At 61.0% G+C, this 115343-nt stretch carries 92 protein-coding genes (1 of these 92 running past the window's edge); 51 read left to right on the forward strand and 41 right to left on the reverse strand.

From position 1 onward, the window contains the following. Positions 1 to 146: 146 nt before the first annotated feature. From ACMUVN_RS20940 to ACMUVN_RS20965, 6 genes are read right to left on the reverse strand one after another with little or no spacing between them, the layout of a single operon-like run. Complete coding sequence (locus tag ACMUVN_RS20940; protein ID WP_025554601.1) at positions 147 to 1421, reverse strand: ABC transporter substrate-binding protein; 1275 nt, start codon at positions 1419 to 1421, stop codon at positions 147 to 149. 39 nt (positions 1422 to 1460) lie between these two features. Beyond that, positions 1461 to 2174, reverse strand: coding sequence for a YesL family protein (locus ACMUVN_RS20945; protein WP_025554599.1), 714 nt, complete (start codon positions 2172 to 2174; stop codon positions 1461 to 1463). A 20-nt stretch (positions 2175 to 2194) separates the two neighbouring features. Beyond that, the gene (locus ACMUVN_RS20950) at positions 2195 to 3304 is read right to left on the reverse strand and encodes an ABC transporter ATP-binding protein (protein WP_025554597.1); all 1110 of its coding nucleotides are present in this window, start codon (positions 3302 to 3304) and stop codon (positions 2195 to 2197) included. A 15-nt stretch (positions 3305 to 3319) separates the two neighbouring features. Continuing rightward, on the reverse strand, positions 3320 to 4492 hold the full coding sequence (locus tag ACMUVN_RS20955; protein ID WP_025554595.1) for a glycoside hydrolase family 88 protein: 1173 nt from the start codon (positions 4490 to 4492) through the stop codon (positions 3320 to 3322). A 4-nt stretch (positions 4493 to 4496) separates the two neighbouring features. Further along, complete coding sequence (locus tag ACMUVN_RS20960; RefSeq protein WP_025554593.1) at positions 4497 to 5333, reverse strand: carbohydrate ABC transporter permease; 837 nt, start codon at positions 5331 to 5333, stop codon at positions 4497 to 4499. Continuing rightward, positions 5330 to 6316, reverse strand: a complete 987-nt coding sequence (locus tag ACMUVN_RS20965; RefSeq protein ID WP_025554591.1) for a carbohydrate ABC transporter permease — start codon at positions 6314 to 6316, stop codon at positions 5330 to 5332. The genes ACMUVN_RS20960 and ACMUVN_RS20965 overlap by 4 nt, the downstream gene beginning before the upstream one ends. 130 nt (positions 6317 to 6446) lie before the next feature. Between ACMUVN_RS20965 and ACMUVN_RS20970 the strand changes: the two genes are divergently transcribed. The 4 genes from ACMUVN_RS20970 to ACMUVN_RS20985 are packed head-to-tail and all read left to right on the forward strand — an operon-like array spanning position 6447 to position 11224. Further along, on the forward strand, positions 6447 to 8243 hold the full coding sequence (locus ACMUVN_RS20970; RefSeq protein ID WP_029733063.1) for a heparinase II/III domain-containing protein: 1797 nt from the start codon (positions 6447 to 6449) through the stop codon (positions 8241 to 8243). Positions 8244 to 8254: 11 nt separating this feature from the next. After that, positions 8255 to 9115 carry a hypothetical protein gene (locus tag ACMUVN_RS20975; protein ID WP_025554787.1) on the forward strand — a complete coding sequence of 287 codons (861 nt, stop codon included), beginning with the start codon at positions 8255 to 8257 and terminating at the stop codon, positions 9113 to 9115. Positions 9116 to 9165: 50 nt separating this feature from the next. Further along, on the forward strand, positions 9166 to 9834 hold the full coding sequence (locus ACMUVN_RS20980; protein WP_029733064.1) for a response regulator: 669 nt from the start codon (positions 9166 to 9168) through the stop codon (positions 9832 to 9834). Continuing rightward, positions 9824 to 11224, forward strand: a complete 1401-nt coding sequence (locus tag ACMUVN_RS20985) for a sensor histidine kinase (protein WP_029733065.1) — start codon at positions 9824 to 9826, stop codon at positions 11222 to 11224. The genes ACMUVN_RS20980 and ACMUVN_RS20985 overlap by 11 nt, the downstream gene beginning before the upstream one ends. Positions 11225 to 11306: 82 nt before the next feature. On the opposite strand, the gene ACMUVN_RS20990 is transcribed toward ACMUVN_RS20985, so the two are convergent. The 6 genes from ACMUVN_RS20990 to ACMUVN_RS21015 form a co-directional block, all read right to left on the reverse strand. Next, on the reverse strand, positions 11307 to 12188 hold the full coding sequence (locus ACMUVN_RS20990) for an ABC transporter permease (protein ID WP_029733066.1): 882 nt from the start codon (positions 12186 to 12188) through the stop codon (positions 11307 to 11309). Between the two features lie 11 nt (positions 12189 to 12199). Next, positions 12200 to 13018 (reverse strand): ABC transporter ATP-binding protein, encoded by an 819-nt coding sequence (locus ACMUVN_RS20995; protein ID WP_029733067.1) that lies wholly within the window; start codon positions 13016 to 13018, stop codon positions 12200 to 12202. Positions 13019 to 13114: 96 nt separating this feature from the next. Continuing rightward, positions 13115 to 14128, reverse strand: coding sequence for an ABC transporter substrate-binding protein (locus tag ACMUVN_RS21000; RefSeq protein ID WP_029733068.1), 1014 nt, complete (start codon positions 14126 to 14128; stop codon positions 13115 to 13117). A 96-nt stretch (positions 14129 to 14224) separates the two neighbouring features. After that, a complete protein-coding gene (locus ACMUVN_RS21005) occupies positions 14225 to 15238 on the reverse strand; it encodes a helix-turn-helix domain-containing protein (protein ID WP_132575026.1) in 1014 nt (337 codons plus the stop codon). Beyond that, complete coding sequence (locus tag ACMUVN_RS21010; RefSeq protein ID WP_179867830.1) at positions 15235 to 15813, reverse strand: isochorismatase family protein; 579 nt, start codon at positions 15811 to 15813, stop codon at positions 15235 to 15237. The genes ACMUVN_RS21005 and ACMUVN_RS21010 overlap by 4 nt, the downstream gene beginning before the upstream one ends. A 123-nt stretch (positions 15814 to 15936) precedes the next feature. Beyond that, a complete protein-coding gene (locus tag ACMUVN_RS21015) occupies positions 15937 to 16665 on the reverse strand; it encodes a FadR/GntR family transcriptional regulator (RefSeq protein WP_097543806.1) in 729 nt (242 codons plus the stop codon). A gap of 291 nt (positions 16666 to 16956) precedes the next feature. Here ACMUVN_RS21015 and ACMUVN_RS21020 point away from each other — a divergent pair, with 291 nt between their 5' ends. Together ACMUVN_RS21020 and ACMUVN_RS21025 are read left to right on the forward strand one after the other, a co-directional pair. After that, entirely contained in the window at positions 16957 to 17217 is a 261-nt protein-coding gene (locus ACMUVN_RS21020; protein WP_029733072.1) for a CopG family ribbon-helix-helix protein, read from the forward strand. Beyond that, positions 17217 to 17492: a type II toxin-antitoxin system RelE/ParE family toxin gene (locus tag ACMUVN_RS21025; protein WP_029733073.1), complete on the forward strand. Its 276-nt coding sequence runs from the start codon at positions 17217 to 17219 to the stop codon at positions 17490 to 17492. The genes ACMUVN_RS21020 and ACMUVN_RS21025 overlap by 1 nt, the downstream gene beginning before the upstream one ends. A 6-nt stretch (positions 17493 to 17498) precedes the next feature. Here ACMUVN_RS21025 and ACMUVN_RS21030 read toward each other — a convergent pair whose 3' ends face one another. After that, positions 17499 to 18506, reverse strand: a complete 1008-nt coding sequence (locus ACMUVN_RS21030) for a LacI family DNA-binding transcriptional regulator (RefSeq protein ID WP_029733074.1) — start codon at positions 18504 to 18506, stop codon at positions 17499 to 17501. A 206-nt stretch (positions 18507 to 18712) separates the two neighbouring features. On the opposite strand from ACMUVN_RS21030, the gene ACMUVN_RS21035 reads away from it, so the two are divergent. From ACMUVN_RS21035 to ACMUVN_RS21060, 6 genes are all read left to right on the forward strand, one after another. Next, positions 18713 to 20035, forward strand: coding sequence for an alpha-L-fucosidase (locus ACMUVN_RS21035; protein WP_029733075.1), 1323 nt, complete (start codon positions 18713 to 18715; stop codon positions 20033 to 20035). Positions 20036 to 20085: 50 nt separating this feature from the next. Then, positions 20086 to 21306, forward strand: a complete 1221-nt coding sequence (locus ACMUVN_RS21040; protein ID WP_029733076.1) for an ABC transporter substrate-binding protein — start codon at positions 20086 to 20088, stop codon at positions 21304 to 21306. A 36-nt stretch (positions 21307 to 21342) separates the two neighbouring features. Further along, complete coding sequence (locus tag ACMUVN_RS21045) at positions 21343 to 22269, forward strand: carbohydrate ABC transporter permease (protein ID WP_029867888.1); 927 nt, start codon at positions 21343 to 21345, stop codon at positions 22267 to 22269. Further along, positions 22259 to 23143 carry a carbohydrate ABC transporter permease gene (locus tag ACMUVN_RS21050; protein WP_029867887.1) on the forward strand — a complete coding sequence of 295 codons (885 nt, stop codon included), beginning with the start codon at positions 22259 to 22261 and terminating at the stop codon, positions 23141 to 23143. Before ACMUVN_RS21045 ends, ACMUVN_RS21050 begins: the two co-directional genes overlap by 11 nt. A gap of 199 nt (positions 23144 to 23342) precedes the next feature. Further along, positions 23343 to 24272 (forward strand): substrate-binding domain-containing protein, encoded by a 930-nt coding sequence (locus ACMUVN_RS21055; RefSeq protein ID WP_047618847.1) that lies wholly within the window; start codon positions 23343 to 23345, stop codon positions 24270 to 24272. Positions 24273 to 24288: 16 nt separating this feature from the next. Continuing rightward, complete coding sequence (locus tag ACMUVN_RS21060; RefSeq protein ID WP_132575024.1) at positions 24289 to 26433, forward strand: methyl-accepting chemotaxis protein; 2145 nt, start codon at positions 24289 to 24291, stop codon at positions 26431 to 26433. Positions 26434 to 26487: 54 nt separating this feature from the next. Here ACMUVN_RS21060 and ACMUVN_RS21065 read toward each other — a convergent pair whose 3' ends face one another. The 3 genes from ACMUVN_RS21065 to ACMUVN_RS21075 form a co-directional block, all read right to left on the reverse strand. Then, a complete protein-coding gene (locus tag ACMUVN_RS21065) occupies positions 26488 to 27750 on the reverse strand; it encodes a DUF3422 domain-containing protein (RefSeq protein WP_097543731.1) in 1263 nt (420 codons plus the stop codon). 193 nt (positions 27751 to 27943) lie between these two features. Further along, a complete protein-coding gene (locus ACMUVN_RS21070) occupies positions 27944 to 29305 on the reverse strand; it encodes an MFS transporter (protein WP_132575022.1) in 1362 nt (453 codons plus the stop codon). 205 nt (positions 29306 to 29510) lie between these two features. Next, positions 29511 to 30794 carry an ABC transporter substrate-binding protein gene (locus tag ACMUVN_RS21075; protein ID WP_029867882.1) on the reverse strand — a complete coding sequence of 428 codons (1284 nt, stop codon included), beginning with the start codon at positions 30792 to 30794 and terminating at the stop codon, positions 29511 to 29513. A 191-nt stretch (positions 30795 to 30985) separates the two neighbouring features. Between ACMUVN_RS21075 and ACMUVN_RS21080 the strand changes: the two genes are divergently transcribed. The 6 genes from ACMUVN_RS21080 to ACMUVN_RS21105 are packed head-to-tail and all read left to right on the forward strand — an operon-like array spanning position 30986 to position 39133. Then, the gene (locus tag ACMUVN_RS21080; RefSeq protein WP_132575020.1) at positions 30986 to 33508 is read left to right on the forward strand and encodes a hypothetical protein; all 2523 of its coding nucleotides are present in this window, start codon (positions 30986 to 30988) and stop codon (positions 33506 to 33508) included. Between the two features lie 17 nt (positions 33509 to 33525). Next, positions 33526 to 34620 (forward strand): glycoside hydrolase family 105 protein, encoded by a 1095-nt coding sequence (locus tag ACMUVN_RS21085; RefSeq protein WP_029867880.1) that lies wholly within the window; start codon positions 33526 to 33528, stop codon positions 34618 to 34620. Continuing rightward, positions 34617 to 35981: a glycoside hydrolase family 28 protein gene (locus ACMUVN_RS21090; protein ID WP_029867879.1), complete on the forward strand. Its 1365-nt coding sequence runs from the start codon at positions 34617 to 34619 to the stop codon at positions 35979 to 35981. Before ACMUVN_RS21085 ends, ACMUVN_RS21090 begins: the two co-directional genes overlap by 4 nt. After that, positions 35969 to 37075, forward strand: a complete 1107-nt coding sequence (locus ACMUVN_RS21095; RefSeq protein ID WP_132575018.1) for a sn-glycerol-3-phosphate ABC transporter ATP-binding protein UgpC — start codon at positions 35969 to 35971, stop codon at positions 37073 to 37075. Before ACMUVN_RS21090 ends, ACMUVN_RS21095 begins: the two co-directional genes overlap by 13 nt. Positions 37076 to 37077: 2 nt before the next feature. Next, complete coding sequence (locus tag ACMUVN_RS21100) at positions 37078 to 38073, forward strand: carbohydrate ABC transporter permease (protein WP_029867877.1); 996 nt, start codon at positions 37078 to 37080, stop codon at positions 38071 to 38073. Between the two features lie 13 nt (positions 38074 to 38086). Then, positions 38087 to 39133 carry a carbohydrate ABC transporter permease gene (locus ACMUVN_RS21105; RefSeq protein WP_176707322.1) on the forward strand — a complete coding sequence of 349 codons (1047 nt, stop codon included), beginning with the start codon at positions 38087 to 38089 and terminating at the stop codon, positions 39131 to 39133. A 262-nt stretch (positions 39134 to 39395) separates the two neighbouring features. Here ACMUVN_RS21105 and ACMUVN_RS21110 read toward each other — a convergent pair whose 3' ends face one another. Together ACMUVN_RS21110 and ACMUVN_RS21115 are read right to left on the reverse strand one after the other, a co-directional pair. Next, positions 39396 to 40445, reverse strand: coding sequence for a LacI family DNA-binding transcriptional regulator (locus tag ACMUVN_RS21110; protein ID WP_414815432.1), 1050 nt, complete (start codon positions 40443 to 40445; stop codon positions 39396 to 39398). A gap of 102 nt (positions 40446 to 40547) precedes the next feature. Next, positions 40548 to 41180, reverse strand: coding sequence for a TetR/AcrR family transcriptional regulator (locus ACMUVN_RS21115; RefSeq protein WP_029868247.1), 633 nt, complete (start codon positions 41178 to 41180; stop codon positions 40548 to 40550). 113 nt (positions 41181 to 41293) lie between these two features. Between ACMUVN_RS21115 and ACMUVN_RS21120 the strand changes: the two genes are divergently transcribed. The 5 genes from ACMUVN_RS21120 (at position 41294) to ACMUVN_RS21140 (ending at position 49365) form a co-directional block, all read left to right on the forward strand. Then, on the forward strand, positions 41294 to 42367 hold the full coding sequence (locus ACMUVN_RS21120; RefSeq protein WP_029868246.1) for an efflux RND transporter periplasmic adaptor subunit: 1074 nt from the start codon (positions 41294 to 41296) through the stop codon (positions 42365 to 42367). Continuing rightward, a complete protein-coding gene (locus tag ACMUVN_RS21125; RefSeq protein WP_029868245.1) occupies positions 42364 to 43449 on the forward strand; it encodes an efflux RND transporter periplasmic adaptor subunit in 1086 nt (361 codons plus the stop codon). Before ACMUVN_RS21120 ends, ACMUVN_RS21125 begins: the two co-directional genes overlap by 4 nt. Then, positions 43446 to 46517: an efflux RND transporter permease subunit gene (locus ACMUVN_RS21130; protein WP_063473554.1), complete on the forward strand. Its 3072-nt coding sequence runs from the start codon at positions 43446 to 43448 to the stop codon at positions 46515 to 46517. Before ACMUVN_RS21125 ends, ACMUVN_RS21130 begins: the two co-directional genes overlap by 4 nt. A gap of 76 nt (positions 46518 to 46593) precedes the next feature. Next, positions 46594 to 47763, forward strand: a complete 1170-nt coding sequence (locus tag ACMUVN_RS21135) for an alpha/beta hydrolase (RefSeq protein WP_063473555.1) — start codon at positions 46594 to 46596, stop codon at positions 47761 to 47763. A gap of 150 nt (positions 47764 to 47913) precedes the next feature. Beyond that, complete coding sequence (locus ACMUVN_RS21140; RefSeq protein ID WP_183845424.1) at positions 47914 to 49365, forward strand: NCS1 family nucleobase:cation symporter-1; 1452 nt, start codon at positions 47914 to 47916, stop codon at positions 49363 to 49365. A 66-nt stretch (positions 49366 to 49431) separates the two neighbouring features. On the opposite strand, the gene ACMUVN_RS21145 is transcribed toward ACMUVN_RS21140, so the two are convergent. Then, positions 49432 to 51315 (reverse strand): methyl-accepting chemotaxis protein, encoded by a 1884-nt coding sequence (locus ACMUVN_RS21145; protein ID WP_414815433.1) that lies wholly within the window; start codon positions 51313 to 51315, stop codon positions 49432 to 49434. Positions 51316 to 51516: 201 nt separating this feature from the next. Here ACMUVN_RS21145 and ACMUVN_RS21150 point away from each other — a divergent pair, with 201 nt between their 5' ends. Then, the gene (locus ACMUVN_RS21150; protein WP_047618871.1) at positions 51517 to 52227 is read left to right on the forward strand and encodes a DUF4272 domain-containing protein; all 711 of its coding nucleotides are present in this window, start codon (positions 51517 to 51519) and stop codon (positions 52225 to 52227) included. A 155-nt stretch (positions 52228 to 52382) separates the two neighbouring features. Continuing rightward, positions 52383 to 53426 (forward strand): magnesium and cobalt transport protein CorA, encoded by a 1044-nt coding sequence (locus ACMUVN_RS21155; protein ID WP_047618872.1) that lies wholly within the window; start codon positions 52383 to 52385, stop codon positions 53424 to 53426. A gap of 55 nt (positions 53427 to 53481) precedes the next feature. On the opposite strand, the gene ACMUVN_RS21160 is transcribed toward ACMUVN_RS21155, so the two are convergent. The 3 genes from ACMUVN_RS21160 to ACMUVN_RS21170 all read right to left on the reverse strand — a co-directional run bounded on the left by ACMUVN_RS21160 (position 53482) and on the right by ACMUVN_RS21170 (position 55620). Further along, complete coding sequence (locus ACMUVN_RS21160) at positions 53482 to 54255, reverse strand: phosphotransferase enzyme family protein (protein WP_414815434.1); 774 nt, start codon at positions 54253 to 54255, stop codon at positions 53482 to 53484. Between the two features lie 21 nt (positions 54256 to 54276). Continuing rightward, positions 54277 to 55158, reverse strand: a complete 882-nt coding sequence (locus ACMUVN_RS21165; RefSeq protein ID WP_132575008.1) for an MBL fold metallo-hydrolase — start codon at positions 55156 to 55158, stop codon at positions 54277 to 54279. A 72-nt stretch (positions 55159 to 55230) separates the two neighbouring features. After that, positions 55231 to 55620, reverse strand: coding sequence for a hypothetical protein (locus ACMUVN_RS21170; RefSeq protein ID WP_254962694.1), 390 nt, complete (start codon positions 55618 to 55620; stop codon positions 55231 to 55233). Positions 55621 to 55848: 228 nt separating this feature from the next. On the opposite strand from ACMUVN_RS21170, the gene ACMUVN_RS21175 reads away from it, so the two are divergent. The 3 genes from ACMUVN_RS21175 to glgB are packed head-to-tail and all read left to right on the forward strand — an operon-like array spanning position 55849 to position 64562. Then, positions 55849 to 59073 (forward strand): alpha-1,4-glucan--maltose-1-phosphate maltosyltransferase, encoded by a 3225-nt coding sequence (locus ACMUVN_RS21175; RefSeq protein WP_254962535.1) that lies wholly within the window; start codon positions 55849 to 55851, stop codon positions 59071 to 59073. Beyond that, positions 59074 to 62355: a maltose alpha-D-glucosyltransferase gene (gene treS / locus ACMUVN_RS21180; protein ID WP_183845430.1), complete on the forward strand. Its 3282-nt coding sequence runs from the start codon at positions 59074 to 59076 to the stop codon at positions 62353 to 62355. Then, on the forward strand, positions 62352 to 64562 hold the full coding sequence (gene glgB / locus ACMUVN_RS21185; RefSeq protein WP_414815435.1) for a 1,4-alpha-glucan branching protein GlgB: 2211 nt from the start codon (positions 62352 to 62354) through the stop codon (positions 64560 to 64562). The genes treS and glgB overlap by 4 nt, the downstream gene beginning before the upstream one ends. A 39-nt stretch (positions 64563 to 64601) precedes the next feature. Here glgB and ACMUVN_RS21190 read toward each other — a convergent pair whose 3' ends face one another. Both ACMUVN_RS21190 and ACMUVN_RS21195 read right to left on the reverse strand, forming a co-directional pair. Then, on the reverse strand, positions 64602 to 66230 hold the full coding sequence (locus ACMUVN_RS21190) for a thiamine pyrophosphate-dependent enzyme (protein WP_414815436.1): 1629 nt from the start codon (positions 66228 to 66230) through the stop codon (positions 64602 to 64604). A gap of 26 nt (positions 66231 to 66256) precedes the next feature. Then, a complete protein-coding gene (locus ACMUVN_RS21195; protein ID WP_097543745.1) occupies positions 66257 to 67447 on the reverse strand; it encodes an amino acid aminotransferase in 1191 nt (396 codons plus the stop codon). 153 nt (positions 67448 to 67600) lie between these two features. Here ACMUVN_RS21195 and ACMUVN_RS21200 point away from each other — a divergent pair, with 153 nt between their 5' ends. Beyond that, positions 67601 to 68068: an Lrp/AsnC family transcriptional regulator gene (locus tag ACMUVN_RS21200; protein WP_048338445.1), complete on the forward strand. Its 468-nt coding sequence runs from the start codon at positions 67601 to 67603 to the stop codon at positions 68066 to 68068. A gap of 7 nt (positions 68069 to 68075) precedes the next feature. Here the strand turns inward: ACMUVN_RS21200 and ACMUVN_RS21205 are convergent, their stop codons facing one another. The 9 genes from ACMUVN_RS21205 to ACMUVN_RS21245 form a co-directional block, all read right to left on the reverse strand. Next, positions 68076 to 68837, reverse strand: a complete 762-nt coding sequence (locus ACMUVN_RS21205; RefSeq protein WP_063473566.1) for an ABC transporter ATP-binding protein — start codon at positions 68835 to 68837, stop codon at positions 68076 to 68078. After that, complete coding sequence (locus tag ACMUVN_RS21210; RefSeq protein ID WP_048338447.1) at positions 68834 to 69874, reverse strand: FecCD family ABC transporter permease; 1041 nt, start codon at positions 69872 to 69874, stop codon at positions 68834 to 68836. Before ACMUVN_RS21210 ends, ACMUVN_RS21205 begins: the two co-directional genes overlap by 4 nt. Continuing rightward, on the reverse strand, positions 69871 to 70896 hold the full coding sequence (locus ACMUVN_RS21215; protein WP_132574997.1) for an ABC transporter substrate-binding protein: 1026 nt from the start codon (positions 70894 to 70896) through the stop codon (positions 69871 to 69873). Before ACMUVN_RS21215 ends, ACMUVN_RS21210 begins: the two co-directional genes overlap by 4 nt. 131 nt (positions 70897 to 71027) lie before the next feature. After that, positions 71028 to 71873, reverse strand: coding sequence for a metal ABC transporter permease (locus tag ACMUVN_RS21220; RefSeq protein WP_132574995.1), 846 nt, complete (start codon positions 71871 to 71873; stop codon positions 71028 to 71030). Beyond that, a complete protein-coding gene (sitC, locus tag ACMUVN_RS21225; RefSeq protein WP_132574993.1) occupies positions 71870 to 72727 on the reverse strand; it encodes an iron/manganese ABC transporter permease subunit SitC in 858 nt (285 codons plus the stop codon). Before sitC ends, ACMUVN_RS21220 begins: the two co-directional genes overlap by 4 nt. Further along, on the reverse strand, positions 72727 to 73626 hold the full coding sequence (locus tag ACMUVN_RS21230; RefSeq protein WP_048338450.1) for a manganese/iron ABC transporter ATP-binding protein: 900 nt from the start codon (positions 73624 to 73626) through the stop codon (positions 72727 to 72729). Before ACMUVN_RS21230 ends, sitC begins: the two co-directional genes overlap by 1 nt. Then, the gene (locus ACMUVN_RS21235; RefSeq protein ID WP_097543748.1) at positions 73623 to 74540 is read right to left on the reverse strand and encodes a metal ABC transporter substrate-binding protein; all 918 of its coding nucleotides are present in this window, start codon (positions 74538 to 74540) and stop codon (positions 73623 to 73625) included. The genes ACMUVN_RS21230 and ACMUVN_RS21235 overlap by 4 nt, the downstream gene beginning before the upstream one ends. 339 nt (positions 74541 to 74879) lie before the next feature. Next, complete coding sequence (locus ACMUVN_RS21240; protein ID WP_048338452.1) at positions 74880 to 75161, reverse strand: hypothetical protein; 282 nt, start codon at positions 75159 to 75161, stop codon at positions 74880 to 74882. A gap of 74 nt (positions 75162 to 75235) precedes the next feature. Next, positions 75236 to 75700: a hypothetical protein gene (locus ACMUVN_RS21245; RefSeq protein WP_080759940.1), complete on the reverse strand. Its 465-nt coding sequence runs from the start codon at positions 75698 to 75700 to the stop codon at positions 75236 to 75238. 156 nt (positions 75701 to 75856) lie between these two features. Between ACMUVN_RS21245 and ACMUVN_RS21250 the strand changes: the two genes are divergently transcribed. The 5 genes from ACMUVN_RS21250 to ACMUVN_RS21270 all read left to right on the forward strand — a co-directional run bounded on the left by ACMUVN_RS21250 (position 75857) and on the right by ACMUVN_RS21270 (position 87997). After that, on the forward strand, positions 75857 to 82156 hold the full coding sequence (locus ACMUVN_RS21250; RefSeq protein ID WP_132574991.1) for a HAMP domain-containing protein: 6300 nt from the start codon (positions 75857 to 75859) through the stop codon (positions 82154 to 82156). 10 nt (positions 82157 to 82166) lie between these two features. Continuing rightward, positions 82167 to 83840 (forward strand): response regulator, encoded by a 1674-nt coding sequence (locus ACMUVN_RS21255; protein ID WP_047618922.1) that lies wholly within the window; start codon positions 82167 to 82169, stop codon positions 83838 to 83840. A 134-nt stretch (positions 83841 to 83974) separates the two neighbouring features. Continuing rightward, entirely contained in the window at positions 83975 to 85744 is a 1770-nt protein-coding gene (gene treZ, locus ACMUVN_RS21260; RefSeq protein WP_132574989.1) for a malto-oligosyltrehalose trehalohydrolase, read from the forward strand. A 29-nt stretch (positions 85745 to 85773) separates the two neighbouring features. Beyond that, complete coding sequence (malQ, locus tag ACMUVN_RS21265; protein ID WP_414815437.1) at positions 85774 to 87639, forward strand: 4-alpha-glucanotransferase; 1866 nt, start codon at positions 85774 to 85776, stop codon at positions 87637 to 87639. A 196-nt stretch (positions 87640 to 87835) separates the two neighbouring features. Further along, the gene (locus tag ACMUVN_RS21270; protein ID WP_164735950.1) at positions 87836 to 87997 is read left to right on the forward strand and encodes a hypothetical protein; all 162 of its coding nucleotides are present in this window, start codon (positions 87836 to 87838) and stop codon (positions 87995 to 87997) included. A gap of 190 nt (positions 87998 to 88187) precedes the next feature. On the opposite strand, the gene ACMUVN_RS21275 is transcribed toward ACMUVN_RS21270, so the two are convergent. Together ACMUVN_RS21275 and ACMUVN_RS21280 are read right to left on the reverse strand one after the other, a co-directional pair. Beyond that, positions 88188 to 89375 (reverse strand): hypothetical protein, encoded by a 1188-nt coding sequence (locus ACMUVN_RS21275; protein ID WP_132574987.1) that lies wholly within the window; start codon positions 89373 to 89375, stop codon positions 88188 to 88190. A 338-nt stretch (positions 89376 to 89713) separates the two neighbouring features. Beyond that, positions 89714 to 90115: a hypothetical protein gene (locus tag ACMUVN_RS21280; RefSeq protein WP_246740094.1), complete on the reverse strand. Its 402-nt coding sequence runs from the start codon at positions 90113 to 90115 to the stop codon at positions 89714 to 89716. Between the two features lie 554 nt (positions 90116 to 90669). On the opposite strand from ACMUVN_RS21280, the gene ACMUVN_RS21285 reads away from it, so the two are divergent. Together ACMUVN_RS21285 and ACMUVN_RS21290 are read left to right on the forward strand one after the other, a co-directional pair. Next, a complete protein-coding gene (locus ACMUVN_RS21285; protein WP_132574985.1) occupies positions 90670 to 91443 on the forward strand; it encodes a fumarylacetoacetate hydrolase family protein in 774 nt (257 codons plus the stop codon). A gap of 118 nt (positions 91444 to 91561) precedes the next feature. Then, a complete protein-coding gene (locus ACMUVN_RS21290; RefSeq protein WP_245294525.1) occupies positions 91562 to 92152 on the forward strand; it encodes a carboxymuconolactone decarboxylase family protein in 591 nt (196 codons plus the stop codon). A 200-nt stretch (positions 92153 to 92352) separates the two neighbouring features. On the opposite strand, the gene ACMUVN_RS21295 is transcribed toward ACMUVN_RS21290, so the two are convergent. Continuing rightward, complete coding sequence (locus ACMUVN_RS21295) at positions 92353 to 93354, reverse strand: LacI family DNA-binding transcriptional regulator (RefSeq protein ID WP_047618932.1); 1002 nt, start codon at positions 93352 to 93354, stop codon at positions 92353 to 92355. 379 nt (positions 93355 to 93733) lie between these two features. On the opposite strand from ACMUVN_RS21295, the gene ACMUVN_RS21300 reads away from it, so the two are divergent. The 9 genes from ACMUVN_RS21300 to ACMUVN_RS21340 all read left to right on the forward strand — a co-directional run bounded on the left by ACMUVN_RS21300 (position 93734) and on the right by ACMUVN_RS21340 (position 103173). Next, positions 93734 to 94579 (forward strand): branched-chain amino acid ABC transporter permease, encoded by an 846-nt coding sequence (locus tag ACMUVN_RS21300; RefSeq protein WP_176707320.1) that lies wholly within the window; start codon positions 93734 to 93736, stop codon positions 94577 to 94579. A gap of 2 nt (positions 94580 to 94581) precedes the next feature. Then, the gene (locus ACMUVN_RS21305; RefSeq protein ID WP_132574983.1) at positions 94582 to 96324 is read left to right on the forward strand and encodes a branched-chain amino acid ABC transporter ATP-binding protein/permease; all 1743 of its coding nucleotides are present in this window, start codon (positions 94582 to 94584) and stop codon (positions 96322 to 96324) included. Then, positions 96314 to 97021, forward strand: a complete 708-nt coding sequence (locus ACMUVN_RS21310) for an ABC transporter ATP-binding protein (protein ID WP_047618937.1) — start codon at positions 96314 to 96316, stop codon at positions 97019 to 97021. Before ACMUVN_RS21305 ends, ACMUVN_RS21310 begins: the two co-directional genes overlap by 11 nt. Positions 97022 to 97160: 139 nt before the next feature. Continuing rightward, complete coding sequence (locus tag ACMUVN_RS21315) at positions 97161 to 97604, forward strand: cupin domain-containing protein (protein ID WP_245294526.1); 444 nt, start codon at positions 97161 to 97163, stop codon at positions 97602 to 97604. 45 nt (positions 97605 to 97649) lie between these two features. Then, positions 97650 to 98966: a phosphopyruvate hydratase gene (gene eno, locus ACMUVN_RS21320; RefSeq protein WP_047618945.1), complete on the forward strand. Its 1317-nt coding sequence runs from the start codon at positions 97650 to 97652 to the stop codon at positions 98964 to 98966. A gap of 99 nt (positions 98967 to 99065) precedes the next feature. Further along, on the forward strand, positions 99066 to 100067 hold the full coding sequence (locus tag ACMUVN_RS21325) for a VOC family protein (RefSeq protein ID WP_047618948.1): 1002 nt from the start codon (positions 99066 to 99068) through the stop codon (positions 100065 to 100067). Positions 100068 to 100126: 59 nt separating this feature from the next. Next, a complete protein-coding gene (locus tag ACMUVN_RS21330) occupies positions 100127 to 101341 on the forward strand; it encodes an amino acid ABC transporter substrate-binding protein (protein ID WP_029868081.1) in 1215 nt (404 codons plus the stop codon). A gap of 108 nt (positions 101342 to 101449) precedes the next feature. Further along, a complete protein-coding gene (locus tag ACMUVN_RS21335) occupies positions 101450 to 102568 on the forward strand; it encodes an alcohol dehydrogenase catalytic domain-containing protein (protein WP_176707323.1) in 1119 nt (372 codons plus the stop codon). 53 nt (positions 102569 to 102621) lie between these two features. Continuing rightward, the gene (locus tag ACMUVN_RS21340) at positions 102622 to 103173 is read left to right on the forward strand and encodes an NADPH-dependent FMN reductase (RefSeq protein WP_029868078.1); all 552 of its coding nucleotides are present in this window, start codon (positions 102622 to 102624) and stop codon (positions 103171 to 103173) included. Positions 103174 to 103506: 333 nt separating this feature from the next. On the opposite strand, the gene ACMUVN_RS21345 is transcribed toward ACMUVN_RS21340, so the two are convergent. The 4 genes from ACMUVN_RS21345 to ACMUVN_RS21360 form a co-directional block, all read right to left on the reverse strand. Beyond that, positions 103507 to 104487, reverse strand: coding sequence for a phosphotransferase family protein (locus ACMUVN_RS21345; RefSeq protein WP_176707321.1), 981 nt, complete (start codon positions 104485 to 104487; stop codon positions 103507 to 103509). A gap of 36 nt (positions 104488 to 104523) precedes the next feature. After that, positions 104524 to 105609, reverse strand: a complete 1086-nt coding sequence (locus ACMUVN_RS21350; protein ID WP_245294527.1) for a C-terminal binding protein — start codon at positions 105607 to 105609, stop codon at positions 104524 to 104526. Further along, the gene (gene ppc / locus ACMUVN_RS21355) at positions 105575 to 108331 is read right to left on the reverse strand and encodes a phosphoenolpyruvate carboxylase (protein ID WP_029868075.1); all 2757 of its coding nucleotides are present in this window, start codon (positions 108329 to 108331) and stop codon (positions 105575 to 105577) included. The genes ACMUVN_RS21350 and ppc overlap by 35 nt, the downstream gene beginning before the upstream one ends. A 181-nt stretch (positions 108332 to 108512) precedes the next feature. After that, positions 108513 to 109439, reverse strand: coding sequence for a LysR family transcriptional regulator (locus ACMUVN_RS21360; protein WP_029868074.1), 927 nt, complete (start codon positions 109437 to 109439; stop codon positions 108513 to 108515). Positions 109440 to 109555: 116 nt separating this feature from the next. Between ACMUVN_RS21360 and ACMUVN_RS21365 the strand changes: the two genes are divergently transcribed. Genes ACMUVN_RS21365 through ACMUVN_RS21380 form a run of 4 tightly spaced genes read left to right on the forward strand, consistent with a single transcriptional unit; the run spans position 109556 to position 114575 of the window. Next, on the forward strand, positions 109556 to 110731 hold the full coding sequence (locus ACMUVN_RS21365) for an acyl-CoA dehydrogenase (RefSeq protein ID WP_029868073.1): 1176 nt from the start codon (positions 109556 to 109558) through the stop codon (positions 110729 to 110731). 59 nt (positions 110732 to 110790) lie between these two features. Further along, the gene (locus tag ACMUVN_RS21370; RefSeq protein ID WP_029868072.1) at positions 110791 to 111678 is read left to right on the forward strand and encodes a 3-hydroxybutyryl-CoA dehydrogenase; all 888 of its coding nucleotides are present in this window, start codon (positions 110791 to 110793) and stop codon (positions 111676 to 111678) included. Positions 111679 to 111721: 43 nt separating this feature from the next. Beyond that, a complete protein-coding gene (locus tag ACMUVN_RS21375; RefSeq protein ID WP_414815438.1) occupies positions 111722 to 113386 on the forward strand; it encodes an electron transfer flavoprotein-ubiquinone oxidoreductase in 1665 nt (554 codons plus the stop codon). A gap of 43 nt (positions 113387 to 113429) precedes the next feature. Then, a complete protein-coding gene (locus ACMUVN_RS21380; RefSeq protein ID WP_029868070.1) occupies positions 113430 to 114575 on the forward strand; it encodes a CaiB/BaiF CoA transferase family protein in 1146 nt (381 codons plus the stop codon). Positions 114576 to 114655: 80 nt separating this feature from the next. On the opposite strand, the gene ACMUVN_RS21385 is transcribed toward ACMUVN_RS21380, so the two are convergent. Then, positions 114656 to 115099: a DUF5086 family protein gene (locus ACMUVN_RS21385; RefSeq protein WP_029868069.1), complete on the reverse strand. Its 444-nt coding sequence runs from the start codon at positions 115097 to 115099 to the stop codon at positions 114656 to 114658. Between ACMUVN_RS21385 and ACMUVN_RS21390 the strand changes: the two genes are divergently transcribed. Together ACMUVN_RS21390 and ACMUVN_RS21395 are read left to right on the forward strand one after the other, a co-directional pair. Next, positions 114993 to 115310: a hypothetical protein gene (locus ACMUVN_RS21390; protein ID WP_165932276.1), complete on the forward strand. Its 318-nt coding sequence runs from the start codon at positions 114993 to 114995 to the stop codon at positions 115308 to 115310. The two genes, ACMUVN_RS21385 and ACMUVN_RS21390, sit on opposite strands and share 107 nt — an antisense overlap. Next, a protein-coding gene (locus ACMUVN_RS21395; protein ID WP_029868068.1) for a hypothetical protein crosses the window boundary here: on the forward strand, positions 115307 to 115343 show its start. It continues 254 nt past the right edge of the window; only the first 37 of its 291 coding nucleotides appear in the window; it begins with the start codon at positions 115307 to 115309; the stop codon falls past the right edge of the window. The genes ACMUVN_RS21390 and ACMUVN_RS21395 overlap by 4 nt, the downstream gene beginning before the upstream one ends.

Below are 115343 nucleotides of genomic sequence, written 5' to 3' on the forward strand. Positions count from 1 at the left end.
GGCGTGGTCGTCGCGGGACTTCAGGGGATGGCCTAAGCGCGGTTGGCCGCGGGCGGCATAATATATCATTGGCCGGCACTATATTAATCAAAAACTGGATCGGCCGGGGGCATATTTGGCCCGCGCCCGTCGACATTTCTTGACGTCTACTTGATGGCCTTCACGCCGTCGGTCATTTCCTTCAACCCGTCGTCGACGGACGTGTTGTCGGTCATGATTGCGTCATGCGCACGGTTGAGCACGACCTCGATCTTGGCGGCGTTCGGGTTGACCGCCATCTCCAGGTAGGTTTTCGTCGGCTTCAGCGCCGCCTTGCTGGCCTCGTCCTGCGGGAAGCCGGGCGTTGCCGCGATCGTGGCGCTGACGTCATCCGTCTTGAGCGCGGGGAACGTGCCCGTCGACGCGATAACGGCCGCACCCTCGGGACCGGTGACGAACTTGATGAAATCGAGTGCGGCATCCTTGTGGTCGGAATTGGCGTTGACCGCCAGGCCGGAAATCTGGGCGGCCGTCGTGCCGGCCGCGACGCCGTCGGGATGCGGGAACTTCACGATGCCCCAGTTCTTGCTCTTCGATTCACCTGATTTCACCTTGGTGATCTGGGTGCCGACGAACCAGGTTCCCATCGGCAGCATGCCGATCGTACCGTTGAAGAAGAGCGCCGAATAATGCGTATTCGACGTCTTCAGGAAGGCGTAGGAGGGAATCGCGCCATCCTTCTGTAGGGTCAGCGCCCTCTCGTACCAGGGCTTCAGGAAGTCATACTCACCGTCGACCAATGTGTGTTTTCCGTCGAGGACGCCGGGCAGCTGGACGGTCGACCGCCAGGTATGCAGGAGCGCGCCGTAGGTCTTGTTGGTACCCATGCCACCCGTAAGCTTCTCGGCGGTCGCGTCGAATTGTGCCCAGGTCATGTCATTCGTGGGGTAGGGCACGCCGGCTTTGTCGAATATGTCCTTGTTGTAATAGACGATCCAGAAGTCGGAGCGGAACGGCAGCGAATAGATCTTGCCGTCTATGGTCAGTTCCTCGATCAGGCCGCCATAGGGAGCCGGGTCGATCTTCTGATCCTTCACGAAGCTGCTGAGATCGGCGATGTTGCCGGCGCGCACCAGATTGGTGTAGCCCGGCACGTCCTTGATGGTGACGATGTCGATGTCCTTGGAGCCGCCGGTCAGCTGCGTCGAGATCATCTGCTGATAGTCCTGCGAGCCGAGGTCCATCGGCTCGAATTTCACGTTGGGGTGTTTGGCCTGATAGGCCTCGATCAGCGGCTTGTAATAGGCAGTCTTGTCCCAGTCCCACAAAGCCCATTTGAGCGTCACGGCGTCCTGGGCAAATGCTGCCCCGGCCGTCGTTGCAGCCAAGCTGAAACCCGCCAAGGCGAGTTTCATCGTCCTCCCAAATTTATCCAAATACATTCCCGTTCTCCTTCCCTGGATCATCTCTGGATCAGTTATTTATGAAGCGTTTCGTGCATGCGGTTTGCGGTACGGCGGCAGCTCGAGAACCATCACCGCCGCCCGATGGGCGCCGAATACGACGGCGAACATTCCGAGTGAAAAATTGAAGGTTGCCGGCATGAACACGGAAACCGGATAGAAGAGGATATGCGCCAGCCAGAGGCTTGCAACGAAGGCGAGCGCTGCAAGCGCCGGGAGCGGACGGATGATGGAGGCGAGCGCGGCGAGGCGCAGCAGCCTGGAAGCCGGCAGATCGCGCATCACCATCAGAATGATGAGATGGCAGGCGAGAACGGTGACGAAGGCGGTGGCGACGAGGGCAATCGCCAGCGGCACGCTCAGCAGCAGGTTGTCGCGCGCGCCGGCGGTATAGGCAACGATCGCATGGATGCCGATTGCAAGCCCGCCCGCGAGCACCAGCCCCCAAGCGGTGGCGCGCCAGAAATAGCGCAGAAAAGCTTCGGTGAAGTCCCGCAGCAGGTAGGTGTTGCGATCTTCCACAAAGGTCACCGAGACCCGGGCCATGGCGACCAGGGCTGCCGGTAGCGTCACCACGAGGAGCGAGGCCAGGATGAACAGGATGTTGAGCTTGACCATCTCCCACCATTCGCGGACGAGGATCTCGGCGAACAGCGCAAGGCCGGTCTTCTTCGGAGCATCCTTCGGAATGCCCGGTCCCTCCCTCGTCCACATCTCCCGCAACCACTGCATAGCCGTCTCCCGCAGGCGCCTCAGTATAGAATCGAACGTTCCGTTTCCTTGTCGAACAGCTGCGCGTTGGTCATATCGGCGACCAGCGTCGCCTCCTCGCCGATATCAGGCCGGTAGCGCGGCGAGACGCGGGCGATGAGATTGCGTCCGCCCGCCACCATGTTCAGGTGCACTTCAGAGCCCATGGGTTCGGCAAGCTCGACGACCGCCTTGAGGGGCGCCAGGTTCTCCGGTGCGATGTCGGCCGGCGGCAGTTCGTGGAAATTCTCGGGGCGGATGCCGAGCACCAGTTCGCGGCCTTCGTAAGGAGCGATCCTGTTCTGGTCGAAATGGGCAGGCAGCGGCAGTTCCCGGCCGTCGAAGACGGCGACGTAGCCTTCGCCACGGCGCAGGATGGTCGAGGGCAGCATGTTCATCTGCGGCGCGCCGATGAAGCCGGCGACGAACATGTTGACGGGGCGGTCATAGAGGTTCTGCGGTGTGTCGACCTGCTGGATATGCCCGTCCTTCATGACGACGATCCGGTCCGCCATGGTCATGGCCTCCACCTGATCGTGGGTGACATAGATGAAGGTGGCATTGAGGCGCTTGTGCAGCTTGGTGATTTCGGAGCGCATCGTGCCGCGCAGCTTGGCATCGAGATTGGAAAGCGGCTCGTCAAGAAGGAAGACGGCGGGATTGCGCACCATGGCGCGGCCGAGGGCGACGCGCTGGCGCTGGCCGCCCGAAAGCGCCTTCGGCTTGCGGTTCAGGAGATGACTGATGTCGAGGATCCTGGCGGCATCCTGCACCTGGGCATCGATGTAATCGCGCGACACCTTCCTGAGCTGGAGGCCGAATGCCATGTTCTTGTAGACGGTCATATGCGGGTAGAGCGCATAATTCTGGAAGACCATGGCGATATCCCGATCCTTGGAAGGAACGTCGTTCATGACGTCGCCGCCGATCTTGAGCTCTCCTCCCGATATTTCTTCGAGGCCGGCGATCATCCGCAGCGTCGTCGATTTGCCGCAGCCGGAGGGGCCGACCAGGATGATGAATTCCTTGTCTGCGATCTCGAGGTCGATGTCGTGGACGACGGTAAGCGCACCGTAGCTCTTGTTCAGCTCTTTAAGCGAAATGCTGGCCATCGGGTTCTCCTGAATTCACCAATAGGAAGACCAGCTGCGCGAAAGGCGCGTCAAAGCTTCCATGTAATAATAGTCTCCCCAGGAGACGCATTCATCGACGCCCTCGCCGCGGCAGGTGTTGAAGGGCGATTTCTTCGAATAGGTGGCGTGCAGCACCAGGCCGTTCGAGACGGTGGGATCCTTGACCGCATAGTGATCGGCAAGGCTCTTCATCATGCGCCGCGCCAGTATGCGATAACGCTCGGCCGGCTCCGGTTCGACGAGATCGGCCATCTCCAGAAGACCGCAGGCGGCGATCGAGGCCGACGAGCTGTCGCGCGGCTCGCCGTCGCCGTCGGAAAAGACGAGATCCCAATAGGGCACCATGTCGGCCGGCAGCCGGTTGAGATAGAAGGCAAGCAGCCGGTCGAAGGTTTGGCGATATTCCTCGATCCGCTCATAGCGATAGGAGAGCGCCATCCCCGAGATTGCCCAGGCCTGTCCGCGCGCCCAGGCGCTGTCGTCCCGGTAGCCCTGCTTGGTCGCGCCGCGCACCGGCGCTCCGGTGACCGGGTCCATGTAGAAGGTGTGGTAGGTGGAATCATCCGGCCGGACCGAATTGGCGAGCGTGGTGCGGGCGTGGGTGAGAGCGATCTCGCGGTATTTCGGATCGCCGGTCTCGCGGCTTGCCCAATAGAGAAGCGGCAGGTTCAGCAGGCAGTCGATGATATAGCGGTATTCTTCCGCCACCCCCTTGCGGCCCCATGCCTGGATGAACTGGCCGACGGGCTGGAAACGCTCGATCAGCCGGTCGGCGGCGAGCAAGGCGGCCCTGCGGCCATCCTCGTCTCCGACGAGCTTCCAGGCGGCGATGCAGGACGGCGAATAGAGGAAGCCCATATCGTGATGATCGGTCTCGATGCGGTTCACGATCCGATGCAGGAACGATTGGACCTGGATCTGCGCCGCATGTCGGAAGACCGGATCGCCACTATGCTCGAAGGCGAGCCAGAGTTCGCCGGGCCAGAAGCCCGCGGTCCATTGAGTGTTCGCCACAGCCGGATAGAAATTCCCGACACTCGAATGGTTCTGCGAAGCATAGGTGAAAGTAGGAAGGTTGCGGCGGATCTGCGCGACGGCAAGATCGAGCGCGGCTTTCGCTTCCTCGTCGGTGATCGGTTGCGGGGCGACGGACGGAACGGCGTTCATGGATTTAACCCTTCAGTCCGGTCGAGGCGATGCCCTCGACGAAGAAGCGCTGGAGAGAGAGGAAGACGATGAGGACCGGAATGAGGGCGACGACGGAGGCCGCCATGATCAGTCCGTATTCGGCCGAATATTGCGAGATGAACATGCGCAGGCCGATCTGGACAGTCTTCAGCTCGGTCTTGGTCAGATAGATCATCGGCCCGAGGAAATCGTTCCAGGTGGTGACGAAGGTGAAGATCGTCAGCGTCGAGAGCGCCGGCTTGGAGAGCGGCAGCATGATGCGCGCCCAGATCTGGTACTCGTTCATGCCATCGATGCGGGCCGCTTCGCAAAGCTCGGTCGGGATCGACATGTAGAACTGCCGCATCAGGAAGACGCCGAAGGCGGTAAAGGCCTGCAGGCAGATCAGCGCCAGATGGGTGTTGTTGAGGCCGAATTCGCGCATCAGCAGGAATTGCGGCACCATATAGACCTGCCAGGGCATGGCGATGGTGGCGATATAGCCGAGGAACAGCGTGTTCTTGTAGGGGAAATTCAGCTTGGCGAAGGCGTAGGCGGCAAAGCTGGAGGTCAGCAGCTGCAGCAGCGTGACGATGATCGTCAGCTTCGAGGTGTTGTAGATGAAGAGGGCGAGCGGGATCTTCGTCCAGATATCCACGTAATTCTGCCATTGCGGCTCCGCCGGTATCCACTCGATGGGGAAGGCGAAGACGTCGCGGCTGAGCTTCAAGGATGCCGAGAGCATCCAGGCGAAGGGCATCAGCATGACCACCGTGACCGTGATCACGATGGCATAGAGGAGGACCGTTTTGGCGGTGACTCTGCGTCCTGCGATCCTCATGCCTCGTCCTCCCTCTGGCGCCGGAACTGGAAGACGGTGACGGCGAGCACGAGGAAGAACAGAACGAGCGCAACCATGCTGGAATAGCCGAGATCCCAGGAAATGAAGGCTTCGTTGTAGATGTGGTAGACGAGGACGAGGGTCGAGGTGCCGGGACCGCCCTGAGTGATCATGTAGATCTGGTCGAAGACCTTGAACGACTGGATCGTCAGCATGACGGTGACGAAGAAAGTCGTCGGTCCGAGCTGCGGCACGGTGACATGGATGAACTTCTGCCAGGAATTGGCGCCATCGAGATCGGCGGCCTCATAGAGCTCCGAATTGATGCCCTGCAGACCGGCCAGATAGATGACCATGTAATAGCCCATGTTCTTCCAGATGCCGAACAGGATCACCGTCACCATTGCCCAGTGGCGATCGGCAGCCCATCCCGGCATGTTCTTGGGATCGAGGCCCAGCGTGTAGAGGATCATGTTCACCGGTCCCATTTCGGGATTGAAGATCATGTTCCAGACGACCGCGACGGCCACCAGCGAGGCGACATAGGGAAAGAACATCGCCGTGCGGAAGAAATCGCGTCCGACAATCTTCTGGTTGAGGAGGACGGCGAGGCCGAGCGCACAGAGCAGCGTCGCCGGCACGGAGGCAACCGTATAGATGACTGTGTTCCAGAAGGCCGCGATGAAGGCCTTGTCCTCGAAAAGTCGCCAGAAATTGTCGAGGCCGGCGAAGGTAATCGCATTCGAGCCGTCCCAATGCATGAAGGCGAGCACGAAGGCAAACAGGATCGGGCCGAGCGTGAAGACGGCAAAGCCGAGGAAGTTCGGCGCGATGAAGGAATAGGCGACGAGCGCGCTGCGTATCCTGCGCTGGCGCTTGGACAAGACGGTGGCTTTCCTGCCGGAAGTTGCCAGAGCGCCATCTCCAGCGATGGCCGAATTCGATATGGACACCGATGCCTCCTCTTCCTCTCGCAACCACATAGCACAGTTCCGATACTGGTCAAACAAGTTCTGAATAGGTCATACGAATTTAATAGAAAGCGCAAAATACATATGATAGGTGAGCATGCAGACCAAACGCTCATCAATGCTTTCCGGTGCGGGGAGGGATATGTTCAGCGAGATTTCAGGGGAGCTGCCGGATGTGCTGGGCGATTTCACGCCTGGGTCGGTTTGCTCAGATCGCGCCATATGGAACTCCGTGCCGCAGACGGTCCGGGAACGGGTCATTCGCGATGCCGAAGAGACGCTTGCGCGCGCCTTTCCGCTCATCACCGCCTCGGATTACCGGGAGTTCACCGCAACGGGCAACCGCTCGCGCTTCGAGGAGCTTTATTTCGCGCGGCGCCGGATGCTCAACAATCTGGTGCTCGGCGAACTCGTCGAAGGTAGGACGCGGTTCCTGCCTGGGATTGTCGACGGCATCTTCCTGATTGCCGAGGAGAGCGGCTGGCAGCTTCCGGCGCACAACGCCTATGAACGAAGCGGTGCGCGGCTGCCGCTTCCCGACAATTCGCAGCCTGTCGTCGATCTCTTCGCCGCCGAAACGGCGGCCCTGCTTGCCACCGCCGTCGCCTTGCTGGGCGACGCGCTCGACGGCTTCAGCCCCGAAATTACCGCCCGGGTGGAACGCGAGATCCAGATCCGCATCCTCTCGCCCTATCTCGGCCGGCATTTCTGGTGGATGGGCCGCGGCGAGGAGCGAATGAACAACTGGACGGCCTGGATAAGCCAGAATGTCCTGTTGACGGTCTTCTCGCTGAAAACCGACCAGCCGGCGCGCCGTGCTGTTGTCGAAAAGGCGCTCGGCAGCCTCGATGCTTTCCTGAAGGACTATGCCGAGGACGGGGCCTGCGAGGAAGGCGTGCTCTACTATCGCCACGCAGCACTCTGCCTGCATGGCGCGCTGACCATTCTGGATGGCGTGGCGCCGGGCCTGTTCGGCAAGCTCTGGCAACAGCCGAAAATCCGCAGCATGGCTGAATATATCGCCCATATGCATGTGGCCGGCCGCTATTATTTCAACTTCGCCGATTCCTCCGCGGTGGTCGAACCCTGCAGTGTGCGGGAATATCTGTTCGGACAGGCGGTCGGTTCGCAGGTGCTGGCTGAGTTCGCCGCGGCCGATAGGGCGGCCTCCGGAAGCTCGCACCTGCCCGGAGAATGGAACCTCTGGTATCGCGTGCAGGAAGTGCTGATCGGCCCGACGCTTCCCGATGCCGCCCCGCCGCATCCTGCGTCCCGACGCGATATGTTTTATCCCGGCATTGGCCTGTTCATCGCCCGCGACGAGCAGTTTTCGCTCGCCGTCAAGGGCGGCAACAATGGCGAGGGCCACAATCACAACGATGTCGGAAGCGTGACGCTCTACAAGAATGGGCGCCCGTTCCTGATCGATGTCGGTGTCGAGACCTATACCGCAAAGACCTTTTCGGCGCGGCGCTACGAGATCTGGACGATGCAATCGGCGTTCCACAACCTGCCGACATTCGCAGGCGTCATGCAGTCGGCCGGCGACACATTCGGCGCGCGAGACGTCGAGGTCGGGTTTGACGAGGAGCGCGCGCGCATATCGCTCGATATAGCAGGCGCCTATCCCGCCGAAGCAGAGCTGCACAGCTACCGGCGCATCGTTTCCCTGCTGCGCGGCCGCCATGTCGAGATCGTCGACAGCTATGACGGCGGCAAGCCGGCGGTGCTGTCGCTGATGACGTGCCTGGCGCCGACCGTCGTCCCGGACAGGATCGATCTCGCCGATCTCGGCAGCATCTTCGTCGATGGCGGTGGCGAGATCGAAATCGACGAAATCGACGTGGAGGACGCCCGGCTGAGATCGGCCTGGCCCGGGAAAATCTACCGGCTGCGCGTGCCGTTCGCCGGCAGGGTTCTGAGATTGCGGATCGTATGAGGAAGGCGAGCATGGAATTGACGCTGAAGATCGTGGATGCCGATGGGCTGGTGCTGGCAAGCTCCACAGGGCGGGACGAGACCTTCCTGGTCTATCGACAGAGCTATCGCGAAGGCGATCGCGTGGTCTTGGAGGTCTCCGAGCCTGGACATGTCTTCCTCGCCCTCGATGGCGCGATCCAACCCGGCCTGGTCTATATGAAGGAATGCGCCTATGCCCTCGCCGTGCCCTTCGGCGACAAGCGCAAGCCCTATTCGCCGAATGCCTTCCGGGGTGATCTCCACCGGCTTTCGGCGCGAAGCGCGCGCCCCGACGAGATCGTGCAACGCCGTAATCTCGCTCTGAACCCCTGGGACGATCATGCCAACCGGGCGCTGTTTCCGCATGCGCGCGCCAATGTGGAGACCCGGGGCGAAGCGGCCTTTGCCGCGCGCAACGCGATCGACGGCGAAAAGGCCAACGACGATCACGGCTTCTGGCCCTATACGAGCTGGGGCATCAATCGCGATCCGCAGGCGGCGCTGAAGCTGGAATTCGGCCGGCCGGTCAGCATTGACGAGATCGTCTTCTATCTCCGGGCCGATTTCCCGCATGATTCTTGGTGGAATGAGGCCAGCGTCACTTTCTCGAACGGCAGGACCTCCCGCTTTCCCTTGGTGAAATCGGGTGTTGCTCAGAGCTTTTCCATAGAACCCTGTATCGTCGAATGGGTGGAATTGCATGGGCTGATCAAGGCCGAGGATGCCTCGCCCTTTCCGGCGCTGACCCAGATCGAGATCTGGGGAACGGAAGTGCCGGGCGCCGTCGATCGGGACGTCGCAGTTGCGGCCGAAGATAAACCAGAGCCGGCCGCTCTTCCTCTCAACTTATGACCCCACGGATGCGCTTCCGCCAAGCACTCTGCACATGCTAAGGAGGTCGGATGCGACTGCTTGTGGTGGAGGACAACAAGGATCTGGCGGCCTGGCTGGGGAAAGCCCTGCGACAGGCGCAATATGCTATCGATATTGCCCACGATGGCGAGGATGCGGAGCACATGCTCAAGGTGGCGGAGTATGCCGCGATGATCCTCGACCTGGCGCTGCCCAAGCTTGATGGCTTGACGCTCTTGAAACGATTGCGGCGGTCCGGAAACAAGCTGCCGGTCATCATCTTGACTGCGAATGCGAGCCTGGACGGTCGTGTGGCGGGGCTCGACAGCGGTGCCGACGACTATCTCGCCAAGCCCTTCGAAATCGCCGAACTCGAGGCGAGGATCCGTGCGGTGGTTCGCCGCGGTCAGGATCGGGCATCCTCCGAGATCACCGTCGGCAATCTGCGCTTCTCCGGTGGAACGCGGCAGTTTTTCGTCGCAGGCGAACCGCTGCAACTGACGCCGCGTGAATATGCCGTTCTTGAACAGCTTGTCATGAAGCTCGGCAACACGATCTCGAAAGCCGCTCTTTCCGAAAGTGTGTTCGGTTTCGACGACGAGGCGGATCCGAGCGCTATCGAAATCTACATCCACAGGCTGCGAAAGAAGCTCGAGAGCAGTTCGGTTCAGATAGCGACGTTGCGCGGGCTCGGTTATCTCCTCCGACATGTCCAGTAGCCTCATCACAAAGCTGGGCGCCACGATCGCGCGGCTCAGCCAGAGCCTGAGGGTACAGCTGCTCTGCTGGGTGCTGCTCACTCTCTTCGGCGCGATCGGTTTCAATCTTTACGACAGCTTCTGGACGGCGGATGCGACAGCAAAACTGGTGACGGATCGAACGCTTCTGGCCTCGGCCCGCGTCATTGCTGAAGCCGTCCGCGTCGATGAGGGCGGCAATGTTCAGGTGGACGTGCCGCCTTCCGCGCTGGAGATGTTCGATACGGGCTTCGGCGACCGGGTATTTTACCAGGTCATCACTGTATGGGGCAGTCTGGTGAGCGGTCTTCCCGACCTGCCGTTGCCAGCCGTACAGCGGGCGGGCGAGGATCGTGCGTTCCATGGTGCCGATGTGCGCGTCCTGATGCTCGACCATCCTGTCGTCGGCCTTCCCGATGACGGCACGATCTCCGTCACCGTCGCCGTGACGCATAACAGCCAGTATGCGATGCGAAGGCAGCTATGGCTTTCGGATTTTTCGAAGCAGTTCGTGCTCGTCTTCGTCGCAAGCCTGGTGACCATCCTCGGGCTTCAGCGGGGCTTGGCGCCGGCTCTGAGACTGCGGGACGCCGTGCGCCAGCGCGGGCGCAACCGTCTCGATCCGCTGCCGCCCGAGATGGTGCAGAGCGAACTGCGACCGCTCGTTCATGCCCTGAACGACCATATGGAGCGCGTCCAGAACCAGATGGCCGCACAGCGACGCTTCGTATCGAATGCCGCGCATCAACTCAGAACGCCGCTCGCGCTGATTTCGACGCAGGCGAGCGTGGCAGCCCGCGAAGCCGATGCGGCTCGCCGCGACGAGGCGCTTTTCGCCCTTCGCACCAGCACGAAGCAGATTTCGCGTCTTGCCAGCCAGCTCCTCACCTTGTCACGGGCCGAGCCCGGAAGCCGCCGTCCGCGCAGCGATACGACCGATCTCAGCAAGGCTGCCCGCGAGATCCTGGAAGCGCATGCCGAAGAGGCGCTCAAGCGCAACATCGATCTCGGACTGGAAGCGGACCGACCGGTCATCGTCGAAGGCGATGGGACGATGCTGCGCGAGATGCTGGTCAACCTCATAGACAACGCCATACGCTATACCTGTGCCAATGGACGGGTGACCGTCGCGATCGGCCAGGCGAACGGCAACGCCGTCGTCACCGTCGAGGACGACGGACCGGGTATTCCGATCGGCGAGCGCGAGCAGGTTTTCGAACGCTTCTACCGGATTATGGGGACCGAAGCCGAGGGGAGCGGTCTGGGGCTTGCGATCGTGCGGGAGGTTGTCGAAGGCGCCGGAGGCTCAGTCTCGCTCGATGACGCGGAAGGCAGTGGGCTGGTCGTGACGGTGCGGCTTCCGCTTGCTTAAACCTCAAGTGCATCAAATGACAGAAGGCCGGGCATGCACCCGGCCTCCTGTTCGATCTGCCTTGGGAGGAGGTCGGATTGGATCACTGCGTATCGAGATGCTGCTGCGGGCGCCACTTCGCCAGGCGGTTCTCGATCAGCGTCATGATATATTCGGCGAAAAGCGTGACGACCATGACGAGGAGGATTGCCGCGAACATGCCGGCGGCATCGAACGTACCCTTGGCGATCGAAATCAGCTGGCCGATGCCGAACCGGGCACCGACGAATTCGCCGACGATTGCGCCGATGATCGCGAAACCAAAGGAGACGTGCAGACTTGCGAAGATCCAGCTCATCGCCGAGGGGATGACCACCGTGCGGGTGACCTGCCAGTCCGAGGCGCCAAGGATGCGCGCATTGGCGATCATGTTGCGGTCGGCCTCGCGCACGCCCTGGAAGGCGTTGGCAAACACCACGAAGAACACCATGATGAAGGCGAGAGCAACCTTGGACGGCAGGCCGAGACCCATGATCATGATGAAGATCGGGGCGAGAACGACGCGCGGGATCGAGTTGATCGCCTTGATGTAGACGGAGAAGATGTCCGACAGGAAGCGGTTGCGGCCAAGACCGATGCCGACGAAGACGCCGGTGATCGAGCCCGCGAAGAAGCCGATCAAGGCCTCCTCCATCGTCACCCATAGATTATACCAGAGCGAACCTTCCGTGGTGCCTTCGGTCGCCCATTCGTAGAGGCGCTCAACGACGCCGCTCGGGCTCGAATAGAAGAACGGGTCGATCCACTGCATGTTGGAAGACAGCTCCCACATGCCGATCACGAAGACCAGGATGGCAATCTGCCAGAAGCGCACCGCGGTGTTGCGCCGGCGCATCGCCTTCAGCGCCGACGCCTCGATTTCCGAGTCCGACGTGCCCGGCCGAAACAGGGTGGCCGAACCGGCCTCAAGAGTGGTGTGTGCCATGATATCCTCCCTCAGGCCGCTTCGCTCGCGCGCCGGTAGCTGGTCTCCACCTCCTCGCGGAGGTCTTCCCAGATCGTCTTGCAATAGTCGATGAAGCTCTGCTCGTAGCGGATTTCCGACACGACGCGCGGGCGCGGCAGATCGATCGTATAGACCGACTTGACCGTCGCGGGGCCGGCGGTCAGGACATAGACCTTGTCGGCGAGCGCGACAGCCTCTTCGAGATCATGGGTCACGAACACCACCGAGGCCTTTCGCTCCGCCCACAGCTTCAACAGCTCTTCATGCATGACGGTGCGGGTCTGGACGTCGAGGGCCGAGAAAGGCTCGTCCATCAGCAGAATTTCCGGCTCGTTGATGAAGGTCTGTGCCAGCGAGACGCGCTTGCGCATGCCGCCGGAAAGCTGGTGGGGATAGTGATGGACAAACTTCGAAAGGCCGACGCGGGCCAGCCAGTCGCGTGCGCTCTTTTCCGCTTCAGTGCGCGACTTGCCGCGAAACAGCGGGCCGGCCATGACGTTGTCGATGACGTTTTTCCAGGGAAAGAGCGCGTCGGTCTGGAATGCGAAGCCGACACGCGGGTCGATGCCGGTGATCGGGCCGCCCATCAGCCGGACTTCGCCGGCGCTCGGGCGTGCAAGACCCGTCACGAGGTTGAGGGTCGTCGATTTGCCGCAGCCGGTAGGACCGACGACGGCGACAAACTCTCCGCGGGCGACGGTCATGTTGAAATCGCGCAAGGCGGTAAGGGACTTGCCGGTCGGTGAGACGAAGCGGCGGCTGACATTGATCAGCTCGATTGCCGGAATCTGGTTGTTGTCATGTTGCATGATGATACCTGAAGCGTGCCTTTGGGCGCGTGCACGCAATGCCCATGGATCGATCGGGAGGCCGCTTCCGGTTGGTGCCGGAAGCGGCGCGACGCCTTACTTGACGTTCTTGACGAATTCCGTTGTGTAGGTCTTGGACAAGTCGATCTGCTTGCCCTTGACGTTCTTGGAGAACTCCGAGAGCACGGCAAGCACGGTTTTTGGACCGTCTTCCGGCATGACGCCATCGGGCGTGAACATGCCCTTGCCCTCGTCGAGAGCCTTGATGTAGCCGTCCTTGTCGCCGACGTAGAAGTCCTTCGGCATCTTGTCGGCGATCTCGGCGGCGGAATGCGTGTTGATATAGCGCAGCGTCTTGACGAAGGCGTTGGCGAGCTTCTGTGCCTCTTCCTTGTGCGCGTCGACCCAGGAGGCCTCCATGTAGAGCGATGCGGCCGGATAGGTGCCGCCGAGCGCCTGACGGGTCGACTCGACCGTGCGCATGTCGACGAGCACACTCGCCTCGCCTGTTTTGACCATGCGTGAGATGGTCGGCTCGGTGGTCATGCCGGCCTGGATCTGGTCCTGTTGCATGGCGGCGATGAAGGTGCCGCCGGCGCCGACGGGAACCGTCACGACGTCGCCGGGCTTCAGGCCGGCCTTCGAGGCCATGAAGAGGGTCAGGAAGTTGGTGGACGAGCCGAGACCGGTGACGCCGAGGCTCTTGCCCTTGAAGTCGGCCGGCGACTTGATGTCGGGATGTTTGCTCGAGACCATCTCGACTTCGCCCGGCGCCTGGCTGAACTGGACGATGGATTCGACGAATTTGCCTTTGGCCTGCAGGTCCACACAGTGGTCGTAGAAGCCGACCACGCCCTGGACGGCGCCGGCCAGAAGCTGGTTTTCAGCATCGACGCCGGCGGCTTCGTTCAAGAGCTCGACGTCGAGACCCTCGTCCTTGAAATAACCGAGCGATTCGGCAAGTTTGGCGGGCAGATAGATCTGCTTCTCATAACCGCCGACCATGATGGTGATCTTGTCGGCTGCGTTTGCGGCGCTCGTAGCGAAAGATGCTGCGGCGAGAAGCGTCGAAAAGGCGACGGTGTGAAAAAGGCTGCGTGAAGAACGCATGGAAATCTCCTCCTGTGGTTTGCTCGCATCGTCGTCTCGCCACCCTTGACCCGTGTCTCCTCCACGATGCTGCCCCTTCCTATGACGTCGAAGCTTTCAACTAGCTTTCAGCTGCAGCCGCGACCGTGCCGTGCTCGGCGGGCCATCATTCAGACGATTCCAGGCTCGGCGCAGCTGCCGCGCCGAGCCGAAGCCGGCGCGCATGGCGACGGCCTCCATGTCCAGTCGCGAACCGGCGAGCATCTCGCGGGCAAGAGCCACGCGCATACGGTTGACGAAATCCGTAACGCTCATGCCCGTCTGCTCGTTGAACAGCCGTGAAAGGTTGCGCGGGCTGGCGCCGCTGAGGCGGGCGAGCAATGCCACCGACCAGTCCCGAGAGGGGTCGCCGACCACTGCATCCTGCGCACGATGAATGACCGGGTGGATATGGTTGCGACCTTCGAGCCAGGGCGAAAGTTGCGGATCCGAGCCGCCGCGCCTGAGATAGACGACAAGGTATCGCGCCACCGCAAGCGCACAGGCATGTCCCGCCGCTTCGGCGACGATATGCAACATGAGGTCTATGCCGGCGGTGATGCCGGCGCTGGTGAGGCGGTCTCCATCCTCGACATAGAGCCGGTTGTCCCGGACGCGCGCCGTCGGCGCGAGCCGGATCAGATCTTCCATGCAGCCGTGATGGGTGGTGCACTCGCGGCCGTCGAGCATTCCGGCCTCGGCAGCGAGCAATGCGCCCGAGCAGATCGAGACCAGTCGAATTCCTGGACGAATGGCGCGCTGCAGCCATGCGACAATGGCAGCCTGGTCGGCGCGTTCCTGTTCGTCCCGCCGATGGCTGCTTTCCATCGGAACGTCGGTGCTGCCGGCAATGACGACAAGCGCGCTATCGGGCAAGCATTCCGGCAATGCTGCGACGCCCGTAACGGCAATGCCGATCGAGCTGCCGACCGTCGCCGACGGGCCGATATAGGTGACGGTGAAGCGCACTGTGGGCTGTTCGAGGTTTGCCTTGCGCAGCACTTCGATCGGACCGGCCACGTCGAGCAGCAGCACGCGCGGCGGCACGACGACGAAGACCGGAATATCGAAGGGCTGCGCGGCGTCTGTCATGCGGCGAGTGGCTTTTCACGCCCCGCCAGGGCCTGTTCGACGGTCGCGATCCGAGCGAAACGGCCTGACAGGACCAGTTCGGTCCGGTCCCGAATTTCTCTCGCACTCCAGGTGCGCCCAGTGGCGTCGGTCATCGGGAAGGTCAGGGTCGCTTCGCCGACATAGTCGACTTGATAGCCGAGATCGGAGGCATGGCGGGTGGTGGTCTCGCAGCACTGTTCGGTGCGGATGCCGGAGACCAGGAGACGACGGACGCCGTTCTCGGTCAGCCACACGTCGAGACCCGAACCGACCAAGGCGCTATGGCGGTTTTTCCTGAATGTGGCCTTCGGCGCGATCCTGAGCGGCGCGAGTGTCCTGACGAACCCGGATGCCTCGGAAAACGGTGCGGTTTCATCGACATGGAAGATCTGGACGACGGGTATTCCGTCGGCTTCCGCGCCGTCGATCAACGCCTGCTGACGATCGATGTAGGCGGATGCCAGGTTTTCATCCCAGTAATCGCGTTGTCTGAAAGACTCTTGGGCGTCGATAACGAGAAGGACAGTATCATGGCCGGACATTTTTTGCTCCATGGCGGTTGATCATGAAGCCATATTCGGCAATTTGATGGCACGGGAAAATGCGCGCGCCGGACAAATAGCGGACAATTCGCGCCAATCGCTACGGGCGCTTTCAGACAGTTCCTGGGCCGACTATCAGCTGGTAAAGCTTCGCAGATCCCTCAGCAGGTTGCGGTACCTTGCCTGGCTGCCGACCAGATGCTCGCGCATCGCATTTCGGGCGGCCTGATCGTCCCTGTCGGAAATGGCGACGACGATCGCCTCGTGCTCTCTGTGGATCAGCTTTCGGTAAGCAGTCTGTTCGGCTGTCCTTGTTTCCGGGACCAGCCTGGACTGCGGGATGATCGCCGAGCCCTGGGACTCCAGGAACTGCCGGAACAGCGGATTGTTCGTGGCTTCGGCGATGGCGGCATGGAGTTCGAGATCGGCCTCGCGAATGGATTGGTCGCTCTCGATGCACTGGAGAATTTTCCGGTGGCATTCGAAAATCGCCTCCTCCTGCGCGGGCGAGCGGCGCAAGGCCGCAAGACCGGCAGCTTCGATTTCGACAGGCGTTCTGATCTCGAGCACTTCCAGATCGGAAACAACGCGGGCCTTGTCGGCTTTCCCAGCGGAGACAGCCGGATCGGCGCCGAGGACGAAGATGCCCGCCCCCTGGCGCACCTCGACAAGCCCGTCGGAGCGAAGCGCGGCCACCGCCTCGCGCACGACGGTCCGGCTGACGCTATGCGTTTCGGTCAGTTCATGCTCGCTCGGAAGCTTGTCGCCGGCAGAATACTGGCCGCTCAATATGGCTTGCCGAAGGCTTTCGCCGACCTGTGAGACCAGCGACCCGGAGCCTTTGCTGCGATCCTTCATCTGCATAGCCACGCCTGCCCCCGCATCGGCTTTGATCCGAATGCCGTCAAAACGCGCGGCACTGCGAAACTCATGATTCATCACACATGTATGACAAATTTCGAGCTCTTTCAATGGTCGCGGCAGTCGGGCTTGTTCCTTGGCGGTTTTTACTTGGAGATCAGCCGCTGCGCTTTATCGCAAACTCTCGGCATTCCGTCAGTCCGCCGACATGTTTCGAGCTTTTCTGAGATATAGATGACTGGATATAATCAGAATTAATCGCTATGATTATAAGTGATTGACAAGGAGTTTTCGATGGAGACCAAAGTTCTGACTGCCCATGTTCCACTGCCGCTTGCGCAGAAGGTCGATCAACTTGCGTCGCGGCTCGAACGCTCGCGCGGCTGGATCGTCAAGCAGGCACTGACTGCATGGATCGACCAGGAAGAGGAGCGTCGGCGTTTGACGCTTGAGGCGTTGGCCGACGTGGATAGTGGAAACGTTGTCGATCACCAGGCTGTTCAGGCCTGGGCTGATAGTCTTGACAGTGACGAGCCGTTTTCCTTGCCCCGGTGATGGAAGTCAAATGGACGAGCAAAGCGGTTTCGGATGTTACCCGCTTATACGACTTTCTCTCTCCGGTCGACCGGCGGGCTGCGGCCCGAACCGTACAGGCGCTGACGGCAGCCCCTGCGCGGCTGCTTGAGCAGCCACGTCTCGGCGAGCGACTCGAGGAGTTTGATCCTCGAGAGGTTCGCCGCATTCTCGTCGGCCGTTACGAGCTCCGCTACGAAATCCAGCAGTCGACAATCTATGTATTGCGGCTTTGGCATACGAGGGAAGATCGGTAGAAGCCCTCACAGCCGCCTGGTCGATTCCCCGCGCACGAATCTCGGCGTCAGGATGAAATCCTCAGGCGGCGCGGCGGCGCCCTCCGGACTTGCTATTCTTGTCAGCAGACGTTGTGCCGCCAATTCCCCGAGCTTCTGCGCATCCTGCACCACCATGGTGATGCGCGGCGTGATGACATTACTCCAGGGCACGTCGTCGACCATCGCCAGCGACACGTCGTCAGGGCAGCGGAAACCCATCTCCTGCATCACCTGCAGTGCGGCCAGGCCAGTCATGTTGTTGGCGCCGATGATGGCGGTCGGCCGGTCGCGGCGGGTCAGCAGCCGCATCGCCTGCGCATGGCCGCCGGTCCTGGTGTAGCCGCCTTCGACCACCAGCGAAGGGTCGATCTCCACACCGGCGCCGGTCATCGTGTTCAGAAAGCCTTTCAGGCGCTCGTCGGCGGTGTGCAGGCCGGAGGGCCCGGAGATGAAGCCGATACGCCGGTGGCCGAGCTGCAGCAGGTGTTCCGTCAGGATGGTGGTGGTCAGCGGATTGTCGGAGCCGACGAAATCGCGCTCTGCACCCTCCACCTTCTGGTCGAACATCACGATCGGCGTCTTGAAGTCGCGCAGGAACGTGGCGTATTCCTCGCCGCGCCCGTTTGCCGCCAGCGCAATGCCAGCGATTTTCTGCGCCTCCAGCCGCTCCAGCAGCGCCCGCTCGAGGTCGGCCCTGCCGGAGGAGTCGGCGATCAGGACGAAATAGCCGTGATCGAGCGCCTGGTGCTCGATCTCGCGGCGGATGTCGCCGAAGAACATGTTGCCGAGATTGGCCGAAACGAAACCGATCAGCGAGCTGCGTCCGCGCGCCAGCGTCTGGGCCACCGGGTCGATGCGGTAGCCCGTCGAATTTATCGCCTGCTGGATGCGGTCGAGCGTCTCGGCGCCGACCCGCTTCGGGCTGTTGAGCGCGAGCGAGACGGTTGAGATGGAAACCCCCGCAATGCGCGCTACGTCTCGTATCGTGGTCATGTCTGTCGAACCGGTTCTAATGCATTGTTATGTCCGATTTTATTGATCGGCGCAACATCCATGCCTCAAACTGGTTATTCTGCAGGGCTTGCATTTCTAAATCTGCGATCTCGAATTTGGCTTGACACGTGTTGGATCAAGTAAGATTGTTACGAACCGAACCGGTTCGATATGATGTTAAGCCGGAAAGCAGGGAGGAGAAACCTGTGACGAATTCGGAACGCCTGTCGGAAAATCCGGCATGGGAAGGAGCGGGCAAGCACGCCTGGTTCAGCCACGACCGCCTTGGCATGTTCATCCATTGGGGCCTCTATGCCTTGGGAGCCCGGCATGAATGGTTGAAGAACCGCGAAGAGCTGACCGACGACCACTACCAGCGCTATTTCGAAAATTTCGATCCTGATCTCTACGACCCCAAGGAATGGGCCCGCCGGGCACGTCTTGCCGGCATGAAATACGTCGTGGTGACGACCAAGCATCACGAGGGTTTCTGCCTCTGGGACAGCAAGGTGACGGATTACAAGGCGACGAACACGCCCTGCGGCAAAGATTTGCTGACGCCGCTGGTCGAAGCCTTTCGCGCCGAAGGACTGAAGATCGGCTTCTATTATTCGCTGCTCGACTGGCACCATCCGGACTTTCCGATCGACGTCCACCATCCCTTGCGCAACCATCCGCAGGCCGAGGCGCTCAATGCTGGCCGCGATATGGCCAACTATGCCGCCTATATGCGCGAACAGGTGCGCGAACTTCTGACCGGTTTCGGCCGCATCGACATCATCTGGTTCGATTTCAGCTATCCCCAGCGCGAATATCGCGGCCTGCCCGGCAAGGGGCGTGCCGATTGGGAGAGCGAGCGCCTGCTCGCGCTGGTGCGTGAGTTGCAGCCCGGCATCATCGTCAACAACCGCCTCGATCTGCCGCCTGGCAATCTGCCCGACGTGACGACGCCGGAGCAATATACGCCGCGCGTGGCGCCCGCTATCGCCAGCCAGGGGGTGCTCTGGGAAGCCTGCCACACCTTCAGCGGCTCCTGGGGCTATCACCGCGACGAGGATAGCTGGAAAAGCCCGGAACAGATCATCCAATTGCTCATCGATTCCGTCGCGCTCGGCGGCAACCTCCTGATGAATGTCGGCCCGACCGGCCGCGGCACGCTCGATGCACGCGCCATCGGCGCGCTCGAAATCTACCAGAACTGGATTGAGGTCAACGCACGCTCCATTTATGGGGCCGGGCCATCCGACTATCCGGTGCCGGCCGGCTGCCGCTATACCCAGCGCGGCAACCGCCTCTACCTGCATGTCTATAATTGGCCTTATCGCCACATCCACATCGAAGGCCTCGCCGACAGGATCGCCTATGCGCAATTCCTGCACGACGCCAGCGAAGTGCGCTGGCTGAGCCACACCAAGGATGTGGATTCCAATATCGGCGTGATGGTGCCGGAAGGCATGATCACACTCGAACTGCCGGTCCGGCGCCCGGACGTTACCGTGCCGGTGATCGAGATCGTCCTGAAGGCGTGAGCTCGATCGCACTCGCGTGTCCTTTGCGTTCATGGAGGGAGGAGAAACCCATGAAGGTTCTGAAGAAAACGCTTTTGCTTGCCGCAATCGGCAGCAGTCTTTTTGCCACAGCCGCATCGGCCGAACAGGTCAACCTGACCTGGCAGATGTGGACAGGCTCCGAAGCCGACACCAAGGGCTGGCAGCACTTGGCCGACATGGTGACGGCCAAATATCCCGATATCAAGGTGACGCTGACGACGACGGGCTGGGTCGATTACTGGACGCGGCTGCCGGTGTTGGCAGCGTCGGGCCAGCTCGCCGACATCGTTTCCATGCAGTCGTTGCGCATGCCGAATTTCTATTCGCTGCTCGAGCCGCTGAATGACCGAATAGCGGCCGACAAGTTCGACGTCGGAGCCTTTACCCCCTCGATCATCGGCGGGATGTCGGTCGACAAGCAGCTTTACGGTCTGCCCTATGATGTCGGTCCGTGGGTCATCTACTATAACCAGGATGCGCTCGAAGCCGCCGGCATTCCCTTGCCGAAGCCGGGTTGGACGCTGGCCGAGTTTACCGATACCGCCAAGAAATTGACGAAAGACGGCAAGTACGGCTTCGGCATCACCCCGGTCAACTATTCGGTCCTGGCCTCGGCCTGGGGCGATAAATATGTCAACAACGCCGGAGAGCTCGACCTGACCAATCCTGGCGCCGTTGCCGCTGCCGACAGGCTGATCGGCTTTGCCGCCAAGGATAAGATCGCGCCGCTGGTGCCGCCGAGCGCCGATGTCGGCACGGTCGTCCAGGGCCGGTTCAATTCGGGCAACGTCGCCATGTATATCGATGGCCCCTGGTCGATTATCGGCATGAAGGACCAGGCGAAGTTCAAGATCGGCCTCACCACCTTGCCGCGCGCCGAAGGCGAACTTTCAGCCGTGACCGCGGGCTCCGGTTTCGGCATTGCCACGACAAGCAAAAACAAGGATGCGGCGTGGAAGGCGATCCAGGTGCTGACCAGTCCCGAGGCGCTGCAATATCTCGCCGAACAGGGGCGCGCGCTGCCCGCGCGCACGGCCTCGCAATCCTCCTGGTATAAGGTGGCGGCCAAGGACATCACCAATGGCGGCGAGGCGCTCGATTATTCCCTGGCGCATTCGGTGCCCTATGTGATCACCAACAATTGGGCGGCGGTGGAAAACCTCTTCAACCAGTATTTCCCACCGGCTTTCGCCGGCAGCGCCGATGCCAAGCAGACGATGGAGTCGATCCAGAGCCTCGCGCAGCAATAGGATGGCGCGGCAGGATTGCCGCGCATGGAGGAAGACATGTCGCAAAGCGCCGTCGCCGAAATTCCGTTGCAGCCCGGTCAGCCACGGCGCTTTCTGAAGCCTGAGACGCAGACGGCCATGCTGTTCCTGCTGCCGAGTTTCCTCGGCTTCATGATCTTCATGGCCCTGCCGATCCTGGCGTCGCTGGCGCTCTCCTTCACCAACTGGCAGCTGCTTTCGACGCCGTCCTTCGTCGGCTTTCAGAATTATATCAAGCTGTTCACCGTCGATCCGGCCTTCTACACGATATTGAACAACACGCTGTTCTTCGCCGTCGAGTATCTGGCCGTGAATATCATCGTCTCGCTGACGCTGGCGGTGTGGATATCCAGCCTGAAGCACGGCAAGGCGATCTTCCGGGTGATCTTCTTCCTGCCGACCTTCACCCCTACCATTGCCGCCTCGGTGGTGTGGCTGCTGATCTTCACGCCGGACGGGCTCGCCGACAGCGTCATCCGCGCGCTCGGCCTCGGCCTGCCGAATTTCCTGCTGAGTTCGAGCTGGGCGATGCAGGCGGTCGTGATCGTCACGCTCTGGGCCAATGTCGGCTACAACGTCGTGATGTTCAACGCTGCGCTCGACCTGGTGCCGAAGCATTATCTCGAGGCGGCGACGATCGACGGAGCCAATGCCTGGCAGCGCTTCTGGCGCATTCGCCTGCCGCTCATCTCGCCGACCATCTTCTTTGCCACTGTCATGACGGCGATCACCTCGCTGCAGGTCTTCGACGAGATCTTTGCCATGACGCGCGGCGGCCCCGGCTCGGCGACGTCGACACTCGGCTTCGCCATCTACCAGAAGGGCTTCGCCAATTTCCAGATGGGCTATGCCTCAGCTCTTGCCTGGGTGATGTTCGTCATGATCATGGCGCTCACCATCCTGCAGTTCCACATGCAGCGCAAATGGGTGCATTATGACGATTGATCCGAGCTCACGGCACCCACATTCCGTCTCTGCGGATCGCCGCCGCATCTTGCGTGGGATCGGCACCTTCCTGAGCTATGCGGGGCTTTCGCTGGTCGCGCTGCTGTTCCTCTTTCCCTTCTTCTGGATGGTGTCGAACGCGGTGCGCTCGAATGCCGAGGTCATGGCCGTGCCGGTCCGCATTCTCCCCGAGGAATATCATTGGGGCACCTTCGTCGAGGCTTTGGTGTCGCTGCCGTTCGGCACGTTCCTGTTGAATTCCTTCATCGTCGCCTGCGGCGTCACCGCGATCGTGATCGCGGTATCCTGCCTTTCCGCCTATGCGTTCGCACGGCTGCGGTTTCCGGGCCGCGAAGGACTGCTGCTGACCTTTCTCAGCACGCTGATGATCCCCCAGGTGATGCTGGTCATCCCGCTCTTCCTTCTCGTCAGCAAGCTCGGCTGGATCAACACCTATCACGGCATGATCCTGCCGGTCGCCTTCTCGTCCTTCGGCACCTTCCTGCTGCGCCAGTTCATCCTCGGCATTCCCAAGGATCTCGACGAGGCGGCGATGATGGACGGGGCCTCGCGCCTGCGCATCCTGGTCAGGATCATCGTTCCGCTTGCCATGCCGGCCATCGGTCTCCTGGCGCTCTTCACCTTCATCGCGCAGTGGAAGAGTTTTCTCTGGCCGCTGATCGCCACCAGCGGCCTCGAAAAAGCCACGCTGCCACTCGGCCTCACCCTGTTTCAGACGCAGCAGGGCACCGCCTGGAACTATATCATGGCGGGTGCGACGATCTCCATGCTGCCGGGCGTCGTGCTCGCCATCGTGCTGCAGAGGGTGATCTACAAAGGCATCAGCGTCGGCTCCGGCTTCGGTGGGCGCTGATGTCTATAAGTACAAGGACTTAAGCGCATTGCGTCAAGTTCGATGCGATGTCCTTGAAGTCCGGCCGATTGCCACCGAAGAACGCGCTGCTCGCGTTGCAAGATCATATCCCCTGCTTAACGTTTGTTTCCGGTCGAAAAGTAAAATTTAACCAAAATTTGAAATAACGCAGTTGTATCCGAATTGCGCAGGGGAATTCATGAAAACGGCCACGCTTGCATCCATCGCTCTGGCGATATCGGTCTCTGTTGCCAATGCGCAGACGATCGCGGTTTCGATGACCAATCTCGACAAATTCAGAGAGATGCTTCTGAACGGCGTCGTCTCGCACGGGAAGACGATATCAGGCCTCAAGCTCGTCACCGCGAATGCCAAGGGCGACAACGAACTGCAGAAGAAGCAGGTTCAGCAGTTCGTCGCCGACAAGGTCGATGCCATTATCATGATGCTGTCTGATGGCGATCTCGGGCCGCAAATGACCAAGATCGCAGCGGATGCCGGCATTCCGCTGATCTACATCAACACGACGCCCTCCAATCTTTTGGACTTGCCGGACAATCAGGTCGTCGTCGCCTCCGATGAGAAAGACTCCGGTACGCTCGAAACGAAGCAGGTATGCTCTCTCCTCAAGGGCAAGGGCCGCGTCGTCGTGCTGATGGGGGAGGTCTTCCATGTGGCTGCCCGCACCCGCACCCAGGACATCACCGATGTCATCGCGACGCCGGAATGCAAAGGCCTCGAGATCGTCGAGCGGCAGGCGGCCTATTGGTCACGCGATTATGCCGATCAGCAGATGCAGGAATGGCTGGCGGCCGGCGTCAAGTTCGATGCGGTTATCGCCAATAATGACGAGATGGCGCTTGGTGCGATCCGCGCCATGAAGAAGGCCAATATCCCGATGAAGGACGTCGTCGTCGGCGGCGTCGACGCGACCGACGACGCGCTCGCCGCGATGGTGGCAGGCGATCTCGACGTCACCATTCTCCAGAGCGCCGTCGGGCAGGGCGCTGCCGCTGTCGACGCCGCCGTGAAGCTGATCAACAAAGAGAAGGTGCCGCGCGAAAACAACGTTCCCTTCGAACTCGTCACACCTGAAAACATTGCCGCCTATCTGCCGAAGAGCCAGTGAGCATAAGAGGACTATCATGTTGCATTTCTGGAATAAATTCGGCATTCGCGCGCAGATCACCTCCGGCTTCGTGCCGCTGATCCTGTTGATGAGCCTGCTCACGGTCAGCGCCATCTCGGGCATGAACGGCCTCGCCGCGATCTTCGCATCCTATCGCGTCACGGCCGGTCAAAGTCTCGCCATCTCGGACTACAGCGAGCAGCTGAACGAAATTCAGATGTCGGCGGAAGCCTTCCGCTCGACGCCGACACAAGCCGTGGTCGACAGCTTTCGCGCCGGCGTGAAGGCCTTCGAGGCGGATGATCCGCGTTTTGCCGGCAACAAGGAGCTGCAGTCCGGCCTTGCGGCGATCCGTCAGGAGATCACCGCCTATGGCAAGGCTTTCGAACAGATTGTTTCCCTCCAGGCCCGACGCGACATGCTGATCTCCAAGGTCACCGAATTCGGCCCCTGGACCAGCATCGCGCTCAACGACGTCGTGCGCAGCGCCTGGCGCCAGAACGACGTGGCCCTGCTGCAGATGACGGCGGCGACGCTGGAGGCCCTGAACCGCAGCCTCTATTTCTCCGAACGCTTCGTGCATTCCGATGATTTCGCCGCCTATGATACGGCGCAGGCAGCACTCGCCGAAGCCGTGGCGCTCAACGATGCCGCCGCCAAGGCCGCAAAGAACGAGCTGCAGAAGAAGCGCCTGATGGGCGCCGGCCAGCTCATGCAGAACTACACCGCCCGTCTCGGCGACATGAAGGAGGTGCTGCAGGCTGCCGGCAATATCCGCCAGACGCAGCTGAACGTGCTGGCGCCGAAGATATCAGGCGAGTTCAAGAATCTGCAGGCGGCAGTGACCGGCGCGCAGAAGAACCTCGACGGTTCGGTCGACGCAACGGTTGCCTCCGCGACCAGCACGACGCTGGTTATCAGCGGTCTCCTGATCGTCATCGGCCTGGTGCTTTCCTATTTCGTCGGCCGGCTGATTTCCTCGGCGGTGCGCAACATGGCCCAGTCGATGCAACAGCTTGCCCGCGGCGAGGAAGGGATTGTCATCACCGGCGTCGAGCATCGCCACGAATTGGGCGCCATGGCCCGGTCGCTGAAGGTCTTCCAGGAAACAGGCCGCGCCAAGCTGATCGCCGAGGCCAATGCCGAACGCGCGCGCCTCGCCGCCGAAGAGGAACGGCTCCGTCAGGAGGCCGAGCGGCTCTCCGACGCGCAGGTGATGGAACATGCCTTCCGCCAGATCTCCGTCGGGCTGGACGCGCTGTCGAAGGGCGATCTCACCGTCCGCGTCGGCGAAGTCGATCATCGCTACGTCAGGATCCGGGACCATTTCAACAACTCGGTTGCGAGCCTCGAAGAGGCGGTCGACTCCGTCATTCGCGCGGTCGCCACCATCCGATCCGGCCTTGCGGAAATCTCCACGGCGTCCAACGATCTCGCCCGCCGCACCGAGCAGCAGGCAGCATCCCTGGAAGAAACGGTGGCGGCGCTGGGTGACGTGACCCGCGGCGTCAACGGGACGGCGGAGGGCGCAAGCCGCGCCCAGGGAGTCGTGGCGACCGCCCGCACCAATGCCGAAAAGGGCGGCGAGATCGTTGCCCGCGCCATCGACGCGATGACGGAAATTCAAAATTCATCGTCGAAGATCGGCAACATCATCAGCGTCATCGACGAGATCGCCTTCCAGACCAACCTGCTGGCGCTGAACGCCGGCGTGGAAGCGGCGCGCGCCGGCGAGGCTGGCAAGGGCTTCGCCGTCGTCGCTCAGGAAGTCCGCGAGCTCGCCCAGCGCTCCGCCAACGCGGCAAGGGAGATCAAGCAGCTGATCTCCACCTCCTCAGCACAGGTCAAGACAGGCGTCCAACTGGTGGGTGAATCCGGCCTCTCGCTCGAACAGATCGTCGAGCAGGTCACCGCCATGAATGCGACCGTGGCCGAGATCGCCGTTGCCGCCCGCGAGCAGGCGACGAGCCTGCGCGAGGTCTCGGCCGCCGGCGACCAGATGGACAAGGTGACGCAGCAGAACGCCGCGATGGTTGAAGAGACCACGGCCGCCGCCCAGAGCCTGACGCATGAAACCGAAAGCCTTGCCGAATTGCTGCGGCGCTTCAGGACGAGCAGCGGCCGGGCATCGGAGCATCGGCACTACGCGTTGGCATCCTGACCTTCCATCGATGCAAGAAAGTAAGCGCCGCCGCCCGAAAGGGCGGCGGTCGCGTCAGTGGTTCCCGGATGCCGGACCGTGCGGTGCGCCGGCAATGCTCTTGCGAACGTGACGGACCGCCGTCCAGACGGCAAAGAGCACGAGCGGGATGGCGCCGAGTACGGCGAGCTTCGCCACATGCGGATCGACACCCAGTTCGGAAATGCTTTCCAGGCAGATCTTCGCCAGCCCGACGGTATAATAAGTGATGGCGATGACGGAGAAGCCTTCGACCGCCTGCTGGATATGCACCTGGATGCGCGCCCGCTCTTCCATCGACGTCAGCAACGACGCGTTCTGATCCTCGAGCTGGACCTGCACGGTCGTCCTGAGAAGGTCTCCAGCCAGGCTCACGCGTTCGGCGAGTTCGTCGAGCCGGCGCTCGGCGGCTTCGACCGAGCGGACGGCCGGTTGAAAGCGCCGGTCGATGAAGGTGCCGAGCCTCTGGCGCTGCTCGACGCGTGCCTCGCGAAGCTCCGACACTCTGCTCGCGACAATTTCGGCATAGGCTTTCGTCGCTCCGAAGCGGTGGCGGGCCAGCGCCGAGAAGTTGAGAACATCCGACGAGAGCCTGGTCACCTCGGAAAGCAGCGCCTTGTCGACCTTGATCGCACTCTGCATATGCGCGATCAGCAAGTCGAGGCGCCGGTCGAAGACGGAGAGCTTCGAGACCGTCTCGCGCGCCATCGGCAATGCCAGCAGCGCCATCATCCGGTATGTCTCGATCTCCAGGAAACGCCTGACCATGCGGCCGGTGCGATAGGCGTTGAGGTTGCGGTTGAAGAACAGGAATTCGACGAAACCGCTGTCGGTCAGCCGGAAGTTCGAATGCACTTCCGCATCGCCGCCGCCGACCTGAGAGGCGACATAGTCGAGTTTCGGTTTTTCCGGACGCTGTCCGTCCTTCTCGTCCCGCACCAGCACCCGAACGGCTGCAATGATCTTTCCGTCGATCTGGCGGCAGCAGGCCTGAAAGGCTTCCGGCGGCTGGCTGCCGGGTTCGGCCGATGCCGGAACGACGAAGGTCAGCGTCAGGAACTCGGTATGCGCCTCCCACTTCAGCCGGCCGTCGCCGAAACGGCCGATGCCGTGGTTGCCCTCGCGGGTCGTGGAGACATCTTCCAGTCCTGGCAGCGAGTCTTGGATCGACGGAGGAGCATTCTCGCCGACGATGGCGACGTGCCAGACATCGGTGTCGCCGTCGAAATAAAGCGACGGCCGCGCGTGCAGCTCGTTGTGAAGTTCCCTTCGCAGCGGATGCTCGGAGCCCATCGGCATGGAAATGCACCTCTATACGGTAGGCGGTCGCTGGGTCGCCGGACGTAACCGGGTTGCCGGCATGTGTGAATTGACGTGGACCCGCAGGCTGGCGCAGACCGACAACGGCTATAGCCTCTCCCGAGGCTCGTGTCACGACGCCTTCGCCGGCGGATGCGGAGGCTGCGCATGACCGCGACATCCGGCCGCGCGTTCAAAGCAAGCGCCAGGCGATAAAGCTTCCAAGCAGCTGCGCGCTGCCGCCCGCCGTCATCGCGACGATGAAGGCAGTTTCCGCCTCCCCCAGGAAGGCGAAGATCGCCCCGAGCAAAGCGACGCCTATCGTCGCCCCGACCATGCGGGCAACATTGATCAGGGCGCTTGCCGTGCCGGCGCGATCGGCGGTGACGGTCGAAACCGCAACCGCCGTCAGAGGCCCCGTCGCCATGCCCATCCCGATCCCGGTCAGCAACAATCCGATCTCTTCGGCGATGAGCCAGTCGGCCAGAAAGGATGAGCCGAGCAGGAGGTTGCCCAAACCCATCAGCGCCAGTCCAGCAGATATGGTGCGGTTCTTCCCAAGGTGTTCCGAAATCGAGCCGGAGAAGGGTGAGATCGCGATGAAGCTGAGAGCCATCGGCAGCAGCGACAGTCCGACCTCCACCGAGGCCAGGCGTCCGAGGCCGAGGGAGGCGAGCGGAAAAAGAAAAAGCGTGCCGTACATGCCGAAAGTCATTGCGGCCGTTCCGGCCATGGCACCGCGGAACTGCCTGCCCGAAAACATCGAGATCGGAACCAGAGCCTTCTGCTCCAGGCGCTTCTCGACGATGATGAAAAGCAGCAGAAGCAGCGCGCCGGCGACTGCCATGAGTGCCATCCATAAGGGCGGCAGATGCGATGATTCGATTGCGGCGAGGGTCAACACGGTGAGAGATACGATCCCCAGCAATTGCCCCGGCATGTCGAAGGACCGGCCTTGCCGATCGGCACTTTCCGGAACGAAAAACCGTGCTGCCGCCGCCGCGATCGGCGCGATGGGAATGACGACGAAGAAGACGGATCGCCAGCCGAAATCACGGATGAGGAGGCCGCCGAGGCTCGGACCGATCGCCAGCGACATTCCATTGCAGCCGGCCCAGATTCCGAGCGCCCGGGCACGGACCTTCTCATCCCGGTAGATGACCCGGATCAGCGAAAGAGAAGCGGGCAGGAGGAGGGCAGAGCCGAAGCCGGTCAGGGCCCTCGCCGCAATGAGGACCGCGATGGTCGAGGCGAAAGCGCAGCCAAGGCTCGCCAGGGCAAAAACAGCGCAGCCGATCACGAACATCAGGCGCCGGCCGTAAAGATCGGCGAACAGGCCGCCGCTGATGAGAAGTGCGGCGTAAACGAGATTGTAGGCGTCGACGACCCACTGCAGCTCGGTGACGGAGGCCCTGAGATCGAGCCCTATCGGCTGAACCGCCAGATTGACGACCGATGTATCGACCTGCGCTACGATCACGCCGAGGCAAAGAATGGCGAGAGCGGCCGGCTTCAGCTGCGAGTAAGCCTGGGTGTTTTGTTCGATTGAGTGCATGACGCTGCCTTTCCAGTACGGCGCCGTGCGTCTTTTCAGACGCGCAAGGGACGCTACAACACTTTGAAGGCAGACGTAGCGTGGTTCAGGCCGTCGACAATTCGAAAGAGGTCGAAGTGTCCGTAGGGAAAATGAAAAGCCACGGCCCTGTTGCGAGGCCGTGGCTGCTGCATGCGCGCATTTTGCGGGACAACGCGTGACCGGGTTACTTGGCGGCGAGCGCCCCGTTGACCTTGTCGACGTCGGCACTCATTGCCTTGAAGGTCTCGTCGAGGGAAAGCTCGCCGACGATCAGCTGGCTCATCCTCTGGACGATCAGCTGATAGATGGCGGAGGATCCCTTGAGACGTTCCAGGTCCCGGGCTGCCTGCGGCACGCTATTGCGGCTTCCGAGGAAGACGGCCATGGCGTCCTTAGCATTCTTGCTCTCGAGCTTGTATTGCGGGTCCTTGATGTCGGCGCCCGTCAGGATGACGTAGTTTTCGGCGATTTCACGCTGGACCTTTTCGGAGCCGAGGAATTCGATGAACGCCGCCACGGCTTCCGGATACTTGGTGCGCTTGAAGCCGACGATCGCGGTGCCGCCCGGCATCGCATAGCAGCCGGCATCGCCGCAGGGGGCGCTGATCGCCGTCCAGTCGAAGGCGTCGCCGATCTTCTTCTGGAACGGATTGACCATCCAGTTGCCGGCGAGATAGGTCACGACGTTGCCGTTGACGAATTCGTCGCCCATGTTCTTGTACTGGGTTCCGCCGGCAGCGCCCCACATTTCCTTGGGGAAGGAGCCGTCCTTCGTCCAGCCGTAGAGATCCGTGACATAACGCTTGGCGGCATCGTCGGGGAAGAAGAACTTGCCGTCCTTGACGTAGTTCGATCCGTAGGAGAATGCCGCGCCGGAGAAGCGATGGCCCGAGCGATCCATCGTGAAGGGGATCTGGGCGCCGGTCGCCTTGGCGACGCGCGCCGAGGCTTCGACGATGTCCTTCAGCGTGGCGGTGGGCTTCGGAAGCGGTTCGCCGGCCTGTTCGAAGAGCGTCTTGTTGACGAAGGGCAGGTTGAAGGTCTGCGAGGCGATATAGCCGTTGATCGACTTCGGATCGTTGACGCCGGGGAAGCGAAGCGTGTTCAGGCTGTCGCCGTGCAGCTTGGCAAAGCCGTCCGGGTCTTTCATGTAGGGACGCATGTCGAGGTAGTAGGGCGCAAGCTGCCAGTCGGTGATCTTGGCGATGTCAGGACCTTCGCCGACGGCGAGCTGCACCGGCAGCTGCTTGGCGACCGCATCATAGCCCGACGAGACGAAGTTGACCTTGACGTCGGGATGCGCCGTCTCGAATTCCTTGCTCAGCGCTTCCATCCGCTCGACGTAAGCCTGGTCGTCGTCGGTAAACAGAAAGGTGATCGTCTTGGTTTCCGCCATGGCCGCGCCGGCCCATGCGAAAGAAACGGTAGCCAGCGCCAGTGCGAGGGCTCCTGAGAGATAGGTTTTCATTTTCATCCTCCCATGAAAACATTTTCATCAATCGCGGCGTCAGCCATCGATAAATGAATTTCATATACTTGACATTCGTCCCGTCAAGCTATTTTCTGAGGCAATAGCGATGTTTTTGAGCATTTTTCAAAAACGACGCGCCCAAATGACCTAATGAAAATATTTTCATAGGATTGCGGAGGAGGCGGTCTGTGAAAACGGAATGCATCAAGCGGCCGGACGATATGGCGCCAGCATATGGCGTGGCCGCGGGCCAGACGGTAACGGCATGGGCGGTATCCGGCCTCATCGCCAGCTATTTTCCGGGCGAGCCGGCGCCGGCCGAAGACCGCGTAAACTATCGTTTCATCAACGGTTTCGTCGATGTCGGCGACCTGCCTTGCCGCAAAGCCTTCTGGTCCACCATGGTGGGGCGGCCGCTCTCGCCCGACACGTCCTGGCCGACCGAGAGCCTCTATCTTCCCGGTTCGAACCGCCGCGTCGAGTTCACCGGCTTCTGGCATGTGCCGACGCATCTCAGGCGATGGCTGAAGGGCACGTTCAGGACCGAGACGGCGCGAACGCTCAATCTCAGACTGAAGACCTGCGGCGGCGTTCGCATGTGGGTCAACGGACAGGAGGCGGTGCGCTTCGAACCCTTCAAGCGCAATGTCGAGAGCGCAACCGACATCAGGCTGACGCTCGAAGCCGGCGACAACCACATTCTCGTTCACACCGAAGACCTGGCCGAGCGCGACACGACGTGGTTTTTCGAGCTAGAGCTGCTGGATGAGGAGCCGCTCTGCGTGCTGTTGCCGGTATCGCTGGACCAGGATGAGGTTCGCGAGCTGGAAGCCCTTGTGCGCGGCGTTCGCCCGGCCCGCGACGTCTTCGTCAACCAGCCGCTGGAGATCATCTTCGACACGGCGCCGGAGCGCGACCTGCCTGTAGAGCTCAAGGTCATCGGCCATGGTCACGAGCGGCCCGTTCTCGCGCATTCGAAACTGACCCTGCATGCTCATCAGAACCGTCTGGTCGCCGAGAATGTCTCTGGCATCGCAGATGGTTATCACGGCATCCACATGACGATCGGTTCCGGTACGGGCTCGGTCACCCGCGTCATCGATGCCGCCTTCATGAGCTGCATTTCGCCGTTGCCGGCCGAGGCATCGCTTTCTGCCCGCAAGCGGCAGGCGCTGGAATACAGCGCCCGCTTCGGCGCCAACCGCGTCGGGCGTCTCATTGCGATGATGGAAACCGGTCACCACGACCAGGAAAGCTTCGACCGCATCATCGACGCAACGCTCGTCTCCATCGATGCGCGGGAGGATTGCTCGGATTTCATCATGGTGCCACTGTTGTGGCTGCTCGGCGCCTATGCCGACCGGATGCCGGCGGCGGTGGTCGATCGCATCCGGCATTCCGTTCTCTCTTATCGTTACTGGGTCGACGAGCCGGGCAACGATGCGATGTGGTTCTGGAGCGAGAACCACGTGCTCTGCTTTCATACGAGCCAGCTGCTGGCCGGACTTCTTCTGCCCGACGAGGTGTTTTCAGCCTCGGGCAGGACGGGCCGGCAGCAGGCGGAACTTGGCCGCGCGCGCCTCGCGCGCTGGTTCGACAGCGTCGAAGCCCACGGATTGGCGGAGTGGAACTCGGCGGCCTATTACCCTATCGACTTCATCGGCCTGCTGGCGCTGGAGCGCTGGGCCGAGACGGCGATTTCGGAGCGCGCCCGCGGCCAGATCGATCTCATCTTCCGCATGATCGCCCTTCACACGCTCGCAGGCGTTCCGGCCGGATCGCAGGGGCGCGCTTACGACAAGGAACTGCGCGCCGGCCCGCTGACAGAGCTTGCACCTTTCGCCCAGGTCGCCTTCGGAACCGGCTGGCTGAACAATGGCGTGGCGGCATTGACCATGTTCTGCGCCGGCGGCTACGAGCCGCCGGCCGATCTCGCCGAGCTTGCGTCGCTTGCCAGGACCAGAAGCGTCGAGGCGCGTTACAGCCAGGGGCTCGAGAGCGGAAAACTCGTGCTGTTCAAGAACGAGGCGGCGCAGCTTTCGACCGTCGTCGATCACAAGACCGGCCAGAAGGGCCATCAGCAGCATGTGCTCGACATCCGGCTCGCCGGCCACCCCATGGCGAGGCTCTGGGTCAACCATCCCGGCGAGGACGATCCCTGGGGCAATCAGAGGCCGTCCTATTGGGCCGGCAACGGCATTCTGCCGCGCGTTGCCCAGCATCGTGACGTCGCCCTGCTGATCGAGGACACAAGCGATGCGCGGCACGCATGGACGCATGCCTATATCGGTCGCGACGGCTTGGACGATCTCATCACCGAAGACAAGTGGCTGATTGCGCGATCGGGCAGGGGATTTGCCGCCCTCTGGGCGTCGAACGGCCTGGAGCTGATCACCGACGGCCCGACCGCCGGGCGCGAGGCGCGCTCCTACGGGCCGCTTTGCGGCTGGGCGGCCGTCGTCGGATGCGGCAGCTACGATGCCTTCAAGGCGTTCATCGAACGCCTGTGCCAGACGACGGTTTCCTTCGATCCCGGGCTTCGGCGGCTCGCGTTGACGCCGCCGGGCGGCCCGGCGCTCTGCCTGTCCTATGCCGACGGTCTTTCGATCGCCGGCAAGGCGAGGCCGTTCACGTACGATCAGCCACACCCGATCCTCACCCACGACAGTGCAGCCTCCGGGGCCGGCACTGACGGGCCGTTCTACTCCTGAAACATAGGTCTCCAAGCATGAACACAACATCTGTCGATAACGCCGCTCTCCTGACGACGATCGATCGCGTTGCAACGGCTTTCAGCCGGCTCAAGGGCATCAAGGAAGGTCTCGTGACCGGAAATTCCGCCTCGGGAATCCAGTTCGACGAATGGGACTGGGAAGTCGGCGTCGGTCTTTACGGTTTCCTGCGGCGCGCCATTGCCACCGATGACCAGAAAGCGCTGCAGGAGCTGGTTGCCTGGTATGCCGGCCAGATCGAACGCGGCCTGCCGCCGCGCCAGATCAACAGCACGGCGCCGATGCTGCCGCTTGCGATCCTCGTCCAGCATGTCGACCGTCCCGATTTTCGCGCTCTTGTCGAGGACTGGGCCGAATGGCTCGTCAAGGAATTGCCGAAGACCGAAGACGGCGGTTTTCAGCACGTCGTCAAGGAGCGCCTCAACGACGGCGAATTGTGGGACGACACGCTTTTCATGGCCTGCCTGTTTCTCGCCCGGGCCGGCGTGCTCTGCGAACGCAGCGACTGGATCGACGAGGCCGTCTATCAGTTCGTGATCCACACCCGCTACCTCTCCGATCCGGTCAGCGGCCTCTGGTATCACGGCTGGACCTTCAACGGGCGGCACAATTTCGCCAATGCCTTCTGGGCGCGCGGCAATGCCTGGATCACCGTTGCCATCCCCGAGCTCTTCGATCTCGTTCCGACGCTCGGCGAGAAGGACCGGCGTTTTCTGTCGAACGTCCTCGTCAGCCAGGTGCGCTCGCTGAAGGAATGCCAGCGGCCGGACGGGATGTTCACGACGCTTCTGGACGACCCGTCCTCGCCGCTGGAAACCTCGGCCACGGCAGGCATTGCCTATGGCATATTGCGCGCCGTCGATGCCGGCATTCTCGACGATAGCGACAAGGCCTACGCGGAGCGGGCGCTTGCGGCAGTGCTGGCGCAGATAGACGAGGAAGGTGTGGTCCACGGCGTCTCGGACGGCACGCCGATGGGGCATGACCTCGATTTCTACAGGCGCATCCCGAACGTGCCGACGCCTTACGGCCAGGCGCTGACCATGCTGTTGCTGACGGAAGTCGTCCTCGAGAACGGCGATCGCCAATGAGCCCCGTGTCTCTTGTCGCGATCGAGCCGGCGGAGGGCGACGATACGGTCCGCCTGCAGGCGGCCATCGACGGCCTGTCGGCTTCGGGCGGCGGACGCGTGGAGCTCATGGCCGGCATCCATGTCTGCCGGGGGCTCCAGCTCAAGTCCGGCATCGACCTTCATCTGGCCGCCGGCGCGATCCTGCGTCCCGTTGCGGATTACGAGGCCTATGCGCATACGAGTGTTTCGGTGATCGCCGAAAAGTCGGACCGCGGCATGATCGTCGCTAGGGATGCACGGCGGATCAGCCTGACGGGGGCGGGGCGCATCGAAGCCGGTTGCGACAGCTTCATTGTGGGAGACGACGAGACCGTCGGAACCTTCATTCCGGCCGAGTTTCGTCCGCGCGTCGTAGTATTCGAGGGCTGCGACGAGGTCGAGATCAGCTCTGTCCATATTAGCCGCTCGCCGATGTGGACGCTGCATTTCGTCAATTGCACCGATGTCGTCGTCAGCAACGTAACCATCGACAACGACCGTCGCCTTCCCAACACGGATGGTATCGTGCTGGATGCCTGCCGCGGCGCCGTGATCGAGGACTGCCGGATATCGACGGCCGACGACGGCGTATGCCTGAAGACGAGCATCGGCCCCGATCGTGTCGCCATCGGACGATGCGAAAACATTCTTGTCCGCCGCTGCTCCGTTCAGAGCCTCAGCTGTGCGCTGAAGATCGGCACGGAAACCCATGGCGACGTCACCAACGTCGTGTTCGAGGATTGCAACGTCTCATCCTCCAACAGGGCGCTCGGCATATTTTCCCGCGATGGCGGCCGGATATCGAATGTGAGGTTCTCGCGAATTGCGGTGGAATGCCGCGAGACCCCCGATGGTTTCTGGGGCTCAGGCGAGGCGCTGACCGTCAATGTGGTTGACCGCATCGCGGAGCGCACGGCAGGCGCCATCGAAAATCTCATCGTCGAGGACATCACCGGCCGGATGGAGGGGGCGATCACGGTCATTTCGACCTCGTCGGCCGGCATCCGGAACGCATCATTGGCGCGTATCGCCATCGACCAGCAGCCGGGGCAACTCGGCACGGCACGATCCTACGACCTGCGCCCGACGAACGCCGACCTTTCCCCGAAAGCCGATGGCGGCGGCCGCGCCAATGCCTGGACCCGCGGGTCGGACGGGCGGGTGATCGGCCTTGAGAACTATCCGGGAGGAATGCCGGCCGTCTACGTGGCTGATGTCACCGGGATCTTGATGAACGAGGTGCGGATCACAAGACCGACACCGCTGCCGCAAGGCTGGAACAAAAACGACGCCGTCTTCGAAACGGCGGCACCTGATGGGAGTGGGGCATGGCAGAACTGAAGCTTTCCAACGTCAACAAGTCGTATGGCTCTGTCAAAGTCCTGCATGACGTCGAGCTCGATATCAAGGACGGCGAGTTCGTCGTCTTCGTCGGTCCGTCGGGATGCGGCAAGTCGACCCTGTTGCGCGTCATCGCCGGTCTCGAAGAGGTGACGACGGGCGCAATCGCGATCGGGAGCCGCGACGTCAGCGCGCTCTCGCCGGCCGAGCGCAAGATCGCGATGGTCTTCCAGTCCTATGCGCTCTATCCGCATATGAGCGTTCGCAAGAACCTCGCTTTCGGCCTGGAGAACCTGAAGTTCAAGCGCGCCGAGATCGAGGCGCGGATTGCCGAAGCCGCCAGGATGCTGGCGATCGAACCCTACCTGGACCGGCGTCCGAAGCAGCTTTCGGGCGGCCAGCGTCAGCGCGTGGCGATCGGCAGGGCCATCGTGCGCGAACCGGACATTTTCCTCTTCGACGAGCCGCTGTCGAATCTCGACGCCGCCTTGCGCGTCCAGACCCGCGCCGAGATCACCAAGCTCCACCGCGACATCAAGACGACGATGATCTATGTCACCCATGACCAGGTCGAGGCGATGACGATGGCCGACAAGATCGTCGTGCTGCGCGCCGGGCGGGTCGAGCAGGTCGGCGCGCCGCTGGACCTGTTCGATAGCCCACGCAATCTGTTCGTCGCCGGCTTCCTCGGTTCGCCGCGCATGAACATCATCAAGGGCAAGGTATCAGGCATCGGCGAAAACGGCGTCGCGATCGATGTCGGCAACGGCGGCAAAATCGTCAGCGATGTCGATCCTGCGGGGATTGCGGTCGGGCAGGCCGTTCTCGCCGGCATCCGGCCCGCGCATTTTTCACGCTCCGGCGAGCAAGGTCTGCCGTTCATCGTCCAGTATCACGAGGGCCTCGGCACAGAAACCTATGTCTACGGCAACCTTGCAGGCCAGGATGAGCAAATCATCATTCATGAGGCCGGCCATTTCGCGCCGGCGTCGGGTGATCACATCCTGATCGACGCCGCCCCGGGACGGGTTCACCTGTTCGATCCCGAAAGTGGCCTGGCTTTTGCCCGGCGGCCCGGACAGGGGAGGCGCTGAACATGGCGGCGCTCAAGGCAGGTGCATTGCTGACCCAGGCAGGCGAAACGGCGATGCGGGTGGTCGAAGCCCCGATGAATGTGGTCGAGCGCATCTTCGGCCGTAAACGCATGCCATGGCTGTTCCTGGCGCCGAACCTCGTTCTGTTCGCCATTTTCACGTTCCTTCCGATCGCGATCGCGATCGGTTACGCCTTCACCGGCGGCACGAACCTTTTCGTCTCGGAGCGGCCCTTCGTCGGCCTGGATAATTTCCGCACACTGCTTTCCTGCGGCAATTATCTGCAGCCGGGAACCTGCCAGGAATCGCTGTTCTGGACGGCTGTGTGGAACACGCTCTGGTTCGTGGCCCTCAATGTCGTCGCCACCTTGCTGGTGGCGCTGATCACGGCACTGATCCTCAATCGGGCGATTGTCGCGCGCGGCTTCTTCCGGGCGATGTTTTTCTATCCCGTTCTGCTGTCTCCCGTCGTCATCGGCCTCATCTGGAAATGGTTCCTCGATCGCAACGGGCTCCTGAACGCCTTCTTCCAGATGATCGGCGTTCCCCCTGAGATCTTCCTGCTCGACGTCGGCTGGTCACGCTTCTTCGTCGTCGTGGTCTCGGTCTGGTTTCACATGGGTTTTTATACCCTCATCCTGCTCGCCGGCCTTCAGGCTATTCCGAAGGAGCTTTACGAGGCTGCCTCCATCGATGCTGCTTCACCGCGCCGCACGCTTTTCAGGATCACGCTTCCCCTGCTGGCCCCGAATCTCTTGGTCGTGTTCATTCTTTTGATGATCAAATCGGTCCAGATCTTCGACGAGGCCTGGGTTTTGACCAATGGCGGCGGTCCCGGCACGGCCAACAGCTTCATCGTGCAATATATCTACCAGATGGCATTCGGCAGCGATCTCCGTCTCTTCGGTCTCGCATCCGCCGCATCGGTTCTGATGGGGCTGGTGCTTCTGGTCCTCACCCTCATACAGCTGCGCATCGGCAAGCGAATGGAGTCCTGAGATGAACAGCCGTATGAATCCGATCAGTTTTCTCACGCGCACCCGCCGGGCCGGACGCATCGATATAACCGACATATTGTCATGGGTCTGGCTGATCGGCGGAACCTTCGCGGTGCTGGTTCCCGTCCTCTGGGCGGGCCTCTCCTCGCTGAAGCCGGCGGCCGAAATTACCCGGTTTCCACCGACCCTGCTTCCCCGGGCCGCCGTGGAGCAGACCGTACCCGGCTTCGACAAGCCGCTCAGCCTCTGGCAGGTCACCGTTGACGGCCAACAGCGCGAAATGGCCATGGTTCGGCGCATCGGCCTCAAGGCCCAGATGGTCGACCCCGCAAATCCGGGACAGCCCGTCAGCGTCGACGTGAAGGGGCTGACGCCGGTGCAGAAGCTGACGGTCGCCACGGAAAATTACACCGATCCGCTGACGCGCTTCAACTTCCTGACCTTCCTCAAGAATTCGGTCTTCGTCACCTTCGTCGCAACGCTGCTGACGCTGATCGTCAACGCCATGGCGGCCTTTGCCCTGTCGAAATACAAATTTGCAGGCGACACCGCGGTCTTCGTCATCATCATTTCAACCCTGATGATCCCGCTCGCCGTCGTCATGGTGCCGGCCTATCTCGTTATCGTCGGGGTCGGGCTCGCCGATAATCTCTGGGGCGTCATCCTGCCGACGGTCGCCTCTCCGACCGCCGTCTTCCTGCTGCGGCAATATATGCTGACCATACCCGATGAGCTGATAGAGGCGGCGCGCGTCGATGCGGCGAGCGAATTCTGCATCTTCTGGCGTATCATCCTGCCGCTGACGGCGCCGGCACTGGCGGTGCTGGCGATCTTTTCCGTGCTCTGGCGCTGGAACGATTTCCTCTGGCCGCTCATCGTCCTCAACAGCCGCGAGAATTTCACGCTGCAGGTCGGTCTGAACGCGTTCCAGGGCGAGTTCTCTGTGCAGTGGCATTATATCCTGGCAATGACGTTCCTCAGCCTGCTGCCTGTCACGGTCGTCTTCCTGTTCCTGCAGAAGTACATCACCACAGGCATTGCCGGAACAGGGATGAAGTGAACGGCAAGGCGGGGAGAAAGATCTCCTCGCCCCGTCGGAGAACCCATACTGCGTCTTCCTCCCGACTGAAGCGCGTCGCATTGAACTTGTTTCATGCGGCGCGCTTCGGTCTTTGTTGTGCGAGGCCCCCAAGGCGGCCGGCCATTTTTCGAGCGACACGCACCGTCGCCTAGGCACAGAGGTTCGCACGTGATCGCCTGGATCTCTCCAATTCCGTTTTACGAAAATGCCGGGAATTCAGCCTAGTGCCCGGAACTAGACATTAGCGCGGCGGCGCGACGCTACCCCTCAAGACGAGATGGCATCCGAGCTCCAGGCGATGGGCCGGCCGCTGCGGGTCGTTGGCGATCAGCCGCTGCTCGATGAGCGCCAAAGCGGCGGCGCCGAGCCTGTCGGTGGGAACGCTGATCGTCGAAAGCGGCGGACGGCTGAATTCGCCGGGGACGATGTCGTCGAAGCCGAGGACGGAAATCGCTTCGGGCACATGGATGTCGCGATCGGCCAAGGCCTTCAAACAGCCGAGCGCCAGATTGTCGGCGGCGCAGAAGACGGCCGTCGCTCCTTTCATCGTGGGATCGCGGTCGAGCAGCGCGTTGATGGCAGCCTCGCCGTGCCTCGGCTCATATCCTTCGGCCTCGACGATCATATCCTCCGGCACGGGAAGCTGGGCGGCGAGATAGGCATCGGAAAAGCCGTCATACCGGCGCTGGATCGTGGTGCGGCCCTTCCAGGTCAGGTGTAGGATGCGGCGATGCCCGAGCCCCAGCAGGTGCTCGATGCCGAGCCGCGCGCCGAAACGGTTTTCGGGCGTGACCGTATCGACCAGCATGGCCGGATCTTCACCGTTGACGAGGACGACGGGCATGTCGGGGAAGGCGAGGCTTCGGATCAGTTCCGGCTGATCGTCGTTCAGGACCACGATGCCGTCGGCACGCTCGGCGAGCGCGATCTGCCTGACCTGAGCGCCGTCGATGCGCCGGCCGGTGCTGACGAAAGGCACGATCCTGATGCCGCGGCGCTCGCACTCCCGTCGAAGGCCGTTGAGGATCGTCCAGCTCACCAGGTTGAGATCGCTCTGCGGCGCGGCGTCGTCGGGAATGGCAAGCAGCAGAACGCGCAAGGCCGCGATCGTCGCCTTCTTCCTCCGGCGGTCGAGGTAACCCAGGCGTTTGGCCGAGTCGAGAACCCTCTCGCGCACCTCGATCGTCAGCGGCGCGGTTCCGTTCAGCGCGTGCGAGGCCGTGCTCAGCGACACGTCGGCATCGCGCGCGACATCCTTGAGATTGACTTTGCGTTCCACTTTTTCCGTCACGAATTGAGGCTATGCCTTCGAAGGCATCGCTAACTCGATGTTTTCACATAAAAACTTGAGAAAAGCTATGCGCTTTGCGCGGTATTTTTCGTCATTCTGTGATCAGTGAGGCTTGGCCAGCAGGCCGTGCAGCAGCAGGTCGAAATAGGCCCGCAGGAAGGCCTCCTTGTTGGGGGGCGGCTCGCGGCGGTCGTCGAATATAAGCCTGAGAACCGTCGTCGTCAGGATGGGTGCGACCACGATGTCGGAGAATTCCACCGGAATTGCCCGAAATTCCCCCGACGCCACGCCCTCCAGAATGAGGCCGTCGACCTTGGCGATGATCGGCGCAATGAACTCATCATGGTGGCGGTCGATCAGGTCGGGAAACCGCTGCCCTTCGGATATGACGAGCCGCGTCAATTCGCGGGTCGTGCGATCCTCGGCAATTTGCTCGTAAAGCAGGCCGAGAATGGAAAGCAGCCTGTCGGTAGCGCTGCCGCTGAGGCCCTCGGCCGTCTCCAGCAACTCCTGAAACGGCACGGAGAAATGGTGGATCATCGCTTCGAAAAGCTTCTCCTTCGTCTCGAAGTAGACATAGACCGTGCCTTTGGTGACGTTGACCCTTTCGGCGATGTCTTCCACACGCGTGCCCGAAAAACCGCTTCTGACGAATTCTTCGAAGGCCGCATCCAGGATCTGGATGGGCCGCAGCGCTTTCTGTTCCGCGCGTGTGAGTTTCTTCGGAGTTGCCATTTTTTTCCTTGCCTCCCGTGTCGTGCGCGCCTCGTCCCCTGCGGCACAAAGTTTCATTGACTAATGCGTCAGTCAATTATATAGCAGCTGCCGTTGAGAGCAAGAGGTCAACTATGAGAACCATTCTGGTCGCCACAGCGATCGTATGCGCCATCGGTCTCGGATCATGCAGCGATGCGGGCGGGCCGACTGAGTCCACCCCGCGGCAGGTCACCGTCGTCGTCGCCAAACCCGAGCCGCTGGTTGAGGGCGGTGCGATCACCGGGGAAGTTCGCGCACGTGTCCAGACCGATCTGTCCTTCCGTGTCAGCGGCAAGATCATCGAACGGCTGGTGGAAGTCGGACAGTCCGTGAAGGCGGGGCAGTTGCTGGCGCGGATCGATCCGGAAGAGCAGAAGGCCGAACTGGATGTGGCGGCTGCCAATCTTCAGTCGGCTGAAGCCCAGCAGACCCAGGCACAGCTCGCCTATGACCGCCAGCAGAGCCTATTTCGAACGCAGGTGACGACGCGCGCGGCGCTCGACCAGGCGCAGGAGGCGCTTCTGACCGCGCAGGCATCGACGAAGTCGGCGCAGGCGCTGTTGGAAACGGCTCAGGACACTTTGTCCTACACGGAGCTGAAGGCGGATGCCGACGGGATGATCACCGCCCGCAATGCCGAGGTCGGGCAGGTGGCGCAGGCCGCGCAGGTCGTCTTCACCCTTGCCCATGACGGCGACCGGGATGCCGTCTTCGAGGTGGTCGAAAGCGCGTTCCTACGCCCGATCGACGGCGACGGAACTGTGACCCTTCTGTCGGACCCTTCACAGAAGATCGCGGCGAAGGTGCGCGAGATTTCGCCGACCATCGATTCCTCCACCGGAACCATCAAGGTCAAGGTTGCGATATCGAGCGACGCGCCCATTCCCCTCGGCGCTCCCGTCGTCGGGAGATTCAATTACGTCTCGCAGAACGTCATCCAGCTTCCCTGGTCCGCCATGACGTCCAAGGACGGCAAGCCGGCCGTCTGGATCGTCGATCCCGCATCCTCTGCGGTTTCGGCAAGGGCTGTGGATGTCGCCGGCTACGAGACCGGCAGCTTCATCGTCAAATCAGGCGTGTCGGCGGGTGACGTCGTGGTGACCGACGGGACCAAGTTCCTCAGGCCGGCTGAAATCGTGTCTTATGTCAAGGAAGCTTCCAAGTGAGTATTCGTCCCAAGATAGTCGCCCTGATGATGGGTACGGCCCTGATTTCCTCCTGCACGAAGCAGGAGGAAAGCAAGGAGGATGCGCCCCGTCCCGTGCTGTCGATGACAGTCAAACAGACGTCCGTTTCGAGCCTCAGCCTGACCGGCACGATCGAACCGACGATCGAGACCGAACTCGGCTTCCGGATTCTCGGGCGGATGATCGCCCGCAATGTCAATGTCGGGGATATCGTCAAGCGGGGCGACGTCGTCGCCGCCATCGATCCGCTGGCGCTGGAGCTTGCCGTGCGTAACGCACAGTCGGACGTGGAGAACAGCGACGCCCAGCTCAGAAACGCGGTGACCACGGAGCAGCGCCAGCGGGCGCTGGTGGAGTCGCGTTCCGGCACGGAAGCCTCGCTCGAAGAGGCCGAGCAGGCGAGACGGACGGCCGCGGCCGCCGTCGCCAAGGCGCAGGCCAACCTCGACAAGGCCAAGGAGCAGCTCGGCTACGCGCAGCTTCAGGCGGAATTCGATGGCGTGGTGACGGCGACCTCGGCCGAGGTCGGACAGGTCGTCTCGGCCGGCCAGACGGTCGTGACCATCGCCCGGCCGGACAGGCGCGACGCCGTGGTCGATGTGCCACAGGCAGCCGCCCAGAAACTGAAAATCGGCGCGCCTTTCGAAGTGACGCTGCAGCTCGATCCGACCATCCGCACATCCGGGGTGGTGCGCGAGATCGCGCCGGAGGCGGAGACCGCCACCCGCACGAGCAGAACCAAGATCGCGCTCAGCGATCCGCCTGAAACTTTCAGGCTCGGCTCCGTCATCTCGGCCTCGGCAACCATTGCCGCCGATCCGCAGATCGTTCTGCCTTCCTCTGCCATCCTTGTCGGCAGCGACGGCCCGAGCGTCTGGATCGTCGACGCGCCGGCCAAAAAGGTATCGCTGCGCCGCGTGACGATCGACGGCGACGTCGAAGACGGCGGTACCGTCCGCGTCACCGAAGGGATCGCCGCTGGAGAACGGGTGGTCGTGGCAGGCGTGCATAAACTTGAAGATGGCCAGACCATCAGGATCGACCAGGAGATCAGCCAGTGAAGTCCTTCAACCTTTCCGACTGGGCGCTCGAACACCGTTCGCTCGTCTGGTACTTCATGATCGTCTTCATTCTCGCAGGCACCTTCTCTTATCTGAACCTCGGCCGCGAGGAAGACCCGAACTTCACGATCAAGACGATGGTGATCACCGCCCAGTGGCCCGGCGCCTCCGCCGAAGAGGTGACGCGGCAGGTGACCGACAGGATCGAGAAAAAGCTCCAGGAACTGGAATCGCTCGACTACACCAAGAGCGAGACCGTTGCCGGCCAGACGACCGTCTTCGTCGAACTGCTGCCGACGACCAAGGCCAGGGATGTCGCACCGACCTGGCTGCGCATCCGCAACATGATCGCCGACATCAAGGGCGATTTCCCGAGCGGGGTCGTCGGTCCCTTCTTCAATGATCGCTTCGGCGACGTGTTCGGCAATATCTACGCCTTCACGAGCGACGGACTGACCCAGCGGCAGCTTCGCGATCTCGTCGAAAATGCCCGCTCCGAGGTTCTGACCGTGCCCAACGTCGGCAAGGTCGATGTGATCGGCGCTCAGGACGAGGCGATCTATCTGGAGTTCTCCACGCGCCAGATCGCAGCACTCGGCATCGACCAGCAGTCGGTCATCCAGACCCTGCAGGCGCAGAATGCCGTCACCCAGTCCGGCTTCGTCGATGCCGGGCCGGAGCGCATCGCCCTGCGGGTGAGCGGACAGTTCACTTCCGAGGAAAGCCTCCGGACGATCAACCTCAGGATCAACGACCGCTTCTTCCCGTTGACCGATGTCGCCACGATCAAACGCGGCTACGTCGATCCGCCCTCGTCGCTGTTCCGGTTCAAGGGCCAGCCCGCCATCGGGCTTGCCATCGGCATGAAGCAGGGCGCCAATCTCCTGGAATTCGGCGAGGCGCTGGACGCACAGATGAAGCGCGTCGTCGCCGATCTTCCGATCGGCGTGGACGTCCACCGCGTTTCCGACCAGCCTGCCGTCGTCGACGAAGCGGTGTCCGGCTTTACCCGCGCACTCTTCGAAGCAATCGTCATCGTGCTCGTCATCAGCTTCATCAGTCTCGGTCTTCGCGCCGGCATGGTGGTGGCGATCTCCATACCTCTCGTGCTCGCCATCACCTTCGTGGTGATGGAATATTCCGGCATTTCGCTTCAGCGTATCTCGCTCGGCGCGCTCATCATCGCGCTCGGACTGCTCGTTGATGACGCGATGATCGCCGTCGAGATGATGGTTGCCCGCCTGGAGGCGGGCGACGATCTCAGGAAAGCCGCCACCTACGTCTACACGTCGACCGCCTTTCCGATGCTGACGGGAACGCTCGTCACCGTCGCGGGCTTCATTCCGGTTGGTCTCAACAGCAGCGCCGCCGGCGAATTCACCTTCACGCTGTTCGTGGTCATCGCGGTGTCGCTGATCGTTTCCTGGGTGGTGGCGGTGTTGTTTACTCCGCTTCTCGGCGTCACGATCCTGCCGAAGACCATGAAGTCGCATCATGAGAAGAAGGGGCGCTTCGCCTCGATCTTCTCCTGGCTTCTGGGGCTGGCGATGCGCTGGCGCTGGGTCACCATCATCCTCACGGTCGGCGTCTTCGGCCTTTCGGTCGGCGGCATGGGGCTGGTGCAGCAGCAGTTCTTCCCGAACTCGGACAGAACCGAGCTCGTGATCGACTGGAATCTTCCCCACAACAGCTCGATCGCCGAGACCAACAGGCAGATGGCCAAGTTCGAAAAGGAGATGCTGGCCGACAATAAGGATATCGATCACTGGACGACCTATGTCGGCCAGGGTGCGCCCCGCTTCATCCTGTCTTTCGACGTGCAGACACCCGATGTCACCTTCGGACAGACGATCATCGTCACGAAAGGGCTCGAGGTGCGCGACAAGGTGCGGGCGGAGCTGCAGGACTATCTGACAAAAACCTTCCCCGGCACCGACGCCTTCGTGAAGCTTCTCGACATCGGCCCGCCGGTGGGCAAGCCGGTTCAGTACCGGATCAGCGGCCCCGATATTCAAAAGGTTCGCGACATCTCGCAGCAATTTGCCGGCGTCGTCGGCTCGCATCCGCTGCTGTCGAACATGGTCCTGGACTGGAACGAGCCGTCCCGCGTGGTGAAGGTCGACGTGCTGCAGGACAAGGCGCGCCAGCTCGGCGTTTCCTCGGAGGATATTGCCACCGCCCTCAACGGCATCGTCGAAGGCTCGACGGCAACGCAGGTCCGCGACGATATCTATCTGGTCAACGTCATCGGGCGAGCCAGGGCATCCGAACGGGACTCCATCCAGACGCTGCAGAACCTGCAGCTTTCCACCTCCAACGGCAAGGTCGTGCCTCTTTCGGCCGTGGCGAACTTCCGCTACGAACTCGAGCAGCCGACGATCTGGCGTCGTGACCGGCAACCCACCATCACGCTCAAGGCTGCCGTCATCGGTTCGACACAGCCGGCCACCATCGTCGACCAGCTGAAGCCGAAGGTCGAGGAGTTCCAGAAGAACCTTCCGGTGGGATACAAGGTGGAAGTGGGTGGCGCGGTCGAATCCAGCGCGGAAGCCCAAGGGCCGATCGCTGCGGTCGCTCCGCTGATGCTCTTTACGATGGCGACGATCCTGATGATCCAGCTGCAGAGCTTCAGCCGTCTCTTCCTGGTGTTCGCCGTCGCGCCGACGGCCCTGATCGGCGTGGTCGCAGCACTCTTGCTAAGCAACGCCCCCATGGGCTTCGTCGCGATCCTCGGCGTGCTGGCGCTGATCGGCATCCTGATCCGCAACTCGGTTATCCTGGTCGTCCAGATCGAGCATCTGCGCAGCGAAGGAATGGCGCCATGGAAGGCGGTCATCGAAGCCACCGAACACCGCATGCGGCCGATCATGCTGACGGCCGCCGCCGCCACCCTCGCGCTGATCCCGATCTCGCGCGAAATCTTCTGGGGGCCGATGGCCTACGCCATGATGGGCGGCATCGTCGTCGGCACCGCGCTCACCCTGCTGTTCCTGCCTGCGCTCTATGTCGCCTGGTTCCGGATCCCGCGCGATGAAGACGTCCAGGCCGACGCCGTTGCAGAAGCATGAGCACGCGTGTCCCCGAATATCGCATGCGGCCGCCAGGGCGGCCGCTGCATCTCCTGGTCTCCGAGGGGACGGCTCGATGACGGAACTGCGTTTGAAATGGCTTCCGAAGGGCGCGCCGGCGATGCTGGCCACGATCGGTCTGGCAGTGCTCGCCGGTTGCGCCACGAGGCCCTCGCCAGAGGTCTTGAACCCGGTCCATCTGGCGGGTCATCGCGATGAAGCCTCTCATGCGGATGACGTCGCACCGGATCGCGTGAGCGTTCTTGCCGCGACCAACAGAACTCCCGACAGTGTGCGGGGCGGCTTCGGCAGTGCATGGGCTGACAATCTCACCTACGAGCAGTACGCATTTTCGGTCCCTTCCGGCAGGAAGAATACCGCCATCACTTACCCCAGCGCAAAACCGGATCCCGAACGCCAATTTGCGGTCGTCGAGCGCAAGCAGCTGCCGAAGGACGCCTTCGTGCACCAGGCGCTCGCCTCCGTGCAACCCGACGGCACCGTCGGCATCTTCGTGCATGGCTACAACTACAGCTACCAGGAGGCGCTCTATCGCACCGCCCAGATCGCCGCGGACGCCAACATTCCGGGTGCACCGATCCTGTTTTCCTGGCCCTCGGCTGCGGCCGTTGCCGGCTATGTCGCCGACCGGGATGCGGCGCTCTCCTCGCGCAGCGACCTCGATGCCCTCGTCAGATCGCTTTCGGCTTCCGGGAAGGTGAAACGCATCATTCTTTTCGGCCACAGCATGGGCGGGTTCCTGGTCATGGAAACGGTGCGTCAGCTCAAGCTGGAACATCGCGATGACGTCATCGCCAAGCTGGCGGTAATCCTGGCCGCCCCTGACATCGACGTCGATGTCTTCCGATCCCAGCTGAAGGATATCGGGCGCATGCCGCTCCCGATATCCCTTCTCGTCTCGAAGGACGACCGGGCGCTCGTGGCTTCGAGCTTCATTGCGGGGGAGCGGCCGCGCGTCGGGCGCCTCGATATCGACGATCCCGTCATCGAGGAGGCTGCCTTGAAGGAAAGGCTTCGGGTCATCGACATCACTTCGATCCAGGCCTCCGACGGGCTGGGGCATGACCGCTATGCATCGCTCGCCAAGTTCGGCGCGCAGCTCGCCTCCTTCGAAAGCGGGCGGCGTTCGACCGCCGGTGATGTTGGTGCCTATGTCTTCGATGCCGCCGGCGCCGCGGTGGCAAGTCCGTTTCGCCTGGCCGGACGTGTCGTCGGCGCGCAATGAATGGACTGAAGCAAGAGCCGGCGGCGATGGCTAATCCTCAGGCATCGCCAAGAGATGTGTACAATGTGACTATCAAATTGTCAGATGCCCAAATGAAGAGCAGACTTCCGCCTGTGGTCAAATTGACCTCGAGGATATGGGAGGGCATTCATGAGCGTACGAAATCCGTCTCCCTCGTTGTATAACGAGGATCTTGCACCCGCCGAGGAGCGCAAATGGGGTGCATTCAGCATCTTCAATGTCTGGACATCTGATGTCCACAGCCTGTGGGGCTATTATCTGGCGGCGAGCCTGTTCCTGCTGTGCGGCAGCTTCGTCAATTTCGTCATCGCCATCGGCATCGGATCCCTCGTCATCTTCTTTCTGATGAGCCTGGTCGGCAATGCCGGCGTGCGTACCGGCGTACCCTTTCCGGTTCTGGCGCGCGCCTCCTTCGGCACATTCGGGGCGAATGTTCCGGCACTGGTCCGCGCGGTGGTCGCCTGCTTCTGGTATGGGGCGCAAACCGCGGCCGCGTCCGGCGCTATCGTCGCCTTGCTGATCCGCAACGAAAGCCTGCTCGCCTTCCATCAGAACAGCCACCTGCTCGGCCACTCGACCCTCGAAGTCATCTGCTACGTCATCGTCTGGGGTTTGCAATTACTGATCATCCAGCGGGGGATGGAAACGGTTCGCAAATTCCAGGATTGGGCCGGTCCCGCCGTCTGGATCATGATGCTGATCCTCGCAGTCTATCTGGTCGTCAAATCCGGCACCTTCTCTTTCGGTTCCGAAATCCCGCGCGAAGTGCTGATCGAGAAGACCAAGGATGCCGGCGTGCCGGGTGAACCCGGCTCGATCGCGGCGCTTGCCGCCGTGGCGGCCACCTGGATCACCTATTTCGCGGCGCTCTACCTGAACTTCTGCGATTTCTCGCGCTATGCCACGAGCGAAAAGGCGCTGCGGAAAGGCAACCTCTGGGGGCTGCCGATCAATCTCCTGGCGTTCTGCCTCGTCGCGGGTGTTACGACCACGGCCGCCTTCACAGTCTATGGCGAGGTCTTGCTACATCCCGAAATGATATCGGCGAAATTCGACAGCTGGTTCCTGGCGCTGCTTGCGGCGCTGACATTTGCGATCGCAACGCTCGGCATCAACGTCGTCGCGAACTTCGTGTCGCCGGCCTTCGACTTCGCCAATGTCTTCCCGCGGCAGATCAACTTCAAACGCGGGGGATATATCGCCGCCCTGATCGCTCTCGTGCTTTACCCGTTTGCTCCCTGGGAGACGGGTGCGGCGCATTTCGTCAATTTCATCGGATCGACGATGGGGCCGATCTTCGGCATCATGATGGTGGACTATTACCTTATCCGGAAAAGCCAGCTGAATGTTGAGGCGCTCTACCATGAGAATGGCGAGTTCCGGTTCCAGAGCGGATGGCACGGCAGCGCCTTCGTCGCATTTGCCGTGGGGGCGCTGTTCTCCTCGATCCTGCCGACCTTCACGTCCATCCTTCCGGACTGGTGGGGCACCTACGGCTGGTTCTTCGGCGTCGCCATCGGCGGGGCGATCTATTTCGTGTTGAGAATGGGCGCGCGCCGCAATCCCGCCTTCGCGTCATGACCGAATGAAAAGGCGCCCGGCAATTGCCGGGCGCCTTTCATATCCGATTTCCTGCCGCCATGTGTTTTAGCGGCGTGCGGCGACCGCATGCATGGTTGAACGGGCAGAGGGCTGCCCCATCGTTCTGGCCGTCGAGCGAAGGGCTGCGGACTGGCTGGAGGCCCCATCGTCGAGCCTGAACTGGGCGATAAGTTCGCGAAGCTTCTGGGCTTGCTGCGCCAGCGAATCGGATGCCGCCGTCGACTGTTGCACCATGGTCGCATTCTGTTGCGTCGTCTGGTCCATCCGGTTGACCGCAACATTGACTTCGCTCAGCCCGATGGACTGTTCCTTCGCAGAGGTGGCGATCGAATCCATATGGTGATTGATCTGGGTGATGAAGCCGCCAATGGTCTTCAGGGCCTGGCCGGTATCGCGCACCAGCTTGACGCCGCTTTCCACTTCCTTCGAGGAGTTCTGGATCAGGCCCTTGATTTCCTTGGCAGCGCTTGCCGAGCGCTGTGCGAGTTCGCGCACTTCCTGGGCGACCACGGCAAAGCCCTTACCGGCCTCGCCGGCTCTTGCCGCTTCGACGCCGGCATTGAGCGCCAGAAGGTTGGTTTGGAAGGCGATTTCGTCGATGACGCTGATGATGTTGGAAATCTGCTGCGACGAGGTCTCGATCCGCTCCATCGCCTCTTCGGCGTGGGAGACCACTTCCGCGGAGACCCCGGCACTGCGATTTGCCTCCGTGGCGACCGTACGCGTCTCCTCGGTTCGCTTGCTGGAGTTCGATACGTTTGCCGTGATCTCTTCCAGCGCTGCCGCCGTCTCTTCGAGCGAGGCCGCCTGCTGTTCCGTACGCTTCGAAAGATCGCTCGCCCCTGAGGAGATTTCCCGCGTGCCTTCGTCGATCGTGCCGATGCTTTCGGAAATTGCTCTCAGCGTCGCGCCAAGCTGGTTGACGGACTGGTTGAAGTCATGGCGCAGCGCCTCGAAGTCGGGGGCGAAGGCCTCGTTGAGCTGGAAGGCGAGGTCGCCTGCGGCCAGTCGCTTCAAACCGGCGGCGAGACCCGAGGTGGCGATGCGCAGCCGCTCCGAGGCGTCGGCTTCCGCCTGCTGCTGAGCGGCAATGCGATCGCCTTCCGCCCTGTTGCGGCTTTCCTCGGCTTCCGTTTCCATGCGCTTGTTCGTGATCGCGGCCTGGCGGAAGATCTCCACCGCGCCCGCCATCGATCCGATTTCGTCGGCGCGGTCGGCAAACGGAATCTTCGAAGCGGTGTCTCCCTCGGCCAGCCGCCGCATCGCGGCGGTGATGCCGGTAATCGGGTTGGCGATGCCGGTCAGCACGAAGGCGACGGCGCCGAGAACGAGCAGTCCTGCAACGCCGATTGTGGCAAGCAGGTAGAATTCTATGGAGTCGAAGGTTTCCTTGCTGAGTTCGGCAGCCTTGTTGCTGCCGCTGACGTCCAATTCGACCAGGGTCGTGGTGGCTTCCTTGAGCTTGTCCGAATAGGAGCGCATCTCCCCGCCCAGATATTGCCCGGCTTCTTCGGTCTTGTTGGCGCGGGAAAGGGCGAGCAACTGCGAGCTGCTGGCGATGTAGCCTCCAACGCTCTCTTTGATCGTCTTGATCAGGTCGCGCTCGTGCTCGGATGAAGCCAGCGAAAGATAGGCGTCCACCGATTTGCCGACGGTATCCTCGGCGACTTTGATGGCCTCTTCGCGGGTTTTCTTTTCCGCATCCGATTGCGCGATGATGTGATCACGATAGGCAAGGCGCAAATTGGTCATGGCGAGATTGATCGCCTGCGAAGCCTGCACGCTCGGCAGCCAATGGGCAGCAATTTCTTCAGTGGAGCCGTTCGTCTTTCGAAGGCCGTCGACCGCGAGATAGGCGACAAGGCCGAAAAGAAGAGCTATGCCGCTGAAAATCAACAGCAAACTCGATTTTATGTTTGGACGACGCATTGAAAGTCCCCATCGAAGGTCCGGCCTCATACCGGTTTGGCTGACAACTTTTGTATCGAAAAAAATTTAACGATTTGTTCCGGGATGTAAAAAAGCCGTTTACCAGTTTTCCGGAATATCGCCGCTGCCTTCGGTCTCGGGATCCCGCTCAGACTGGAAAATGGCTATCCATTCGTCGTCGGCGATGCTGGGAGCCAGATAATGATGAAGCGCATTTTTTCCGCCTTTCTCGCACTGATCCTGCCGGTGCAGGCAGCCGTTTCGCAACCCGCTGACGAGGCGGGAGCGCGTAAAGCCCGGTCTATCGCCCAGCTTCGATCGGAAGGCGTTCCGACCATCGATCATCTGCCGACCATCGAGCCCGAAAACGAGGGCACCCGCCGCAATACCAAGGCTGTCGTTCAGCGCACGATCGCCCTTGCAATCGTTGCCGTCAAAGGCGAGACCGGCGACCACGCAATGGGTCAGGCTCTCATCCGCCAGTTTAACGCCGCAAGTTTTTTCACCCCGAAGGAACAGGCGTTCATGGACGATCCGGATCCCTCGGATCAGGAGCGGACGAATTTCGCCTGGCGGTACGAGGGTGTCCACGTCATGCTGTGGGCGCTCGGAATCTCGCCGGACCTCGAGCGTCCAGACCATATTTGCGATGTGCCATTCATTGCGAACACGCTTCGCGAACTGGGGACGGAAGGGCTCATGCGGCGTGCCAGGCTGCGCCCGCAGAAAGAGCTGCTCGACGCCGCCGACCTTGTCTACCGTTACGATTGGGCCGCCGTGAACGCGCGGCTGAAGGGCGAAGAGCCACCCGCCGGATTGGATAAGGGCGTGGTTTACGAACGGCATTACGCCCTCAACTGGCTGACCGGTTACATGGATCAGGACTGGGACGATATATCCACGGACACATGATGCGGCCCGGGTCCGGCCACGAAAAGCGCCTAGTCAGCCGCCACCGAGGCGGATGATGCATGTTTTGCCAAATAGCATTATGATCGGCTGCGCGCCCGGCCGGCGGACGAGTTGGCCGCGGATATGTGATGCGCGGGGATGGGAGGGTGGCAGGATTGGAACAGCTGAAGGATCTGGACAGTATTCCCAAGCGGGGAGGGAGCGGTTCTGCATCGCCGCCGTTTGAACGGCCCGGCGTCGTGGCTGCCGCCGTTTACCAGCATGGGCAACGCATTCGGGACATCAGGATCGAAGAGGCCGGCGAATGGCGAGGCCGGGAGAATGCCATCGTCTGGATCGGCCTGCACGAGCCGGATGAAGTGCTGCTGCACCAGGTTCAGGCCGAGTTCAATCTCCATCCGCTGGCGATCGAGGACGCAGCACAGCCCCACCAGCGCCCGAAACTGGAGATCTATGGGGACGCGATGTTCATCGTCGCCCGGACTGCGCATATGAAGGATGACGAAATCGTCTTCGGCGAAACGCATCTGTTCGTCGGTCGCGGCTATGTCGTCTCCGTTCGCCACGGAGACTCGTCCTCGTACCTTGCGGTGCGGCAGCGATGCGAGGCCACGCCCACGGCGCTTGCCCACGGCGAAAATTACATTCTCTATTCCATCCTCGATTTCATCGTCGACAATTACATGCCGGTGATCGAGGTCGTGCAGGAGGAGGTTGAGAAGCTCGAGGATCTGGTGCTACGCGAACAGCTGGCAAAATCCGACATCGAGCGGCTTTACCTGTTGCGGCGTAAGCTGCTGCGGCTGCGCAACGCCGTGGTCCCGCTGGTAGACGTCTGTCGGCGCTACGAGCATATCGATCTTCCCGGCATGGATCCGACGCTCCAGTCGCTGTTTCGCGATGTAACGGATCACGTGCGCCGGGTCCAGGAGGATATCGACGCGCTGCGCGAGGTCCTCGCTTTCGCCTTCGAGGCCAGCGTGATGATTGGCCAGACGGAGCAGACGGCGATTGCCCGCCAGCTCGCCGCCTGGGCGGCGATTCTCGCCGTCCCCACCGCAATCGCCGGCATCTACGGGATGAATTTCAGCGATATGCCGGAACTGAAATTCCAGTATGGCTATTTCGTCGTGCTAGCCGTCATCGCCTTCTTGTGTCTGTTCCTCTTCACTTTCTTCCGTCGGAGGAAATGGCTCTAGATATGTGGGCGCTGCGGACACGCGGCAGACGGGACGTCTGCATTGGCGAGGCGCGTCAGCACAGCGCCTTCAGCAGTCGATCCCGATGGTTTCCGATATAGTCGATATCGCTGAGATAAAGCCGGGCGTCTCCTGCATTCACGTCCTCGACGAATGTCTCATCTCCGGTTGAGGCGCTCGCCAGCATGAAATCGACGAGCGCCTGAAGGCGCCGGCAGATCGTTTCGGGGAGCTGGAGCCGTTCCTCCGCCGTCGCCCCATAGGCCATGCAGAAGATGTCCGCCCGCCGCAGTTGTTCGTCGAGGTCGAATGGCACATGCGGATTGGCGGGATCGGAGAGCGGCGCCCAGCGATAAACCGAATAGGCCAGATCCCATAGGCGCGGCGCAGGATGGGCGGCGTCGAAATCGATGATCCCGACAGCCTCATGCTCTGCCGTGGCGACATTATAGGGCGCATAATCTCCGTGGCATATGATCTCGCACGGCTCTTGCGGCGGCAGCATCCATGTCTGGACCTCGCGATCCCTCTGCAGAAACCCTTGAGATGCCGAATGAAAATCGCGCAGGAGCCGGGCTGCGGAAACCAGCATGCGCTCCGATCCGACAAACGGATCGTTCAAGTCTTCGCAGACACGCCCGGCGACATAGCTGACGACTTCCTGATTTTCGCCGGTTATCTCAATGGGATCAGGTGCTCCCGCAAAGCCTCTGCTCCTCAGATGGCGTAAAAACCGATGCACCGTCGACGTCCATGCGCCCGATGGTCGGATGACGGTATCGCCGTCACGCCAGATCTGCGCGGTTCGCCCGCCCTCCAATGGCTTCACTTCGCGATCTCCAAAGATATTCTACGCGGATTTCAGTCTTTCGATATGGGCCTGAACCGTCGCGCCGAGGTTTGTCTCATGACAGCTCCGGTAGAACGTGACCGTGTCGGAAGGCATTCCGTCGGGGATGGGGACGAAGTCTTCCAGCCGCAGGCCGCTTGAGCTGCCGAGTTGCTGATCCGCCAGCCGGCTTTCGCTCAAACTGCCGACACGATCGGCCAGGGCCTGGAAATAGGCCAGGTTCTCATCGACTGCCGAAGGAGAGTACGTGTGGCCGTGCGCAGGGATGACCAGTCTGGCTTTGAGGTCGCGTATGCGCTCGAGCGAGGAACGGATCAGGCGAAGGTCGCCAGCAGCTCTGCTCCAGACTTCGGGAATGGGGTATTCCACCGCGTCGACGGCCAGGCAGGTGCGAAGTTCGGGAATCCATATGGCGATATGGTCGGGCGTATGTCCTGGCGTATGAATGAGCTCCAGCGTCAGATCGCCGCCGTTGAGGGTCATCGAGCCTGAGAAGGTAATATCGGGACCGATGAGGTCGACGTTCCGAAATCGCGATTCCTGGCTCGCCTTGTCGCTGAGGACTTCTCGTGTGGAAGGGTCGCGCAAACGGTCGAGCGCGGCGGCATGCGCGATAATCGGCGCGCGCCCGGCAATGGCGGCATTTCCCCAGAAATGATCCCAATCCATATGCGAATTGACGACGACCAGCGGACGAGCCTCGGCCCTTTCCTCGAGCAGATCCAGCGCCATCCGGCACAGCTCGGGCGTGCCGAGCGTATCGATCAGGACGTTGAATCTCTCGGTCCGGACGAACACGGCATCCACTTCGTCGCCGACCCGGACGATCACGATGCGATCGTCGAGTCCGGGGTAGGAGCGCAATTCCACCGATGCATTCACGTCTGGTCGCCTCTGTTGCAATCGCAGTGATCTCATCCGGATATATCAAATCACGTTCGGACGCCTGCTCTTTCAGGGGGAGGCGGGATCTGTGGCGGCTTTCGTCTGATTTGGTTCCTGCTTCACGGGGACGTGTACGTCCCAGCGTTTCATCACAGAGTTCGGCACGGCGATCGTGCATATCACCATGACGCTCGGTTTCGAGCGGCCAAGACTCTTCGGCGTCCACTGTGTTTCCAGTGGGACCGCACATCGGGGAACCAGCGTCTTCAGATTGGGCTCCAGCACTTCCCATTGCTGATCCCCCCTGGCGTTCTCGTGCGAAATGAAGCGCCTGGCCTCCTCGCGGATTTCGAACAGGCCATGCGTGTGCTCCGTGGAGTGATCGGTCTCGATGCTCCAGGAAGCCAGACCCAAGGCGCAAGCCGACAGGGCTGCGCCAAGTTGTATCGATCGAAGCAATGGTACGTCGTCAGCAGCCAAATGGGTCATCCTCCCGGGAGGCAGAAGACTACCCAAAAACGGCACGAACCTTCAAGGCTTCGCCGCAGTGCGAGCGCCTTGGAACGCGCCCCATCGATCCCGCGCCAACGCGGCCGACGGTATCTGGCGCATCGCGAATTGCCAGTTTTAGTGGAACAACCGCCGCCAAAAAAAGTTTGCCTCTAAACCAACTCGAGGCGGCGGACGATGTTATTCTCTGCGAACCAGGGTGTGTTGAGCACCCCACCCCGGATTTATTATGTCAATCCACTCCTTCTTCAGGGTGTCGATGCGTGGCGCGAGGTTTTCGACCATGCGGCGGAGATGGGCTTCGACCGTGTGCTGACCGCACCTCTCTTCGACCGGGGCGGGAAGCGCAGCGTCTTCGCCTCCCAAGATCTGGATTGCCTCGATCCTCAACTGTCGCTCGGACGCGAGGTCGAGGATGGAGTGGGGCTTCTGGCGGAGGCTGCCCGCAAGAGCGGTGTCGCCTTGATGATGGACTTGATGCTCGACGGCAAAGTCCGGGCTTCCCAAGCGGGCTTTCATCCCGTCGACCCCCGGCGCTCGCCGTTAGACCCCGAGGACCCGATATCCGCGATGGGCGCAGAGCGCCAATCGCAGCTGTTGGCGGAATGGACTGAACGGCTGCGGTTGCTGACCGAGCTCGGCCTCGCCGGTTACCGGACGCTCGGGATTGATCGCGTCGCGCCGGCGATTTTCAGATCGCTGATTTCGGCAGTCCAGGAGAAGGCGGACGCGCAATTTCTCGCCTGGACGCCCGGTACTGATTTTGGCGTGAGGGACGCGGTCAGGGATACAGGCTTCGATGGATGTTTTTCATCGATGGCCTGGTGGGATCTCGACGAGAGATGGTTCATCGAAGAATACCGCGTCCAGGCACCGCTCGGCTGGCAGATCGCTTTTCCGGAGCCGCCATTCGCCCGGCGGATCGCGCACGGAACCGAGAGCCGCGAAGTCCTCGAACGGCGCGCGGTCAGGGCGCTGCGTCTTGCTGCCTCGCTCGGCGGCGGCCTGATGGTTCCGATGGGCTTCGAATATGGTGCAACCACGCCACTCGATCCGACCCATGGGAATGGAGCCGGCTTGCGAGGGATGCGCCATGACCTCGCTTTTGATCTTTCCTCCGAAATTCGCCTTGCAAACAATGAGATCGGCAAGAACCCTCATGCGCGTGCCGCATCGCTGCGGCTGATCCGCAACGCCAATGGCCCGGTCTCGGCACTTCTGCAGTCCGAGGCGGAAGACCTGCGCAGCGCCGAGAATGTACGCTTCATCCTGCTCAATAGGGATCTTCGGAAGAGCGCACCCGCGCCGGTGACGGCCCTTCGCGAAGCGGCTTCCGGTTTTCTTCCCGTCGCGGCCGACGGCGCGCCGCTGCGGCTGCGGGCAGGGGAGGCCCGGGTGGTTGAATGTAAGGCGCCGTCGCCGATCACATCCCAGCCGATCCTCGAGATCGAGCAGGCGGTCGCGTCGGCGCGGCTCGCCATCGAAAACATCATGCCGAGGGTCGACGACGGACGCTTTCCGGTCAAGCGGGTGGTCGGCGACATCGTGGCCGTCGAGGCGGATATAATTGCCGACGGCCACGACCCGCTCGTCGCAGTCCTGCTCTGGCGGCCGGTCGATGCTGCGGACTGGAACGAGACGGAGATGCAACTGGTCGAAAACGACCGCTGGCGCGCCGAATTCCTGCTGGAGCGCACCGGACGCTACGAATTTGCCATCGAGGCATGGAAAAACCCGTTTGCGATCTTTCGTTACGAACTGACGAAGAAGAACGATGCCAGGCTGGACCTGAAGCTCGAACTGCAGGAGGGGCTGAACCTCGTCCGCTCGGCTGAGACGCATGCGGCTGCTGCGCTCCGCACCGAATTGAAGGCCCTCGCCGACAGTCTCGAAAGGGCGTCCGATGTCGAGCGCACGGCGATCCTGCTCGATGCCGGGACATCCGGATTGATGGACAGGGCGGACAGCCGGCCGTTTCGGCTTCGCTCAGAGGCAAGCACCGTCGATGCCGAACGGAAGGCGGCCGCCTTTGCCAGCTGGTATCAGATCTTCCCGCGCTCGCAGAGCGGCGATCCGGACCGGCACGGCACTTTCGACGACGTCATCCCCAGATTGCCCGCCATCCGCGATATGGGCTTCGACGTGCTCTATTTCCCGCCGATTCATCCGATCGGTTCGACCAACCGGAAAGGCCGTAACAACAGTTTGAAAGCCGCGCCGGGCGATCCCGGAAGCCCCTATGCCATCGGCTCGGAGGACGGCGGCCACGATGCCATCCATCCCGAGCTCGGCGAGTTCGAGGATTTCCGCCGGCTGGTCGAGGCGGCAAGCCGGCATGGTCTCGAGATCGCTCTCGACCTCGCGATCCAGGCGTCGCCGGATCACCCCTGGCTGAAGGAGCATCCCGGCTGGTTCGACTGGCGTCCCGACGGCACGATCAAATATGCCGAAAACCCGCCGAAGAAATACGAGGATATCGTCAACGTCGATTTCTACACGAAAGACGCGCTGCCTTCGTTATGGGTGGAGCTCAGGGATGTCGTCCAGCTTTGGGTGGATCAGGGCGTCAAGCTGTTTCGCGTCGACAATCCGCACACCAAACCCTTTCCGTTCTGGGAATGGCTGATCGGCGATATCAGGGCGCGTCACCCCGATGTCGTCTTCCTGTCGGAGGCCTTCACCAAGCCGAAGGTCATGTACCGGCTGGCAAAGATCGGCTTCTCCCAGTCCTACACCTACTTCACCTGGCGCAATGCCAAATGGGAGCTCGAGCAATATATGCGAGAGCTGACCGAGACGCCGGCGAAGGAGTTCTTCCGCCCGCATTTCTTCGTCAACACCCATGATATCAATCCGGATTTCCTGCAGAATGCGCCACGTCCGGCCTTCCTGATCCGCGCAGCCCTTGCCGCCACCCTGTCGGGTTTGTGGGGCGTCTATAACGGTTTCGAACTTTGCGAGGGGCGTCCTGACGCTAAACGCAAGGAATATGCCGACAGCGAGAAGTACGAGATCCGTGCCTGGGACTATGACCGGCCGGGCAATATCATTGCCGAAATCAGGACGCTCAACCGCATCCGGACCGAAAACACCGCGCTGCATTCGCATCTCGGGCTGACGCTGCTGAATGCGCGAAATGACAATATCCTGTTTTTCGAGAAGGCAAGCCGTGCCCGCGACAATGTCCTGCTGATCGCCATCAGCCTCGACCCCTACAATTTCCAGCAAAGCGACGTCGAACTGCCGCTCTGGCACTGGTCGCTCGGAGACGGCGGCACGCTGGATGCCGAAGATCTGATCGTCGGGCATCGTTTCAAGTGGACCGGGAAATGGCAGAGCATCGGGTTCAACCCCGAGGTCCTGCCCTATGCGATCTGGCGTATTCGCTCAAGGGAGGCATGAATGGACGCGATGAATGCCGATGGCTCACACCAGCCGCTGTGGTACAAGGATGCGATCATCTACCAGCTGCACATCAAGTCGTTCTACGACGCCAATGGCGACGGGGTCGGCGATTTTGCCGGCCTGCACCAGAAGCTCGATCACATCGCGGCCCTCGGCGTCAACGCCATCTGGCTGCTGCCGTTCTTTCCCTCTCCGCGCCGCGACGACGGCTATGACATTGCCGATTATGGCAATGTCAGCTCCGATTACGGGACGGTGGAGGATTTCCGCGCCTTCGTCGATGCTGCTCACCAGCGCAATATCCGCGTCATCATCGAGCTCGTCATCAACCACACCTCCGATCAGCATCCTTGGTTCCAGCGCGCCCGCCAGGCGCCAGCGGGATCACCGGAGCGCGACTTCTACGTTTGGTCGGATACCGATCAGAAATTTCCGGAAACGCGGATTATTTTCATCGACACGGAAAAATCCAACTGGACATGGGACGCCGTTGCCGGCGCCTATTACTGGCACCGCTTCTATTCCCATCAACCCGACCTGAATTTCGACAGCCCCCTCGTCATGGAGGAATTGCTGAGGGTGATGCGCTTCTGGCTGGAAACCGGCATAGACGGATTTCGTCTCGACGCGATCCCCTACCTCGTCGAGCGCGAGGGAACGATCAACGAAAACTTGCCGGAAACCCATGCAATCCTCAGACGCATTCGCGCCGCTCTCGACGCCACCCATCCCGGCGTGATGCTGCTTGCCGAGGCCAATCAGTGGCCGGAGGACACGCGCGAATATTTCGGGGACGGCGACGAATGCCACATGGCCTTCCACTTCCCGCTGATGCCACGGATGTATATGGCGATCGCCAAGGAGGACCGGTTCCCGATCACCGACATCCTGCGTCAGACGCCGGAGATTCCCGACAACTGCCAATGGGCGATCTTCCTTCGCAACCACGACGAGTTGACGCTCGAAATGGTGACCGACGCCGAGCGGGACTATCTTTGGGAGACCTATGCATCCGACAAGCGCGCCCGCATCAATCTCGGCATAAGGCGGCGCCTAGCGCCGCTGATGGAACGCGACCGCCGGCGGATCGAACTGATGAACGCGTTGCTTCTGTCGATGCCGGGAACGCCGGTGATCTATTATGGCGACGAGATCGGCATGGGGGACAATATCTATCTCGGCGACCGGGATGGGGTGAGGACGCCGATGCAATGGTCTCCGGACCGCAATGGCGGCTTCTCCAGGGTAGACCCGGCGCGTCTCGTCCTGCCGCCGGTCGCCGATCCGCTCTACGGTTTCGAGGCCGTCAACGTCGAGGCGCAGAGCACGGACGCGCATTCGCTGCTGAACTGGACGCGCAAAATGCTGGCGCTGCGCGGCAGGCATCCGGCTTTCGGACGTGGTTCGCTGCGGTTCCTCTCACCGGAGAACCGCAAGATCCTTGCCTATCTCCGGGAATATGAAGACGAGACCCTGCTTTGCGTCGCAAACCTCTCGCGGCTGCCACAGGCCGTCGAACTCGACCTGTCGAGCTTCGAGGGCCGCGTGCCCATCGAACTGACCGGCATGTCACCCTTTCCGCCGATCGGTCAACTGACCTATCTGCTGACGCTGCCGCCCTACGGCTTCTTCTGGTTCCAATTGGAGGCCGATGCCGACCCGCCGGCATGGCGCACCGCGCCGCCGGAGCAGCTTCCAGATCTGGTGACGATGGTCATCCGCCGCGGCCTGCTCGATCTTGTCGATGAACCCAAGCTTGCGCGCGCCCTCAGCACTGAAATCCTGCCTGCCTATCTCGCGAAACGGCGGTGGTTCGGGGCGAAGGACCAGGCGCTTCAGGCAGCGCGTCTGATCTCCGCGACGCCGATCCCATTCGCCGACGGTATCGTTCTCGGTGAATTGGAAGCCGTACTGCCGAACCATAGCGAATCCTATCAACTGCCGCTGGCGGTCGCCTGGGACGATGCGCAACCCTCCGCGCTGACCCAGCAACTGGCGCTCGGACGGATTCGCCAGGGCAGGCGCGTTGGCTTCCTCACGGATGGATTTGCCGTGGAGGCGATGGCGCGCGGCATCCTGCGCGGACTTCGCGACCGCTCCCGCATCACCGGCCGCACCGGCACCCTCGAATTTCTCGGCACGGAGCGGCTCGATCGCCTTGAAGTCACTGACGACCTTGCGGTCCATTGGCTTTCGGCCGAGCAGTCCAACAGTTCGCTGATCGTCGGCGACCTCGCGATGATCAAGCTGATCAGGCACATCTTTCCGGGTATCCATCCGGAGGTCGAGATGACGCGCTATCTCACCCGCGCCGGCTATGACCACACGGCGCCCCTGCTCGGCGAGGTCGCGCACACCGATTCCAGCGGACGCCGTTCGACCTTGATCATCGTCCAGGGCGCGATCCGCAATCAAGGCGACGCCTGGAACTGGATGCTGAACAATCTGCGCCGTGGGGCAGACGAACTCGTGCTGAACGACCCGGCCGTCCAGCCCGGCGACGACGTCTTCCGGTCGCTGATCAGTTTCGTCGCGATGGTCGGCCTCCGGCTCGGCGAACTGCATGTCGTACTCGCCGGGGAGACCGATGACGAAGCCTTCAGTCCGGTGGTCGCAGGCGACAGCGAGGTCGAGGCGATGAAGAAGGCCGTTGCCGGCGAGGTTGCCTATGCCCTGTCGAAACTTGTCGAACGCGAGGAGAACGCCGATCCGGCGATCGACCTGCTCGCAGCACCGCTTCTCGCGCGCCGTTCCGAACTCGCCGAGCTCGCCGCGACGCTGGCGGCGAGCGCCCGGCATACGCTGATGACGCGCACGCATGGCGATTTCCATCTTGGCCAGATCCTCGTCAGCGAGGGCGATGCCGTCATCATCGACTTCGAGGGGGAACCCGCGAAAAACCTGACCGAGCGCCGCGCCAAGACCAACCCGCTGCGCGATGTCGCCGGGCTTTTGAGATCGCTGAGCTATCTCGTGGCCACCGCCCAACTGGATAACGACGCAGTCATCGAACACGAGAACGAAGTCCGGCGCGAGGCGATCGCCCGCTTCGGGCGCCATGCCGAGGAGGCTTTTCTCGATGCCTATTCGCAGGCGGTCTCCGTATCGAAGGAGCTTGACATGCCAGCCAATCAAAGACGGAGGGTTCTCGATGCCTTTCTTCTCGAAAAGGCCGCCTACGAGATCGCCTATGAAGCCCGCAACAGGCCGAAATGGCTTCCGATCCCATTATCCGGCTTTACCGAAATCGTATCGCGTCTGGCGGGGGTGAAGGCATGAATGTTGAACGTTCGGAACTTCTATCAGGCATCGGACAGGATGCGTTATGGGCCCTGATCGAGGGACATCATGGCGATCCGTTTTCGATCCTCGGTCCCCACGAAAGCGGTGGCATGACGATCGTGCGGGTCTACCTGCCCGGCGCCGAAGCGGTCGATCTCATCGAGGCGGCGAGCGGTCGGGTGGTGACGCCTTTCAGCATCGCCCATCCGTCCGGCCTGTTTGCGGCAGTGGCCGCGTCGAGGACGGGATATCGGCTGCGGATCACCTGGCCGGATGCCGTCCAGATCACCGAGGATCCCTACAGTTTCGGCCTGCTGCTGGGAGAACTCGACCTCCATTTGATATCGGAAGGCACCCACTACAGCCTGAGCCGGACGCTCGGCGCTATGGCGATGTCGATCGACGGCATATCAGGGGTCCGCTTTGCCGTGTGGGCTCCGAATGCGCGCCGTGTCTCGGTCGTCGGCGACTTCAATGCCTGGGACGGGCGGCGAAACCCGATGCGGTTGAGACCGTCGGCGGGCGTCTGGGAACTGTTCGTTCCGCGCCTCGCCCCCGGCGAAAGATACAAGTTCGAGATCGTCGACGCGCAGGGGACCTGCCTGCCGCAGAAGGCCGATCCGGTGGCAAGGGCGAGCGAGGCCGCCCCGTCGACCGCATCCATCGTCGCATCGTCGACGCCGTTTCGATGGAGCGATGACGGCTGGATGAAGGGCCGATCCCTGCAAGACAGACTGGAGGGCGCATTCTCCGTCTACGAGGTGCACGCCGGCTCCTGGCTTCGCGACCAAAAGGATGGCAACAGGTCACTCGACTGGGTCGAGCTCAGCCAGCGGCTCGTTCCCTATGCCCGCGACATGGGTTTTACCCATATCGAGCTCCTCCCGATCATGGAGCATCCCTTCGGCGGCTCCTGGGGTTATCAGCCGCTCGGCCTGTTTGCGCCCACCGGCCGATACGGAACGCCTGAGGATCTCGCCTATTTCGTCGACCGGTGCCATGGCGCCGGGCTCGGCGTCATCCTCGACTGGGTGCCGGCCCATTTTCCCACAGACGTCTGGGGGCTTGCTCGCTTCGACGGCAGCGCACTCTACGAGCACGAAGATCCGCGCGAAGGCTTTCACCGCGACTGGAACACGCTGATCTACAATCTCGGCCGCAACGAGGTGAAAGGGTTCCTGATCGCCAGCGCGCTCGAATGGCTCGAGCGTTACCATATCGACGGTTTGCGGGTCGATGCGGTTGCCTCGATGCTTTACCGCGACTACAGCCGCAACGAGGGCGAGTGGATTCCCAACCAATATGGCGGTCGCGAAAACCTGGAAGCGGTCGCATTCTTCAAGCACCTGAATAGCATCATTCACGAGCGCTGCCCGCACGCGATGATGATCGCCGAGGAATCGACGGCCTGGCCCGGAGTGACGAAACCGCCGGAGCAGGGAGGACTCGGATTCGACATTAAATGGAACATGGGCTGGATGCATGACAGCCTGAGCTACATCGAGAAAGATCCGGTCTACCGGAGCTATCACCACGGTACGATGACTTTCGGGATGATCTATGCCTATTCCGAGCGCTTCATGCTGCCGATTTCCCATGACGAGGTCGTCTACGGAAAGGGCTCGCTGCTGACCAAGATGCCGGGCGACGAATGGCAGAAATTCGCCAATCTGCGCAGCTATCTTGCCTTCATGTGGGGCCATCCCGGCAAAAAGCTTCTGTTCATGGGCAGCGAAATCGCCCAGCCGGGCGAGTGGAACCATGACGGTTCGGTGACCTGGGATGTACTGGACCGGCCCCAGCATGTCGGTATCCAGCGGCTGGTGCGCGATCTGAACAGCCTTTACGGGCAAGAGCCGGCATTGCAGTTCGGCGACTTTCACCCGGAGGGCTTCGAATGGGCGGCAGCCGACGACGCCGTCAATTCCGTTCTCGGGATGCTCCGTTACGCGCCCGCCCGCGCTTCGTCGTTCCTGGTCGTGTCGAATTTCACGCCGGTGCCGCGTTACGGTTACAGGATCGGTGTGCCGAGCGACGGTGTGTGGATCGAACGGATAACGACCGATGCACGGGAATATGGCGGCTCGGGTCTGGTCAATGGCGCGGTCTCGACTGAACCCGTGGCGGCCCACGGCAGGCCCGTCTCCCTGTCGCTGACGCTGCCGCCGCTGTCGACGATGTTTCTGCAGGGGCCGTCGCCTTGACGAGGTCTCAGGCCCTTGCGGCTTCGCGGTCGTTTGGCATCATTCGGCATGCGGAGCCGCATGAATGAAAGGCCAGGGGCTCGCCTCGGATCCCTTCTCGACGGGAACCTCGATGAGAACGGGTTCGTCGAGTGATAGGGCTTTCTCGAGCGCGTCTTTCAATGCGCCGGGGCTCGTCACCCTGAACGCGCGAATGCCGAAGCTCTCGCCAAGGGCGACGAAATCCGGATTGGTGAGGTCCGAGCCAAGATAGCGGCCCTTATACGCCTGCTTCTGGTCGCGCAGCACGTTGCCAAAGGCAGAATTGTTGAAGACGACAGCGATGACATTGATCTTGTGCTGGACGGCTGTGGCAAGTTCCTGAACGCCGAACAGGAAGCCGCCATCGCCGGAAATGGAAATAACGGCTTTGTCGGGATGAGCGACCTTGACGCCCAAGGCCGTGTTGAAGCCGAAACCCAGATTGTCCTGATAACCGCATGTGACGTATTGGCGAGGGCCATAGACCGGGAATGCAAATCGGGCGGTAAAGCCCATCTGGCAGATTTCCTCGACGAAGAAGCCGTCCCTTGGCAGAGCTTCGCGGATGGCATCGAGATAGGCGAGCTGCGGCTGTACTGCCGAGAAGCGAGACCTGGCCTCTGTGTTGAGGTCGGCAAATTCGCGTGTGCGATCCTCGCGGCTGGAACCTGCCACGGCATCGAGCAGAGCCTGTGCTCCCGCCTTGGCATCCGAGACGATGCCCACATCGGGCTTGAGGCGGACCATTTCGGTCGGATCGATATCGATGCGGATGACCTTGAGACCTTTGGGCAGCCACTTCCATCGCATGAACTGCAATTCGAGCCGGCTGCCAATGCCGATCAGGACGTCCACCTTCTTCCAGTATTCGTAGGCGGCGACGAAATTCAGATAGTTCGGATGGTCGTCGGCGACGATGCCCTTGCCGGAGCGATGGGCGGTGACGGGGGCCTGCAGCAGTTCTGCAAGTGCTGCGATCTCGGCGCCGGCATCTGCCGCACCGCCGCCGACCATGATCATCGGGTTCTTGGCACCTGAAATCAGTGCCGCTGCGGCGGCGATCGCATCGGGGTTCACGACCGGAGAAAGCGCTCTCGAACCGACGGGAAGGTCGATTTCGGGGCCGGATTGTCCAAACACGTCCCATGGCGCTTCGACCGCTCCCGGACCTTGGCGGCCCGAGAGCATTTTACTGACGACCCCGGCCATGACAGGACCGGTTTCGGACTGGTGATTGATGCGTTCCGCCGTCTTGGTGATTCCGCGCATCGTGGCGAGCTGATCCGGCAATTCGTGCAACTGCCCTCTGCCTTGACCGATCAAATGGGACATGATGTTGCCGGTAATGCAAAGCACTGGCGCGTTGGCTCCATAAGCGGTGCATAGAGCTGCGCCGGAATTGAGGACGCCCGGCCCAGGCACGACGGTATAGGCGCCGATCCGACCGGTGGACTTGGCATAGCCGTAAGCCATGTAGCCGGCGCCCTGCTCGTGCCGGGTGTGAATGAACCGAACCTTATCGCCGGCGCCGTAAAGGGCATCGTTGAAATCATACATGTGGGCGCCGGGGATGCCGAAGACCGTGTCGATCCCATGGGCGACGAGGGAACGGGTCATCGCCTGACCGGTCGTTTCTTTCCTGCTCATCTGAAGACTCCAATGCGGGCGTTCGGCTAGGCGACTGCCGATGATTTCAGGCAGCCTTCGGCTCGAAGCGCCGCGACAATGGCGCCGGCGTCGGCCGGCTGCATGCCGGCAAGGTTCATGCGCCCGGAATCCGCCATGTAGATACCGTGGCTCGCTCTGAGCGCGACGGCCGTATCCTTCGACATGGCGAGATTGGAGAACAGACCGCGCTGCCGGGCGATGAAGGCCAGATCAGGGGAGGCGGCGGCGAGCGCTGCCCGGTTGCCGTTGACACGCTGGCACATCTCTTCGAGCTCGGCGCACCACATGGCCGTCATCTCGGCGCTCTCGAGAATGGTCCTGACGATGGCGGCGCCATGGTCGGGCGGCATGGACCAGTTCACACGGGCAAGTGCCGCCATGTTGCTTTCGGCTTTCCTCAGGTCATCTCCATTGCGGGCCATGACATAGAGCGCGCCGACACGCTCGCGATAGAGACCGAAATTCTTGTCGCAGGAATAGGCGATCAGCGCCTCATCGACTGCGTCGAGGACCATGCGTGCCGGCGCGGCGTCCTGTTCGAGGCCGTCGCCAAGCCCCTGATAGGCGAGATCGATGAACGGCACCAGCCGATGCGCGACAAGGAGCTCGGTAATCTCTAGCCACTGTTCCATGGTGAAGTCGATACCGGTCGGATTATGGCAGCAACCGTGAAGGAGAACGACGTCGCCTTCCCGAGCGGAAGACAAGGCGTCGATCACGCTTTCGAATATCACCTGCTGCGACGCCAGGTCGACGAAGGCGTACTCCTTTACCGGCAAGCGCGCCGAGCTGAAGATCGGCGCATGATTTGGCCAGCTTGGCGTCCCGAGCAGAACCTTCGCCGATGGATTTGCCGCCTGGATAAGCTCGGCCCCGAGACGCAAGGCGCCGCTTCCACCGGGTGTCTGAATGCCGACGAGGCGTTGCGTAAACGTCGGCGATTTTCCGAAGATGATGGGCTGCAGCAGGCGCACGAATTGCAGGTCGCCTTCCGGCCCGAGATATTTCTTGCTGTCCTGGGTCTCCAGGAGAAACTGTTCCGCCGCTTTGACGGCACGCATCACCGGCGTGCGTCCCATGGCGTCACGATAGACGCCGACGCCAAGGTCGATTTTTCCGGGGCGATCGTCGGCCTGGAAGGCCTTGATGAGTGCAAGCAGGCTGTCGGCCGGCCGACTGTTCAGTTCGTCAAACACAAGTCCACCTCGTTTCTTGAATTCTGGCTCGCAGACTAGCTGAACTTTCACGACGAATTTCTGCGATTATCTCCCTGAAACCGCGCCATCATGCAGACAATCGGCGCGATATGGCTATGATGTGCAGAAATTCACCGTTCGAGGAGGGCGGCCATGCTTGACCCATTCGATATCAAATTGCTTGCCGCCCTCCAGCAAAACAGCGAGGTGACGCAGAGCGAGCTGTCTCAGAAGGTCAATCTCTCTGCGACCCAATGCGCTCGCCGTTTGGAAAGGCTGCGCAACGAGCAATATATCCAGAGTGTCGTCGCCATCCTCAATCCGGTGAAACTGGGTTTTACCGTCGTTGCCCATACGCTCGTCAGCTTGAGAGCACATACGGAAGGCGGCAACGAGCGGCTTCATCGCTTCATCGAGACCGCGCCGGAGATCCTGGAGTGTTATTCGCAGACCGGCGACGCCGACTTTCTGATGAAGGTCATGACGCGCGACCTCGAACATCTCAGCCAGTTTCTCGAAAGAATGATCCGGGTCACCGACAATCTGGCGTCGGTCAAGTCAAGCATCGTCCTCAAGACACTGAAAAAGACGACCGCTTTGCCGCTGCAGATCGTGACCTGAGACGCTCTCACCTGAGATAATGGATATGCGGGCGCGAGTGATAGGGTGAGGCTTCGATGCGGGCTTCGACGGAGAAGACGTCGCGCAGAAGGGCCTCGCTCAATACGTCCTGCGGTGCGCCGGTGGCGACGATCCTGCCCTGCTGCATGATGATCAGCTGGTCGCAGAACATGGCGGCATGGTTGAGATCGTGCAAAGCGACGATGCTGGTGATCGGCAGGCCGGAGACGAGCCGCATCAGGCCGATCTGGTGCTGGATGTCGAGATGGTTCGTCGGCTCGTCGAGGATCAGCTCCTGCGGCGACTGAGCGAGTGCCCTTGCGATATGGGTGCGCTGCTTTTCGCCGCCCGAGAGATTCTGCCAGCGATCGTCGCGTTTCTCCGCCATGCCGGCGCGCGCGAGCGCACTTTCGACCGCCTCTTCGTCGGCCTTGGTCCAGCCCGAGAACATCGACCGGTGCGGGAACCTTCCGAGCTTGACGACGTCGACCACCTTCAGATTGGCATTCGTCGTGGCATGCTGCTCGACAAAGGCGATGCGCCGGGCGATCGAGCGGCGGCTGATCGTGCCGATATCGCTGCGGTCGAGCGTGACGCGGCCGGCATGCGGCCGCTTCAGGCCGGCGAGAAGCCTGAGCAGCGAGGTCTTGCCCGAGCCGTTCGGCCCGAGCAGGCCGAGCATCCGGCCGGGCTGCGCCTCCAGGGAGACGCCGTCCAGAATGGTCTTCCTGCCAATTTTCCAGGTGAGGTTGTCGGCCTTGATGCTCATGTCGCGCGCTGGAACCGGTAGAGGATGAGGGAGAAGAAGGGAACGCCGACCAGGGCCGTGACGACGCCGATCGGCAGGATCTGGTTGGGAATGAGGGCGCGCGCGGCGATGTCGGCGAGCACCATGAAAATCGCCCCTGTTATGGCGCAGGCCGGCAGCAGCCGGATATGGAGCGGTCCGACGACAAAGCGGGCGACATGCGGCACGACGAGGCCGACGAAGCCGATGGAGCCAACCATACTGACGATCGTCGCCGTCATCATCGCGGTCAGCGCGAAGAGCACCATGCGGGCGCGGCCGACATTGACGCCGAGCGAGGATGCCGCCTCGTCGCCGAAAGCGAAGGCGTCGAGCACGCGCGCATAGAACAGACAGGCGGCGAGGCCGAACCCGACGACGATCGAAACCAGCGCGAATTCCGGCCAGCGCACGCCGCCAAAACTGCCGAGCAGCCAAAACATGACGTCGCGGGCCTGCTGCGCATTGGCCGAGGTGGTGACGATATAGGAGGTCGAGGCGTTGAAGAGCTGCGATGCGGCCACACCAGCGAGAATGGTGCGGTCCGCGCCGCCACGCGTGCCGTTCGACAACAGTGCGACGAAGAAGAAGGCCGCGAAGGCCCCTGCAAAGGCGCCGGCCGATAGCGATACCGCGCCCGAGCCGACGCCCAAGATGACGATCGCGACGGCGCCGGTGGAGGCGCCGGCGGAGATGCCGAGCACATAGGGTTCGGCAAGCGGATTGCGCAGCAGCGACTGCATGATCGCGCCCGACAGCGCAAGGCCCGCGCCGCAGAAGGCGGCAACGAGCGCCCGGCTCAGGCGATAATCCCAGATGACGGTCTCGTGGATGCGGTTCAGTTCGACCGCGGTCCATCCGAGCCGGTTGGTGACGGCCGAAAAAGTGGTCGCCAGCGGGATCGGCAGGTCGCCGATGCCGACGCTGACGCCGACGGCGACAGCGATGAGGCAGAGGGAGGCGAGCAGCAGTGCGGTGGCCGCTCCCAGCTGCCGGAAGAGACTGCCCGCTTCCGTCACTTCAGCAGACCGAGAGCCTTCAACTGCTCGGCCACCTGCTCGGCGCCGTAGATCGTGCGGATGGTCGGGTTCATCGCCTGGCCGTCCATGACGACGATCGCCTTGTTCTTGACGGCTGGGGTCTGGCTGACGGCCGGGTCGGTGTTCAGGAACTTGATCTTGGCCTCCGGCTTGTCGAGTTCCCAACGGTTACGGTCGAGGCTGGCCACGACGATCACGTCAGGATTGGCGGCGATGATGCCTTCCCAACCGATCGTCGGCCATTCGGCTTCCGCTGATATCGCATTATGCCCGCCGAGCAGGTCGGCGATGAAGCCGGAGGCGCTGTTCTTGCCGCCGACATAGGCATCGGCCGACGGGCTGGGACTGGAGAACCAGAAAACATAGGACAGGTTCACGCCGTCCTTGGAAACGCCGGAGCGAAGCTTGGCCTCACGCGCCTTGAAGTCGGCGATCAGCGCCTGGCCGCGGTCGGCGACGTCGAAAATCTCAGAGAGTTCGTCGATCTCCTTGTAGAGAAGATCCATGTTCCACAGCTCGCCGCGGCTGCCGTACTGGTCCTTGACGTCCTTGGTGCTGAGGCAGGTGCTGGGCGAGAGATAGGTGGCGACACCGACCTTGTCGAAATCGTCGCGCTTGGCGACCTTGCTGTTCGGCCCGACCAGGCTCGGCAAGGCCACCGCCACGAAGTCGGGATTTTCGGCGAGGATCGACTCGAAGGTCGGCATTTCGACGGTCAGGAGCTTGACCTTGGCATTGGCCTCGGCGAGCTGCGGCAGGACCTTGCTCGGCCAGAAGGCGGTGCCGACCATCTTGTCCTGGAGGCCGAGCAACAGCAGGATTTCCGCGCTGTTCTGGCCGAGGCCGATCGCCCGCTCGGGCGCCTTCTTGAAAGTTACCTCAGCACCGCAGTTTTCCAGCGTCAACGGGTAGGTCGTCGAACCGGCCAAAGATGGATTTGCGGCAAAGCCGATCAGGGCGGTAAGGCCGCAGGCGGCCAGAATTGATTTGAGGCTGGTCACGAAGAAATCCCCGGTGCGTGAGTGTATGCGGCCGGGGTATAGCCTTGGGAGTAGCCAGAAAACAAGACAGAATAAATCAACTTATCGCAAAATTCGAGAGCAGAGCACATGCGCCGGGCAACGCCGGCTCCTCAGGTTGCCTCGCTCGTTTCGATGCGCGCGGTCTTGCGGGTGGCGTGGAGGAAGGCTCCAACGAAGGCGATCGCGAACAGAAGAACGATGGTCGGAGCGGGTGCGCTATCGATGAAGAAGGAAAGATAGACGCCGGCAAAGGCCGTGACCACCGCGATTGCGACCGACAGAGCGAGCATCGCACTGAAGCGGCGCGTCAGCAGGTAAGCGATGGAGCCTGGTGCGATCAGCAGCGAGATGGCGAGAATGATCCCGACCGACCGGAGTGCTGCCACGATCGTCAACGAGAGCAGGCAGAGCAGGCCGTAGTGGAGGAGGTTCACCCTCAGTCCGACCGCTCTTGCCTGCGCCGGATCGAACGCATGCAGCAGCAGGTCACGCCACTTGACGGCGATAATGATGGCCGTCAGCATCGCAGCGGCTCCCGTCTCCACGATGTCGGGAAATCCGATGCCGAGCATGTCCCCGAAGAGGATGTGGTCGAGATGCACCTCGGACTGGATCTTCACATAGAGAACCAGGCCGAACCCGAACATGCCCGAAAACACGATGCCCATCACCGTGTCCTGCTTGATGCGGCTGTTATCCTTGAGGAAACCGGTGGCAAGCGCACAGACCATCCCGGCTGCAAAGGCGCCGATGGCGAAGGGAAAGCCCGCGATATAGGCGATGACCACGCCTGGGAATACGGCATGGCTCATGGCGTCTCCCATGAGCGCCCAGCCCTTGAGCACAAGGAAGCAGGAGAGCAGCGCGGTCGGGATGGCGATCAGCACCGAGATGATCAGGGCGTTGATCATGAAATCGAACTGGAACGGCGCCAGCAGGGCGGTGAGACCATTCATGGGGATACCTCCAGAGCTTGTGCGGCTCTGCGCCGGCTTGCCAGCATTCCGTGCTTGGGCGCCAGGAAGAAGGCGACAAGGAAGATCAGCGTCTGGAGGACGATGATGATGCCGCCGGTCGCGCCGTCGAGGAAATAGCTCACATAGGCGCCGATGAAGCTGGTCGCTGCCCCGATCGCCACGGCGATGACGAGCAGCCGCGGGAAGCGATCCGTCAGCAGGTAAGCCGTCGCGCCCGGCGTCACCACCATGCAGATGACGAGAAAGGCGCCGACGGTCTGGAGTGCCGCGACCGTCGATGCCGACAGCAGCGTGAAGAACATGATCTTGAGCCGCGTCGGGTTAAGTCCGATTGAACGGGCATGGGTCTCGTCGAAGAAAACGACCATCAGGTCCTTCCATTTCACCAGCAGGATGGCGAGCGAAACGAAACCGATGATGGCAAGCTGGAGCGTGTCTTCGGGCGTGATCGCGAGGATATTGCCGAGCACGATCGTCTGGATGTTCACTGCAGTCGGCCTGAGCGATACCATGAACAGGCCAAGCCCGAAGAATGAGGAGAAGATCAGGCCGATGATGGCGTCCTCCTTCAGCTTGGTGCGCTGGTTGAGGAAGAGCATCGCTGCGGCAGCCAGGCCGCCGGAGAAGAAGGCGCCGATCGAGAAGGGAAGTCCGATCATGTAGGCGCCGGCGACACCCGGCACGATGGAATGGGAAAGTGCGTCGCCGATCAGCGACCAGCCCTTGAGCATCAGGTAACAGGACAGGAAGGCGCAGACACCACCGACAAGAGCCGATACCCACATGGCGTTCAGCATGTAGTCATAGGTGAAGGGTTCGAGAATGCCGGCCATCAGGCTTGTCCATCGCTTTTGTTCGCCGGGGCCGGCGCGAGCAGCTTGCCCTCCCGCAGGACCAGCGGCCGCTCGTCGTCAGTGAGGATGCCGACGGGATATGGCTTGCCGCCGGAGCCATTCAACACGAGATGGCGAAGCACCCCGCCGAAGGTTCTTTCGAGATTTTCCTGCGTAAAGGTCTCGTCTGTCGGTCCGTAGGACAATACGGTGCCTTTGATCAGCACCGTGCGGTCGCAGAATTCCGGCACGCTGCCGAGATTGTGCGTCGAGACCAGCATCACCCGGCCTTCGTCGCGCAGCGAGCGGAGCAACTTGACGATGGCCTCTTCGGTCTTGACATCGACACCGGTGAAAGGCTCGTCGAGCAGGATGACGCGACCGTCCTGCGCCAGCGCCCGAGCGAGGAAGACGCGCTTCTTCTGGCCGCCGGACAGCTCGCCGATCTGACGCTTGCGGTATTCGCTCATGTTGACGCGGGCGAGCGCCTTGGACACGGCTTCGTGGTCGGCCGCCTTCGGTATTCGCATCATCCCCATGTGGCCGTAGCGCCCCATCATGACGACGTCCTCGACCAGCACCGGAAAATTCCAGTCGACTTCTTCCGATTGCGGCACATAGGCGACGAGATTTTTCCGCAGCGCTTGTTCGACCGGCATGCCGAGCACCGAAATCTCGCCCCTGGCCAGACGCACGAAGCCCATGATCGCCTTGAACAGGGTCGACTTGCCGGAACCGTTGACACCGACGAGCGCGGTGATGGTGCCAGTGGGTGTCTGGAAGCTGGCGTCGCGCAGCGCCGTGTGGCCGTTGCGATAGGTGACCGTGGCATCCCTCACGGAAATGCCGGCCCCCACATCCGAAGATGCGGGGGAAACCGGGGAGACGATCGCATTCATTGCGACAGGCCTTCGGCTAGGCCCTTGACGACAGTGTCGGAGGTCACGCGCAACAGATCGATATAGGTCGGCGTGGGACCGTCGGCGTCGCTTAAGGAGTCGACATAGAGAACACCGCCATACCGGGCGCCGGTCTCGCGGGCGACCTGGCGGGCCGGCTTGTCCGACACCGTGCTCTCGCTGAACACGGCAGGGATCTTATTGGCCCTGACGGCATCGACGACTTTGCGGACCTGTTGTGGCGTGCCCTGCTGATCGGCATTGATCGGCCACAGATAGAGCTCCTTCAAGCCGAAGTCGCGGGCGAGATAAGAGAATGCGCCTTCGCTCGACACCAGCCAGCGCTTGTCCTCGGGAATGGTATCGAGCTTCTCGCGGATCGGCGCGATGGTCGCCTCGATCTCCTTCTTGTAGGCCTCGGCATTGGCCTTGTAGATCTCGGCGTTCTTCGGGTCGTATTTGACGAAGGCGTCGCGGATGTTGTCGACATAGATGATCGCATTCTTCGGCGACATCCAGGCATGCGGATTGGGTTTGCCGCTATAGGGACCTTCGCTGATGCCCATCGGCTCGACGCCGGTCGAGACCACGACGTCGGGAACATCCTTGAGATTCCGATAGAATTTCTGGAACCATAGCTCGAGGTTGAGCCCGTTCGACAGGAGGATCTGCGCGCCCTGCGCCCGCTGGATATCGCCGGGCGTCGGCTGATACTCATGGATCTCGGCGCCCGGCTTGGTGATCGATTCCACGATCGCCGCATCACCGGCCACGTTCTTGGCCATGTCGGCAATAACGGTGAAGGTGGTTACAGCTTTGAACTTCTCCTGCGCGGCGGCACTGCCAGCCATCACGCCGAGTGCGGCGATGGCCGCCAGCCCGGTTACGACCCGGCGTCTCATTCGACTAAGCATGAACTTTCCTCTCTCTTTGCGTCATCCATCGTTTCCCGATCTCGCCTTGGCGCAGCGTCGACCGCAATCAGTCCGCTGATGCAAATGCGACGCATTGGCAATTGCTGCTGATAAGCCTACCCCTATCTATTCTGCAATTGCGACTGATTTGCAACAAGGATTTTCGAGAAAGGAGCGGAACGAGAATTGTTCCCGCCGACACGCGTCGAACAACGCGTTGGTTTCTATCGCGGATCTATGGAGGAACAGACCGAGCCGGTTGCAACCGCTCGACTGATTTCAGACCATCTAAGCCTGCCACTGAGGCGCGGAGCGGGGACCGCGACTCGAACATGGTGATCAGCTCATCTTTCCCACGAGCTTGGCATAATCCGAAAACGTCAACTGTTCGCCTCTCCCGCTTGCCTCCTCGGCGAGTAGCAGCACTCGTATGGGAAACAGGATCGCGGCGCGGTTGGCATCCGAGAGCTCATGGTCGTCGTCCTCCTCGATGGCCTTCTTGGCTTTCGAGAGCGCGGCATTGAGTTCCTGACGGGTGAGCAGGTCCTTCTCGACGATTGCGTCGCATATCGACGCCATTGCCATGATCAGGCCCTTGAGCTGAAGGTTGGCCGTGTTCATAAGAGCTCCGAGGAAACGAGGGGCCACTTGACAACGCTCCGGCGCATCGCCGATTGCGCCGGGACATTGCTACGTCAGTCCGGTTGAACCGGCCGGATCGTGTCGACGGTAACTTCACCGTCGACGATCCCGCGCGTGACATCGCGCCGGTTCCGATCGATCTCGATGACGGTGTAGAGCTTGTCGTCCCGAAAGGCGCTCGCATTGGCCGTTGTGACATCCTCGGCGGGCGCCGCATCCACTTCCATGAAGTCGAGCTCACGAGCCGCAGCGACGATCCTGGCGTCGCCCGCCGTCCTGGCGGCGACGATGACAATACCGTGCCCCGGGGAATTGTCCCATCGCGGATCGTCAGGCGCCGCGATGGGCTCCAATCGGTAGATGTTGAGCATTTCGCCGCCAGCGCCGGACGCCGCCTGCGCAGCCGCGTCCTCGATTTGCGCCTGGCTCTCGACCGACTTTCCAAACGTGTTCGGGTTGGTCGCGTTGTTGATCTCTTCCTTGCCTGTTCTCGAGACGTTCGACATGTCGCTCTCCATTCGGGGTGGAAACGACGGCCGGCGGGAAACTGTTCCCGCGCAGGCGAAGTTTACGGCTGACGGCAGGACATATCGGTCTGTACAACCGCGCGGTCCGGCCATACCCTTTTTCCACTCGAGCACTAAATTATCTCCAGTCGAACAGGGGGGATTTTCGTGAGTAATCAAGCCAGTGAATTTTCGCGGGATAGCGTCACGCCGGACAGCATCAATGGGCACGACCACAAGACGATGGCGTTCGACGACGCCAGCGCGCTTCTGGAGGTCCTTGTCGCAGTCAGGCGCGGCGATTTTTCCGTGCGGATGCGGTCGGATCTCACAGGCGTCACCGGCAAGGTCGCCGACGCTCTCAACGACATCATTGCCGCCAATCAACGCATGGCCCAGCAGCTCGAACATGTGGGTCAGGTCGTCGGCCGGGACGGGCGAACGAGCACGCGCGTGCGCTTCGGCCTGTCTGATGGTTCCTGGTCAGAGATGGAAGGATCGATCAACGGCCTGATCGACGATCTCCTGTGGCCGACGACGGCCGTGACCCGGACGATCACGGCCGTTGCCAAGGGCGACCTGTTGCAGACCGTGCCGCTTGATGTCGACGGGCGGGCGCTCAAAGGCGAATTCCTGCGCTCGGCCGATATCGTCAACACGATGATCAAGCAGCTGAGCGTCTTCACATCGGAAGTGACGCGCGTTGCCCGTGAGGTCGGCACGGACGGAAAGCTCGGCGGACAGGCGCAGGTGCCCGAAGTGACGGGTGTCTGGAAGGACCTCACCGAAAGCGTGAACTCGATGGCGTCGAACCTGACGGCGCAGGTGCGCAACATCGCTGAGGTGACGATCGCCGTTGCCAATGGCGACCTCTCCAAGAAGATCACCGTCGACGTGCGCGGCGAAATCCTGCAACTGAAAGAAGCGATCAACACGATGGTCGACCAGCTCAGGTCCTTCGCCTCGGAGGTGACGCGCGTCGCCCGCGAAGTCGGCACCGAAGGCAAGCTTGGCGGACAGGCGCTGGTGCCGGGTGTGGCCGGCACCTGGAAGGATCTGACCGACAGCGTCAACGCCATGTGCGGCAACCTCACGGCCCAGGTGCGCAACATCGCCCAGGTGACCACTGCCGTGGCGCGCGGCGACCTGTCGCGCAAGATCACCGTCGACGTCTCGGGTGAAATCCTGGAACTGAAGGAAACCATCAACACGATGGTCGACCAGCTCAACGGCTTTGCCGGCGAAGTGACGCGTGTGGCGCGTGAAGTCGGCACCGAGGGGCGGCTCGGCGGCCAGGCGCAGGTGCCGGGCGTGGCCGGCACCTGGAAGGACTTGACCGACAACGTCAATTCCATGGCCTCGAACCTGACGGCACAGGTGCGCAACATTGCTGAGGTCTCGACCGCGATCGCCAATGGCGACCTGTCGAAGAAGATCACCGTGACGGTGTCAGGCGAAATCCTCGAGCTGAAGGAGACCATCAACACGATGGTCGATCAGCTGAACGCCTTCGCTTCGGAAGTGACCCGCGTGGCCCGCGAAGTGGGTACGGAAGGCCGGCTCGGCGGCCAGGCCAATGTGCGCGGCGTCGCCGGCACCTGGAAGGATCTGACCGAAAACGTCAACTCGATGGGCGGCAACCTGACGGCGCAGGTCCGCAACATCGCCGAGGTCTCGACCGCGATCGCCAATGGCGATCTGTCGAAGAAGATCACCGTCGACGTGAAGGGCGAGATTCTCGAATTGAAGGAAACCATCAATACGATGGTCGACCAGCTGAACGCCTTCGCTTCGGAAGTGACACGTGTGGCCCGCGAAGTGGGAACGGAAGGGCGACTTGGCGGCCAGGCCAATGTGCGCGGCGTCGCCGGCACCTGGAAGGATCTGACCGACAGCGTCAATTCCATGGCCTCCAACCTGACGGGACAGGTGCGCAACATCGCCGAAGTCGCGACCGCCGTCGCCCAGGGAGACCTTTCCAAGAAGATCACCGTCACCGTGTCGGGGGAAATCCTCGAACTGAAGGAGACCATCAACACCATGGTCGACCAGCTCAACGGCTTTGCCGGCGAGGTGACGCGCGTGGCGCGCGAAGTCGGCACGGAAGGGCGGCTTGGCGGCCAGGCGAACGTGCTTGGCGTCGCCGGCACCTGGAAAGACCTGACCGACAGCGTCAATTCCATGGCGGGCAATCTGACGGCACAGGTGCGCAACATTGCCGAAGTCTCGACCGCGATCGCCAATGGCGACCTGTCGAAGAAAATCACGGTGTCGGTCTCGGGGGAAATCCTCGAGCTCAAGGAAACGCTGAACACCATGGTCGATCAGCTGAACCGGTTTGCCTCCGAAGTCACGCGCGTCGCGCGCGAGGTCGGCACCGAAGGCAAGCTCGGCGGTCAGGCGCAGGTGCCGGGCGTCGCCGGCACCTGGAAGGACCTCACCGAAAACGTCAATTCCATGGCCTCCAACCTCACCGGCCAGGTGCGCAACATCGCCGAAGTCACGACCGCCGTGGCGCGCGGCGACCTGTCGCGCAAGATCACCGTCGACGTGAAAGGGGAAATCCTCGAACTGAAGAATACCATCAACACGATGGTCGATCAGCTGAACGCCTTCGCCGGCGAAGTGACGCGTGTGGCGCGCGAAGTCGGCACCGAAGGCAAGCTTGGCGGCCAGGCGCAGGTCTCCGGTGTCGCCGGCACCTGGAAAGACTTGACCGACAGCGTCAACTCGATGGCCGGCAACCTGACGGCGCAGGTGCGCAACATCGCCGAGGTCGCGACCGCGATCGCCAATGGCGACCTGTCGCGCAAGATCACCGTCGACGTGCGCGGCGAAATCCTGCTCCTGAAGGATACTTTGAATACCATGGTCGATCAGCTTCGCTCCTTTGCCGGCGAAGTGACGCGTGTCGCCCGCGAAGTCGGTACCGATGGCAGGCTCGGCGGCCAGGCCGTCGTTCCCGGCGTCGCCGGCACCTGGAAGGACCTCACCGACAACGTCAACCTGCTTGCCGCCAATCTGACGACCCAGGTTCGAAACATCGCCGAAGTGACGACGGCCGTGGCGCGCGGCGACCTGTCGCGCAAGATCACCGTCGACGTGAAGGGGGAAATTCTCGAACTGAAGAACACCATCAATACGATGGTGGACCAGCTCAATGCTTTCGCCGGCGAAGTGACGCGTGTTGCCCGCGAGGTTGGCACCGAAGGCAAGCTTGGCGGCCAGGCGCAGGTGCCGGGTGTCGCCGGCACCTGGAAGGACCTGACCGACACCGTCAACGTCATGGCCGCCAACCTGACCGAGCAGGTCCGCGGCATCGTCAAGGTGGTGACGGCGGTGGCGAACGGCGACCTCAAGCAGAATCTCACCGTCGCATCCAAGGGCGAGGTGGCCGCCCTTGCCGAAACCATCAACAACATGACCAACACGCTTGCGACCTTTGCCGATCAGGTGACCACGGTGGCGCGTGAGGTCGGCGTGGAAGGCCGCCTCGGCGGTCAGGCGAATGTTCCGGGCACAGCAGGCACCTGGAAGGACTTGACCGGCAACGTCAACCTGCTGGCCGCCAACCTGACGACGCAGGTGCGCGCCATTGCCGAAGTGGCGACCGCCGTCACCAAGGGCGACCTGACGCGCTCGATCAAGGTCGACGCGCGTGGCGAAGTGGCCGAACTCAAGGACAACATCAACACGATGATCGACAATTTGCGCCTGACCACAGAGCGCAACACCGAGCAGGACTGGCTGAAGACCAATTTGGCGCGCTTCACCAATATGCTGCAGGGCCAGCGCGACCTGACGCTGGTCGGCAAGATGCTGCTTTCGGAGCTAGCACCTCTGGTCGGCGCCCATCAGGGGGTCATCTACCAGGTGGATGCCGACGAGCGGCAGCCGGTCTTGTCGCTGCTCTCCGTCTATGCGCAAGGGGTCGAGGCGGCGCATCCGGCCCGGCTCGAATTCGGCCAGGGACTTGTCGGGCAATGCGCCAGCGACGCCCGCCGCATCCTGGTCACCGACCTTCCCGATAACGTCGTTCCAATCAGTTCCGGGGTGTTCACCACCCTGCCGAGAAGCGCCATCGTGCTGCCGGTGCATTTCGAGGGGCAGGTGAAGGCGGTCATCGAGCTTGCCTCCGCCGGCGAATTCACTGAGCTGCAGCTGTCCTTCCTCGACCAGCTGACGACATCGATCGGCATCGTCCTCAACTCCATCGAAGCGACCATGCAGACCGAAGGCCTGCTCAAACAGTCCCAGCAGCTTGCCGCCGAGCTTCAGACGCAGCAGCGCGAGTTGCAGCAGACCAACGAGCAGCTTGGGCAGAAGGCGCAACAGCTGGAGGAACGCAACGTCGAAGTCGAGGCGAAGAACCAGGAGATCGAGCAGGCCCGGCGCGCGCTGGAGGAAAAGGCAACCGAGCTCGCGCTGACGTCGAAGTACAAATCCGAATTTCTCGCCAACATGTCGCATGAGCTGCGCACACCTTTGAATTCGATCCTCATCCTCGGCCAGCAGCTGGGAGAAAATCCGGATGGCAACCTGTCGGGAAAACAGGTCGAGTTCGCCAAGACGATCCACGGCGCGGGCACCGATCTGCTGAACCTCATCAGCGACATTCTCGACCTGTCGAAGATCGAGTCCGGAACGGTCTCGGTCGATGCCGAGGAGATCTTCGTCAGCAATCTGCTCGAGATGATGGCGCGGCCATTCCGGCACGAGGCCGAAAACCGCAACCTGTCTTTCGCAGTCGATGTCGGCGCCGATGTCGCAAAGAGCCTCATCACGGATTCGAAGCGGTTGCAGCAGATCCTCAAGAACCTGCTGTCGAATGCCTTCAAGTTCACCGCGCAGGGCGGCGTGACGCTTCGCGTCGCTGCGGCAACGAGCGGCTGGTCGTCCGATCATCCCTCGCTCAAGCACGCGCCTTCGGTGATCGCCTTCGAAGTCGTCGATACCGGCATCGGCATACCGCCTGAAAAGCAGCGCATCATTTTCGAGGCCTTCCAGCAGGCGGATGCTTCGACGAGCCGCAAATATGGCGGCACGGGCCTCGGCCTGGCGATCAGCCGCGAACTGGCAAACCTCCTCGGCGGTGAGATCCAGCTGCGCAGCACGCCCGGGGTTGGCAGCACCTTCGTCCTTTACTTGCCGCTCACCTATGTCGGCGCCGGCGCGGTTGCGCCGAAGTCCGTTCCGCCGGCAAATGTCGTGGAATTCGCCGAAGCGGCCGCCAGCCGCCGGGCCGAAAAACCTGCCGAACATGTCGAAGACGATCGCCACCAGATAGCAGCCGGCGACTCGGTGCTGCTCGTCGTCGAGGACGATGCGCATTATGCTCGCGTCCTGGTGGATCTCGCCCGCGACAACGGCTTCAAGGTTCTGGTGGCGATGCGCGGCAGCGATGCGCTCGCACTCGCCCACGACTACAGGCCGGCGGCGATCTCGCTCGACATCTTCCTGCCCGACATGCTTGGCTGGACCGTACTCAGCCAGCTCAAGCAGAATCCGCAGACGCGGCATATTCCAGTCCAGATCATCAGCCTCGACGAGGATCGCCAGCATGGTCTGACCCGCGGCGCCTTCGCGTTCATGAGCAAGCCGACGACGCCGGAAGGGCTTGGCAAGGCGCTGTCGCGATTGAAGGCCTATGCGCAGCCGCGCCGCAAGCATCTGCTGCTCGTGGAAGACAACGAGGCCGAGCGTCTGAGCGTCACCGCCCTTCTCGGACATGACGACATCGATATCACCAGCGTCGGCTCCGGATCGGAGGCTCTCGCCGTCCTTCGGCATAATGCCGCCGACTGCGTGGTGCTCGACCTTTCCCTTCCCGACATGTCCGGCTTCGACGTGCTGGAGCAGATTCGCGACGACGCCGAGATCGGCGAGGTGCCGGTGGTCGTGTTCACCGGCCGGGAGCTTTCCGCCGAGGAAGACGCGACGCTGCACAGCATGGCCCGCAGCGTCGTGGTCAAGGGCGTCGAGTCGCCTGAGCGCCTTCTGGATGAGACGGCCTTGTTCCTGCACCGGGTCGTCGCCGACCTGCCGGCCGCAAAGCAGGCAACTCTGCGGGATTTGCACAGCTCGGATGAGGATCTGGTCGGTGAAACCGTCCTGCTCGTCGATGACGATGCCCGCAACATCTTCGCCTTGAGCAGTGTCCTCGAACGCCGGGGAATGAAGGTGCTGACCGCGACGACCGGCAGCGAAGCCATCGACGTCATCAACAACGAACCCTCTGTCGCGATCGTGCTGATGGACATCATGATGCCTGGAATGGACGGCTATGAGACGATGCAGGTCATCCGTTCGGAACCCCGGTTCCGGCGGCTGCCGATCCTGGCGCTGACGGCCAAGGCGATGAAGGGCGACCGCGAGAAATGCCTGGAAGCGGGCGCCTCGGACTACCTGGCGAAGCCGGTCAATACCGAACAGCTTCTGTCGGCTCTTCGTATGTGGCTGCATCGTTGAGGATCTGGCCATGAACCCCGTCAACATCCTCCTCGTCGACGACCAGCCGGCCAAGCTCCTGAGTTACGAGGTCATTCTCGAAGAACTCGAAGAAAACCTCATAAAGGCGCAATCCGCCCGCGAGGCCTTCGAGCACCTGTTGCGCACCGAAATCGCGGTGATCCTCGTCGATGTCTGCATGCCTGAACAGGACGGGTTCGAGCTCGTTAGCATGATCCGGCAGCATCCGCGCTATCAGAACACGCCGATCATCTTCGTCTCCGCCGTCATGCTCGCCGAACCGGATCGGCTGCGTGGCTATGCGGTGGGCGCGGTCGACTACGTCTCCGTCCCGATCGTCCCGGAGGTGCTGAGAGCCAAGGTGCGGGTCTTTGCCGATCTCTACAGGAAGACGCGGGAGCTCGAACGCCTGAACGCCGAGCTGGAGGCCCGCGTTCATCAGCGTACCGCCGAGCTCGAGGCTTCGGCAGCGCAGTTGCGTGAACTCAACGAAGAGCTCGAACATCGGATCGATCAACGGACACGGGAGCGCGAGGAGGCGCTCGCACAGCTGTTCGAGGCGCAGAAGCTCGACACGATCGGTCACCTCACGGGTGGCGTCGCCCACGACTTCAACAACCTCCTGATGGCGGTTCTCGGCAGCCTCAATCTTCTGAAGAAACGGCTTCCGCCGGATGAACGCAGCGAACGCTTGGTGACGAACGCGATCCAGGCGGCCGAGCGCGGCACGGCACTGACCCAGCGCCTGCTTGCCTTCGCGCGCCGCCAGGAGCTCAAGCCGCAGGCGGTGGATTTCCTCAGGCTATTCGAAAACGTCGAGGATCTCCTCGCCAAGGCGGTGGGGCCGCGCATCGAAATCCGCAAAAGCATCCCGGCGGATCTCGCGCCCCTGCTGGTCGACAGCAACCAGCTGGAACTGGCGCTGCTCAATCTGTTCGTCAATGCCCGGGACGCACTCGAAAGTGGCGGCGCCGTGACGGTTGCCGCGGCGGCCGAAGAGAGCCGGCCGGCCAGCCTCGCGGGCGGGAATTACATCAGGATATCGGTGTCGGATGATGGCGAGGGAATGGACGAGGCAACGGTCTCGCGTGCTGCCGAACCGTTTTTCACCACCAAAGGGGTCGGCAAGGGCACTGGTCTCGGCCTGTCGATGGTTCATGGCCTGGCGGCGCAATCCGGCGGCTCGATCCAGATATCGAGCGTAAGGGGCAAGGGCACGACCATATGCCTGTGGCTGCCCGTCGCCGAAACCTTCGTCAAGGTGTTGCCTGCCGTCGAGCCTCCGGCGACGGAGCCGTTGAAACCCTCGTCTCGGCCGCTTGCCATTCTCGTCGTCGACGACGACGCGCTGGTCAGGACGGGAACCGTAGCGATGCTGGAGGATCTCGGGCACCTGCCGCAGGAAGCGTCTTCCGCGTCCCAGGCTTTGGAATTCTTTGCCGGCGGACAGGATTGCGATCTCGTCATCACCGATCATGCCATGCCGGGTATGACGGGCGCGGAGCTTGCGCGTCACCTTCGCTCTTCCTTTCCAGGCCTGCCGATCATCCTTGCCTCTGGCTATGCCGAGTTTTCCGAAGACCATGGCCTCGGCCGGATGCTGCGGATGAAGAAGCCATTCACGCAGGAGCAACTCCAGGCGGCCATGGACCAGGCGCTCTCAGGCAAAGTCGCGGCGGCCTGACGATCCAAGCGTAAGGCGACCGGCCCGGCCATCCTGGTGACAGCGGCCGCTTTCGTGCGTCCGCTTGCGGACGAAACTTTTTGCTCCGGCAAAAGTTACCCAAATCCCATCCCAATTTCATCGAAGGCTTTCCCTTGACCAAAATGACGTTCGGCCCCGCATTCACCGAAGAGGGCATTCTGTTTCGCCTCTGGGCTCCCTTGCATGAAAGCGTGTCGCTGAAACTCGAAGGCGCTGGCCTGCGCCCAATGCAGGCAGCTGAGGATGGCTGGCACCGCTGCACCGTCGCGCAAGCCCATGCCGGTACGCTTTATCGCTTTGTCCTGCCGGACGGCTCCGAAGTTCCGGACCCCGCCTCGCGGTTTCAGCCGCAGGATGCGCACGGTCCGAGCGAAGTGATCGACCTTGCCACCTATCGCTGGAAGACGGATGCCTGGGCGGGCCGCCCCTGGGAGGAGATGGTCATCTATGAGATGCATATAGGCTGCTTCACGCCTGGGGGCAGTTTCAGGGCGGCGATCGAGCGTCTCGACCATCTGCAACAATTGGGCGTCACGGCGTTGCAAATCATGCCGGTCGGCGAATTCCCGGGCCGCTACGGCTGGGGCTATGACGGCGTGCTTCCTTACGCTCCGGACAACAGTTATGGCCGTCCGGAAGATTTCATGGCGCTGGTGGACGCAGCGCATGCGCGCGGCATCTCGGTTTTCCTGGATGTGGTCTACAATCACTTCGGACCGGACGGCAATTTTATCCCTTCCTACGCGCCGCTCTTTACCGACCACCACAAGACGCCCTGGGGCCACGGCGTCAATTACGACGGCGACGGATCGGCGATGATCCGTGAATTCATCATTCAGAATGCCCTCTACTGGATCACCGAATTCAGGCTCGATGGTTTCCGCTTCGATGCCGTCCATGCCATCAAGGACGACAGCGCCGAGCATCTGCTTCACGCGCTTGCCCGCCGCGTCAGGGCGGCGGCGGTCGGTCGGCATATTCACCTGATCGTCGAAAACGAGGAAAACGACAGCGAGTTGTTGTCGCGTGACGAAAACGGCGAGGCGAGCCTCTTCACCGCACAATGGAACGACGACGTGCACCATGTGCTGCACATCACCGCCACGGGCGAAACCTTCGGCTATTATGCCGATTATGCCGAAGACCCCGGCAAGCTCGGCCGGGCGCTGGCGGAAGGCTTCGTGTTTCAGGGAGAGCATATGCCCTATCGCGGCGGAAGCCGCGGCAGGCCGAGCGGTCACCTGCCGCCCACCGCTTTCATCTCCTTCATCCAGAACCACGACCAGATCGGCAACAGGGCGCTGGGGGACCGGATTCTGGCTTCGAGCCCGGCGGATGCCGTCAAGGCCGTTACTTCAATCTACCTGCTGGCGCCCGAGATCCCGATGCTGTTCATGGGCGAGGAATGGGGCGCCAGAGAGCCTTTCCCCTTCTTCTGCGATTTCGACGAGCATCTGAACGAGAAGGTCAGAAGAGGCCGCCGCGAGGAGCTGTCGCGTCTGCCGGGCTTCGACGCAGACGATCTTCTCGACCCGACGGCGCCATCGACCTTTGCCGCCGCCAAGCTGGATTGGTCGAAATGCGCTTCCTCCGATGTTCTTGATTTTTACAGGACGCTTCTCGGGCTCCGGCACCGAAGGATCGTGCCCTTGCTGAAAGGCGCCGGCGCCGGAAAGGCGGTCTATCGCTCAGCCGGAAGCGCGCTCGCGGTGGATTGGACCCTGGCGCAAAACCGGCGTCTTCATCTGCGCGCCAATCTCGGCAACGAGGCGGTGCCGCTCTCCTTGCAGCAGGACGACACTGAGACGATCTTCCGTCTCGGCGGCAGCGACGGCGATAATCTCGCGCCGTGGACGGTGATGTGGAGCATCAGCGAAGCGTGAGGGCGGGCTGACAGGAAGGCGATCGAACGATGAAATCCGCTGAGCTCGACAAGCTCGCTCGCCGGCACGGCATCAGCCCGACCAGGCCCAGTCCGGACAACCGGGAGGTGACGGTATCGGGCGAGACCAAGCGGAAGATCCTCTCGGCATTGAAGATCGACGTGACGGGAGCGGTCGATCACGAGGCCGGCGCGCCGCGGCGGGAGCCTAGGCCGGCACGCAGGAAGATTCCCACGTCATTTCTGCCGGATTTCCTTTCCGCTACGCGGGTCTGGGGTGTGAGCCTGCAGCTTTACGAGCTCCGTTCGGCACGCAACTGGGGCATAGGAGACTTCGAGGATCTGGCCGATATGGCGGATCTCATGGGATCGCTGGGCGCCGATTTCATCGGCCTCACCCCGCTTCACGCGCCGTTTCTCGCGGATCCCGAGCGTTGCAGCCCCTATGAGCCCTCGAGCCGCCAGCATCTCAACCCGCTCTATATCGCGGTCGACCGATTGCCGGGTTTTGTCTGTAGTCCGGAACTCGAACGGCAATTGGCAAGCCTTCGCCAAACCGATCTCGTCGATTACGTCGGAGTAGCAGAGATCAAGCTCGAGGCCCTTCGCAATCTCTGGCCGGCCTGGCGACAGCGCCGCGTCAGTGACAAAACATACGACCCGGCCGATTTCGACGCTTTTGTTGCGCAAGGCGGCGACAGCCTGCGCCTTCACGCGCTTTTCGAATGCCTCTCCTTTTCCATGGTCGAGCGCGGCTCGGGCGCCGGCTGGCAAAGCTGGCCGGCAGACTTCCAGCACTTCGACAGCGCCGCTGTCGCCGAATTCGAGCGTGGGCATGCGGACGATGTCCGCTTCCACATGTGGCTGCAATGGCTCGCCCATCGGCAGCTAACGCAGGCGGCGGACCGGGCTGGGAAGGCCGGCCTGCGGATCGGGCTCTATCTCGATCTGGCCGTCGGCGAGGCGGTCGACGGTTCGGCGACATGGAGCGAGCCTGACATCTATGTCTCGAAGGCCACAATTGGCAGCCCGCCCGATCCCTTCGCCGTGGACGGGCAGGACTGGCACCTCGCCGGATACCTGCCTTCGGCAATCGCTTCAGGAGAAATGTCGCCTTACCGGCGGATGGTGAGCGCTGCCATGCGATATGCGGGCGCCATTCGCATCGACCACGCCGCAGCGCTTCGCCGCCTCTTCCTGGTGCCATTAGGCAGCAGGCCGGACAAAGGCGCCTTTGTCCGCTATCCCGAGGATCGGCTTTTGCAGATCCTCGCCGAGCTATCCGCAGAACATCGCTGCCTGGTCATTGGAGAAGATTTGGGGCTGATCCCCAAGGGATTGCAGGAGGATCTGGCGGCGGCCCACATTCTCTCCTATCGCATTCTTTCCTATGAACAGGACGAACAGGGTTTCAAGCCGGCGGACGTCTATCCCGTCCTCGCTTTGGCCTGCATTTCGACCCACGACCATCAGACGCTTGCCGGCTGGTGGCGTAGCGCCGACATTCAGGCCCGCTCCGACCACGGCATCGTGCCGCCCGATCTCACCGAAAAACATCGCGAATACCGCAAGCGAGAACGGAGAAACCTGAAGGCCGCCTTCAAGCTCGCCGGCCTCGATCTGCCGGCCCGCCTCGCGCGCGCCAAAGCAAGCGAGCGGACGCTGAGAGAACTGACCGTGAGCGCCTATCGCTTCATCGCCAGGACACCCTCGCTTCTCGCCGTGGTCCGTCTCGCCGACCTTACCGACGAGAAGAGACCGACCAATGTTCCCGGCACCAGTGACAGCTATCCGAACTGGAAGCCGAAGCTATCGTTTTTGCTCGAGGATCTGATGCCGAGCCCGCTGCTCAAGAGCGTGACGGCGGCAATGCGGGAGGAACGGCCACGGGACTGATCGAGGTTGGGGCGAGCCGTCAACTTCGTCATTGTCGCTCAATCGGGTATCCCAAACGAATGGAAATCAATCGGGAAGGGAACGAATAGCAGGCCGGCGAATTTTGAAGGAATAAGGACAGGGATCGTCGAGACGAGGCTCCGTCCGTTTCGCCGCTTCAGATGCGGCACGCCTAATATTGATGGAAAATACGACCATGACGACCGCATTCATCCTTATCGCATTGGCGCTGATCATCATATACGCCGGCCCGACATTGCTGTTCATCTGCGTCGGATATGCCGATTATGTGCTGGAGCGGCGAAGGCATATGGTAGCTCTGAAGCACGCCGTGAAGCGTCGCAGCGACGAGTTCTAGAGCAATTCCTGAAGGGGCTGATCCAGAGAGAGGTTGGCAAGTAACCCGCCTCCGGCAGCCGGCGTTCCTAAAGCGCCCTGCAAAGATCCTAGAGCATTTCCGTTTTTTTTCGAATCACGGAAATGCTCTATCTCTTTGTTTTCACGCAAGTCCGGACGCAAAACTGCGACGCCCTTTTGCCGGAATTGCTCTAGTCGTTCGCGGTGACCTTGACGCCGAGCACCGAGGGAATGGTGTTCGGTGCACCCATGGCAGCACCCATGATCATCGGAAAGGGAACCGGCTTTTCCGGCGCGGCGCTGATCGTCAGATTTTTCGGACCGTCGAGATAGGTGTTGACGGCGGCCGACACCTGGTTTTGCAGCTCGGGTAGGTTGAGCTGTGCCATCATCATCGGCACAAGACCTTTCAGCGATTGCGCCAGTTGATCGCCCGTGACGCCCTGCTGCGAGCCAGCATAGTCAAGTGCCTTCTTGGTGATCGAGGCATCGTCGAAGCGGATCGAAGCGCTGTTGAACGTCAGCTGCTGCATCAGCCCCAACATCGCAAGGCCGGCGGCCTGGTTGGCCTCTTCCTTGTTCGGATTGGCCTCGGCGGTTTTTACCGCCTGCTGCAGCGATTTGATGAAGCCCAGCGTGTAACCGGAGAAGTCGACGGCGAAATTCAGCCGGCCGATATTCTTGAAATCGAAGGCATATTCGTCGACGGCGACCTTGCCGTTTTCGATCTCCCAGTTGCCCTTCATCGTCACGGTGCCGTCGAGCGTCGTCAGCCCGAGCTTCGCGATGGCCTCCTTCGCGCTCGCCTCCTCGACCTGCGACAGGTCGGCTTTGATGCCGGCGACATTGGCGTCATAGGCAAAGCCGCCGTCCTGGCGTCCGAGGTTTGACTCGATACTCTCGATAGCAAGCACGTCCTTGCCCTTGATGTTGAGAGCGATTGGGCCGGTGCTGACGGTTTCATAGAGGAGGATATCGTTCAGCGTGTCGCCTGATGCATTGGCGGGGATCGTGAGGCCGACGATCAGGATGTCCTTTGCGGAAAAACGACCTTCCTCCTGGCTCATATCGATATCCGGGAAAGAGACGCCCTTGGCGTAGTAGCCGCCGCCTTCGGTTTCCTCGACGCCCTCGAAGGTGAGGTCGCCGATTTTCAGCGTGTCGCCGGGCAGGTTCGCATATCCCACCTGGACGCCTGTCGCCGTTACCGTGTCGCCGTCGACATCCGCCTTCTCAAAAGTGATGACCGTACCGCCGGCACTGGTTGCGGCATTGAGCTTCTTCATCATGTCGGCGCCATCAAGGGCAAGCGCCGGGCCGGCGAGCGTCAGGAATGCGGCGCTTGCCATCATCATGTGGAGATTGCGTATGGGCTTCATCGAGATGTCCTTATGGAGAAAGTAGATGCGAGGTTTGTGAACATTATCCGGACGTGTCTCTCCCACGCTGAGAACGGAGAGGCGAATGCATGTCCTGGTGATCAGGTAAGCTAATTGGGGGGCGATAAGGTTCGGATCAGCCGCAACCCCAGGGCTGACAAAAAATGGCCATCCCTACGCCGGCCGTGGGCGGCAGCATTTTCTCTAGCAGGGGTGGTTTTGCGATTCATTCTCACACATAAAGTGTATTTCTTCGATTCTTGCAACCCTTTGAATTCGGATGCCAAACCGGAAATATGGGTGTTGTCAGATGCACCGGAATGGGGGGTCCAGCTTTTCTAAGCCCGCGGCACTCGCCCGCGCAACAGATAGGCGAGCGCAAAGATTACCAGAAAGGGATAGACGAGCACGATGATTGGCAGACCGGCGGCAAGCGCATCATTCTGCAGATAGATGTTGAGGACGCCGGCGCCGAGCACCAAGGGATAAAGCGGCGCAAATCTGTCGAACCACATCCTGAACGGTCCTGCCAACAGCAGAACGAGCGCCGGCAGAATGAAAATGCCAAAATTTCTTGCAACATTCATGAGTTCAGCATCAAGCGGTTCGGGGAATGAATAAATTCGGTCTAGTTGACGGGCCGCCCACAGAGCGGCGATTGCCGCCCCTGCATATCCCGCTGCTCTTGCTAGCATCGCCGAACGTTCCTTTCGTTCATCCTCCCGCATTGATACGGCCATGCCTTCACCGTATCCACATGCATTGCCCGATGTCTTAGTGTTTTTTGCCTAGGCTAGGACGACGTGCCCGTCGGAGGAAAGCGCTTCGAGGAGTGCCCCTTCCATTTTGGTGTTTCTGATCTGCAATGTGCGGATTGCGACGGGACGGAGCGAGAGCGTCGTCGAGGGATTCAGTGGAGCTTTGCGTGCATCCGGTGTTGCTGACAGCTAACCTCATGGGCAGCGAACTGCTGTGATGTAGCTCAGCATATGCTGAATGACTTGCCGGTCCACAGAGCGGGTGGGCTTATCCGCTGTCGGAGGTTCTGCTGCTTGTGCTGCGTGCGACAGTTGAGCGGCATGGAGGATTTCGTCGAGATCCGGCTTGGGGGCGAGGAGCGGATTATCTCTCGGCAATAGCCGACTGAGGGGTTCGGCGAGAAAGTCGCAAGGCCCGAACGACTGACGGTGTCGCAACCGTTTTATTGCGGGTGATCTAGTTAAAGCCGTAAGGCGAGATAACGTTGACGAAGCCTCTGCAATTGCGCTAACGTTAGCAAAAATTGGAGACTAAGATGAAGATTGTGCGCTACCAGTCAGCCGATGGAATTCACTACGGGGTCGAAAGCGAGGGCAGGATCGAGCGGATTGCTGGCGATCCCTTCCAAGCAGTCGAGCTAACCGGGCAGATGGATTATCTTTCCGACGTCCGCATACTATGCCCGATAGAGCGACCTCGCATATTTGGGGTCGCGTACAATTACCGGCAGCACACCGACGAGTCCGGAAAAGAACAGCCAACGCTCCCGGTGCTGTTCATGAAGCCAAGCACGGCTGCGAGCGGCAACGGAGATGCGATTGAATATCCAAGTGATGGCGAAATCGTCCACTACGAGGCTGAACTGGTCGCCATCATAGGCAAAGGCGGACGCCACATTCGCAAGGAACATGCCTTGCAACACGTCCTCGGCTACACATGCGGTAATGATATCAGCGACCGCATCATACAGCGGCAGGAGAGCAAGTTCGGTTGCCTGCTGACGGGTAAGGGCTACGATACTTTTGCGCCGATGGGTCCGGCTATTATAACAGATCTCGATCCGACAAACCTTGACGTCATCCTTCGTCAGAACGGCACCGTCAAACAATCGGGGAATACGCGAGACCTCGTCTATTCAGTTGCTGACATTGTCGCTTACTTGAGCCGCTTCATGACATTGCTGGCCGGCGATGTCATCATGACCGGTACGCCTGCGGGTGTCGGGCCGATCGTTCCCGGCGACGATCTTGAGGTGGAAATCCCCGGTATCGGTGTTTTGAAGAATCCCGTGGTTCCTGCGCTGCATTAAGCGGCGCACGAGCGGAGATTGTTTCTAAACGGCTTGCATTTTCACGGCAAAGATTTCGGTTGACCTTAAGTTCTCGAGTGCTATTGATGCTAACGTTAGCACTTGCCTGTGAGCTGGTTTGCACCGGGCGACCTTCGGGCAGGAAGATTTGCGAAGACAAGCTGAAGGTGGAGAAATGGCACGAGTAAAATATATCTCGAATACCGAACTGGCCGAGAAGCAACCCGCACTCAATGAGCGCCTGCTTAAGGAGAGGAAGGTTCCGACCGGAAATATCTTCCTCGCGCTCGCCAATGCTCCGGCAGTCCTCAACGATTTCCTGACCTATGCAAATGCGGTCCGGGCGGCTGACCTCAGCCCGAAGCTGCGTGAAATGGCGATCCTGACGGTCGGTTACTGTACAAACTCCGAGTACGAAGTGAAGCATCATCACTCTCATGGCCTCAGGGCGGGCCTGACGGAGGAGCAATTCCATGCCATTCCGAATTTCGAAAACTCGGATCTTTTTAACGAGCAGGAAAAGGCTGTGATGGCCTTTGCCAAGGACTCCACGCTGAACGTTGATGTTTCCGATGAAGTGTGGAACGGGGTCGCAAAGTTCCTGTCGGAGAAGCAGCTTGTCGAACTCGCAATCAACGTCGCCTGGTACAATTCCGGCGTTCGCCTCATGGGCGCGCTGAAGATCGATCTTGAAGAGGGATACCGGTGAGCAAGCGGGCGGCGCGGAAGCTGCGTCCGCCTCGGCTTGCCGCATAGTTTTGGCGGCGTCTCATCAAGATTATTCCAAAGCTTTCAGCGTCCGGCCTTGGGATATGAATCGCAGCCAATCAAAGAGAGGTGCACGTCGCAGGGCGGGCGCCTCTCTCTGATTCGGAGGCTTGCTGCGGGAGATCGACATCCTGCCGGCGTTCACGGAGCGCTCGTGCTGCCGCGAATGACCAACTGGGGCGGAGAGATGAAGCTGTAGGGCTTGCTTAGGTCACCCTTGTTCTGAAGATGATGCAGGAACCAAAGCCCGCAAGCCGTTGCCAACTCCGAAACAGGCAACTGGACTGTCGTCAGTCCCGGCCCCCACCACCGATACCCAAGCTCATCGCCGAACCCGATGACGGAAATGTCGTGGGGGACGCGCAAAGCCTGATCCTGTATTTCATCAATGACTCCGGAAGTGTTTTGTACCGCACCGATCACAACCGCCGTCGGTCGATCCTTTAAGGAAAGAAGGCGACGCACGGCCTCCCGTCCGAATTCGGTGGACGAAGGCGCGCCCAGTTCCTCATGAACGGTGATCGTGTGGCCGGAGCTCTTTACCGCGTCCCGGAAACCCTGCACGCGGGCTGCGCCAGTGGGCAGCTCTTCCGTGCCGCCGATATAAGCGATCCGTTTGTGACCTTCATTGATGATATGTTCAGTGCTTTCGTAAAGTGCCCGTCTGTCATCAATCCCAAACCATTGGTCGCCGAGCAGCGGCGCCTTTCGCAGCAGTTGGATGTGAGGCGTCATCTTCAGGATTCGCGCAGAATCGGGATGAGGTTTTGCGCTCGGGACCAGAATGATCCCGGCGACGTTGACGCTTGTGAGCTCCTTGATGTGACGAAGCTCGTGCATTCTGTCGTCATCGGTTTCGCACAGGGTCAGCTGGTAATTCGCTGAAAGAAGGCACCGCGAGAGAGCATGGGCAATAGTTGAATAAAAGCTGTTCCGGATATCTGGAACGATCAGCCCAACGAGATTACTCTGAACCCCACGCATCATGCGTGCGGCACGATTGGCAATATACCCCGCTTGAGTTGCAGCTTCGTTCACCTTTCGCTTCATCTCGGCGCTGATGCGTCGATCGTCGGCAAGGGCGCGACCCACGGTTGAGGGTGAAACTTGCAGTGTGGCGGCGATGTCTTTAATTGTTACCATTGTGCTTGGCTCGAATGATCACTTTCGCCAACGATAGCACTGACGTCGCAGTTGTCAAACTCCGAAATCACAATCGATTTCGCCAAATCGATGCGATCTAATTTTCGCCCCAATGCTTCGGCTCGGCGACGAGATGTAGTCATAAAAATTCCAAATTTCTCATAGGCTTGATCTTACGTTCCGGAACTTCTCTGTCCTTGTCGCTGCGCCTGAAGCGAACTTCGGCAGCGAATTAACCTGTTGAACGCCGTTGACAGGCAGGCTTCGCTATGAGACGAATGTTGTGCGAACGTTAGCGCAAACGGGAGGAGGCATAACGTATGGATGTTCTGGTGTTCCTGGAGCCGATCATCGTATCCACAGAAGGACGTGGATCCTGATGACCCTTGCTCTTTTCTTGCAATCGGCTGTCGGTGGCGTCTTGCTGGGTGGGATGTATGGCCTGCTGGCGATGGGCCTCAGCCTGAGCTGGGGCTTGTTGAAGCTGGTGAACCTCAGTCACTTCGCGCTGGCCTTCCTTGGCGCTTACCTGACCTATCAGTTTGGCACCGTTTACGGCGTCCCGGCATATTTGAGCGTTCTGGTGATCGTGCCGCTGTTTTTCGCGCTCGGCGTTGCGCTGCACAGCGTGTTCGTGCGCTTTCAGGTGAAGGAATTCGCGTCTCTCCTGGTGACGTTCGGCGTCACGATCCTGATCGAGTCGCTGATCCAATGGATCTGGTCGGCTGACTTCCTGCGCTATGAAACACCCTATGCCCAGACCACCATCCGGCTCGGTCCGATCTTTGTGCCCGTGCTGGATCTTTCCGCCTTTGTTTGCGCCGGGGTGCTTGCTGGAGCGGCCTGGTACGCGTTGAACAAGACCATGCTCGGCAAGGCGCTGCGTGCGGCCGCCCATGACGCCCCCGTAGCGTCAGCTTTCGGCATCAACTCTGCTCGCGTGTCATATATTCTGGCTGGCCTTTGCTCGGCGACAGCGGGTATCGCGGGTGTCTTCATCGCCCTGATCGGAACTTTGGCACCATCTCAAATCGAGGCCTGGATAGGGGTCGTATTTGCCGTCGCCATCATTGGAGGATTGGGCAGCCCCATCGGTGCGCTGGGCGCCGGAATGCTGATTGGCGTGGCCGAGAGCCTTACAATGTCCGTTGTAAATCCCGCTTGGGCGCCGCTCGTAGCATTCAGCGTGCTCATCGTCATCCTCTTGCGCAAACCGGTGATTTGACAATGAAAAAGCTTCTGATCACGGCGCCTATCGTAGCGGTCCTGGCCTTGCTGCCTTACCTGGGAATGGCGGATTACTACCTTTCCTATCTGTATATCATCTTCTTCTGGGTCGTGCTGGCAACGAGCTGGGGCATCCTGAGCGGTTATACGGGTTACTGGAGTTTTGGTCACGCCGCGTTTTTCGGGATTGGCGTCTACACAACCGCCACGCTGGCGACGCAGTTGTCGTGGCCTTTCGTCGCGACGATACCTGCTGCAGCACTGTTGGCGGCCGCGATCGCCGTTCTGATTGGCATGGTTGTCTTCCGTTCCGGAACTCTGCGCGGTGAATTCTTCGCGCTGCTGACGCTGTCGGTGACGTTCGTTGTCGCGGCCATTGTGTCAAATACCTCGCTGGACTCGGGCACAGGCGTATTCCTCTCGGGGATCGAAATCCCGATGATCGGTGTGACGGCGTCCGGCTCTCTCTACATGTTCGGGCTTATCGCGGTTCTTGCTTCGCTGGCGACGTCATACTTCATCTTTCACAGCAAATTCGGTCAGGGCTTGCTCGCAATCCACGACGATGAAGACGTTGCAGAGGTGAAAGGCGTTCCCACATTTCGTTATAAGCTGATCTCGTTTGCGGTTTCGTCGGCACTTGCAGGCGGAATGGGTGCGATTCACGCCGTATATGTAGGCTACGTCACTGTTGGCGAGACGTTTGCGGTGACCGTTCCTCTCTATGTGGTGCTTATGAGCATTCTCGGCGGTGCTCGCCATTGGGCCGGGCCTGCGATCGGCGCGGTCATCATCACCGTGCTGCAGAGCGCTATCGTCAGCGGCGCTCATGCGGAATTCGGCCGTGCCGGCGTCGCTCTTGCGCTGATCGTTGTAATCCTCGTGCTGCCGTCCGGCATCGTCCCCAGCCTTATCCGCAGCTTTGCCGGCAGACGCGGCGGAATTGGCGCACCGGAGACGGCTGCCCAGGCCGGTACTCAACTCGCGCCTCTAGCCGCGGCAGGTTCCGATCCGGTGCTTCTCAAATGCGAGAATGTTACCAAATCCTTCGGCGGTATCCGCGCCCTGACCGGCGTCACGCTGGACGTTTGGCGGGGTGAAATCCTGGCTCTGGTTGGGCCGAATGGCTCCGGCAAGTCCACACTGATCAACATGATCAGCGGCCACTACGCCATGACCTCAGGTACGATAACACTGGAAGGCGAGGAGATTTCCGGTCGGTCACCCCATCTGATCGCGCAGCAGGGCGTGGCGCGGACGTACCAGATCCCGCGCTTGTTCGATAATCTGACGGTCCTCGAAAACGTTCAGCTCTGCGCGAAATTTGGTAGCGCAGATGGCATGGGCGCGGCTGCGGTCGACGCGGTTACCAGGGAGGCGCTGGCCTTTACCGGCCTGGCTGGGAAGGCCGGCGTGCTCCCCGCAGCATTGAACCTGCATGACCGAAAGTTTGTCGAATTCGCGAGAGCGCTGGCCGCAAAACCGCGTCTGCTCCTGCTCGATGAGGTGCTCTGTGGCTTGAATCCGGCCGAGGTCGACCACGCGGTTGAAATGATCAAGCGGATCAAGGCTGGCGGTACGACGATCATCTTCGTTGAACACCTCATGCGGGCGGTTGTCGCTTTGGCGGACCGTGTCGCTGTGCTGGATCAGGGTAAAGTTCTGGCGCTTGGGCATCCAAGCGAAACGATGAGAGATCCGGCTGTGGTCAGCGTATATTTGGGGGCCAGTGATGCTGCTTGAGGTCGATAAGATCGAGGTCGGTTATGGAGATGCGATTGCTCTGTGGGACCTGTCCATCGGTGTAAAGCCAGGCGAGATCGTTTCGGTCGTCGGTCCGAACGGGGCGGGCAAGAGCACGCTGGTCAATGCCATCGCCGGAATTCTCCGCCCGCACAAAGGAAAGATCGTTATCGAGGGTAACGATGTTTCCAAGGTGCCGAGCCATCGGGTCTGCGATTACGGCATTGCGGTTGTCCCGGAAGGGCGCCGTCTCTTCACGATGATGACGGTCCTCGACAATCTGTTGCTCGGTGCGTACCGCTCGGTCGCTCGTACGGAGCGCGACGCCACGCTCGCTGAGGTATTTCAGCTTTTCCCTATCCTGAAAGAGCGCCAGGATTCATTGGCGGGTTCCTTGTCGGGTGGGCAGCAGCAAATGGTTGCGATCGGCCGTGGCCTGATGGCCAAGCCGCGCGTGCTTCTCATGGACGAGCCGTCGCTCGGGCTGTCGCCTTTGATCGTCGGGGAAATGTTCAAAATCATCCAGATGATCAATGAGCGAGGCGTAGCGGTGCTGCTCGTCGAGCAGAACGTGAACAAGGCGCTGGAAATTGCCCATCAGGCCTACGTGATCGAGCAAGGTCGCGTGACGGCCTCTGGAGCGCCGGAGGTTCTCATCAATGATCCAAGCATCAGGGAGGCGTATCTTGGTATCTGAAAATTCCAGCGGGAGAGTTCCCGTACATCTTCGGCGCGTCGTGACGGAACACGGCAGTCAGGGTGCTGCCAGGTTCGCTGGGGACGGCGCCGTTCCCCGCACGGACATATTCAGGACGGTCCCTGGATTGGTGTCGCGGATGATCTGGTCGACTTCCGCCTCCACGGCCATCCCATTCAACGGAACCGATCCGACTCCGCTGGTCGCAAGCTTCGTTCCGGAGCCCGGCGAAACGCGCTTTCTAGTGCTAACGTTCCCACCAGATGCTGTTTTTATATCTCCGGATTTCGATGGTCCGGCCGCTCTCGCGGAGAATCTGGCGGTCAGTCCAGGTTTGGCCGAACGCTTCGAGCCGGATGGCAAACATCAAACGCCCACCGTCGATTATGGAATTGTTCTCGACGGCGAGATCTGGATGGAACTCGACGGTGGCAATGAGACCCGTCTGCGCCAGTTCGACGCCTTCGTACAGAACGGCACGCGTCACGCCTGGCGAAACAAGAGCGACAAACCGGCAACCATCGCCGTGGTGCTGGTTGGCGCACGGACCCCCGACCTGACGGATTATGATGACGGCCTGTGAGGCCTGATGATCCAATTTCAATCTGACCTTGTGGACCAACTGAACATGACCAACACCGAAATCCGAAAAGTGCAGGGCCGTCGCGTCTGGGATTCCCGTGGCAGGCCCACCGTTGAGGTAGAGATCGAGCTGGCCTCCGGTGCGACCGGCCGGGCCATTGCACCTGCTGGTGCATCGACCGGCACCGGCGAGGCGCTCGACCTTCGTGACGGCGGCAGCGCCTTTGCCGGCTTGGGGATCAACAAGGCCCTCACTGCCGTCAACGGAGAAATAGCCAAATTGCTGGTTGGCCGGAATGCCAATGATCAAGCCGAGCTGGACAATGCCATCATCGAGCTGGATGGCACCCCGAACCGGAGCAGACTGGGTGGAAATGCATCGGTGGCAACATCGATGGCGTTGCTTCACGCGGCAGCGGCAGCGGCCGACCAACCGATCTGGCGGTATCTCGCGGGTTCCGGCAAGGGGATTACGATGCCACTGCCGGAAATCCAGATTTTTGGAGGTGGAGCGCATGCAGCACGCCGGGTAGACGTCCAGGATTTCATGGTCATGTGCCCTGCTGCCTCGACTTTCGCGGAGGCTTTGGAGTGGACCGCTGAAGTCTACCGCGCGGCAGGCGACATTATGAAACGTGCCGGAAAGCTCCAGGGCGTGGCGGACGAGGGAGGCTATTGGCCTGCCTTCACCAGCAATGAAGAAGCCCTCGATGCCTTGGTGCGTTCGATCGAGGCCGCCGGCCTGAAGCCAGGCGGCGAAGTCGTCATATCGCTCGACATTGCGGCCTCCGAATTCGGTCGTGAGGGTAAGTATTCGCTGGCGTTGGAAGATCGGCAGCTCGATACGGCCGAGATGATCGACATGCTTGGCGGCTGGTTGAAGACCTATCCAATCGTCTCTATCGAGGATCCGCTCGCTGAGGACGATCCGGATGGATTCAAGGCGTTTACCGCTCGCTACGGCTCCAAATGCCAAATCATCGGCGACGACTTCTTCGTGACGAACGCGGCGCGGGTAACCGAAGCGATCAAGGATAAAAGCGCCAATGCGGTTCTGATCAAGCCGAACCAGGCGGGCACGATCACAGAGACGTTCGACGCGCTCTCAGTTGCCAAGAAAGCGGGCTTTCGGACAATTGTTTCGGCCAGATCCGGTGAGACGGAAGATGTGACGATCGCCCATCTGTCGGTCGGCTGGGATGCCAGGCAGCTCAAGGTCGGATCGTTCTCACGCTCCGAGCGGATGGCCAAGTGGAACGAGGTTCTCCGTATTGAGGAGGCCCTTGGAAAAGAGGCTTCGTTCGCCGGCTGGTCGGCGCTAGACTTGGCTGAAAAGCCAGCCGCGGTTGCTGCTGTAGGTTAGATTTTGGATGGGCCGGTTGCGGGTCTCGCTCAATAACAGGCGTTGACAAAAGCGCCGGCCCTTTTATGCTAACGTTAGCAATAAATAGATGAGGATGACATGCTTCCGGCTGTTAATTTGAAACCTCCCTTCAACATCACGCGCTTCAGCCACGTCGTGCTTGAAGTCAATGATGTGGAGCATAGCCGAGATTTCTACCTCAATGTCGGCGGCCTGATTGAAACAGAATTCGCGGAAGGTGTTTCATACCTTCGCGGATTGTCCGAGGCCTGCCATCACAGTCTCGTGCTCGCACCTGCCGGCGGGAAGCCGACGTGCAGGCGGATCGGTTACCGGGTGTTTCTGGAGGAGGACCTCGACAAGGCCAAGTTCTTCTTCGATGAAAAGGGGCTCCCGGCGGAATGGGTCGAAGTTCGAAATCAAGGGCGGACCCTGCTCGTCAGCGACCCGTCGGGCGCTCGCATCGAGCTTTGCTCCAGCATGAGTGTTCATCCCCGTAAGTTCCTCGAGGTGCATGAACATCGCGGCGCCCGAGCCCAGGGGCTTGATCATTGCCAGATCATGGTCGCCGATCCGTTGGGTCTAAGCGCGTTCTACGGCGAACTCGGTTTCCGGACTTCGGAATATATTGCGGCCGGCGACAATCTCATTGCGAACTTCATGTATCGCAAAGGTGTCTGCCTCGATCTGGCGTTGGTGCCGGGCATCGGCCCCCAATTGCATCATTTCGCTTATACGGTTCCCGAAAGCAGCGACATCTTCGCCGTGTGCGATTTTGCCAGCCGTTATGGATATGGCGACAGCGTTGAGCGCGGACCCGGACGCCATGGCCCTTCCGGAGTCCTGTTCGTCTACCTGCGCGATCCCGATGGACACCGGGTGGAGTTCTTCAACAATCACTACACCACGATAGACGCGGAATTGGAGCCCATTCGTTGGGACGCGGCAGCCCTTAGCACCAATGTCCATTGGGGAATGCCGGCCGTCTCGAAGTGGTTCTTCGAGGCAAGCGAATTTACGGGAGTACCGCTGGAGCACCCCGAGACAATGCCGAACCCCATGACGCTGGAACGCTACGCAGAGGGGCTGGCGAAGAGCTGAGACCTGCCGCCGGCGGCAGAGACTGATGATGACATGCCGGAAGCATCTGGGAGGATGAGATGAGTGCGAATTCCATGATACTGAATAGACGAACATTCCTCGGGTCTGCAGCCGCAGTAGCAGCTTTCAGCTCGATGCCGAGGGTTTTTGCCCAGGAAGGGCCGGTCCGCGTCGGCGGAACGCTGCCGTTAACAGGCCCGCTTGCGGGCGTAGGCGCGATCCACAAGCTCGCCGCAGAGGTGTTCGTCGAACAGATCAACGCCAAAGGCGGTATTCTCGGACGAAAGGTGGAATTCGTCCTTCTCGACGACCAATCGCTGCCCGCCAATGCTCGAACGCTCTATGAGCGCCTTGTGACCGCCGATAAGGTCGATCTGCTGATGGGCCCCTATGGCACGTCGTCGATCATCGCAGCAATGGGCGTTGCCGCTCGGTTCAAGAAGATGCTGGTTCAGAGCAGCCTGGGGGACCCGAGTCTCGCGCCCTATCCGCTGCAGTTCCCATCTCTTCCAATCGGCGCCGAGCCGCAATCGGCGGATACCGAGGTTGTTCTCGATGCCTATGCGAGCCTGCCGACCCCTCCCAAGACGATTGCGTTCGTCACGAGCAAATTTCCGTCGGCCCTCACGATCGCCAAGGGCGGCCAGCAAGTTGCCGAGAAGCGTGGCATCAAGAACGTGCTGGACCTTGAATACGAGTTCGGCACCAAGGACTTCGGCGCAATCGCGAACCGCATCAAAGCGGCTGATCCGGATCTGCTGTGGTCTGGTGCGATCGGCATGGAGGCCGTGCAGCTTCTCGATGCAATGGGCCGGATCGACTACCAGCCCAGGAACCAATTCTATCTGTTCCCGGCACCCGGCCCGACCGCAGCTCACCCCAAAGCGAACGGCTTGACCTCGCTGACCTGGTTTGAAGAGCACGAGCCGTTTCTCAGGTATCACGGCGCCCAGGAATTCGTAAGCGCTTATGACAGCAAGGCGAAGGCGGCGGGTTTCCCCTATCCGCGTACGGAGTATCAGGCTGCGGTCGAATATGCTGCGTGGCAAATTCTTGCAGCGGCAGCAGAAGGGGCAGGGAAATTGGACGACGCCGCGATGGCTGCGTGGTTGCGCTCGAATACCGTCGAGACGGTCGTCGGGCCAAGGACTTTCGACGGCAAGTTCAATGCCGGGAAACAATCGACGAAGCTCAAGCAAGTTCAAGGAAAGGATTGGGTGACTGTCTGGCCTGCGGATTTCCGACCGGCTGGGAAGGAGTTCCTGGTCCCCTGACGAATGCCGCTCGGCACTGTGCCGCGCATCTGTCTGAAACTGCAAAAAATGCATTCGGTCGGGCACGGTCCGACCGATGTCCCTATGGAGGAGTTAATGGTTAAGACTATGATCGCCGCTCGGCTGCATGCTCTGCATCAGCCGATGTCGCTGGATGAGATTCCGGTTCCCACGCCCCGGCCCAACGACGTCCTGGTGCAGGTCAGGGCCTGCGGTATCGTGCCCAACATGGCCAACGTCATCAACAATTGGCCAACCTGGTTCCCTCACCAGCCACTGCCGAAGTTTCCGGCAGTGTTTGGCTTGGACCCAGCCGGGGTCGTCGCCGAAGTCGGCGAGGCGGTCACCAATGTCAAAATTGGCGATCGTGTCTATGTAAGCCCTCTCAGATCCTGCGGTTCTTGCAAGGCGTGCCGGTCAGGCAACCGCAGCCAATGCCGCTACTACACCTTGAATGGGTACTTCAGCACCAGTCGCGACGGTCAAAGAATCTTTGATCTTTATCCGTACGGCGGCTTCAGCCAATTCATGACCGCCCCGGAATACTCGCTCGTGTGCCTGCCGGATAATCTCAGCTTCGAGCAGGCCGGCCGCTTCGGTTACCTCGGTACATCCTACGGCGCCCTGAAGAATGCACAGGCTGGACCTGGCCAGGTTTGCCTCATCGACGGGATCACCGGCACGCTTGGCGTCGCGGCAACCAAGCTCAGTCTTGCGATGGGGATCTCCAAAATTCTGGGCACCGGCAGAAGCAGGGAATTGCTGGACCGCGTAAAAGCCATCGCTCCTGACCGCATCGACACCATCATGCTCGGCGAAGGCTCGACCGGAGAATGGGCAAAGGCCCAAACCGGTGGCGAGGGAGTGGATTTCGTTATCAGTGCGCTGGGCGCGAGAGCCCCCGCCGCGACCGTGGTCGACTCCATGCGCGGAGTTCGTCGGGGCGGCCGCGTGGTTGTCGTTGGCGGCGTCGCAGAAGATGTCCCGGTCGACGTGAAGTGGCTGATGGACGAGCAAGTTCAGCTCATCGGCTCGAACTGGTTCAGCGCTGCGCAGGGGCAGGAAATGGCAGACATGGTCCGCACCGGTGTGCTCGACCTGTCGTATCTGGAGCACAAGGTCTATCCGCTTGAGCGGGTGAACGAAGCCATATCAGGCATTGGCGAGCGCGATGGCGGCTTCAGCAACTATGTGGTCGTTCCTCCGGTCCCTGCCTCCTATCAATAACAATCACCGGCGCCGGCTATCGCCGGCGCGTCCCTCACGCGAGAAGAGAGAACATGTCCAAGAAAGATATCGCGGTCCTGGTCGGAAGCCTTCGTCAGGCCTCGATCAACCTGAAGTTCGCCCGTGCAATGCAGAAAGTGGCGCCCGACGGACTGAACCTGGAAATCGTACCGATCGGCGACCTTCCGCTCTATAACCAGGACTTGGAGACGGAGACGCCGCCGACGGAATGGACATCCTTCCGCGAGCGCATCAAGGCTTGCGATGGCGCAATCTTCGTGACGCCTGAATACAATAGATCCGTACCCGCGGCATTGAAGAACGCGATCGAAGTCGGTTCTCGCCCGTTCGGGAAAAGCGTGTGGGATCACAAGCCCGGTGCGGTGACCGGAGCTTCTCCCGGTCTCATTGGCGGCGCAGCCGCGGCACTTCAGCTCAGGGTTATCCTGACCAACATCAACGTGCCGACCATGCCCCAGCCTGAAGTTTACCTCAGCACGGCCGACAAATTAGTGGGCGATCACGGTGTGTTCCTCAATGAAGGAACCCAGAAGTTCATCGAGAGCTTCCTGGTCGCTTTCGAAAGCTGGGTCGCTCGGTTCTGAGCCGAAGCAGATGTGAAGCTTTTATCCGCCATCGCGAGACCAGCGCGATGGCTTTTTATGCTCTCTTTTAATGAATGCGCCGCTTTCCCGATGAGCCCGGTATTTTCACGGGCGAAGCCTCAGCTGACAGGCGAAACCTCAGCGCCGTATGCTGCTCGATCGCCCGATGTGACGCACAAGCGCCGCGTCGGGAGTATCATGTCGGTTTTGTCGTGGTGATGGGAATTCTCGCCCGCAAGTCGTTGTTTCGCTCTTCTGACCATTTCACAAGGGCCGCGCGGTTATCGGCGCAGCGGCAAAGAAAAATGCCGCTGCCTGAGGAGTGGGGTTCCGTTATGGAAACCAGGCCTGCGCCACGTCAGCCAACTTTCGCCGAGGCGATGCGATCAGCGGGATGGCGACTTTGCGGACCGTTTCGCGCTGGCATTCGTCGGTTATGTATTCGACGGGCGATTTGCCGTCGACCCGGGCGAGGAAGAGAGCGGGCAACAAGCTTGCGGCCCGAGCCTCGAGAGCGTCTCGATCCTCCCAGTCGACCTGATCCAGGTAGGCTGCCGTCAACGCCGCGAATGACGATGCGAGCTCAGATGCCGCCTTTCCAGCGATGACCTTCTTCAGCAATAGATGGTTGAGGCAGAAGGCCAGGTCGAAAGCCGGGTCGCCAAACCAGGCGCATTCGGCATCCAGGAACACAGGGCCGTTCTTGCCCAAAAGGATGTTCTTCGGGCTGACGTCGCCGTGGACAAGCGCCAGCTTCGTTTCGGCCGTGCGCTGAACCAGTTCTGCGAGGCGGTCGCTGACGAAGGGATGTTTGGCGGCGGTCGCCACCAGATAGGGCTCAAGCCGAAGCGCATAGAAATTCGATCCGGAGTCGAACTTTTCTGGCAACCCCGATATACGGGCACTGACAGAATGGATCTGTCCAATCCGCCGACCCGTTAGCTCTGCCGCTTTTCGGTCAACGCTCCCGTGGAGCAGGTCGGTCTTCCACAGCGGATACTGATCGCCGGGAAGAAACTCCATTGCGAAGACGCCAGACAACGCGTCGTGTGCGAGAGGCTTCGGAACGGCAGAAGGGAAGTGCTGCGCCACGAAGGAAATCCAGTTCCATTCGTACACATTTCTCGACACCGGCGCCTGCCAATCGGCGGATACCTTGAGCTTGGCAAGTGCGCGTTTCACACAGATGAGCCGGCCGGGAAGCTCCACACGGTAGATATCTGAAGAAACACCACCCGTCAGCGGCTTGTAGATCGCCTCCTCGGAAGCGCTCCTCAAACCGTTCTTCAGCAAGAACTCATCGAAAGTCGTCATCTCATATACAGACATGAACCCAGTGTCCTTGCAGTATTAGCGGCGGGGGCTGTTGCGGGGTTGTTCAGGCTTCTCTCCGCAGAGAACCCTGACGACCTCCTCCGCCGCCCGGCGACGCAACTCGATCAGCGAAGCATCCGAGGAGAAGGCGACGTGCGGAGTGATCATCGCGCCGGGATGAGCGATCAGCTCCGGTGGGACGCGTGGTTCATCCTCAAGGACATCGAGGCCGACGCCGCTCAGAATGCCGGAGTCCAAGCCTTCGATCACGGCGGCAGTTTCGACAACGCCGCCTCGGCTGACATTGATCAGCAGGCTTCCACGGCGCATCTTCGAGATGGCGTCCCTGTTGATCAGGTGGTGCGTCGCAGGCGCAAGCGGCGCATGGACGATGACGATATCGCTCTTGGCCAGAAGCGTATCGAAGTCGGCGAGCTCCACATCTGCAGGAATATTCGAGGCATGGGGATCGTAGGCTAGCACCCGGCATCCGAGCGCCTGCATTTTCGCGCCGGTCGCACGACCGATGCGGCCAAAGCCAACGATGCCGCAGGCCAGGTCCGAAAGCCTGCGGAGATTTGCCGAAGCCGGGTCCCAGCGCCCGTCGCGAACTTCGCGATCGAAGTGGATCAGGCCACGGGCCCAGGCAATCGCAAAACCGACAGCGTGGTCAGACACTTCTGCAACGCAATAATCGGGAACATTCGTGACCCATATCCCCCGCTCCGTCGCCGCCTCGACTGCAATATTGTCCAGGCCAACTCCGAGACGAGCGACGATCTTGAGGTTAGGAGACGCAGCAATTGCCGTCTCGCTGACTTGAGCCCAGCAGGTCAGAATCGCGTCCGGCTGATGCTTTGCAGCCAAAGCGTCGATCTCAGCAGGCGGAGATGGCTCGGCCGGACCGCTGACGAGGATGAACCCGGCCCGCTCGATTACCTCCCGCTCCACTTTGTCATCCGGCCAGGCGTAGTCCGTCAACAGCACGGTCCGTGTCATGAATTTCCTCCCAGTTTGTGCGAACGTTAGCGCGGCAATTTTATCGAGGTCAAGAAAAATAGGCTTACGCCATCCGCATTGGCGCTCGTTACCCGCTGTTTCGCAGCCCTGCTGCAATTCCATTGATGGTCAGGTGCAGCGCCTCTTCAGTGTCCTGATCGCCTTCTCCGGCACGGTGGCGGCGAAGAAGGTCGATCTGCATGTGGTTAAGCGGATCGAGGCAAGGAAAGCGATGATGGATCGACTGCTTGAGTGCCGGATTATTCTCAAGCAGCGAGGCCTGATCCGTTATGGAAAATAGCGCAGCTGTCGTCGCTTCCCATTCGTCTTTTATGCGTGCGAAAATTTTCTCATGGGTGGATGCATCAGGAGTGAGGCCCACATACCGCGCCGCGATCGCCATGTTGGTCTTGGCCAACACCATCTCCATGTTCGCAATGAGTGTCTGGAAGAAAGGCCAGTCCCGGTGCATTCCCTGAAGAATTTGCAATCCGTCGCGGTGTCCGGCCAGCCATTGTCGCACGGCCGAACCGAATCCAAACCAACCCGGCAACATCATGCGGCTCTGCGACCAGCCGAACACCCAGGGTATCGCACGCAGGTCTTCGATGCGACGTGACGAGTTGCGTGAGGCTGGGCGGCTGCCAATGTTCAGTTTTGCGATTTCGCCGATGATCGTTGCTTCCCAGAAGAACCGCTCAAATCCCTCAGTCTCGTAAACCAAACGGCGATAGGCGCCAAAGGCCAGGTCGGACAGTTCCTCCATGGCGCCAAGATATTCGGGATCCGGCTCTTGCGCGTCGGAAGGCAGCAGGGACGCTTCCAGCGTCGCGGCTATAAGAAGTTCGAGATTCCGACGACCTAGTGCCGGATTGGAATATTTCGCCGCAATGACTTCACCTTGCTCCGTCAGCCGGATCGATCCGGCAACCGCGCCAGGGGGCAGGGCGGTGATGGCTTCATAGCTTGGGCCGCCACCGCGGCCCACGGAGCCGCCGCGACCGTGAAACAAGCTGAGGCGAACGCCTTCACGCTCAAAGAGCTGGATGAAGGACGTTTCTGCCTTATAAAGTTCCCATCCCGAAGTCAGATAACCGCCATCCTTGTTGCTGTCCGAATAGCCGAGCATAATTTCCTGTTTGCCGCCGAGCGCTTCCACATATGTCCGATAGGCTTCGACGGCCAAAACTGTTTGCATCACGTCATGCGACCTTCGAAGATCCGAGATCGTTTCGAAAAGCGGTATGATGTTGATTGACGCCGCTTCGGGCTCATCGGGCCGGAACAGCCCCGCCTCACGGAACAGGACCATGACCTCCAGAAGGTCGGAAGGGCTTCCGGCCTTCGAAATGATGTAATTGGGGATGCTGACGCGGCCATAGTGCTTATGGGCTTCGGCAGCTTCCCGCAGAACGGAAAGCTCCGACGCCGTCTCGGCCGAATAAGTCCTGAGCGGTGTCATCAGCAACTGGGAAGACCGTAGTTCCTCGGTGAGCAAGCGGATCTTATCACTCTCGGCTAACGCCTCGTAACGTGTGCCAGGCCGCACGTTCTCGAAAAGCTCATGAACAACCCGTTGATGAACCTCGGAATTCTGTCTCAAATCCAGACTGACAAGGTGAAAACCGAAGACGTCTACGGCGCGTTGGAGCCTGCGCAGTTTTCCGGTGGCGATCTTTTCTGCGCCATTGGCTGCCAGGGATTTGCTGATCGTCGCCAAGTCTTTGGCGAATTCGGCAGGGCACAGGTAGGAAGGGGCGGCCGCCACAGGTTCGCGAACCAGTTCCGTGCTGCCGAACTTACGTGCCGTGGCCGACAGGCGAGCATACATGCCCGATATCGCCAGGCGATATGGCTCGTGTCGGCGCCGCTCCGATCTGTCGGGGGAGTCGGTCGCGAGGCGCTGAAGCTCCTGCGAGACTTTCACATACCGGTCATCCAAGGAAAGTTCGGCGCCAAGGCTATGCAGTTCGCCGAGATAGAACGAGAAAACTCTCTCACTCTGCAAGCAGAGCGCCTCCCTCAGGGTTTCACCGTTAACATAGGGATTGCCATCCCGGTCGCCACCGATCCAGGAACCCATGCGCAGGAATGGCGGCAGCGCGCCCTCGCCGAAACTCCAGGGGGAGTCTCGCAGCTGATTTTCGAGAATCTCGTACACCTCCGGGATCACCCGGAAAATGGTGCTGTCGTAATAGGACAAGCCATTGAGGATTTCATCCACGACTTGAAGCCGCCGCCCCCGAAGGCTGTTCGTTTGCCAAAGCGTCGTCGTCGCCCTCTCCAAATCCTCCTTATGCCGACCTATCTCCTGCTCAATCAGGCCGGCTTGGTCGAGCTCAGTCAGGCATCGTGCAAGCTCCTGCTCGATTTCGATAACGCTCTTCCGCCGAACCTCGGTGGGGTGCGCTGTGAAAACGGGCGAGACGACCGCTTCAAGAAGCAGTTTGCGGATATCTTCCGCCTCTACCCCCGCCGCAGCCAGAACGGAAAGCGATCTGGCAATTGTTCCCGGCATGGCAGGTTCATGATCGACGATGCTGAAGCGCTGCATCCTGGCTTGGTGTGCGTCTTCGGCAATGTTCACGAGTTGAGAGAACTGGCTGAATGCGCGGATCACGCGCTTGAGGGTCCGGGGAGGCATTTCTGCACAAAAGAGGGCGAGCTTGTCGTTCAAGTGCCGGCCGGTCTTTCTATGGCCGGCAACCGAGAGAGTGCGGACCTGCTCCACGATCTCACGGGCCTCCTCGCCGTCGCTTGTTTCGATAGCCTCGCACAGCAGGCGGCCGAGCAGCCGAACGTCCTTCACCAGGGCCCTGCTGGCCATCAGGCGTTTCCCCTGCATGCTTGCTTTGCGTAATTGAAGGTGCAAATGTGCATTCCTTGTGCTAACGTTAGCATAAATTGGCAGGATTTAACCGAGGAGTCAAGCAACACGCGCAAACGAACATGAGCGAGAAGCCGAACGAGCGACGAAGCCCCTGACGATATTCCAGATTATCGAAGGTGTCTCAGGTGCGGCTTGATCAACCGCCGCCATCTGCCGATCCGCCTTCCTGGTAACGCGCGACCTCGTCCAGCAGCCATGCGCGGAACGCCACGACAGGACGGAAGTCCTTCCTGCTCAGAGGCGCGACCGCATAATAGGCGCTGGTGCTTTTGACCTGATGTGGAAAGGCTTGAACGAGCTGGCCATTTGCGAGTTCGGAGTCGATGAGGAAAAGCGGCATCAACGCGAGCCCCAGTCCGGCAATGCAGGCTTGGGCCACGTTGCTGAACTGTTCGAACCGCATGGCCTGCGATGGGGTGCCGTTAACCTGGAGGCTTTCAAAAAAATGGCTCCAAGCCCCGGGACGGGACGCCATCTGCAGCAGCGGCAGGCGAAGCAGATCTTCGGCCCTCACGATGGGATGTGAACTGAGAAAAGACGGGGACGCGATCGGTGCAACCATCTCTTCCATAAGAAATATGCTTTCCGTACCGGGCCAATCGGGCTGGCCGATATGAATCGCCATATCTATGTCGTCGCGGTCGAAATCGAACACGCCTATGCGCGTGGCGAAGTTCAACGTGATCTCCGGGTGTCTAGCGACAAATCGCGGAATGCGTGGCATCAGCCAGCGGGTGCCGAATGTCGGCAAGATGGCAAGATTGAGCTGATCGCTATGTTGTTTGGTCATGGCCTGCAGCGAAGCGGAACGGATTTCCGCCAAAGCGCTGGCAATAGCCCGGGCATAGTCTGTGCCCGCCTCCGTGAGGTTGACGCCACGGCTAGTGCGCTCGAACAGTAAAACGCCGAGTTGTTCTTCCAGCGCTGCGATCTGCCGACTGATCGCTCCCTGCGTCAGGGAAAGCTCCTGTGCTGCCGCAGAGAAGGTGCCCAGCCGCGCGACGGAATCGAACGCTGCGAGAGCCGAGGTGGAGGGAAGGAGCCTTCGCGAGAGGTTTGCCATGCGCTATTACTATAGCTCATAGGCCGATGAGTAAACCTCGCTTTCTCAGTCGTGAAAAAACAGCTTTAATTCCGTCAAATTCGAACTGCCAAAACCTCAACGGGAGGACGACGATCTTGGCCTTTTCTTGGAACGACCCTTTTCTGCTCGACGACCAGCTGACCGAAGATGAACGGATGATCCGCGAGTCCGCTGCGGCTTTCGCAGAATCTGAACTCTTGCCGCGCGTTGAGGACGCCTATCTCGAAGAAGCGACCGACCCGGAGCTGTTCAGGTTGATGGGGCGGACGGGCCTTCTTGGGGTGACGCTGCCTGAAGAATACGGGGCCGCGAACGCATCCTACGTTGCCTATGGTCTGGTCGCCCGCGAGGTCGAGCGTATCGACTCCGGATATCGTTCGATGATGAGCGTGCAGTCCTCGCTGGTCATCTATCCGATCTTCGCCTACGGCTCCGACGAGCAAAAGAAGAAGTATCTGCCGGGCCTCGTTTCGGGTGAACTGATCGGCTGTTTCGGCCTGACCGAGCCCGACGCGGGCTCGGATCCCGGCGGTATGAAAACCCGTGCCGAGAAAATCGAGGGCGGCTACCGATTGCGCGGCTCGAAGACGTGGATCTCGAACTCGCCGATTGCGGATGTCTTCGTCGTCTGGGCAAAATCTGAGGCTCACAACAATGAAATACGCGGCTTTGTTCTCGAAAAGGGCATGAGGGGCCTTTCGGCTCCAAAAATTGGTGGCAAGCTTTCGCTGCGCGCCTCGATCACGGGCGAAATCGTGATGGACGGTGTCGAAGTCACCGAGGATGCGCTTCTGCCCGGCGTTTCCGGTCTCAAGGGGCCGTTTGGCTGCCTCAACCGCGCCCGTTACGGCATCTCCTGGGGTGTTATGGGAGCTGCCGAGGACTGCTGGTTCCGCGCTCGTCAATACGGCCTGGACCGCAAACAGTTCGGGAAACCGCTAGCAGGGATGCAGCTTTATCAAAAGAAGCTCGCCGATATGATGACCGAAATCACGCTCGGACTGCAGGGCTCGCTTCGCGTTGGCCGGCTGATGGATGAGCACAAGATGGCCCCGGAAATGGTCTCGATCGTCAAGCGCAACAACTGCGGAAAGGCGCTTGAGATGGCGCGGCAAGCCCGGGATATGCATGGCGGCAACGGCATTCAGATCGAGTATCACGTCATGCGCCACGCGCAGAACTTGGAGACGGTCAACACATACGAAGGGACCCATGACGTCCATGCCCTGATCCTTGGGCGTGCTCAGACAGGCCTCCAGGCGTTTTCCTAATTCCCGATAGTCTATTCGGCACAGGCCGTCCTTTAACCTCCGGATTAACGCGAGGCAGCATGCCTATAGTGGATAAGATTTCTACCGTCGCCGTCATCGGTGCTGGACAGATGGGTACTGGGATCGCGGAAGTCGTGGCGAAACACGGGTATGAGGCACTGATTTACGATCTCGACAAAAGTCGAATTCGCGCGAGCATCGAGGCGAGCGCCGGATATTTCGGGCGCCAAGCGGAAACCGGCAAAATGCCGGGCGAGGCGGTTGAGCAGGCGATCTCCCGAATAAAGGGAGCGTTCTCCCTGTCGGATCTGGCGAGCGCCGATTTGGTTGTCGAAGCGGTGAGCGAGAATGAAGACCTCAAGAGGAAGGTCTTTACGGATGTGTGCACTGTCCTGAAGCCCGACGCGATCCTGGCGACGAACACATCGTCGCTCTCCATAACGCGGCTCGCCGCGTCAACCGACAGGCCCAATCATTTTATAGGGATGCACTTCATGAATCCCGTACCTGTTATGAAGCTCGTAGAGCTGGTTCGCGGCATCGGAACGGATCAAGAGACGTTTGCCATAGCCAAGGATTTCGCCGAATCCATCGGCAAAACGGTCACCGTCTCCGAGGATTTTCCGGCCTTCATCGTAAATCGTATCCTGATCCCCATGATCAACGAAGCGATCTACACCCTGTATGAGGGTGTTGGAAACGTGGAAGCCATAGACATCGGCATGAAACTCGGCGCCAATCATCCGATGGGGCCACTCGAACTGGCGGATTTCATCGGTTTGGACACATGCCTTTCCATCATGCAGGTCCTTCACGAAGGGTTGGCTGATAGCAAATACCGTCCGTGCCCGCTGTTGGTCAAATACGTCGAGGCCGGGTGGCTCGGTCGCAAAGCACAACGCGGGTTCTACGACTACAGGTACGTTCCAGCTCGACCAACTCGCTGATCCCCATCTCATCCCCAACATCGAGATTTATCAGGCATTTATCATGACCGAAGAACACGCAGACGAAAATCGCGAGAGCATGGAATTCGACGTTGTGATCGTCGGCGCCGGTCCGGCCGGTCTTGCGGCGGCGATCCGGCTGAAGCAGGTCAATCCGGAGCTTTCGGTCGTCGTGCTGGAGAAGGGCTCTGAGGTCGGAGCGCATATCCTGTCTGGCGCCGTCGTCGATCCGATCGGCATCGACCGGCTGCTGCCCGGCTGGCGTGAGGAGGAGGGGCACCCGTTCAAGACGGAAGTGACAGACGACCACTTCCTGCTGCTCGGCCCGGCCGGCTCTGTTCGCCTGCCGAATGTGCTGATGCCGCCGCTGATGAACAATCACGGCAATTACATCGTCTCACTCGGCAACGTCTGTCGGTGGCTGGCGACCAAGGCCGAAGAACTTGGCGTCGAGATCTATCCGGGCTTTGCCGCAGCGGAAGTGCTCTACAATGAAGAGGGCGCGGTGATCGGTGTCGCCACCGGCGACATGGGCATCGAGAAGAACGGCGAGCCTGGACCCAACTATACCCGCGGCATGGAGCTGCTCGGCAAATATACCCTGATCGGCGAGGGCGTGCGCGGCTCGCTCGCCAAGCAGCTGATCGCCAAGTTCGATCTGCAGAAGGATCGTGAACCGCAGAAGTTCGGCATCGGCATCAAGGAACTCTGGCAGGTCAAGCCCGAGCATCACCGGCCGGGCCTGGTGCAGCACTCCTTCGGCTGGCCGCTCGGCATGAAGACCGGCGGCGGCTCCTTCCTCTATCATCTCGAGGACAATCTGGTGGCGGTCGGCTTCGTCGTTCACCTGAACTACAAGAACCCCTATCTCTATCCTTTCGAGGAATTCCAGCGCTTCAAGACGCATCCGGCGATCCGCACCACTTTCGAGGGCGGCAAGCGGCTGTCCTATGGGGCGCGCGCCATCACCGAGGGCGGCTACCAGTCGGTGCCGAAGCTCACCTTCCCCGGCGGGGCGCTGATCGGCTGTTCGGCCGGTCTCGTCAACGTGCCGCGCATCAAGGGCAGCCACAATGCGGTGCTGTCGGGCATGCTGGCGGCCGAGAAGCTGGCGGCGGCGATCGCAGCCGGCCGCAGCCATGACGAGGTCGCCGAGATCGAGAACGAATGGCGCAAGGGCGACATCGGCCGCGACCTGAAGCGGGTGAGGAACGTCAAGCCGCTGTGGTCGAAGTTCGGCACCGCACTCGGTGTGGCGCTCGGCGGCTTCGACATGTGGACCAATACGCTGTTCGGCTTTTCGTTCTTCGGCACGCTGAAACACGGCAAGACCGATGCGCAGTCGCTGGAGCCTGCCGCCCAGCACAAGCCGATCGCCTATCCGAAGCCGGACGGCGTCCTGACCTTCGACCGTCTGTCCTCGGTGTTCCTGTCGAACACCAATCACGAGGAAGACCAGCCGGTGCATCTCAAGGTCAAGGACATGGGCCTGCAGAAGCGTTCCGAGCACGATATCTATGCCGGCCCGTCGACGCGCTACTGTCCGGCCGGCGTCTATGAGTGGGTGGAGAAGGACGGGCAGGATACCTTCGTCATCAACGCCCAGAACTGCGTGCACTGCAAGACCTGCGACATCAAGGACCCCAACCAGAACATCAACTGGGTGCCGCCGCAGGGCGGCGAGGGGCCGGTCTATCCGAATATGTAGTCCAACGATGATCTGCGGATTTAGGAACGATCAGGAGTTATCGATGCAGTTTCCGCTAGAGGGCGTTCGGGTCGTGGAGTTGGCGCGTATCCTGGCTGGTCCGTGGGCTGGACAGACACTTGCCGACCTGGGAGCGACCGTCATCAAGGTAGAAGGTCCGGATGGCGACGATACGCGCCGTTGGGGGCCTCCTTTCATCAAGGATGGCGATGACGTCGCTGCGGCCTATTTCCATAGCTGCAATCGCGGAAAACTGAGTATCACGGCGGATTTCAACTCTGTGGAAGACGTCGAAAAGGTTCGTGCACTGATCGCCAACGCGGATGTCGTCATCGAGAATTTCAAGGTAGGCGCCTTGAAGAAGTTCGGTCTTGATTACGAGAGCCTGAAGGCGATCAATTCGAAGCTGATCTACTGCTCGATTACCGGATTTGGCCAAACCGGTCCCTATGCCGGGCGCGCAGGATACGATTTTATCGTCCAGGGCATGGCGGGCATTATGGATTTGACCGGTGAACCAAGTCGGGAGCCGCAGAAGATTGGCGTGGCGTTCGGCGATATCTTCACAGGGCTCTATTCGGTGATCGCTATCCAGGCCGCTTTGATCCTCCGTAACAGCACAGGTGAGGGAGAGCATATCGATATGGCTCTGCTGGACAGCACGGTGGGCGTCTTGGCCAACCAGGCGATGAATTTCCTGGCCTCGGGAAAGGCACCAACGAGACTCGGCAATGCGCATCCCAACATCGCGCCATACCAGGTATTCCCGGTATCCGACGGCAATATCATTATCGCCTGCGGGAACGACAGTCAGTTCGCACGGGTGTGCGATATCCTTCGGCTATCCGCTGTGGCAGCCGATGTTCGTTTCAAAACGAACGCGGACAGAGTGCGTCATCGAGAGGAACTGACATCGGTGATGGAAGCGCGCACGAAGCTCTTCAACCGGACGGATTTGCTAGCCGACTTTGCGCGCGTGGGTGTTCCCGCCGGGCCGATCAACACCGTGGAAGATGTATTTTCGGATCCGCAAGTGCTGCATCGCCAGATGGCGGTGGAGAATGAAGGGATACCGGGCATCCGGACGCCTATCATCTTCTCGGAGACGATGCTGACCCGGCATCGTAAGTCGCCAAGGCTTGGCGAGCACAATGGCAAAGTGCGGTCAGACTGGTCTTCGACGGACTGATGCTTGCTAGCATCGCCGAACGTTCCTTTCGTTCATCCTCCCGCATTGATACGGCCATCCCTTCACCGTATCCACATGCATTATGGGCGCCTATTGCCTGCAGCCCCAACGCATTCAAGAATTGTCGTGCGGCAAACCCCGGTGTCCCGCTGGATGAGAGGTTGTGTGCGCCAGGCTCGGTGGGCGATCCGGAATTCGAGGTCCTTGTAAAAATAGGTCTTGGCCTTTTGTCTCAGACGGCTCCTGTCCAAAGCGTCTGCCGTTACGACAAGATGTGCGGCAAGCCGTTTGAATTGCCATGGCGGCGAACCTTGCTCCTTCTCGATCACCTCCACATGGTAATAGGGATCGTGATCGGCGGGATCCGGATGTTTGTAGACGGTGGCCCAACGAACTGTCCGTGGTGAAACGGAGAGAATGACCGTGGAAACATCCGTGGATTTCACCGGTTCGGCACGCATGAAGACCGGTGCGGCCAATATCGTCGCGACAGCCAGAAGGATGGTTCCAGGAACTATTCGCATGGGTAAACAGCGTTCCATCCAAGAGTTAAATCACTGCCACGCTTTGAATGAATTTTTAATGCCGCCTTTTTCTGAAAAATTCAACGCCAACACGAGGGATGGACGACTGCGTTTGCTCCGACCGATTCTGGAACAATGTCTATCGTCCCCTGTTACATTGACGATAAAACGAGTGCTGCGTGAAGGACGAAGCAGTTGGAGGGCTCGATGAAGCGGAGCATAGGATTTGGGTTGATACTTGCCG

Origin of the sequence: Rhizobium sp. IY2 (assembly GCF_047532935.1) — a bacterium.
GTDB lineage: Bacteria > Pseudomonadota > Alphaproteobacteria > Rhizobiales > Rhizobiaceae > Rhizobium > Rhizobium anhuiense.

What these genes read in the sequence shown, in the direction of transcription:
- ACMUVN_RS20940 (WP_025554601.1), bottom strand. Translation starts at nt 1,421, where the DNA reads ATGTATTTGGATAAATTTGGGAGGACGATGAAACTCGCCTTGGCGGGT.
- ACMUVN_RS20945 (WP_025554599.1), bottom strand. Translation starts at nt 2,174, where the DNA reads ATGCAGTGGTTGCGGGAGATGTGGACGAGGGAGGGACCGGGCATTCCG.
- ACMUVN_RS20950 (WP_025554597.1), bottom strand. Translation starts at nt 3,304, where the DNA reads ATGGCCAGCATTTCGCTTAAAGAGCTGAACAAGAGCTACGGTGCGCTT.
- ACMUVN_RS20955 (WP_025554595.1), bottom strand. Translation starts at nt 4,492, where the DNA reads ATGAACGCCGTTCCGTCCGTCGCCCCGCAACCGATCACCGACGAGGAA.
- ACMUVN_RS20960 (WP_025554593.1), bottom strand. Translation starts at nt 5,333, where the DNA reads ATGAGGATCGCAGGACGCAGAGTCACCGCCAAAACGGTCCTCCTCTAT.
- ACMUVN_RS20965 (WP_025554591.1), bottom strand. Translation starts at nt 6,316, where the DNA reads ATGTGGTTGCGAGAGGAAGAGGAGGCATCGGTGTCCATATCGAATTCG.
- ACMUVN_RS20970 (WP_029733063.1), top strand. Translation starts at nt 6,447, where the DNA reads ATGTTCAGCGAGATTTCAGGGGAGCTGCCGGATGTGCTGGGCGATTTC.
- ACMUVN_RS20975 (WP_025554787.1), top strand. Translation starts at nt 8,255, where the DNA reads ATGGAATTGACGCTGAAGATCGTGGATGCCGATGGGCTGGTGCTGGCA.
- ACMUVN_RS20980 (WP_029733064.1), top strand. Translation starts at nt 9,166, where the DNA reads ATGCGACTGCTTGTGGTGGAGGACAACAAGGATCTGGCGGCCTGGCTG.
- ACMUVN_RS20985 (WP_029733065.1), top strand. Translation starts at nt 9,824, where the DNA reads ATGTCCAGTAGCCTCATCACAAAGCTGGGCGCCACGATCGCGCGGCTC.
- ACMUVN_RS20990 (WP_029733066.1), bottom strand. Translation starts at nt 12,188, where the DNA reads ATGGCACACACCACTCTTGAGGCCGGTTCGGCCACCCTGTTTCGGCCG.
- ACMUVN_RS20995 (WP_029733067.1), bottom strand. Translation starts at nt 13,018, where the DNA reads ATGCAACATGACAACAACCAGATTCCGGCAATCGAGCTGATCAATGTC.
- ACMUVN_RS21000 (WP_029733068.1), bottom strand. Translation starts at nt 14,128, where the DNA reads ATGCGTTCTTCACGCAGCCTTTTTCACACCGTCGCCTTTTCGACGCTT.
- ACMUVN_RS21005 (WP_132575026.1), bottom strand. Translation starts at nt 15,238, where the DNA reads ATGACAGACGCCGCGCAGCCCTTCGATATTCCGGTCTTCGTCGTCGTG.
- ACMUVN_RS21010 (WP_179867830.1), bottom strand. Translation starts at nt 15,813, where the DNA reads ATGGAGCAAAAAATGTCCGGCCATGATACTGTCCTTCTCGTTATCGAC.
- ACMUVN_RS21015 (WP_097543806.1), bottom strand. Translation starts at nt 16,665, where the DNA reads ATGCAGATGAAGGATCGCAGCAAAGGCTCCGGGTCGCTGGTCTCACAG.
- ACMUVN_RS21020 (WP_029733072.1), top strand. Translation starts at nt 16,957, where the DNA reads ATGGAGACCAAAGTTCTGACTGCCCATGTTCCACTGCCGCTTGCGCAG.
- ACMUVN_RS21025 (WP_029733073.1), top strand. Translation starts at nt 17,217, where the DNA reads ATGGAAGTCAAATGGACGAGCAAAGCGGTTTCGGATGTTACCCGCTTA.
- ACMUVN_RS21030 (WP_029733074.1), bottom strand. Translation starts at nt 18,506, where the DNA reads ATGACCACGATACGAGACGTAGCGCGCATTGCGGGGGTTTCCATCTCA.
- ACMUVN_RS21040 (WP_029733076.1), top strand. Translation starts at nt 20,086, where the DNA reads ATGAAGGTTCTGAAGAAAACGCTTTTGCTTGCCGCAATCGGCAGCAGT.
- ACMUVN_RS21045 (WP_029867888.1), top strand. Translation starts at nt 21,343, where the DNA reads ATGTCGCAAAGCGCCGTCGCCGAAATTCCGTTGCAGCCCGGTCAGCCA.
- ACMUVN_RS21050 (WP_029867887.1), top strand. Translation starts at nt 22,259, where the DNA reads ATGACGATTGATCCGAGCTCACGGCACCCACATTCCGTCTCTGCGGAT.
- ACMUVN_RS21055 (WP_047618847.1), top strand. Translation starts at nt 23,343, where the DNA reads ATGAAAACGGCCACGCTTGCATCCATCGCTCTGGCGATATCGGTCTCT.
- ACMUVN_RS21060 (WP_132575024.1), top strand. Translation starts at nt 24,289, where the DNA reads ATGTTGCATTTCTGGAATAAATTCGGCATTCGCGCGCAGATCACCTCC.
- ACMUVN_RS21065 (WP_097543731.1), bottom strand. Translation starts at nt 27,750, where the DNA reads ATGCCGATGGGCTCCGAGCATCCGCTGCGAAGGGAACTTCACAACGAG.
- ACMUVN_RS21070 (WP_132575022.1), bottom strand. Translation starts at nt 29,305, where the DNA reads ATGCACTCAATCGAACAAAACACCCAGGCTTACTCGCAGCTGAAGCCG.
- ACMUVN_RS21075 (WP_029867882.1), bottom strand. Translation starts at nt 30,794, where the DNA reads ATGAAAACCTATCTCTCAGGAGCCCTCGCACTGGCGCTGGCTACCGTT.
- ACMUVN_RS21085 (WP_029867880.1), top strand. Translation starts at nt 33,526, where the DNA reads ATGAACACAACATCTGTCGATAACGCCGCTCTCCTGACGACGATCGAT.
- ACMUVN_RS21090 (WP_029867879.1), top strand. Translation starts at nt 34,617, where the DNA reads ATGAGCCCCGTGTCTCTTGTCGCGATCGAGCCGGCGGAGGGCGACGAT.
- ACMUVN_RS21095 (WP_132575018.1), top strand. Translation starts at nt 35,969, where the DNA reads ATGGCAGAACTGAAGCTTTCCAACGTCAACAAGTCGTATGGCTCTGTC.
- ACMUVN_RS21100 (WP_029867877.1), top strand. Translation starts at nt 37,078, where the DNA reads ATGGCGGCGCTCAAGGCAGGTGCATTGCTGACCCAGGCAGGCGAAACG.
- ACMUVN_RS21105 (WP_176707322.1), top strand. Translation starts at nt 38,087, where the DNA reads ATGAATCCGATCAGTTTTCTCACGCGCACCCGCCGGGCCGGACGCATC.
- ACMUVN_RS21115 (WP_029868247.1), bottom strand. Translation starts at nt 41,180, where the DNA reads ATGGCAACTCCGAAGAAACTCACACGCGCGGAACAGAAAGCGCTGCGG.
- ACMUVN_RS21120 (WP_029868246.1), top strand. Translation starts at nt 41,294, where the DNA reads ATGAGAACCATTCTGGTCGCCACAGCGATCGTATGCGCCATCGGTCTC.
- ACMUVN_RS21135 (WP_063473555.1), top strand. Translation starts at nt 46,594, where the DNA reads ATGACGGAACTGCGTTTGAAATGGCTTCCGAAGGGCGCGCCGGCGATG.
- ACMUVN_RS21140 (WP_183845424.1), top strand. Translation starts at nt 47,914, where the DNA reads ATGAGCGTACGAAATCCGTCTCCCTCGTTGTATAACGAGGATCTTGCA.
- ACMUVN_RS21145 (WP_414815433.1), bottom strand. Translation starts at nt 51,315, where the DNA reads ATGCGTCGTCCAAACATAAAATCGAGTTTGCTGTTGATTTTCAGCGGC.
- ACMUVN_RS21150 (WP_047618871.1), top strand. Translation starts at nt 51,517, where the DNA reads ATGATGAAGCGCATTTTTTCCGCCTTTCTCGCACTGATCCTGCCGGTG.
- ACMUVN_RS21175 (WP_254962535.1), top strand. Translation starts at nt 55,849, where the DNA reads ATGTTATTCTCTGCGAACCAGGGTGTGTTGAGCACCCCACCCCGGATT.
- treS (WP_183845430.1), top strand. Translation starts at nt 59,074, where the DNA reads ATGGACGCGATGAATGCCGATGGCTCACACCAGCCGCTGTGGTACAAG.
- glgB (WP_414815435.1), top strand. Translation starts at nt 62,352, where the DNA reads ATGAATGTTGAACGTTCGGAACTTCTATCAGGCATCGGACAGGATGCG.
- ACMUVN_RS21190 (WP_414815436.1), bottom strand. Translation starts at nt 66,230, where the DNA reads ATGAGCAGGAAAGAAACGACCGGTCAGGCGATGACCCGTTCCCTCGTC.
- ACMUVN_RS21200 (WP_048338445.1), top strand. Translation starts at nt 67,601, where the DNA reads ATGCTTGACCCATTCGATATCAAATTGCTTGCCGCCCTCCAGCAAAAC.
- ACMUVN_RS21205 (WP_063473566.1), bottom strand. Translation starts at nt 68,837, where the DNA reads ATGAGCATCAAGGCCGACAACCTCACCTGGAAAATTGGCAGGAAGACC.
- ACMUVN_RS21220 (WP_132574995.1), bottom strand. Translation starts at nt 71,873, where the DNA reads ATGAATGGTCTCACCGCCCTGCTGGCGCCGTTCCAGTTCGATTTCATG.
- sitC (WP_132574993.1), bottom strand. Translation starts at nt 72,727, where the DNA reads ATGGCCGGCATTCTCGAACCCTTCACCTATGACTACATGCTGAACGCC.
- ACMUVN_RS21230 (WP_048338450.1), bottom strand. Translation starts at nt 73,626, where the DNA reads ATGAATGCGATCGTCTCCCCGGTTTCCCCCGCATCTTCGGATGTGGGG.
- ACMUVN_RS21235 (WP_097543748.1), bottom strand. Translation starts at nt 74,540, where the DNA reads ATGCTTAGTCGAATGAGACGCCGGGTCGTAACCGGGCTGGCGGCCATC.
- ACMUVN_RS21240 (WP_048338452.1), bottom strand. Translation starts at nt 75,161, where the DNA reads ATGAACACGGCCAACCTTCAGCTCAAGGGCCTGATCATGGCAATGGCG.
- ACMUVN_RS21245 (WP_080759940.1), bottom strand. Translation starts at nt 75,700, where the DNA reads ATGGAGAGCGACATGTCGAACGTCTCGAGAACAGGCAAGGAAGAGATC.
- ACMUVN_RS21255 (WP_047618922.1), top strand. Translation starts at nt 82,167, where the DNA reads ATGAACCCCGTCAACATCCTCCTCGTCGACGACCAGCCGGCCAAGCTC.
- malQ (WP_414815437.1), top strand. Translation starts at nt 85,774, where the DNA reads ATGAAATCCGCTGAGCTCGACAAGCTCGCTCGCCGGCACGGCATCAGC.
- ACMUVN_RS21270 (WP_164735950.1), top strand. Translation starts at nt 87,836, where the DNA reads ATGACGACCGCATTCATCCTTATCGCATTGGCGCTGATCATCATATAC.
- ACMUVN_RS21275 (WP_132574987.1), bottom strand. Translation starts at nt 89,375, where the DNA reads ATGAAGCCCATACGCAATCTCCACATGATGATGGCAAGCGCCGCATTC.
- ACMUVN_RS21280 (WP_246740094.1), bottom strand. Translation starts at nt 90,115, where the DNA reads ATGGCCGTATCAATGCGGGAGGATGAACGAAAGGAACGTTCGGCGATG.
- ACMUVN_RS21285 (WP_132574985.1), top strand. Translation starts at nt 90,670, where the DNA reads ATGAAGATTGTGCGCTACCAGTCAGCCGATGGAATTCACTACGGGGTC.
- ACMUVN_RS21295 (WP_047618932.1), bottom strand. Translation starts at nt 93,354, where the DNA reads ATGGTAACAATTAAAGACATCGCCGCCACACTGCAAGTTTCACCCTCA.
- ACMUVN_RS21300 (WP_176707320.1), top strand. Translation starts at nt 93,734, where the DNA reads ATGACCCTTGCTCTTTTCTTGCAATCGGCTGTCGGTGGCGTCTTGCTG.
- ACMUVN_RS21305 (WP_132574983.1), top strand. Translation starts at nt 94,582, where the DNA reads ATGAAAAAGCTTCTGATCACGGCGCCTATCGTAGCGGTCCTGGCCTTG.
- ACMUVN_RS21310 (WP_047618937.1), top strand. Translation starts at nt 96,314, where the DNA reads ATGCTGCTTGAGGTCGATAAGATCGAGGTCGGTTATGGAGATGCGATT.
- ACMUVN_RS21315 (WP_245294526.1), top strand. Translation starts at nt 97,161, where the DNA reads ATGATCTGGTCGACTTCCGCCTCCACGGCCATCCCATTCAACGGAACC.
- eno (WP_047618945.1), top strand. Translation starts at nt 97,650, where the DNA reads ATGACCAACACCGAAATCCGAAAAGTGCAGGGCCGTCGCGTCTGGGAT.
- ACMUVN_RS21325 (WP_047618948.1), top strand. Translation starts at nt 99,066, where the DNA reads ATGCTTCCGGCTGTTAATTTGAAACCTCCCTTCAACATCACGCGCTTC.
- ACMUVN_RS21330 (WP_029868081.1), top strand. Translation starts at nt 100,127, where the DNA reads ATGAGTGCGAATTCCATGATACTGAATAGACGAACATTCCTCGGGTCT.
- ACMUVN_RS21335 (WP_176707323.1), top strand. Translation starts at nt 101,450, where the DNA reads ATGATCGCCGCTCGGCTGCATGCTCTGCATCAGCCGATGTCGCTGGAT.
- ACMUVN_RS21340 (WP_029868078.1), top strand. Translation starts at nt 102,622, where the DNA reads ATGTCCAAGAAAGATATCGCGGTCCTGGTCGGAAGCCTTCGTCAGGCC.
- ACMUVN_RS21345 (WP_176707321.1), bottom strand. Translation starts at nt 104,487, where the DNA reads ATGACGACTTTCGATGAGTTCTTGCTGAAGAACGGTTTGAGGAGCGCT.
- ACMUVN_RS21350 (WP_245294527.1), bottom strand. Translation starts at nt 105,609, where the DNA reads ATGGAATTGCAGCAGGGCTGCGAAACAGCGGGTAACGAGCGCCAATGC.
- ppc (WP_029868075.1), bottom strand. Translation starts at nt 108,331, where the DNA reads ATGCAGGGGAAACGCCTGATGGCCAGCAGGGCCCTGGTGAAGGACGTT.
- ACMUVN_RS21360 (WP_029868074.1), bottom strand. Translation starts at nt 109,439, where the DNA reads ATGGCAAACCTCTCGCGAAGGCTCCTTCCCTCCACCTCGGCTCTCGCA.
- ACMUVN_RS21370 (WP_029868072.1), top strand. Translation starts at nt 110,791, where the DNA reads ATGCCTATAGTGGATAAGATTTCTACCGTCGCCGTCATCGGTGCTGGA.
- ACMUVN_RS21375 (WP_414815438.1), top strand. Translation starts at nt 111,722, where the DNA reads ATGACCGAAGAACACGCAGACGAAAATCGCGAGAGCATGGAATTCGAC.
- ACMUVN_RS21380 (WP_029868070.1), top strand. Translation starts at nt 113,430, where the DNA reads ATGCAGTTTCCGCTAGAGGGCGTTCGGGTCGTGGAGTTGGCGCGTATC.
- ACMUVN_RS21390 (WP_165932276.1), top strand. Translation starts at nt 114,993, where the DNA reads ATGACCGTGGAAACATCCGTGGATTTCACCGGTTCGGCACGCATGAAG.
- ACMUVN_RS21385 (WP_029868069.1), bottom strand. Translation starts at nt 115,099, where the DNA reads ATGCGAATAGTTCCTGGAACCATCCTTCTGGCTGTCGCGACGATATTG.